Raw genomic sequence first — 111,784 nt, forward strand, 5'->3', positions numbered from 1 at the left:
CATCACGCTGGTGCCCGCGGTGCTGAGCCTGCTCGGCCGCCGCGTGCTGACCCGCAAGGAACGCGCCCAGAAGAGCAGCGAGCCCAAGGATCGCGGCGTGATCCGCGGCTGGGCCGGTGCGATCACCCGCAACCGCGTCGTGGCCCTGCTGCTGTCGGTCGTGGCGCTCGGCATCGTCGCGATCCCGGTGGCGTCCATGGACACCACGCTGATCCAGCGGCCGCCGGCGAACTCCACACAGGAGCGCGCCGACCAGATCCTCGCGAAGGGCTTCGGCGAGGGCTTCAACGGCCCGATCATCGTCCTGGTCGAGGGCGACGGTGCCGCCGCGACGGCCACCAAGGCGTCCGAGCCGATCTCGAAGCTGTCCGACGTCGCACTGGTGACGCCCGCGCAGCCCAGCCAGGACGGCAGGTCCGCGCTGGTCACCGTGATCCCGAAGTCCGGTCCGGACAGCGCCGAGACCGAAAAGCTCGTCGCCGACCTGCGCGCCGAACTGTCCGGTTTGGAGGGTGGCAAGGCCTACGTCACCGGCGCCACCGCGGTGAGCGTCGACGTGGCCACGTCACTGGACCGCGCCCTGCCGATCTACCTCGCCATCGTCGTGGGCCTGGCGCTCGTGCTGCTGGTCCTGGTCTTCCGCTCGCTGCTCGTTCCGCTGGTCGGCGTGCTCGGCTTCCTGCTGACCATCGGCTCGTCGCTCGGTGCCACGGTGGCGGTGTTCCAGTGGGGCTGGCTCGCCGACGCGGTCAACCTCGACGGCACCGGCCCGCTGATCAGCCTCACGCCGATCCTGGTGATCGGCATCCTGTTCGGCCTCGCCATGGACTACCAGATCTTCCTGGTGTCCCGGATGCACGAGGCGCACCACCGCGGTGCCAAGCCGATCGAGGCCATCACCACGGGCTTCCGCCAGGCGGCCCCGGTCGTCGTGGCCGCCGCGCTGATCATGTTCTCGGTGTTCGCGGGCTTCGTCCCCGCGGGCGAGCCGACCGTGAAGTCGATCGCGTTCGCCCTGGCGGTGGGCATCTTCGTGGACGCGTTCGTGGTCCGCATGGTGCTCGTGCCGGCCGCGCTGGCCCTGATCGGTGAGCGCGCCTGGTGGCTGCCGAAGTGGCTGCGGTGGCTGCCCGAGCTCGACGTCGAGGGCACCGCGCTCGACGAGCTGGAGCAGAAGAAGGACGAGAAGGAGCCGGTGACCGTCTAGCCGGTTGAACGAAGAAGTCCGTCGTGCCCGCGATCAGTTCGCGGGCACGACGGACTTTTCGTTGTACGGCTCGGTCGCCGGGGCCGCGGTCCGGCGACGTGCCCTTCGGGGAACCCGGAACTCACCGTCCACCGCACCGCTCTGCGCGAGCAGGCGCCGCACCCATCGCGCGACGGTGCGCGGCGGAGGCTCCACCGCGCCACCCAGACGCGCCACCACGGTCAGCTCGGCACCGCCGGGTTCCTCGACGGCGATCGCCCACCCGTGGCGCTCGGTCCACAGCAGGGCGACGTCACGGCCGGGATGATCGGGATGTCTGCCGTCCACCGCGATGTACAGCCGCAGCGGCTTGTCCCGGTCGACGCACGAGGACTCGCCGCTCAAACCCAGTTCCCGCGTGACCCGCAGCGCGTAGTCGAGGACAGGCGTCATCAGGTCGTCACCGCCCTCCGGCCTTCCGGTGTAACAGCGCCGACTGCTTGACGCACGGCGGGATTACCCCAGTGGAGGGAACGCAAACCTCAGCTGTCGTTCTTCACGTACGTTCCGTGCAGCTCGACCGGCTTCGACCGCCGCGCGCGCATCCGCAGGTTCAGGAACTCGACGAACACCGAGAACGCGATCGGCCCGTACACGTACCCCTTCGGGATGTGCTGGTCGAGGCCCTCGGCGATCAGGCTGCCGCCGATCAGCAGCAGGAACGACAGCGCGAGCATCTTGACCGTCGGGTGGCGGTTCACGAACTCCGAGATCGCCTTGGCGGAGAACAGCATCACCACCATCGCGACCACCACGGCGGCGACCATGATGCCGAGCTCGTCGACCATGCCGACCGCGGTGATCACCGAGTCGAGCGAGAAGACGACGTCCAGCACCAGGATCTGGGCGATCACACTGGCGAACGAGACCGCCTTGCGCTCCTTGGCGTGCTCGGCGCCCTCGAGCTGTTCGTGGATCTCGAAGGTCGCCTTGCCGAGCAGGAACAACCCGCCCAGCAACAGGATGAGGTCACGCCCCGATATCTCCTGACCCCACACCGTGAACAACGGCGCTGTCAGCCCGATGACCCACGCCAGCGACGCGAGCAGGATCAGCCGCGTGACGAGGGCCAGCGAGAGGCCCACGACCTGGGCCCGGCGCCGCTGCTCCTCCGGCAGGCGCCCGGCCAGGATCGAGATGAAGATGACGTTGTCGATGCCCAGAACGATCTCGAGCAGCAGCAGCGTCGCGAAGGCGACCCACAGCTCCGGGCTCGTCATCCACTCCATCAACGGTTCCCTTTCAGGTCGTGGTCTCGAAAGCTCTTACTCGCCGCCGAAGTCGCCGAAGTCCTCGAACGCGTCGTCCATCATCTCGCCGACCACCATGCCGCCGACGACACCGGCGGCACCGGCCGCGACGACCGTGCCCATGCCCATGCCTCGACCGTGGTGACCACCGTGGTGGCCGTGCTGGTCGTGGCCGTACATGGCGCCACCGCGCTCCGCCACCTGAGCCAGCCATCCGTTGATCGACGTCGCCCAATCGGCGACCTGCGCCTCCTGGTGCGACAGCCGGAAGTGGCCGAACGCGTCACCGCCCGACGAGAACATCCCGCCACGCTTGTCGGCTTCGAGGATCACGTAGAGGTCGTGCGGCGAGGCCACGAACGTCAGCTCGACCTGCTGGATCCGGCCGGCGAACTGGGCGGGCGGGAAGAACTCGATCTCCTGGTAGAAACCGAGCTCCTGCGGCACGCCGCGCAGGCGGCCCGCCTCGACGTCCGCGCTGCGGAACGAGAAGCCGAGCTGCCCGAACGCGTTCAGCACCGCGTCCTGAGAGGGCAGCGGGTGGACCAGCACGGGATCGAGGTCGCCCTTGTCCGGCGCGCCCGCGATCACGAGCTCGGTCCGCACGCCCACGGTCATGCCGGGCAGCTGCCCACCACCGACCGCGGTGATCGGGGTCTCCCATGGGATCGGTAGCTGGAACGGGATCGCGACCAGCTGGCCCGCGCCGACCCGCACACCTTGCTGCACTACGACGCGCAAGAACTCGGACACGCCGCCGAACTCGTGGTCACCGTGCTCGACCTCGACGCGGGTGACGAGCGACAGCACGACCTGGCCGATCTCGGCGTCCGCGCTGCCACCCTGGATGCGCACCTGCCCGGTGACGAGCTGGCCGGGCGCGGCGTGCGGCGAGTCCAGCACGGTGTCGACCGACGGGCCGCCGACGCCGAAGGCGCTGAGCATCCGCTTGAACATGTACGTTTCCTCCCTGGGAAACTCCGGTCAGCGGACGCCGACCGGACGGGTGTCGGTTTCATCCTCGAAGTCGCCGATCAGCTCTTCGAGGAGGTCTTCCAGTGCGGCGATGCCGACGACCTCGCCGTTGTCCACCAAGGCGAGCTGTGCCCTGGCAGCACGCATCTCGGTCACGGCCTGGGCGACCGGCATCGACGCGGGCAGCGTCAGCACCGGGCCCATCAGCTCGCGCGCCGCCGGATCCTCGCCGCGCGCCGTGGCACGCATGGCCTCGCGGATGTGCACGAGACCGACGAACCGGCCGCGCAGGTCGGTGACCGGGAAGCGCGACCGTCCACACTGGAGGCTGCGGCGCTCGATCGCCCGCGCGGTGGTGTGCTCGCTGACCGTGGAGGTGTCCGCGATCGGCACCATCACCTCGCTCACGGTCGTGCGCTGGACCTGCAGCATCCGGGTCAGCAGCCGTTGCTGGGCCTCGGGGATCAGGCCGTGCTCGGCGGACTGCAGCAGCAGCATCCGCAGGTCGTCCGGCCGGTGCGCCTGCGCCAGCTCGTCCTGCGGCTCGACCTTCATCAGGCGCAGCAGGCCGTTCGTCACCGAGTTCAGTCCACTGAGGAGCCAGCGGACCGAGCGGGCGAACGCGCGGAAGGGCAGCGCCAGGATCAGGGCGGACCGCTCGGGATGCGCGATGGCCCACGACTTCGGCGCCATCTCACCGACGACCATGTGCAGGAACACCACCAGCACCAGGCTGACCGCGAACGCCACGCCGTACGCGAACGCGTCCGGCAGGCCGGTCAGCTTGAGCGCCGGTTCCAGCAGGTCCGCGACGGCCGGCTTGGCCAGCGCGCCCAGACCCAGTGTGCAGAGCGTGATGCCGAGCTGCGCACCCGCGAGCATCAGCGACAGCTCACGCACACCCGCGACGGCGGCACGCGCCGCCCGTGACGTCTCGGCGGCCTGCTCCAGGCGGTGCCGCTTGGCCGCGATCAACGCGAACTCGGCGGCGACGAAGAAGCCGTTCAGCGCCAGCAGCACGACGGAAATGGCAATGCTCATCGGGACAACACCACCGTGTCCGGCACGTTGCGCGCGACGGTGGTGACCACCAGGCGCACGCCGTTCATCTCGACCTCGTCGCCGGCTTCGGCCACGCGCCCCAGCTGGTGCAGCACCAGACCGGACACCGTGTCGTACGCGTCGTCGACCGGGAGCTCGACACCGGTGGCGTCCTCGACCTCGTCCAGCCTCATGCGGCCGGGCACGCGCCAGTCGTCGCCGACCTTCTCGATCATGTCGGGCACCTGGTCGTCCTCGTCGTGGATCTCACCGACGAGCTCCTCGGCCAGGTCCTCCAGCGAGACGACGCCGGCGAACCCGCCGAACTCGTCGACCACGCAGGCGAGCTGACGCCGTTCGGTGCGCAGCCTTTCCAGCACAGCGGGCAACGGCAGCGTCGCCGGCACCACCAGCGCGGGCGAGGCGATCTCCTCGATCGGGGTCGAGGACCGGCGCTCCGGCGCCAGGGTCAGCACCTCGGCCAGCCCCACGACACCACGCAGGTCGTCCAGGTCCTCGCCGACCACCGGGAACCGCGAGTTACCGGTGTCCAGCAACGAGACCACGCGCGAGGCGGGCTCGTCGAACCGTACCGTGTGGACGTTGACGCGCGGCGTCATCGCCTGCTCCGCGACCAGTTCGCGGAAGCCGATACCGTGCTCCAGCAGCCGCGTCAGCTCGGGGTCGAGGTGTCCCTGCTCCCCCGCGTCCTCCACGATCTGCCTGAAGTCCTCCGGCGTCGCCCCCTGGGGCAGCTCCTCGACGGGTTCGATGCCGAGCGCGCGCAGCAACCTGTTCGCGGCCGCGTCGAACAACCGGATCACGGGACCCGCGATCTTCAGGTACACCAGGGTCGAGGAGCTCAGCGCCAGCGCGAGCCGTTCGGGCCGGGCGATCGCGAGGTTCTTCGGCAGCAGCTCGCCGAGCACCATCTGCACGAAGGTCGCGAAGACCAGCGCGATCACCATGGAGCCCGGCACACCGAGGCCGGTGCCGAGCAGCGGCTCGGCCACGTACCCGACGAGCAGCGCCGTCACCGTGATGCCGAACTGGGCACCGGACAGCATGAACGAGAGCTTCTGGGTCACGCGGTAGGCACGGTCGGCGGCCTTGGACCCGCCCTCGGCCAGCTGCCGCAGGCGGCCGCGGTCGACCGCCATGTAGGCGAACTCCTGCGCGACGAAATAGCCAGTGGCTACAGTCAGGGCCACGATGGCGAGCAAGCCGGATGCGATCAACAAGACGCACCCGGCCACGTACTACAGCCGTCTATGTCGGCTTCATCAGGCATACTCCAACAGTAGCACGTAGCACTGTACGGTTCTGAGTCCTGGGAGGTGACTGATGTGTCCGAATCGCTGCTGAAGATCGGTGAGCTCGCCGCCCGCGCCGGCGTGAGCATCCGCACCGTCGACTACTACACAACGCTGGGCCTGATCAGCCCCGCCCAGCGCACCGCGAGCAACTACCGCCTCTACCGGGCCGACGACGTGGACCGCATCCACCTCGTACAACGCCTGGAGGTCCACGGTCTTCCCCTGGAGGACATCGCGAGGGCGTTCGCCGCGGGCCACCCCGCCGACACCGCGGCGGTGCTCGGCCAGATCGACACGGACCTGCGCACGCTGCAGGAAGCCGCGGACGCCGCCTCCCCGGAGATGCACGGCCTGCTGACGGTGATCGCGAACCGCGTCCACTCGCTGATCACCATCGCGTTGCAACTGCCGCCCGACCTGCCGATGTAGCCAATGGTGGCGCCCAGCTGAGCGTGAATTACCCGGCCCACCTCCCGGGCCACGCCGCTAGGGTCGGGGAGGACGCTAGGAGGCGCGCAGTGGGACTTCGCAGCGAGCAGTGGTACGCCGGTGACAGCCGCAACGCCTACATCCACCGCGCCTGGATGCGCCGCGGTGAACCGTCCGACGCCTTCGCCCGGCCGCAGATCGCCATCGCCAACTCCGCGAGCGACCTCACCCCGTGCAACGCGCACCTGAACGAGGTCGCCGCCTCCGTCTCGAACGGCGTGCGCGAGGCGGGCGGCATCCCGTTGAACCTCCCCGTGGTGTCGTTGGGCGAGACCAACGTCCGGCCCACCGCGATGCTGTGGCGCAACATGGCCGCGATGGCCACCGAGGAGATGCTGCGCGCCAACCCGGTCGACGGCGTGGTGCTGCTCGGCGGCTGTGACAAGACGATCCCGGCGCTGCTGATGGCGGCGGCGTCCGTCGACATCCCCGCGGTCGTGGTCCCCGGCGGCCCGATGCTGACCGGCACGTTCCGCGGGATACCGCTGGGATGCGGAACGGACGTGTGGCGGCTGTCGGAGGAGGTTCGGGCGGGAACGTTGTCGCGCGAGCAGTTCCTGCGCTCCGAGTCGGCGATGATCCGCAGCCGCGGCCACTGCAACACGATGGGCACGGCGTCCACGATGGCGTTGGTCGCGGAGGCCCTGGGCACGGTCGTGCCCGGTGTGGCGGGCACTCCGGCACCGGACAGCAGGCTCCTGGAAGCCGCGCACGACACCGGGCGGCTGGTCGTCGAACTGGTCGAGAAGGACCGGCGCCCCAGCACGTTCCTGAGCAAGGCCTCCTTCCACAACGCGATCGTGGCGCTGGCCGCGATCGGTGGCTCGACGAACGCCGTCGTGCACCTGCTCGCCATCGCCGGACGCCTCGGCGTCGACCTCACCCTGGACGACTTCGACCGCATCGGCTCGGGCGTGCCGCTGCTCGTCGACCTCCAGCCGGCGGGCCGGTTCCTGATGGAGGACTTCCACCGCGCGGGAGGGCTCCTCGCCGTGCTGCGGGAAGTTCGCGACCTGCTCGACCCCTCCGGGCTGACGGTCACCGGACGGCCGCTGGCCGACCACCTCGGCGACGCGCCGATCTGGGATCCCGAGGTGATCCGCGGCCGTGCCGAACCGATCATCGCCGAGGGCGGGATCGCGGTGCTGCGCGGCAACCTCGCGCCTTCGGGTGCGCTGGTCAAGCCGGCCGCGGCTTCCGCTCACCTGCTGCAACACCGCGGCAGGGCCGTCGTGTTCGACAGCATCGAGGACTTCCACGCCCGCGTCGACGACCCGGATCTCGACGTGGACGCGGACTCCGTGCTGGTGCTGCGCGGCTGCGGCCCGCGCGGCTATCCGGGCATGCCCGAGGTGTCGAACATGCCGTTGCCCAAGAAGCTGCTGGAACAGGGTGTGCGCGACATGGTCCGGATCTGCGACGGGCGCATGAGCGGCACCGCGTACGGGACGGTCGTGCTGCACGTGGCACCGGAGGCGGCGGCCGGCGGACCGCTCGGGCTGGTCCGCACCGGCGACGTCATCGTGCTGGACGTCGAGAACCGCCGGATCGACGTCGAGGCGGCGGACTTCGCGCACCGCGCTCCGAGCGAGGCGATGACCAAGGCGTTCGCGTCACCGAAGCGCGGCTGGGAGCGTCTTTACGTCGACCACGTCCTGGGCGCCGACACCGGAGCCGACCTGGACTTCCTGGTCGGCTCCAGTGGCAGCGACGTCGGCCGCGAGTCGCACTGAACGCTCGTCAGTGCGAGTGCTCGTGCGACTCGACGTGAGCCGCGTCGTGCACGTGCGTGTGTGAGTGTTCCTCGCCGCCGTGCGTGTGGGTGTGCGAGTGCTCGACGTGGTCGTGCGCGTGTGATTCGTGCGGATGCGAGTGAGTCTTGTCACCGTGGCTGTGCTCGTGGGAGTGCACTCCATTGGTCATGCCCTGATGCTGGCACGTCTCCGAACACGGCGCACTCATGCAACGTCTTGCCTACTGCAACTCTTTTGCTGTTAGCTGCACCAGGCAACACGGACACCTGGGGAGGAACTGGATGCGGCGCGCCCTTTTGCTGACCCTCGTCCTGCTGGCGGGGTGCTCGTCTCCCGACGGCGCGACGACCGGCTCGGCGACCTCCATCGTGATCGGCGCGGGCAGCGAGCCGGAGAACCTCAACCCCGTGCTCGGCTACGCACCCGACGGCGCCGCGAAGATCTTCGACGGACTCGTGTCGCGTGACGCGTCGCTGGCCCTGAAGCCGGCCCTGGCCGCGGAGCTTCCCACCGCCTCGGCGGACGGCCTGACGTGGACAGCCAGGCTGCGCAAGGACATCACGTTCTCCGACGGCACACCGGTGACCGCGCAGGACGTCGTGTTCACCTACAAGTCCGTGCTGGACGAGAAGGTCAACTCCACGATCGCCTCCCGGTTCGACGCGGTCAGCGACGTCGTCGCCGTCGACCAGCAGACGGTCGAGTTCACGCTCTCCTACCCGTACGCGCCGTTCGCGCAGCAGCTCGCGCTCGGCATCGTGCCCGCCGCGAAGCTCACGGGCGTCGACATCAACAGCGCGCCGTTCAACACCGCGCCGGTGGGCACCGGCCCGTACACGGTCGCCGAGTGGCGCAAGGGTGACCGGATGGTGTTGCGGGCCAACGAGAAGTACTGGGGCGGCGCGCCCGCGATCAAGACCGTGACCGTGGTGTTCGTGCCCGACGACAACGCCCGTGCGACCCGCATGGCCGCCGGTGAGTTCGACGGCACGGTGCTGCCGCCCAAGCTCGCCCGGAGCTACCGCGACAGGGCCGGTTACAAGATCGTGCAGAACCCGTCCGCCGACTACCGGGGCATCGGCATCCCGTCCGAGCTGCCGTTCACCTCGTCGCCGCAGGTCCGGCGCGCGATCAACCTCGGCATCAACCGCCAGGCCATGATCGACGCCGTGCTGGCGGGTTCCGGCAAGCCCGCGTCCACGCCGATCTCGCCCTACCTCAAGGACTGGTACGACGAGAGCAGCGCGTTCCCGTTCGACGTGGCCGAGGCCGAGAAGCTGCTCGACGAGGCCGGCTGGCGCAAGGGCGCGGACGGCAAGCGCGCCAAGGACGGCCAGCCCGCGCGGCTGCCCGTGCTCTACCCCGCGCCGGACGTGCTGCGCAAGGAACTCGCGCTCGCCGCGGCCTCCGACATCGCGAAGCTCGGCATCGACGCCCCGGTCGAGGCCACCACGTTCGACATCATGCTGCAGCGCCGGAAGGAAGCGGCGTCGGTCTGGGGCGGCGGCGACCCGTACGACCCGGACACGGCCGCCTACACGTTGCTGCACAGCAAGTACGCGGGCCAGCAGGGCTACGTGAACATGACGCTGTACCGCAACTTCACTGTGGACACCGCGCTCGACACCGCGCGCCGCAGCCTCGACCCGGCGGCCCGCAAGCTCGCCTACGACGAGTTCCAGAAGGCGTACGCGGCCGACCCCGGCTGGGCCTTCCTGGTGTTCCTCGACCACACCTACGTCCTGCGCGACAAGTGGAACGGCCAGGAGACCCAGGTCGAGCCGCACGACCACGGTCTCGTGCACGCCGTGTGGTGGAACCTCGAACGCTGGACACCCAAGTCGTGACGCGAGGCAAGGCGATCGGCCGGCTGGCACTGCGCCGGCTCGCGTTCGCGGTACCGGTGCTGCTCGTGGTCAGCTTCGCGTTGTTCGTGCTGGCCAAGGCCTCCCCGTTCGACCCGGTCGAGCGCTACTTCGGTGTCCGGATCATCGGCGCCTCGCCGGAGCGCGTTGCCCAGCTGCGCGCGAACTGGGGCGTGGACGAACCCGTCGTCGCCCAGTACTGGGCCTGGCTGCGGCACGCGGTGGTGGGTGACCTCGGCGACTCGCTGTCGTTGCAGCAACCCGTGTCCGCCGTGATCGGTGACCGTCTCGGGTGGACGGTGCTGCTGGTGTCGGCCGGCTTCACGCTGGCGCTGCTGCTCGGGCTCGCGCTGGGCACGCTGGCGGCGTGGCGGCAGGGGTCGTGGCTCGACCGCTCGATCACCGGTGGCTGCTACGCCCTGGAGGCGGCGCCGGTCTTCTGGGTCGGGCTGGCGGTGCTGTACGTGTTCGCGCTGCAACTGCGGTGGCTGCCGGGCGGTGGCGTGACGACCGGGTCCGAACCGGTGTCGGTCGGCGGGGTCGCGGTGCACATGATCCTGCCGGTGGCGGTGCTGGCGATCTCGCAGGCGCCGTGGTTCGTGCTGTTCGTGCGGCAGAACCTGCTGGAGTCGTTCACGCAGGACCACGTGATCGGCGCGCGGGCCCGCGGGCTGCCGGACCACCTGGTGGTGTCCGGTCACGCGTTGCGGACCTCGCTGCTGCCGTTCCTGACGTTGCTGGGAGCCCGGTTGCCGGAGCTGATCACCGGGGCGTTGCTGGTGGAGACGGTGTTCTCCTGGCCGGGTATCGCGCGGGCGACGGTGGAGGCGGCGCTGAACGTCGACTTCGCGCTGCTCGGCGCGCTGACCGTGATGGCGACGGGAGTGGTGCTGGCAGGCAACCTGCTGGCCGACGTCCTCTACGCACTGGCCGACCCGAGGGTGGCGCTCGATGGCTGACCTGACCTGGCGTTCCGCTCCGCGCAGCCGCCTGACCGCCGCGAGCCCGCCGCGGTCGCCGAAGTGGCGGCTCGTCCCGTCCGCGACCGTCCTCGCGATCGTCGCGCTGGTCGTCGTGGTCGTGCCGCTGGTGGTGGACCTCAACGAGCAGTACGTCGACCTCGCGATCGCCAACCAGCCGCCGTCCGCCGCGCACCTGTTCGGCACCGACGAACTCGGCCGTGACGTGCTGCTGCGCTGCGTCTACGCCCTGCGCGTGTCACTCACGGTCGGTGTGGTGGCGGCCGTGATCTCCGCGGTCGTCGGCACGGCGGTGGGCGCGCTCGCGGGGTCGATCGGCGGCTGGTTCGACCGGCTGCTGATGCGCGTCGTCGACGCGATCGCGTCCGTGCCGCACCTGTTGCTGGGCATCGTGATCGTCGCGGTCCTGCGCCCGAGCCTGACCGCCGTGATCATCTCGATCGCACTGACGCACTGGCTGACCGCCGCGCGGATCGTGCGGTCTGAGGTGCTGTCGCTGCGCGTGCGGCCGTTCATCGACGCGGCGATCGTGGGCGGCGCGAGCAGGATCGGGGTGCTCACGCGGCACCTGCTGCCCAACGTCGCCCCGCAGGTCCTGCTCGCGACCACGCTGATGGTGCCGCACGCGGTGTGGCACGAGACGGCGTTGTCGTTCCTGGGGCTGGGCCTGCCGCCGCACGCGGCCAGCATCGGCAACATGATCAACGACGCCCAGCGCTCGCTGCTCATCGGCGGCTGGTGGATGTCGCTCGCCCCCGGTCTGCTGCTGATCGTCACGACGCTGGCGGTGTCCGGCGTGAGCGGTGTGTGGCGGGACCGGCTGAACCCCAAGCGGCGCACGGAGCTGACGTGGTGAACCTGGAGATCGACCGGGTGTCGGTGCGGTTCGCGCTCAAGGGCGCGACGGTCGAGGCCGTGAACGACGTGTCACTGCGGATCCGGCCCGGTGAGTGCGTGGCGCTGGTCGGCGAGAGCGGCTGCGGCAAGACGGTGCTGGCGAGCGCGCTGCTCGGGTTCCTGCCCGGCAACGCGGAGACCAGTGGCAGCGCCCGGCTCGGCGACGTGGACCTGCTCGCGGCGAGCGACCACGAGCTCGCGACCACGATCCGCGGGCGGCAGATCGGTCTCATCCCGCAGAGCCCGGCGAGCCATCTGACCCCGGTCCGCACCGCGCGGTCGCAGCTCGAAGAGGCCGCGCGCGTGCTGGGCGGCGACGCTCTCAACGCCGCCGAACGAGCGGGTCTGCTCCCCGAGCACCTCGACCGCTACCCGCACGAGCTGTCCGGCGGCATGGCGCAGCGCGTCGCGAACGCGCTGGCGCTCGTCGGTGACCCGTGGCTGTTGATCGCCGACGAACCGACCACGGGACTCGACCGCGATCTCGTCGACGGGCTGCTGGACGAGTTCCGGCGGCTGGTCGACGACGGTCACGCCGTCCTGCTGATCACGCACGACCTCGCGGCGGCGCACAAGATCGCCGACCGGATCGCGGTGATGTACGCGGGCCGGATCGTCGAGGTCGGCCCGGCGCACGACGTGCTGGACCAGGCGCGGCACCCGTACAGCCGGGGGCTCGCCAACGCGTTGCCCGAGCGGGACTTCCTCCCGATCCCCGGTCAGCCGCCACTGCTCACCGACCTGCCGGCGGGGTGCGCGTTCGCACCGCGCTGCGACCAGGCCACCGCCATCTGCGAGGAACGCCCCGTGCTCACCGACGACCCGCACGCCGTCGCGTGCCACCGCCCGTGCTGACCGGGATCGGCATCACCGCCGGCTACCGCGACCCGGTGATCACCGACGTCAGCCTGACCGTCCGGCCGGGACAGACCGTCGGCCTCGCCGGTCCGAGCGGGTCGGGAAAGTCCACTTTGGCCCGCGTGCTCGCGTTGCTGCACAAGCCCTTCTCCGGCACGGTGGAGATCGACGGCGAGACGGTCACCGGCTACCGGTTCAAGGCGCCTCAGCGGACCAGGATCGGCGTGCTGTTCCAGCAGCCCCGGCTGTCGGTCGACCCGCGGTTCACGCTCCGGCAGGCCATCGCCGAACCGCTGAAGGGCGACGACGTCGACGAGCTCGCCGACCTGGTCATGCTCACCGGCGACCTGCTCGGCCGCCGCCCGCACGAGGTCAGCGACGGCCAGTTGCAGCGCGCCTGCCTCGCCCGCGCGCTCGCGTTGAAGCCGCGCTACCTGATCTGCGACGAGATGACCACGATGCTGGACGCCTCCACGACGGCCGCGCTGGTCGGTGTGATCCGCACCTACCAGCGGGAATCCGGTGCGGGGGTGCTCGCGATCTCGCACGACGCCACGCTGCTCGCGAGGTGGGCGGACGAGACGGTCAGACTTTCAGCACCGCTTCCACGATGACGTTGTTCCGGTAGCTGCCCGCCACCCGGTCGAAGTCGCCGCCGCACGTCACCAGCCGCAGCTCGGACAACGGCGTCGGCCCGTACACCTGGGCCGTCGGGAACGCGGCCTTCTCCGTCGTGTGCGTGCTGTTCACGACGAACGTGAGCGTGGTGCCGTCCTTGCGCTCCACCAGCACCTCGGCGCCTGGCCGCAGCTCCGACAGCCGGAAGAACACGCCCGGTCCGGTCTTCGAGTCGACGTGCCCCGCGATCACGGCCGGTCCGGCGTCCCCCGGCGCGACCCCCTTGGCGAACCAGCCTGCCTTCTCCGCGCGGGTCGGGGGCTCCAGCACCCCGGCGGAGTCCACCTCCAGCGCCTCCAGCGAGGTCTCGACACCGATCGACGGGATCCGCACCGTCACCGGCTCCGGCACCTCGTCCGCGCCGGGCCCCTTGACCACGTAGATCAACGTGACCAGCACCGCGGCACCCATGAGGAGCTTGCCCCTGGCCATCAGCCGAACCGGAACAGCCTGCCGCGCATCGAGTGCATCGCGATGCCCACGATCAGCGCGATCACCAGCGCGGTCACCCAGTCCCAGCCGCCCGCCATGCCACCGAACCCGGTCTCCTGCCCGCCGCCGGGCACGACCTCGGCGCCCTTGGCGTCGGTCCGCAGCTCGATGCGCCGCGCGCTGACCAGCAACGAGTAGACGCCGCCGGGTTCGAGCGTCGCCTCCAGCCGCGTCGAGTCCTTGCCGCGCGGCAGCACCTGCAGGGCGTCCGAGCCGGGCAGCATCACGACGTAGCCGGTCGTGGAGTTCGCCTGCACGCCGCGGTGCACGAACACGCTGCCGCGCAGGAGGTCCATCTCGGCGTCGCCCGCGTTGATCACCCGCAGCCGCGCCTGGCCGTTCGGCGGCAGGCTGACGTCGTCCTCCAGCACCTTCATCGCCGAGGCGATGTCGAGGACCGTGTACGCCTTGCCCGCTCCCGCCTGGACCAGCACCGACCGCAGCACCGGGCTCCCCGGATCCGCGCCGGCCGTGCGGAACTCGACGACGTGCTCGCCCGGCTCGACGCGCCGGTACTCGTAGAGGTCGGCGTAGTCGAGGGTGCCGAGCTTGACGCCGTCGAGGGTGGCGTCGACGCGGGCCTGGTCCATCGAGAAGTGCCCGATGCGCACGTACGTGCCTGTCGCGGCGTGTGCGGGCACGGCTGAGAGCAGCAGCAACAGCACAACAGCGAGCACTCGCACGCGGACCTCCCCTCATCGGACGGAACAACGATAACGCGGCTGATCATCGTCCAGTGAGGTCCGGCCGCCCGCCCGGATGCGTGACGGTGGCCCCGGACGCCTCTACCGCTCGTTTGGCCGCATCCTCGGGGCTGTCCCCACGCGTGAGGGCGAAAGTCAGCGCCGCCACGAACGCATCACCGCCCCCGGTCGTGTCGACCACCTCCACGTCCCCCAGCGGCACCACGAGCTCTCCCCCGTCCCACACGAACACGTTGCCCACGTCGTCCACGGCGAACGCGACGAGCTCCTTCGGCATCAGCGCGCGGGCCGCGCTCACCGCGTCGTCCGCGGTCTTGATCTTCCGGCCGGACAGCAGCTCGGCCTCCTTGTGGTCCGCGCGCACGACGTCGGCACACGCCAGCAGCTCGTCCCGCAGGCGTTCCGGCGCCCCGTCGAGCACCACCCGCCCTGACGCCGCTCGTGCGGCCCTGAGGGCCACCTCAGGCCGTTGCTGCAGCTGCACCACCACGGCGGCCGCACGCTCGATGAGGTCGACCGGCACGTCCTCCTCACGCAGCAGCACGCCGTCCGGAAGGTCTTCGAGATACCGCCACCCGTCGGCCACGAGGTCCACGATCAGCCCCGTGGCGCACTCTTCGCGGCGCACCACGGCGCCGGTGGAGATCCCGTCCGCCGCCGCCCGCGCGATCAGCCGGGCGCCGATGTCGTCGTCCCCGACCACGCCCACCAGCGCGACCGGCGCACCCAGCTGGGCGAGGCCGACCGCGATGTTCGCGCCCTTGCCGCCGAGCATCTCCCGGCGTTCCCGCACCGGCGCCGTGCCTCCCGGGCCTGGCACCTCGTCCACGACGAGCACCAGGTCCCGCGCGATCTGCCCCACCACCACGATGTCGTCCACGGCAGTCGGCTACCCCACCGGCGGCCCCACCGAACGGGTTGATCAGCGCCGGTAGCGGACGCTGTTCAGCACGTGCCGCGCCCACGTGTGGTCAGCGGGGTCCTCGTGGACGACCGTCACGACGAGCATCTCGCCGAACCGGGCGACGTGGCCGTGGAACTCGTGCCGGCCCGAGGCGGTCGTGAGCCACAGCGCGTGCCGCAGCTCGACGCCGGCACGTTCCAGGAACCGCCGGCCGGCGGGCACCTCCGGGGCACCGTCCAGCGCCAGCTCGAGGAAGCGGTCCGCGGACGTGCCCATGGCCCTGCGGACACCGACGAACACCGTGCGGCCGGGCCCGGCGAACCGGAGACCGTCGTCGAGCAGGTGCGGGGTGAGGCCCGCGGTGCGTTCGATGCTCCACCGGCCGGGCAGCCGCTGCCGGATCGAGATCGGCAGCTCGGCCAGGAACGCGCTCAGCACCTCGTCGCGGTCGTGGGTCGTGCCGAGCAACGGGTGCCGGACGTACTCGGGCGCCTCACCCGGCTCGCGGACCTCGGCGACGACCTCGGCGCCGTGCAGGCCGTCCCACGGCTTGATGTCGTGCGCGAACGTGCCGGTGAGGCACAGCGAGGGGTCGCCCCACGCCGAGGCGACCCGCCGGGCGTCCCGCGCGTCGATCCGCATCCACGCGGCGAACCACAGTTCCAGGTCGCCGGTCAGCTCGACGGGCAGCTCGCACCGGGCGAACGCGGCCTCGCCCGCCAGCAGCACGTCGCCGCCCGCCAGTCGCTCGGCAGCGCGCACTCCGGAGGGCAGGCCCAGATCGAGGTCGATCGCGCCGGACTCGTCGACCTCGGCACCGCAGCAGCCGCAGGCCGTCACCCGATGTACCGGACGCTGTTGAGCACGTGCTGCGCCCACGCCCGGTCCGCCGGGTAGCGGTGCACGCAGCGCACGGAGATCATCGTGCCGGGCCGCACGACGTGCCCGTGGAACACCTGTTCCTCGTGACCGTCGATGACCTCGCTGAGCCAGAACACGTGCCGTAGCTCGGGGCCGTCGTGGGAGACGGAGTGCTCGGCGCTCGCGGGGTAGCCGTCCAGCACCGCGCCGAGGAAGTCGCTCACGCTGCCACCGGTGAGGTCGGCGTAGACGTCGAGGCCCACTCTCCTGCCGGGACTCGTGAACCGGACGGTGCGGCCCTCGACCACGCAGCGCATGCCCGCAGTGCGTTCGATGGTCCACACCTCGCCGAGCGTCTCGCGGACGGGCACGGGCAGCGGATGCCGGATGCGGCTGAGCACCTCGTCGCGGTCCCACTCCCGCTCCAGCAACGGATGCGAGGTGAAGTAGGGCAGCTCGTCGGTGTTGAGCACCGCGGCCTCGACGGGAACCCCGAACACGTCCCACGGCTTGATGACGTTCGCGAACTTCCCCGCGATGCGCAGGTTCGCGTACTCGCTGTCGTTGTCCCACACGGCGTGCGCGTACATGGCGTCGACTTTGCTGATCTGCGTCCACGCGCCGAAAACGAGCTCGGTTCCGCCGGTCAGCCGAACCGGGAGCAGGCAACGGATGTAGGAGTCACCGTCCGGTCCGACGAGCAGCCCGCCTGTCGGAGCACCGAGCCGCTCGCCGGGGACGCCGATCAGTTGCTCCGGACGGTTCAACCGGTAGTCGATACGCTCCGTAGACGCGATCTCGGCTCCGCAGCATCCGCATTGGACGGTCATGCGGGAATGGTAGTGCGGCGGCCGCGATCGTCACCGCGCCCTGCCGTCAGCGGTCGCCTCTCTACAGCTCCTCGTCCGCGAGGAGCCGGGAGCGCACCAGAAAGCGCACTCCCAGTGGGGCCTCCAGCGAGAAACCGCTCCCACGGCCGGGCACGACGTCGATCGTCAGGTGCGTGTGGCTCCAGTACTCGAACTGCGCCGCGGACATCCACACGGGAACGGCGAACTCGTCCACGGCGAGGTCTCCGAGGTGCACGTCCGACGAGCCGGTGCGGAACTCCCCGGCGGGGTAGCACATCGGGGCCGACCCGTCGCAGCAGCCGCCGGACTGGTGGAACATCAGCTCGCCGTGGTCGGCCCGGAGGCGGCGGAGAACCTCCGCCGCCTCCGGGGTGAGGGCCACGCGGGGCATCAGAAGAAGCCCTGGGCGTTCTGGGCGTAGCTGACGAGCAGGTTCTTGGTCTGCTGGTAGTGGTCGAGCATCACGCGGTGGTTCTCGCGGCCGATGCCGGACTGCTTGTAGCCGCCGAACGCCGCGTGCGCCGGGTAGGCGTGGTAGTTGTTCACCCACACCCGGCCGGCCTGGATGTCGCGGCCCGCGCGGTAGGCGACGGAACCGTCACGCGACCACACGCCCGCGCCGAGCCCGTACAAGGTGTCGTTGGCGGTCTTCATGGCGTCGTCGTAGTCGGAGAACTGCGTGACGGCGACGACCGGGCCGAAGATCTCCTCCTGGAAGATCCGCATCTTGTTGTCGCCCTCGAAGACCGTCGGCGTGACGTAGTAGCCGCCGGACAGCTCACCACCGAGGTCCGCGCGCTCGCCACCGGTCAGCACGCGGGCGCCTTCCTGCTTGCCGATGTCGATGTAGGACAGGATCTTCTCGAGCTGGTCGTTGGACGCCTGCGCGCCGATCATCGTCTCGGTGTCGAGCGGGTGGCCCTGCTTGACCGCCTTGGTGCGTTCGACGGCGTCACCCAGGAACTGGTCGTAGATCTCGCTCTGGATCAACGCCCGCGACGGGCACGTGCAGACCTCGCCCTGGTTCAGCGCGAACATCGTGAAGCCTTCGAGTGCCTTGTCGTAGAAGGCATCCCGCTGCGAGGCCACGTCGGCGAAGAAGACGTTCGGCGACTTGCCGCCGAGCTCCAGGGTGACGGGGATGATGTTCTCGCTGGCGTACTGCATGATCAGCCGGCCGGTGGTCGTCTCCCCGGTGAACGCCACCTTCGCCACGCGGCGCGAGGACGCGAGCGGCTTGCCCGCCTCGACGCCGAAGCCGTTGACGACGTTCAGCACACCCGGCGGGATCAGGTCCGCGACCAGCTCCATCAGCACGTGGATCGAGGCGGGCGTCTGCTCGGCGGGCTTGAGCACGACGGCGTTGCCCGCCGCGAGAGCCGGTGCGAGCTTCCACGTCGCCATGAGCAGCGGGAAGTTCCACGGGATGATCTGGCCGACGACGCCCAGCGGCTCCTGGAAGTGGTAGGCGATCAGGTCCTCGTCGATCTGCGAGATGCCGCCCTCCTGGGCGCGGATCACGCCCGCGAAGTAGCGGAAGTGGTCGACCGCGAGCGGCAGGTCGGCGGCCAGCGTCTCGCGGACCGGCTTGCCGTTCTCCCAGCTCTCCGCGACCGCGAGCATCTCCAGGTTGGCCTCCATGCGGTCGGCGATCTTGTTCAGCACGTTCGCGCGCTCGGCGGGCGAGGTCTTGCCCCACGCGCGGGCGGCGCCGTGGGCCGCGTCGAGCGCACGGTCGACGTCCTCCGCGGTGCCGCGGGCGATCTCGGTGAACTCCTCACCGGTGACGGGGGTCGGGTTGGCGAAGTAGCCGCCCTTGGCGGGCGGGACGTACTCGCCGCCGATGAAGTGGTCGTACCGGTCGCGGTACGTGACCACGCTGCCCGGTTGTCCTGGAGCCGCGTACTTCGCCATGTGCCTGCCTCCCGCATCGTCGCGATCAGGCGGCGAACGTAGAACCGGCGACGTTTCACCCACGTTGCATCCGATCGGAGTAAAGACGGGCTTGCAGGCGCGCCGACGCGGCCTGCATTCTGGACCTATGCACCCAGGTGACCTGGGAGCCGCCCGCCCGGTCATCTTCGAGTCTTGGCGGCGCTCCCTTGCCGCGCGCGTCGACCCCGACCGGCACGAGGCGCCCGTCGTCTACGCGCGCGACGAGATCGCGGACCTGCGGGGCGCGCACCCGCTGGCGGCGACGGTCCCGCTGCTCACCCACACGTTGTCGATGGACGACACGATCATGATCGTGACCGACACGCGCGGTCACATCCTGTGGTGCGAGGGCGACAACCGGGTGCGGCACAGCGCCGAGCGCGTGCATCTCACCGAGGGGTCGCGCTGGAGCGAGGACGTGATCGGCACGAACGCGATGGGCACCGCGCTGGCGACGGGCAGGCCCGTCACCGTGCACTCCCGCGAGCACCTCGTGCGCACCTACCACGGCTGGACGTGCGCGGCGAGCCCGATCCTCGACCCCCACACGGGGGTACTGCTGGGGGTGGTCGACGTCAGCGGCCCGTTGAAGACCATGCACCCGGCCGTCGCGCAGCTCGTGTCCGCGGCCGCCCGGCTGGCCGAGCACCACCTGCGGCAGTTCGCGCCACGCCGGCACGTGCTGACCCTGAACTTCCTCGGCGGGCTGCACGCCGACCTCGACGGCAGGCCGCTGGTGCTGACGTTGCGCAACGCGGAGGTGCTGACCGCGCTCGCCCTGCACCCCAGGGGCCTGACGGCCGAGCAGCTCGCGTTGCTCCTCTACGGTGAGCGCGGGAACCCGACCACGGTCCGCACCGAACTGCACAGGCTGCGCGCGCAGCTCGGCGGTGTCCTGCTGACGCGACCGTACCGGCTGGACGCGGTGGTGCGCGGCGACTTCCTGGCCGTGCGGACGGCGTTGAGGTCCGGCGACGCGGCCGAGGCCACCCGGCACTACGGCGGCGAGCTGCTGCCCCGTTCGGACGCCCCGGTGGTCCGCGAAGAACGGATCGACCTGGCCGCCGCGGTCCGCAAGGGCGTGCTGGAGCGGGGAGATCTCGACGCGCTGCTGTCGTTCGCGGACAGCGGCGAGGACGCCGAGGTGCTCGAACGGCTGCACCGGCTGCTCCCGGCCACGGACCCCCGTCACGCTCTCGTCTCCTCGCGCCTGCGAAGGGCACTGGAATAGGCTTTCCCGCTGGGGAGGGCGAAGTGAAGCAGTGCATCAACTGCATGACCCGGTTGCCGCGCAAGGAGGTCACCGAGGTCGCGTGGTGTGCTTTGTGCGCGCCGTGCCTCCGCGCCGTGTCGGACCAGATGAAGCTGGAGCACGACAGGCCCGGCGGGGCGCCGGTGCAGATCCACCGGTGCGGCTGGTGCGGTGCCGCGCGGTCCTGCGGCGTCGGCCGGCGCACGAGGTGCCTGGTGTGCCTGGACGACAGGTCCGTGCCGGACCCGGCGGTGCAGAAGGTCGCGCACCGGCTCGAGCTCGACGGCACCTGGCGGGAGAACTCGGAGCTCATCGCCGCGACCACGGTGAAGATCCGGCTGGCCAGGTACTTCCAGCCCGGCTGGACAGTGCTCGCGACGGACGTGCACGGGTTGCCGTGGACGGGCTTCCGGTTGCTGACCAAGTCACACGGCACATGGGGTCGCAACGACGAGACCGGAGAAGTGCAGCGGCTCAAGCGTTCGGGCGGCGACGAGACCCTGCTCTACCTGGTGCGGCATGGGAAGGTGCTCAAGTTCGGGCGCGGCAACGCCGACCAGGTGCGCGCCCACGTCTCGCAGGGCGCGGTCGCGGTGCTGGTGCTGTCCGCGCCGAGCCAGCAGGTCACGGTGGCGAAGGACCGGTTGAAGCGCCTGCACCGCGGCGAGATGGTGTCGCAGCGGACGCCGGTGGATCTGTTCGCCGTGTTACCGGACGGTATCGACACAACCGACGACTTCCTCCGCCGGTGACACCGGATCGCAACGTCAGGGAAATCCCAAGTTTGGGTGAGTGAACTGGACCACTTGCCGGGGCGGACTCACGATTCCCGCCATGAACGTCCTGCTGGCATTCGCACTCACCGCGAGTCTCACGTCGCCGGTACACCTGCCCCCGACCGCACCGTGCCCGGAGAACGTTTCCGCCGGCACCACCTGTTACGAGGGCCGGGACGCCAACGGCGCCTATTACACGATCGCCGTGCCGAAGAAGTGGAACAAGACGCTGGTCGTGCACTCGCACGGCGGTCCCGACCTCGGCGACCCGACGCCCGAACGCACCCGTGAGGACCTGAACCGCTGGGCCGTCATGGTCGAGGAGGGCTACGCCTGGGCAGGCACCTCGTACCGGCGCGGCGGCTACGGCACGCGGATGGCCGCCGAGGACACCGACAACCTGCGCAAGATGGCCAGCGCGATGCTCAAGCCGCACAAGGTCTACCTCCACGGCCAGTCGTGGGGCGGCAACGTCGCGGCCAAGACCATCGAGCTCTACCGTGGCTACGACGCGGCACTGCTCACCAACGGCGTCATGGCGGGCGGCACGCGAGGCTACGACTACCGCGTCGACCTGCGCGCGGTCTACCAGTACTACTGCGGCAACCACCCGCGGCCGTCCGAGGTGCAGTACCCGCTGTGGCAGGGCCTGCGCGCCGACTCCACGATGACCACCTCCGGGCTGCGCGGCCGGATCGAGGAATGCCTCGGCGTGGCCGGTAGCCGCACGCCCGAGCAGCAGCAGAAACTCACCGACATCCTCACGGTGACGAAGATCCCCGAACAGACGCTGAACTCGCACCTGAACTTCGCGACGTTCACGTTCCGCGACATCGTGCACAACCGCCTGGGCGGCAAGAACCCGTTCAGCAACACCGGTGTGGTGTACCAGGGTTCGCACGACGACAAGGCCCTGAACGCCGGCGTAGAACGCTTCGCCGCCGACCCCTCCGCCCGCGCCCAGCTCGCCTACGACAGCGACCTCACCGGCAAGATCGACATCCCGGTCCTGTCCCTGCACGCGATCGGCGACCCGACGGCGTTCGTGGAGCACGAGTCGGCCTACCGCGACACCGTGCTGAAGGCCGGCCGTTGGTACAACCTCGTGCAGACCTTCACGACCGAGGCCACGCACAGCGCGCTCAGCGACTCGGAGTACGCCGCGGCGATGCAGTCGCTGCAGACCTGGGAGAAGCGGGGCGTGCGCGCCAACCCGTTCCTGGTCGCGGCCGCCTGCCCCAGCCACGACAGGAAGTACGGCACCGGCTGCTTCTTCGACCCGTGGTACCGCCCGAACTCCTACGAGTCGCGGGTGGCACCCCGCACGTAACCCGCAAAAGGGGTCGCGCCTCCGAACGTGACCCACAGACGAGGCCCGGCTCGCGCACCGCCTCCGAACCGCTGCGCGAGCCGGGCCTTGACCTCCAGCTTGGTCGAGGTACCACGATCTCGACCATGACCTCCACAGCAGAGATCGAACAGCTCGTCGCCACAGTCGAGCACTCACAGCAGAACGAGCTCCCGGAAGAGTTCATCGGCCTCTTCCGCTCCGACGCGATCTGGACCACCGCCCACGGCAAGCGCCTCACGGGCCGCGACGAGATCGCCTCGTTCACCCGCCAGAAGCTGCCCGGCTCGTCGAAGGAGCAGACCGCCACGTACGAGGTGGCGCACGTGCTGTTCATCCGCCCCGACGTGGCGGCCGTGAAGATCCGCCAGCGCCCGGTCAGGCTCGACGGCACTCCTCTCCTCGACCAGAACGAGGGTTCGCCGCTCTACATCCTGTCCAAAGAGGACGGCGAATGGCGCATCGCCGCCGGGCAGAACACCATCGTGCTCTGATGCCGCTACACCTCGCCTTCCGGCTCCTCGCGGCGCGAGCCCGTTCTACCGGCCCTGCAACGACTTCACGTTGTCACCGAAGGTCCAGCTCTTCGAGCCGTCCCAGTTGATCGACCACGTCATCAACCCCTTGAGCTGGCCGCCGAAGCTGTTCCACGCCTGCCCCACCAGCGAGGGGTTCATGTAGCCGCCACCGGCGCCCGGCTGCGCGGGCAGGCCAGGAACCTGCTTGTCGTAGGGCACCTTGATCGTGGTGCCCTGCACGACCAGCCCCTTGTTCAGGCACTGGGTCTGCGCCACGAACCCCTGCACCGTCCCGGCCTGGTAGCTGTCGCCGGCGCACCCGTACATGGACCCGTTGTAGTACTGCATGTTCAGCCACCACAGACGCCCGTTGTCCGCGTACTTCTTGACGATCGGCAGGTACGCACCCCAGATCGAGCCGTACACGATGCTGCCACCCGTCACGTACGCGGTCTCCGGCGCCATGGTGAGCCCGAACCCGGCCGGCATCGCCGCCAGCACCCCGTCGATGATGCGGATCAGGTTCGCCTGCGAGGCGGACAACTGGGTGATGTTGCCGCTCCCGACCAGCCCGGTCTCGATGTCGATGTCGATCCCGTCGAAGTTGAACCTCTTCAGAATCGGCACGACCGTGGCGACGAACCGGTCGGCCACAGCGGCAGAGCTCAGGTCGATACCCGCCGCCGCACCGCCGATCGACAGCAGGATCGTGGCCCCGGCCGCCTTGGCCGCACACATCTCGGCAGGCGTGGCGACCTTGACGCCGACGTCCATGCCGTCCTCCCACAACACGGTGCCGTCGGAACGGATGACGGGGAACGCCGCGTTGATCACGTTGTAACCGTGCTGCTTGATCCGGCTGTCGGTGATCGGCGTCCAGCCGAACGGCGGATGCACGCCGTTCGACGCGCCATCCCAGTTCTCCCAGTACCCGTGCAGGACCTTGCCGGCCGGGCGGGATTTGAGCGCGCACGTGTCGGCCGCCTGGGCGGTGGACCCGTGGGCGGCGGACGGGACGAGGACGGTGCTCATGAGCAGAAGCAGGGCTGTCAGTGCCCTCGGGAACGAGCGGGCAGACATTCGCTCACCTTTCGCTTACAGGCGGCGACCCACTGTCATTGAAGCACGTAATGGTCCAGACCTCTACTCCTGCCCTCCGCGATCAAAGACCGGCCGTGTCGGCGGGGAAGTCCTCCAGATCGGTGAGGATGTCCGAGCCGTAGTGCCCGAACACGTCGAACAAGATCGCACCGATGATCGCCGGACTGAAAGCGCGTGAGACGGTGTTCGCCGGCATGTCGACTCCGCCTGTCTCATGTGGACAACAGTCGAGCGCGCCGGCGCGGGCACGACCTGGGCGGAGCGGTCGGCGGGAAGCCCTGCGGACTGGCAGCAACTCGTCCGCTGCACAGTGGGCACGCTGCGGTCCGGCCCCCGGCCTCGGTGCGCTCGTCGCCGAACTGTCGCAGCTCAGCGAGGAGCTCTGGCACCTGTGGGACCGTCACGACGTGTATCGCAAAGCAGTACCCGCAAGCTGTTCCACCACGCCGTGACCGGCCCGCTGCCGCCTGCACCAGCACGTGATGGCACTACCTCAAGAGGTACTTGCAGGCGCCATCACGGCCACGGGCAGGGCGGCCCGGGCGAGCAACGGACACAACTTCCGGCGCCCGGCTTGGGTGCGAACGCGGCGACAACGACTCAGTCGCAGCCGAGCCCGATCGCCACAGCACCCTCACCGCACCCCCGTCGACAGGGACGGGCGTTCCCGCCTACTCGGCGAGTGGCGAGTGTCCGGCTGCGGAGGACGACGCTGAAGAGCCGTCTGACCGGCGCGGACCCAGGCCACCTCGCGCCACCACACCGCGCAACCAGCACGCAACCACGTCGCCGAGTTCCAGCGCCGGACCCTAGTAGTGCTTTGTTAGGTGTGGGTGCGCGGGTGGATGTCGCGTGTGATCTTCTTGCGGGGTGCGTCCGGAGGAGATGGCTCGGGTTCGGCCGGTGATTGAGGACTTCGCCGCGTCGATGTTCGGCGGGTTCGCGCGGCGTGACCAGCGGGTGAAGGGCGAGCTGTATCTGCGCGGGTTGATGCTGGACGGCAAGCGCAAGTCGATGCAGCCGATGGCGGAGCGGCTCGGGGTCGATCATCAGCAGTTGCAGCAGTTCGTGTCCACCTCGACGTGGGATCACGTCGAGGTGCGGCGACGCCTGGCCGAGTGGGCCGGTGAGTTCGTCGATCCGGACGCGCTAGTGATCGACGACACCGGGTTTCCCAAGGACGGCAAGGATTCCCCCGGTGTGGCGCGCATGTATTGCGGTGCGCTGGGCAAGACCGGGAACTGCCAGATCGGGGTGAGCGTGCACGCGGTCACCGACTGGGCCTCGGCCGCGATCGACTGGCGACTGTTCCTGCCGGAATCCTGGGACGACGAGAAAACCACCGATGAGCAGGCCGCCGCCGAGATCCGTGCGCGGCGGGCCCGCAGCCAGGTCCCGGACGAGGTGCGTCATCGGGAGAAGTGGCGCCTCGCGCTGGACATGCTCGACGAGGTCATCACCGAGTGGGGCCTGCCCCAGCGGCCCGTGGTGGCCGACGCCGGCTATGGCGATGCCACCGAGTTCCGGCTCGGCCTGACCGAGCGCGGCCTGGCCTACGTGCTGGCCGTCAGGGCAGACGCGACCGCCCACCTCGCCGACGCGGTGCCGACCACCGCGGCCTGGGCCGGTAACGGCCGCCCGCCAGGACCGCGTTACCAGGACAAACCTGTGGATCTGAAGACTCTTGCCATGAACGCCGGCCGGTCGGCGGGCAAGTTCGTGGTCTGGCGGCACGGAACTAAGAAGACGCCAGGCAATCCGACCGCGAGCATGCGGTCACGGTTCCTCACGCTGCGGGTCCGGCCGGCCAACCGCAACATTCCCCGCAATCCCGACGGGAGCCTGCCCGAGTGCTGGCTGCTGGCCGAGTGGCCGCCCGGCGCACCCGAGCCCACCGACTACTGGCTTTCCACCCTGCCCGCCGACATCCGGCTGCGGGATCTGGTGCGGCTGGCCAAGATCCGCTGGCGCATCGAGCACGACTACCGCGAACTCAAAGACGGCCTCGGCCTGGACCACTTCGAAGGCCGTTCCTGGCTCGGCTGGCACCGCCACGTCACCCTCGCCGCCGTCGCCCAAGCCATCTGCACCCAGCTCCGCCGCACCCCAAAAGCCCCTGCGCAGGCCTGACGCTCTACGCGGTCCTGCGCGAACTCCAGGCCTTACTCGCGGTCTGGACAGGCGTCTGCCACACCTGCCGACAACCCGTCCAGACCCCAACACCCAACACAACAACACCCCAGGTCAGCAACACCTAACAAAGCACTACTAGGCCGCCTTCAGGGACCAGAGAGTCTCCTCCGAGACCTTCCACAGCTGGGCCGCCGCCTCCCCGTCCTGCGCGTACGGCGCGACGCCGCGCAGGTGGGAGCCACCGGAGACCGGGGCGGCCTCGTTGCAGTCCTCGAAGTACCTGCCCGAGATGCCGTCCAGCAAGGGCGTGGTGGCGACGACCAGGGTGGTGGCGGCGCCCTGCTCCGGGGTTTTCACGCGACGGGTGGCCGCGGCGCCGCTCAGGCGGATGCGCTCCTGCAGTTCGTCGCGAGTGAGGTGGCGCTGGAGGTTCGTGGCGATGCTGCCCGGCATCAGCGCGTTCATCGTGATGCCTTCGGCGGCCCAGCGGCGGCCGGCCTCGACGCCGAAGAGGATGTTCGCGGTCTTCGACTGGCCGTAGGCCTGCCAGCGGTCGTACTCGCGGCGTTCGTAGTGGATGTCCTCGAACACCACCTCGCCCATGAGGTGCGCCGACGAGCTCACGTTCACCACTCGGGCGCCCTCGGCGCGCAGGGAGTTGAACAGGCCCAGGGTCAGGGCGAAGTGGCCGAGGTGGTTGGTCGCGAACTGCAGCTCCCAGCCTTCCGGGGTGCGGGTGAGCGGGGTCGCCATGACGCCGGCGTTGTTGACCAGCAGGTGCAGCGGGCCGTCCCAGTTGCGGGCGAAGGCCTTCACCGAGCCCTGCGCGGACAGGTCGAGGTGAGCCACGGAGATCTGCCTGTTGCCGGTGGACTTGATCAGCGACGACGCCACGCGCTGGCCCGCGTCGATGTCGCGGGCCGCGATGGTGACCTCGGCGCCGGCGACGGCCAGCGCTCGCACCGTCTCGACGCCGATGCCCGACGCGCCGCCGGTGACCACGGCGCGGCGGCCGGCCAGGTCAGCGACGTTCGCGACTTCCAGCGCGGTGGTCTCGGAATCGAATCCTGTGGTGATCATGCCTGCACCTTCAGCGTTTCCTCGGAGACCTTCCACAGCTGGGCGGCGGCCTCGGGGTCGGCCGCGTAGGCGGCTAGGCCGTTGGTCGTGCCCTCGGCGTGTGGAAGTGCCTCGTTGCAGTCTTCGAAGTAGAGGCCCGAACGGCCCTCCACCAATGGCGACACGGCGAGCACCAGCGTGGTGGCCGCGCCTTGCTCCGGCGTCTTGAGCCGCAGCGGCTTCGAGCCGCCGCGCAGCCTCCGCCGCTCCTCCAGCTCCGCTGGTGTGATGTGCCGCTGCAGTGCGGTCAGGATCCCGCCCGGCATCAGGGCGTTCATCGTGATGCCCTCGCCGGACCAGCGCCGGCCGGCCTCGACGCCGAAGAGGATGTTCGCCGTCTTCGACTGGCCGTACGCCTGCCAGCGGTCGTACTCGCGGCGCTCGAAGTGGATGTCGTCGAACACCACGGGACTCGCCAGGTGGCCGGCCGAGCTGACGTTCACGACGCGGGCACCCTCGGCGCGCAGCGCGTCGAACAAGCCCAGCGTTAACGCGAAGTGGCCGAGGTGGTTCGTGGCGAACTGGAGCTCCCAGCCCTCCGGCGTGCGGGTCAGCGGCGACGCCATGACGCCCGCGTTGTTGATCAGCAGGTGCAGCGGCCCGTCCCACGCCCGCGCGAAGGCCCTGACCGACTCCTGCGACGTCAGCTCCAGCGGAGCGACGACGACGGCGCTGTTGCCCGTGGTCGCGGTGACGTCGGTGGCGACTCTCTCGCCTGCCTCGACGTCGCGCGCCGCGATGGTGACCTCGGCACCGGCGGCCGCGAGGGCACGCACGGTCTCGACGCCGATGCCCGACGCCCCACCGGTGACCACGGCGCGACGGCCCGAGAGGTCGACGCCCTCGACGACCTCGAGCGCGGTGCTCTCGAAGCCGAACGAGGTGGTGATGCGCTCACTCATCCAATTCCCCACTTGTGTCGTACACTGAAACGGAGGTCCCTCCGGTTCGAGTTCCACAGTAAGCGGAGGACCCTCCGCTTAGCAAGTCCCCCACAGGAGTGATGAAGTGCGCGCTGACGCGGTCCGGAACCGAGGGCTGCTCATCGAGGTGGCGCTCGACGCGTTCACCCACAAGAAAGACGTGACGCTCGGCGCCATCGCCAAGAAGGCGGGCGTCGGGATCGGCACGCTGTACCGCCACTTCCCCACCCGTGAGGCACTGATCGAGGCGGTCTACCGCACAGAGCTCGAGAAGCTCTGCGACGCGGCCCCCGAACTCGCGGAGACCCACGAACCGGAAGCGGCACTGCGGGAGTGGATGGACCGCTTCATCGCCTACGCCGCGACGAAGCACGACCTCAAGGAAGCCCTGCAGGCCGTGATCGCGGCGGGCATGAACCCGTTCGAGCACAGCCGGGCGAAGATGGTCGAGGCCGTCTCCAGCCTGCTCGCTCCGCTGGGAGCGCGGACGAGGCCGTTGGACCTGATGGCACTACTGGTCGGCGTCGCGCAGAACGGCGACCCGGCTCAGGCGAGGCGGATGCTCGACCTGATCATGGACGGGATCCTCCACGGCGCTGCTGCTCGAACCGCTCCACCAGCGCCGGAACCTCGTTGAGCAGGTAGGTGTAGAAGTCGCGCATGTAGGTGAGGCGGTCGTACGCGGGCCCCGGACCGACGGCGTCGACGCCCCGCTGAACGGCGCTGAGCACGTCGTCGATGGTCGCGTGCTGCCGCGAGTACAGCGTGGTCCAGGCGTTGTCGCGCATCCGGAAGTGCTCGCGGCGGCTCCCCGCCACGAAGCTCCGCTCGATCAGCCCCATCTGCGCGACCATCTTGATGGCGCCGGACACCGATCCGGCACTCACCCCGAGCTCGCCGGCGAGATCCCCCGCGGTCAGCGACTCCTTGTCGGAGAACAGGAACGCCGCCAGCGCCCGCGCGCCCATCCGCTGCATCCCGGCACCGACCAGGGTGAGCGCCAGCTGCTCGGCCGCTTCCCTGCGCCTTGTCTCGTCCGTCACAGCTCTCCTGTATTCAGAAATTTCTGAATGTTCGCTAGCCTCAATCTTAGGGGAAGGGGCTGGCAATGGCCACAGCACTCGTCGTGGGCGCCGGAACTTCCGGTCTCGCCACCGCACTCCGGCTCGCCCGCAGCGAGTGGGAGGTCGTCGTGCTCGACCACGGCGTCCACCACGAGCGCGTCCTGATCACCGGCCCGGACCACCACGCCGCGAGGAGGCTCGCCGCCCTCCCGCACCCGCTGCACTACGAGACCAGGTGCAGCACGGTCACCGCGCTGCACCCGGACCGGTTCGGCGTCACGGTCGCGTTCGACGACCACGACGACGAGTGGTTCGACATCGTCGTGTGCGCCCAGCCGTGCTGCGCGGCCGAGCGACTACCCGGCCTGCGCCTGCGGTCCTGGTCCCGCGACCACGTGGCGTTGCTCTACCGCGCCGTCAGGGAGACCCGGCTCCCGCTCTGCGCCGCCGAACTGCTCGCCGACGCGCTCGACCTGCACCTCGACGACCACGCCGCCTTTGCTTGGTGGGAAACCACGTTGAAGCCGCACGCCGTTAGGCGGTCCTTTACCCGCGTGCGGTAAGCCTGCGGGTCATGACCACGTTACGGAGACGCACCTTCATCGTGGGCGGCCTCGCGGGAGCGAGCGCCGGCGTCCTGCTCCCCGCACTGGCCAACGCGATCGGCTACCCGTTCACCCTGGGTGTCGCGTCCGGCGAACCGGCGGCGGACGGGTTCGTGATCTGGACCCGCCTCGCCCCCAACCCGCTGGGCGCCGACGGACTCGGCGGCATGCCGAACACCAACACCGCCGTCGAATGGCAGGTCGCCACCGACGAGCGCTTCACGAGCGTCGCCCGCACCGGCACGGTCACCACCACCCAGGCGAGCGCTCACTCCGTGCACGTCACCCTCACCGGACTGGAGCCGGGACGCGAGTACTGGTACCGCTTCCGCACCGGCGGACACATCTCCCCCGCCGGCCGCGCCCTCACCGCACCGGCCGTCGGCACCCGGCCCGAGCTGACCATGCTCTTCGCCTCGTGCTCGCACTACGAGGAGGGCTACTTCACGGCCTACCGCCGGATGGCCGAGGAACACCCCGACCTGATCCTGCATCTCGGCGACTACATCTACGAAGGCGCCGCCACCACCACGAAGGTCCGCAGGTTCACGCCCGCCGGCGAGATCAGCACGCTCGCGAACTACCGGGTCCGCCACGCCCAGTACAAGACCGACCCGGACCTGCAGGCCGCACACGCCACCGCGCCGTGGCTCGTCGTCTGGGACGACCACGAGGTGGAGAACAACTACGCCGATCTCGTGCGCAACGACACCAACCCGGCCGGCGACTTCAAGGCACGCCGCGCGGCCGCGTACAAGGCGTACTACGAACACATGCCGCTGCGCAGCGCCCAGGCACCGACCGCGGAGAACATGCTGCTGCACCGCAGGGTCCGCTGGGGCAGCCTCGCGACGTTCCACATGCTCGACACCCGCCAGTACCGCGACGACCAGGCCTGTGGAGACGGCACGAAGGTCTGCCCGGCCGCCGACGACCCGGCACGCACGCTCACCGGCACCTCCCAGGAGACGTGGCTGGTCGACGGCCTGCGCCAGAAGCTCGGCACGTGGGACTTCCTGGGCCAGCAGGTGTTCTTCGCGCAACGCCTCGCCGCGGCGGACGGCTCGAAGAGCATGGACTCCTGGGACGGCTACACCGCCAACCGCACGCGCATCCAGAACGCCTGGGACAGCAACGGGAACAAGGGCACGGTCGTGCTCACCGGCGACGTGCACCGCAGCTGGGCCGCGAACCTCATGCAGAGCTACCAGTCGCAGAACCGGATCATCGGCACCGAGCTCGTCACCACGTCGATCACCTCCGGCGGCGACGGCAACGCGGCCGACAACAGCCTCAACCCGGCGCTGAACCCGCACGTGAAGTACTTCAAGAACCTGCGCGGGTACGTGAAGACCCGGACCAACAGCACCGAGATGCGGGTCGACTTCCGCGCCGTCGACAAGGTCACCGTGCGCGACTACCCGGTCAAGACCGTCGGGAGCTACGTCGTCGAAGCCACCAACCCCGGATTGCAGGCGCCGTGAAGACACTGCTGATCGCGAGCCTCCTGCTGGCACCCGCCCCCATGACGTGGTCCACGGTCAACAGTGACTCGACCGGCGACCAGGACAACGCCTCCGTCTCGGCCACCCGCAACGGCTACACGGCCGTCGTGTGGGAGGACGACCGCGACACCACCGGCCCCGCCGACCCCGTCCACTCCGACGTCTGGATCCGGCTCTACAAGGAGGGAACGTCCGTCTACGAGAAGAAACTCTCGAACGGGGGCACCGGGAACTGGCGCCACTGGCAGCCGGACGTGTCGCTGCACGAGAACGGCACCGCCGTGGTCGTGTGGTCGGAAGACCCCGACGGCAACGGCTACTACAACATCGCGGTCCGCTCGGTCAGTGCGAGCGGGACGGTGTCGGGTTCCGGCAGGGCCAACGCGAACGCCGACGGCCAGCAGTACTTCCCCAGCGTCGCGGCCGACCCTGACACCGGCGGCTTCGCGGTGACGTGGGAGGACAAGCAGGGCACCAGCCCGCCCACCGTGCGGGTGGGCATGTTCGCCTCGATCTCGTCGAAGTCCTACGAGGCCCAGGTGAACAACGCCGGTGGCACCCACGCCAAGCCGCGGACGGCGATGGGTGCCGCCGGCAACGCGATCGTCGTGTGGGAGGCGGACGCGAACGTCGCCCGCAAGATCGTCACCCCGTCCGGCGGCGTGAAGCAGACGCAGACCACGACGGGGCAAGGAAAACGCCCCGCCGTGGCGGCCAACTTCAACGGCGACTTCGCGGTCGCCTGGGAGCAGTCCGGGGTCCGGACGCAGTCCTTCACCGCCGCCGGAGCACCCCGCGGCACGGTCGCGCAGACCACCGGCGCCGATCCGCAGATCGGCATCGACGACCAGCTCGGCGTCGCGGTGACCACGGCGGAGGCGCAGGACGTCCACACGACCGTCTACAACCCCGACGGCACCACCACGGGGCGCCCGCCGAGGCAGCTCACGGTCTCGACCGCCACCGGCAGGCAGGACGAGCCCGCTGTCGGCGTCGACCCGTGGGGCCGCGTCACCGTCGTCTACACCGACGACAACGACGGCAACGGGTTCGACCAGATCTACCTCGGCACCGGCCTGAGCACCCGGGCATGGTGAGTCAGCGCTGATCGACCGGCCTGCGTCGCTGGTGCACGTCCACCAGCGACGCGGGCCGCCAGCCGGCGTGCACGTCGTAGGTGTCCGTACCGGGCGGCACGATCTCGTCGATCCGGTCCAGCACGTCATCGGTCAGGACCAGCGAAGCGCCCTTCAGCAACGACTCCAGCTGTTCCATCGTGCGCGGTCCGGTGATCGCCGACGTCACCGCCGGATGCGTCGTCACGAACGCGATCGCCAGAGCCGGCAGCGACACCCCCATCTCGCCGGCCAGCTTCGCGAACTGCTCCACGGCCTCGAACTTCGCCGCGTTGCCGGGCACCGACTCGTCGAACCGCTCCGGCGTCAGCGTCGCGCGGAACGCCTCCGCCGACGTGCCCCGCCGGTGCTTGCCGGACAGGAACCCACTGGCCAGCGGGCTCCACGTGAGCACGCCCATCCCGAGCCGCTGACACGTCGGCAGCACCGACCGCTCGATCCCGCGCGCCAGCATCGAGTAGGGCGGCTGCTCGGTCCGGAACCGCATCAGCCCGCGGTGCAGCGACACGTGGTGCGCCTCGACGATCTCCGACGCCGGGAACGTCGAGCACCCGAACGCCCGGATCTTGCCCTCCCGCACCAGATCCGTCAGCACCGACAGCGTCTCCTCCACGTCGGTCGTGTAGTCCGGCCGGTGCACCTGGTAGACGTCGATCCAGTCGGTGTCCAACCGCCGCAGGCTGTCCTCGACGGCCCGCACGACGTAGCGCCGCGAGTTGCCGCTGCGGTTGCGGCCCTTCCCCAGCGGGAAGTGCACCTTCGTGGCCAGCACGACGTCGTCGCGGCGGCCGGCGAGGGCCTTGCCGACGATCTGCTCGGACTCCCCCGCCGAGTACATGTCCGCGGTGTCCACGAAGTTGATGCCCGCGTCGAGGGCGCGGTGGATGATCCGCACGCCCTCTTCGTGGTCGTTGTTGGCGACGGACCCGAACATCATGGCGCCGAGGCAGTGGTGGCTGACCTCGATGCCGGTTCCCCCGAGTACGCGATAGCGCATGTTCATGCGCCAGAACCTACGAAGTAGAGCCGACTCTAGGTCAAGACCGCCGGTACCGTCGTGATCATGACCTCCGACGATGCGACGCCACAGCTGTTCCACCTCTCCCCGCTGCCACGCACGACCGTGCGGCCGCCTGCCTGACCCTGCTGCGCGACCTGGCCGGCAAGGTGGGTGTCGACGTCCCGGACGACACCGACGCCAGATCATGGCGCCACGCGGCCAGATATGCCCTTGGCAAAGCCATCTCCGCACGAGCGAACGAGCAGGTGCCCGACGAGTGGTTCGAGCCGTTGCCGCGAGCGGCCGTCCACGAACCGGACCCCAGCTTCAGCCGCCAGCTGGTCGGACCCGCCATGGCGGCGTTCGGCCGCCGGCGCGTGATGCTCGCGCTCCTCGGCTTCCTCGAGTCCAGCGAACCCGCCGACGTCGCGGGTGCCGCGAAAGCCTGGTACCACACCGGATTCAGGGCGTACGCACCCGGCTACACCGGGCCTGCCCCGGACCGCGAGGCCGAGCGGACGACGTTCCGCGAGCTGCACGGGCGGTACAGGGTGGTCGCGCTGCGTCGCTTCGTGGCCGACGAGGACCTCGACGTCCGGCGCCGCATCCTGCCGGGCCTGCCGCTGGACCAGGCGTCCTACCCCGCCGAGCTGCACGACCTGGTGGCCGAGGCCGTGCGGATCGCCCGCACCTCCGACGACTACCTCCGGCATCGGGTCGAGATCCAGGTCCGCCAGAAGGACCAGCACCTATGCTCGGTCCCATGGGGCTGAGCATCGGACAGGTGGCCGAACGCACCGGGCTGAGCGTGCACGCGCTGCGGTTCTACGAGAAGGAAGGCATCCTCGCGCACCAGGTCCACAGAGGACCGGGCGGGCGCCGGGTGTACACCCAGCAGGACGTCGACTGGCTGCGGATGTGCATCATGCTGCGGATGTCCGGGATGCCCGTGCCGGAGATCCGCCGCTACACCGAGCTCGTCCGCCAGGGCGACGGCAACGAGCCGCAGCGCCTGGACATCCTCAAGGAGCACCAGGAACGCGTCCGCCAGCAGATGGTGCAGCTGCAGGAGTGCATGGACCTGATCACCCGCAAAGTGGGCATGTACCAGGACTACGTCAATTCGATCGCCGCCAGGGCCGTCGGGCAATAGGGTCGAAGTCATGCCCGTCGTGCTCTCGCTGAACGTCGCCCAGAAGACTGCCCCGGCCGACTACGCCCGCACGGGCGTCACCGGCATCGACAAGCGCCCGGTCGACGGACCGCTGCAGGTCAGCCCACCCGGAGACAAGGGGTCGGCGGGCAGCGGCGTCGCGAGCGACTCGATCGGCGACTGGACCGCGCACGGCGGCGACTACCAGGCCGTGTACGGCTACGCGCGCGAGGACCTGGACTGGTGGCAGTCCGAGCTCGGTGTCGAGCTGCGCAACGGCCAGTTCGGCGAGAACCTGACCACCCAGGGCGTCGACCACACGTCCGCGCTGGTCGGCGAGCGGTGGCGGATCGGCACGGCACTGCTGGAGGTCTCCGGGCCTCGCATCCCGTGCCGGACGTTCGCCGAGTTCCTCGCACAGCGCGGCTGGGTGAAGCGGTTCACCCAGGTCGTGCGCCCCGGCGCCTACTTCCGCGTGATCGAGGCCGGCCTGGTCGCACCGGGCGACGAGATCACCGTGGTGCACCGCCCGGACCACGACGTGACGGTCGAGCTGTTCTTCCGGGCGGTCACCACGCAGGCCGAGCTGCTGCCCCGGTTGCTCGCGGCGGGCGACTCGGTGCCGCCCGAGGTGGTCGACCTCGTGCACAAGCGTTCCGCCGTCGAGCTCGACTCCTAACCGACGGGGAAGTTCCTGACCCATCGTTTCTGCCACGGCGTCTCGACGGCACGCCGGTGGTAGTTCGCGCGCGTCCACGCCACGGCCTCCAGGGCCGGAACACCGGCGAGCACGGCCAGGCACGAGATCACCGTGCCGGTCCGCCCGATGCCGCCGCTGCACGCCACCTCGACGCGGTCGCCGGCCAGCGCTCGGGCGTGCAGCGCGCGGATCATCCCGATCGCGGAGTCGTGGTCGCGCGGGAGACGGAAGTCCGGCCAGTCGATCCAGTCGTGCGGCCACGGCACGTCGACCGGCCGCGGCTGCAGGTACACCCCGTACGCGGGATGCGGCTCCACGAGCTTGCCGTCGCGGAGGCCACGCCCCGTGACCAGGGCTCCGTCAGGTAGTTGCACCGTCTTCAAGAACGCTTCCCCCAAACTAGGCGAACACCAGCACGACGAGCGGCGGAATCCCTTCCGCCGCAACGCCTCCCCACGCCTGGTTGCGCGGCCTGCTCATCGCCAGCTGGTCGGCGACGGCCAGCACCACGCTGCCCAGCACCATGAACCACGACACGTAGAAGACCAGGGTGCGCCCGACCAGTTCGTGCCCGCTGTGCAGTGCGATCAGCCCGGCGATCAGTCCGCACGCCAGGAACAGGTTGTAGAACCCCACCCCGAACGCCCACAACCGGATCGCCGGCACGTCATCGGCCGGCTGCCCGAACACGCTGTGGTGGACGCGGTGGATCAGGAAAGCCTCCCACACCCACACGACGAGGTGGACGAGGATCGCGACAACCGCCGCGACCTGGGCGACGACGCTCACAACGTCACCCCGTGCCGTTCCAGGGCCTCGAAGCCGTTCGACGACAGGTCGCGGAAGAACGCGCCCATCGCGTCCCCCACGGCGAAAGCCAGGAACTGCACGGACGACGTGTGGACGGTGAACGTGTGCGATGCGTTGGGCGGGATCGTGATGGCGTCACCCGGAGACAGGTCGTGCAACTCGCCGTCGAGCAACACGGCCATACGTCCGTGCAACACGAAGTAGGCCTTCGACCAGGGCGTGCGGTGCGGTGGCGCGGCCTCACCTCGTGGCGCGTCCACCTCGAACAGCTCGTAGGCGCCGCCGGTGTGCTTCCCCGAGATCCGGACGGTGATCTGTGCGTCGGGCGCGGTCAGTTCCTCGCCCTCGCCAACGGTGGTCATCATGCCGAGAAGCGTCCGCGCGCCGGCGGAGCACGGACATCCCGGAAAACTGGGATGCCCCGCCAGGCCACCACGAGCGCATACTGCCAACCATGTGGGAGGGCCGGGCGCTGGGCGTGCGACGCGACGTCACAGCGCTGGCGAGCGCGGGTCTCGGCGTCACGGAACTGCACACGGCCGCCATCGCGCTGGTCGGCCGGGTGGTCCCGTGCGAGCTCACCTGCTGGGCTTCGATGGACCCGGACTCCGGCGCGATCAGCTCGATGACCAGCGGCGTCAACCGCATCCCGCCGCAGTACGAGCCGGTCCTCGCGAACTGCGAGTACACCCCCGGCGAACCCCACACCTTCACGTCACTGGCGCAGCGCGGCGACACCGTGGCGAAACTGGAGGACGAGCGGTCCGCCCGGCTCAACGAGGTCTGGCTGCCGCTGGGCCTGCGCCACGAACTGCGGTCGCTGTTCTGGGCCGACGACACGTGCTGGGGCGCGGCGGGAATGGTGCGCACGAGCGACTTCAGCGACCGCGAACTGGAGTTCATGGCCTCGGTGGCACCCGCGCTGGGCGCCGCCACCCGTGCCGCGGCGCGCATCGCGGCCCGGCGGACCGGCGCGCCCGCCATCGTCGTGGTGACGGACGGCGGGACCATCCGCGCGTCGACGGCCTCCGCCGCGCAGTGGCGGGACGAACTGGAGGAGGTGGCGCCGGGCCGCTTCGCGGTGATGCTGCGCGCCGCCGCGGCAGGAGCGCGTTCCGGCACGTTCAGGGCCAGGGTCCGCGACGCCCACGGCGGCTGGATCCTGCTCGAAGCCAGCGAGCTCGTGAGCGACGACGGCTTCGAGGCGGCCGTGACGATCAGCCGGGCGTCCGGCGCGGAACTGCTCGGGCTGCTGCTCAAGGCGCACGGCGTGACCGTCCGCGAACAGGACATCTGCCACGAGGTCCTCGCCGGGCAACCGACGTCGGAGATCGCGGCACGGCTGAACATCTCGCCCTACACCGTGCAGGACCACCTCAAGTCGGTCTTCGGGAAGTTCGGCGTGCGCAGCCGGGCGGAGCTGGTCGCCAGACTGTCCTAGCCGGGCGGTGGCCCCCACACTGCCCTGACCTGTGCAGATGCCCTCAGCGAACGGCGCCTTCCGGCCACAGGACGGTGACCGGCACGCCTCGCGACCGCGCGTGGGCCACGACGTCGGCCGTCCCACCGGCACCACGCCCAGGCCGGCCGTCCCACACGGCGAGCAGCGAGTCGGACTCCTCGATCATCCGCTTGCCCGCCTCCATGTACGCGTGCGGGTCCGGCGTGACGAACGGAAGCTGCACGACCTTGCCCGCACGGGCGAGCAACCGGTCGTGGACGGGCCGGTGGTTCTCGGGCAGCGCCTCGCGGTACCTGGCTGCGGGCAGCACGGCGACGAGCACGCCGCCCGCATCCAGCACAGCCTGCGCGAACACCGCGTCCGCGCCGTCCGCCAGGCACGACACCCCGATGACCGCACCGTCCGACGCGGCCACGGCGGCGCGGATCATCCGGTCGATCTCCGCCTCGACCTCGGCGGAGAGGCCACGATGCCCGGTGATGGCGAGCCGCGTCGTCATCGCCGCAGGATAGGTCGCCTCGAACGTGATCAGCGGCGCGGTGTTCTGGCGGGCCGGCACAGAGCCGCTCGGCCCGCGGCCCCAGGGCACGCAGGCCATCTGCCTGGCGATCCCGCGACGGCGCCGGCCTCCCCTCAGCCTCGACGTTCGCGGTTCTGCTCGGCGACAGCCAGGTAGTGGGTGTTCGTCATGACCCCGAGGATGTTGCCGAACGGATCGATCACGGACGCCGTCACGAACCCCTCACCCCGCACGCGAGGTTCGTCGTGCGTCGTGGCGCCGAGCTCCTGCAACCGGGCCAGCGTCGCGTCGAGGTCGTCCACCGCCCAGTAGAGGATCTCCCCCGCCGGCCCGCCGGACGGCGTCACCTCGAAGCGGCGGTGCACGATGCCCAGCTCGGCCTGGTAGTCGCCGATGCGGAACTCGACGTACGCGAGCAGCCCGTCCGGGGTGCTCCGCTCGAAGTAGGCCTCGACGCCGAGGAACGACGCGTACCAGGCGCGGGCCTCGGCCAGGTCGTCGGCGAAGTAGGACACGGTCGACATGCCTCGCAACATCGGGACTCCTCAGATTTTTTCCGGGTGGTGTCTTCTACCTTCGGCCGTAAAGTGCTCATCCAGTGAGCACTTTTAGCGGAAACCTGGAGACATGCGCGCAGACCGACTGGTCGCCACCCTGCTGCTGATGCAGGCTCGCGGCCGTATCACCGCCGCGGAGCTGGCCGAGGAGCTGGAGGTCTCCAACGCCACGGCCCGCCGCGACCTCGAAGCACTGTCCGCGGCGGGGGTACCCGTATACCCCCAACCGGGGAGAGGCGGCGGCTGGTCGCTGGTCGGTGGCGCCCGCACCGACCTCAGCGGACTGACCTCGGCGGAGGCGCAGGCGTTGTTCCTGGTCGCGGGCCCGGCTGCCGCCGTCGCACCGGAGATCAAGTCGGCGCTGCGGAAGCTGGTGCGGGCGCTGCCCCAGACGTTCCGGGGTGACGCCGAGGCCGCCGCCGGAGCGACGATCGTCGACACCGCGGCGTGGGGTGAGGACACCAAGGACAGGCCAGGGCTGGTGACGATGCTGCAGGAAGCCGTCGTGCGGCAGGTGCAGGTCCGGCTGACCTACCAGAAACGCGGTCAGGCGCCGGAAGGACGCGTGGTCGACCCGTGGGGGCTCGTCGACAAGGACGGCACCTGGTACTTCGTCGCCGGCACCCGTGACGGCCAGCGCACGTTCCGGCTCGACCGCATCGTCGGAGCCACGCTCACCGGCGTGCCGGCTTCGAGGCCTGCCGATTTCGAACTGGCGGGCGCCTGGGACGAGGTCGTCACGGCGGTGGAGCGGAAGCGGTCGGAGACCAGGGCGGTCGTGCTCGTGCCCGCGAAGTTCCTGAAGATCTTCCAGCACCAGCACGGCCGTCACTGCACGGTCGTGGAGGACCAGGGCGAGCAGGTCAGGGTGGAGCTCACCGCGCCCCTCCCGCTCGACATCGCCCGCAACGTCGCCGGATGGGGTGGGCTCATCACCGTCGAGTCGCCGGAGGTGGAGGAACACCTGGCGCGCATCGGCGCGGAGCTCGTCAGCCGATACCCGCGTGCTGCTCCAGCCGAGCCAGCCGAGCCATGATCATCTCCAGGACCTTGGCCGCGTCCGGCACGGCCTGCTGCTGCTTCTTGAGGTGGACGATGCCCGCGAGCGCCGTCTGCACCGCCCGCCGCGTCGACTTGATCTCCGCACCCAGCTCGCGCAGCTCCTCGCCTCCCTTGCCGTTCGGTTCGGCGACGATGCCGAGCAGGAGGTGCTCGCACCCCACGTAGTTGTGCCCCAGCGCGATGGCCTCGACGACCGCGAGCTCCAGCGCGGCGGCCCCGTCGTCGGCGAACCCCGGCTTCTGGCCGATGTCGGCGGGGATGAAGGAGGGCAGGCCTCTCGGGTTGATGTCGATCGCGCGGAGCACGTCGAGCGCCAGGTTCTCGCCCTCGGTGACGATGCCGTTCAGCAGGTGCGCGGTGCCGATCTTGGTACCTTCCGCGCACTGTGCGGCGATCTGGAGGGCCTTCCATGCCCGGGCGGTGAACTGCTGGGCCTTCTCGCGGGCGAGATCGTCGACGGTGAGCCCTCTGATCGCGATGATCCGCTTGACCGAGCCTTCGAGCGCCCGCTGACAGATCGCCGAGACCGGGATGTTCATGTCCTTCACGGACTCCGCGAGCTCATCAGGCAGGTAGACGTTGATTTTTGGCATAACCCCATAGATACCCCTAAGTGGGGTTATGGTCAACCGCGCACGCGGCAACCGTCACACTTGTGGGTGATCAGAGGGGACGGGAGCGCACACGTGGAGGACAGCAGCAGGCTCATCGGGGGCCGCTACCAGTTGAAGAAGAAGGTCGGCCAGGGTGCGATGGGGGTCGTCTGGCAGGCCTACGACGAGCAGCTGCACCGCGTGGTGGCGGCGAAGGAGCTGCTCGCGCTGGACGGCCTCGACGACGCCAGGGTCGACCGCGCGAAGGCCAGAGCCATGCGCGAGGCCCGCCTCGCCGCACGCCTGGAGCACCCGAACGCCATCCGCGTCTACGACGTCGTGGAGGAGGACGGCAACCCCTGGCTGATCATGGAGTACCTCCCTTCCCGCAGCCTCGCCGCCGTGATCGCCGAGCAGGGCACGCTGCCACCCCGTGAGGTGGCCCGCATCGGGTGCTACACCGCCGCCGCCCTCGCCGCCGCGCACCGCCACGGCATCCAGCACCGCGACGTGAAGCCCGGCAACGTCCTGATCGGCGACCAGGAAGTCAAGATCACCGACTTCGGCATCTCCCGTGCCACCGGCGACGACGGCACGGCGACCGCGACGGGCACCGTCGGCACGCCCGCGTACTTCTCCCCCGAGGTCGCCCGCGGCGAGGACGCCGGTCTCCCCTCCGACGTCTTCTCCCTCGGCGCCACGCTCTACACGGCCGTCGAGGGCGGCCCGCCGTTCGGCACCGCCGACAACCACCTCGCGATGCTGCACCGCGTCGCCGGCGGTTCGATCATGCCGCCGGCCAACGCGGGCCCCCTGCTGTCCCCCGTGCTGTTCCGGCTGCTCGCCACCGAGCCCGAGCGCCGTCCGACCATGCAGGAGGCCGTCCACCTGCTGGCCGCCGTCGTGAACGAGACGCCGCAGGTCTCCGAGGCGACCGTCGTCATCCCCGCGACCGTGCAGCTCCCGGCCGAGGCCCAGCCCGGCGAGAAGGCGAAGCAGGACGCGGCGGCAGCGGCCGCCGGGCTGGTCGCGGGCGCGGCGGCGTCCGAGGCCGCCGGGTTGACGGCCCCGCCGGCGCAGCCCGAAGCCGCACCCGAGGCGGCACCGGAACCAGCTCCCGAAGCAGCACCTGAACCAGCGTCCGAAGCGACCCCGGAACCGGCCGAAGAGCCCGCCGACGCGCAGAAGGCGCCGGAAGAAGCGCCGCCTGCCACCCCGGAGCCGCCGGTCCGCCAGACCGTCGTGGCGGGCGGCGCGACCGCCGTCGCCGTTCCACCGGCACCTATCCCTCCTGCCGGCACCCCACCTGTACCCCCAGCGCCGACGGAGGAGAACCGCCGCAAGTTCCCCCTCGTCCCCATCGCGATCGTCATCGTCGTGCTGGCCGTCGGGATCGGCTCGTTCCTCCTGTGGTCCAGAACCAACGACAACCAGGCGAACAACCCTGGCCCCGCCGGCAACTCGAGCACCAACCCGACCGCGGGTCAGAGCACCGGCCAGACCCAGTCGCAGACGCAGTCCCCGACGCCGACCGAGACGCCGTCACAGCCGCAGTCCACCCCGCAGACCAACCCGCCGGCGAGCACACCGGACCAGAGCCAGACCCAGCAGCCTCCCGCGGGACCGAAGAACGCCCAGGAGGCGATCACCGCCTACTACGCGCTGATCCCGGGCAACCTGGAAGCCGGCTACGCGACGCTGACCGACAAGTTCAAGGCGGCACGTACGCCGTCCTTCCAGACGTACCAGTCGTTCTGGAGCCAGTACACCTCGGTACGGCTGTCGAACTTCGTCCCGCAGGGCGACAACGTCGTGACCGTCACGCTGCAGTACATGCAGGGGGCGAACGTCTTCACGACCGAGACGCACACGTACACGTTCGTTCAGCAGAACGGCAAGTGGATGATCGACAGCCAGGCATGATCGTCACATGACCCGACGCGCGCTCGTCACCGGAGCCTCCCGCGGCATCGGTGCCGCCATCGCCCACGCCCTCGCCGCGGGCGGCCACCAGGTCGCCCTGCACTACCGCTCCGGCGCCGACGAGGCACAGGAGGTGGCCGACAGCCTTCCCGGCGGCGGCCACGTCACGGTCCAGGGCGACCTCGCGGCGAACCAGGCCGAACAGGTCGTCACCGAGACCGTCGAGCAGCTCGGCGGTCTCGACGTCCTGGTGAACAACGCGGGCATCTACTTCCACCACCCGATCACCACGACGAGCTTCGACGAGTGGCAGGACGCCTGGCGCCGCACCATCGAGCTCAACCTGTTCGGTCCCGCCGACCTCACCTGGCACGCGGTCCGTCACATGACGGCGGGCGGCCGCATCGTCAACGTCGGTTCGAGGGGTGCCTACCGGGGTGAGCCCGATGCCCCCGCGTACGGCGCGGCGAAGGCCGGTCTGCACGCGATGACCCAGTCACTCGCCCAGTCGCTGGCCCCGCGGGGCATCGCGGTCGCGGGCGTCGCACCGGGGTTCGTGCGGACCGGCATGGTCACCGATCTGCTCGACAGCCCGGCGGGCGAGGCGATCCGGGCGCAGAGCCCGTTCGGCCGCGTCGCCGAACCCGGCGAGGTCGCCGCGGCCGTCGCCTGGCTGGCGTCCGAGGACGCCACCTGGGCCAGCGGCACGATCATGGATGTGAACGGCGCCTCCTACCTGCGCTGACTGTCCCGGAGCCTGACCGGAACCAGTTCCGGTTCCGAGTCGATCTTCCGGCAACCGGTCTAGACCACTACCGTCGCGGTGGGCGCTCGACGAAGTGGAAGGCAACCCCTGCAATGCGTTCACTCCGATCCCGCCTCGGTGCGGCCGGCCTCGCGCTGGCCGCCGCCGCGGCGACGATGACAGTCATGGCGCCTGCCGCGCAGGCCGCCTATCCCCCAGGGTTCAAGAGCGTCGGCTACATGCCGTCGTGGGCAGGCAACGTCAGCACGATCCAGTACAGCAAGCTGACGCACATCAACTACTCGTTCGTGCTGCCGAACGCCAACGGCACGCTCCAGGGCGTTCCCGACCCCGGCAAGCTGCAGCAGCTGGTGAGCCTCGGCCACCAGAACGGCGTCAAGGTCTCGATCGCGGTCGGCGGCTGGAACAACGGCAACGACGACAACTTCGAGATCCTGGCGAGCAACGCGAACAGCCGCACGACGTTCGTCAACGCACTGGTCAACCTCGTCAGCCAGTACAACCTCGACGGCGTCGACATGGACTGGGAGTACCCGGATCCCGGCGTCGAAGGCGACAACTACACGCTGCTGATGCGCCAGCTCGGCGACCAGCTGCACAGCCGGGGCAAGCTGCTCACCGCGGCCGTCGTCTCCGGGGGCGGCACGGCGAACGGCGTGCAGCCCGCGGTGTTCGGCATCGTCGACTGGCTGAACATCATGGCCTACGACGGCGGCAGCCCGCACGCGAACTACGACTGGTCGATCAACTCGGTCAACTTCTGGAAGAGCCGCGGACTGCCCGCCGGCAAGGCCGTTCTCGGTGTGCCGTTCTACAGCCGGCCGACCTACATCTCCTACCGCGACCTCGTCGCGCAGGACCCGGCCAACGCCAACCGCGACTGCTACAACGGCAACTGCTACAACGGTGTGCCGACGATCAAGCGCAAGACGCAGTGGGCCCTGTCCAACGCGGGCGGGATCATGAACTGGGAGCTCTCCCAGGACACGACCGGGAGCACCAGCCTGCTCAACGCCATCTGGGAGACCGCGTCCGGCGGCACCCCGAACCCGCCCACCGGCAGCATCACCGGTTTCGGCGGTAAATGCGTCGACGTGGCCGGTGCGAACTCCGCCAACGGCACCGCGGTGCAGCTCTACACCTGCAACGGCACCAACGCCCAGCAGTGGACCCGCAACGGCAACACGTTGCGCGCCTTGGGCAAGTGCCTCGACGCGTCGGGCACCGCCAACGGCGCGGTGACGCAGCTGTGGGACTGCACGGGTGCGGGCAACCAGCAGTGGACCGCCGAGGCCAACGGCCAGCTGCGCAACGTGGCGTCAGGAAGATGTCTCGACGCCACCGGCAACAGCTCCGCCGACGGCACCAGGCTTCAGCTCTGGGACTGCGCCGGCACCGCCAACCAGCGGTGGACCGTCAACGCCTGATTTCAGGAACTTCAGGCCGATGACGCAGGCGATGATCCCGGTGAGGAACACGATCTTCCACACGGAGACCGCTTCCGCACCGGTGATCATCGCCCACGCCACCGTCAGCGCGGCGCCGATGCCGACCCACACGGCGTAGGCAGTCCCGACCGGAATCCGTTTCATGCCAATGGAAAGCCCGACCATGCTCACCGTCGCCGCCACCACGAAGACGACGTAGGCCCCCTGGGACAGCGCGGTCGCCCAGACCGCTTCGAGCACGGCGCTTCCCAGCAACACCGCCCAGTACATCAGCTCACCACCTTCAGGCCCGCGACGCAGCCGATCAGGGCGACCAGCAGCAACGCCCTCGCGAGACCGAGCCTCTCCTCCCGCCGCACCACCGCGACGAGCACCGTGAGCACGGCTCCCACACCGACCCACACCGCGTACGCCGTGCCCACCGGGATGCCCCGCATCGCCCACGCGAGACCGACGACGGACAACGTCATCGACACGGCGAACACCACCACCGGCCACGGCCGGCGGAAACCCCGCGACGCCGCGAGCGCCGTCGCCCACACCGCCTCCAGCACACCGGAAGCCACCAGCACCACCCAGTACATTGGTACGACCGTACCAGAAAGGCTCCGCGCGGGCCGCTACGATCACGAACCGTGGCCCCCAGCCTGGAGAACCTGCTGGTCGTGGGCGTGGCGTCGAGCGCACTGTTCGACCTCACGCAGTCCGACGCCGTCTTCTCGTCCGAGGGCGAGCAGGCCTACCGCGCCTACCAGGAAGCGCACCTCGACGAGCCGTTCGCGGCCGGTGTCGCGTTCCCGTTCATCCACCGGCTGCTGCGGCTCAACGCACTGGGGCCACTGGTCGAGGTGATCGTGCTGTCCCGCAACTCCCCCGACACCGGCCTGCGCATCCTGAGGTCGGCAGCGCACCACGGGCTCACCATCACGCGCGCGATCTTCACCGAGGGCCGCGCGCCGTACGAGTTCATGCCGGCGTTGAACATGTCGCTCTTCCTGTCCGCCAACGGAAAAGACGTCCGCAAGGCGACCCTGGCCGGCCTTCCCGCGGGCCAGGTGCTCAAGTCGTCGTTCCAGGACGACGACGATCCGGCGCTGCGGATCGCGTTCGACTTCGACGGCGTGCTCGCCGACGACGCGTCCGAGCGGATCTACCAGACCGGCGGCCTCGACCGGTTCCAGCAGCACGAGGCCACGAACGTCGTCACACCCCTGGATCCCGGACCGCTGCGCGACTTCCTCGCCGGCGTCAATCGGATCCAGCGCCAGGCCGAGGACAGGATCCGGGTGTCGGTGGTGACCGCGCGGTCCGCCCCGGCGCACGAACGGGCAGTCAACAGCCTCAAGGCGTGGGGGCTGACGGTGAACGACGCGTTCTTCCTGGGAGGGCTGAAGAAGGCGCCGATCCTGGACGTGCTCAAGCCGCACATCTTCTTCGACGACCAGCGCGGGCACCTGATCCAGACGGTGCCGTGCGTGCACATCCCGTTCGGCGTGTCGAACGAATGATCAGCCGTTCCTGTGGCGTTATGGCCGTAGTGAGAGTTCCGCGAGCACTTGACTAGTAGTGCGAACTGGGCGACGCGCAGGACGACGAGACCGATTCCGGCTGGCGTTCGCCGACGGCCGGAATCGGTCTCGTCGGTCAGGGGTGCCTGCGCGGTCGTACCGGTAGTCGACCACTCGACGACGAACCCGGCGTCGTGCAGGGTCGCCACCAGGCTCGGCTTCGAGGCGGAAGTCTGCGCGGCGTCGCACGCCACGCGGACGGCTGGCACGACATGCACCGGCACGCCCGCCTGCGAACGGACGAAGCCCGGCCATCCAACGGATGACCGGGCTCCTCTCAAAAAACACTCAGCCCGCGAGACCGTCCTCGATCGCCTTGATGATCGCCGGCCGCAGCTCGGCGGCCGAGATGATCGCGTCGACCGCCCCGACCTCGACCGCGCGCTGCACGCTGTGCACGCGGTCGAACTCGGCGGCCATCTCGTTCAGCTTCTCGGTCCGCACCGACTGACGAGTCGACGCCAGGTCGGCGGTCAGCGCCGCGCGTTCGGCACCGGAGGCCTCGGCCACCGCTGACTCGAGCTTCTTCACGCGCGGGTCGTTGGCCGTGCGGCCGTCGACCTCGCGGGCGAACACCACGGCCGCGGCGGGCGCGCCGCCGATGACCGAGGCGAAGGAGCCTTCGACGGCGAGCACCGTCATGGACGGGTTCAGGGCCTTCGAGAAGACCACGAACGCGCCGCCGTGGTACCGCGAGATCACGGTGAACACGATCGGGCCGCGGAAGTTGACGATCGCGCGGCCGATCTCGGCGCCGTACTCCAGCTGCAGTTCCCGCATCGACTCCGGCGAGCCGTCGAAGCCGGACAGGTTCGCCAGCACCACCAGGGGCCGGTTGCCCGACGCCGCGTTGATCGCGCGGGCCGCCTTCTTCGACGACTTCGGGAACAACGTGCCGGCGGTGTAGGTGTCCGGGCCGTCGGTGGGCGGGAAGCCGTTGCGGGCCACGCCGCGCGACTCGATGCCCAGCAGCGTCACCGGGATGCCGCCGAGGTGCACGTCCTGGACGACCGCGGTGTCGGCGTCGGCCATGCCGGCCCAGCGCTCCAGCACCTCGTGGTCCTGGTCGGACAGCGCCCGCATGACGGTGCGGATGTCGAACGGCTTCTTGCGGTCCGGGTTCGCCTCGACCGAGAAGATCTCGCCGACCGTCGTGAACGGGCTGTCGCCGACCACGTGCGGGTAGCTCGACACGTCACGCGACGACGGGTCCGAAGTGGACACTCGACGCGGGCCCGCCTCGCCCGGCGCGATGTAGCTGTGCTCGTAGTGCGCCAGCAGCACGTCGAACGCCGACCGCAGGTTCGGGGCCCAGTACTGCGCCTGGCCGTTCGGGCCCATGACGCGGTCGTAGCCGCCGATGCCGTAGTTGTCCTCGGCCGAGACGCCGCCGGAGAAGTCCAGCGCCTGCTTGCCGGTCAGCACCATCGCCGAGTCCGGGGTCATGACCAGGATGCCCTTGGTGTGCATGAGCATCGTGGCCTCGGCGTTCCAGTACGGCTGTGCGCCGACGTTGATGCCGTTGACGACGACGTTGATCTCGCCACCGTCCTGGGTGAACTCGACGATCCGCTTGAGCGCCGCGGCCACCCAGTCCATGTTCTCGACACCGGAGCTCATCGAGATCTTCGCGCCGGACGACAGCGAGAACCACTCCAGCGGAACGGAGAGCTCCTCGGCCAGGTCGATGGCGTGGATCACCCGCGAGCACTCGGGCTCGGCGAGCGCACCCAGCGACTTCGTCGGGTCGCCCAGCAGGACGACCCGCTTCATGCCCTCGGGGTACGCGGGCGTCGGCGTGGTCACCACACCGACGACGACGCCGGCCTTGTTGCCACCACGCGGGCGGTCGACGGGAACCAGCGCGCCGTCGACGAGGTCGTGCTCCACGAACGAGCCGCCCTCGCCGACGAGCATGTCGACCAGCTCGTACGGGTAGATCGTGCCGCGCGACTGGGCGCGCAGGACGTTCTGGCGGTAGTCGTCGAGCGGCTGGATCGGCTCGGACGGCGGCTGCACGAACGAGAACCGCACGCCGGAGCCCGCGTCGTTCGCGATCCGCACACCGATGTCGGTGAGCTCACCGGACACCGGGTCCTTGCGGCGCGCCAGGAACAGGACCTCCTCCAGGTCGAGGCCCGTGGTCGTCGGCAGCACGCGCTGGCCGACCGCGTCCAGGTCCTTCGACGACAGGTCGGTGGGCGGCCAGGCGTAGAGCACGACCCGGTTGGTCGCGAGCCGGGTCCGGCCACCGGACTGCGCGCGGGCCCGCCGGATGCCGTCGAGGCACGTGGCCAGGACGTCCTCGGCGGCGGGCAGGGCGACGATCCGGCCCTCGTCGTCGCGCAACGGCGTCAGGTCGCGGACCTGGCCCAGTGCGACGAGACGCTCGTCGGACTTGTTCGCCTTGGCCACGGCGCGGAACAGATAGACGTCCTCGTCCACAGAGGACAATCGCGTGAGGTCGAACTCCCGCAACCGCTCCAGCTGCATGCGTTCGGCGATGCGCGGGTGCAGCCCGCGCACCAGCATCTCCTCGGCGAACCCGTTGGACGACGGGCGGAACGTGAAGTGGTGGTGCATCGACTCGCCGCGACGGCCCGCCACCGTGGTGGTGATGCGGGTGATCGTCGGCGGGAGCTGGTGCGCGGCCAGCGCCGCGCCGAGACCGGCGGCCATCTCGTCCTGGTCGGACGGACCGTCGGCCCAGTTGACGTAGAGGTCCGCGACGACCGCGCTTCCGTTGCCGTGCTTGACGACGTCGCCGATCGCGTCCGACAGCGCCGGGAACTCCACCGCGGTCGACACGAGACGGGTCTGCTCCGGCTCGTTCTCCGCGATGAAGAAGGCGCCGCTGACGCGCGGCTTCTCCAGCGCCTTCTTGGTGTAGTAGCGGCGGGCCAGCACCTCCAGCAGCGGAGTGTTGTCCGCGCCGGGCTTGCCGATGCGCTGGCCGAGCAGGCGCACCAGCGGTTCGGCCGAGGCCACCATCGCCGCGATCCGCTCCTCGCGGTCCGCCGCCTGCGGCTGGGCGTCGAGGTGGATCAGGTGCTTGCGGACCTCGCTGTGCACGCGGGCACGGTTGCGGCGCACCAGCGGCTGGGCGAACCACGTGAACACGACGCTGCGGGCGAGGTCGGCCACCTGCGGGTAGCGAACCTGCGTCGCGGCGACGATGTGCTCCAGCACCAGACCGATCCGCACCTGCTCGGACTCGACGGGCGGCGCCTCCTGCACCCACTGGCGCAGCAGGGTCGTCGCGACGACCGCGTCGAACACACCGCGGCGCAGCGCCACGAAGACGCGGAAGACGGCCTGCTCCAGCTCGGGCGTGCGGTCGAGCTCCGCGATGCCGTAGTGGCCGATCACGTTCCGCAGGCGGGCGCGGAAGCCCTCCGGCAGCGCGGCGCGGTCGGCGTCGAGCGTCTTGAGGTAGGTGTGGAAGTGCTCGCGCGGGGAGTGGATGTGGTTCTCCGGCTTGGTCTCCTCGCCGGCGGGACGGTTGCGCGAGAGGTCGCACAGGTCGGCGAAGATGCCGAGCAGCTTGGCCTCCTCGACCAGCGGCCGCTCGTGCAGGTCACGCCGCGCGCCCATGTAGTCCGCCAGCACCCGCTCGGTGTCCGCGGCGGTCGTGTCGAAGCCCAGCAGCAGGGCCCGCAGGTCCTCCTGACCACGAGCGACGAGCTCCTCGGGCCGGACGTCCGTGCGCGGCGCCGGCAGTTCCAGCTCGACCTTGGACTCGGACTTCTGCACCTCGGCGGCGCCGGTCTCGTCCTCGATCTCGTCGAGCTTCAGCAACGCGCCACCGGCGGGCACCTGCGTGCCGACGACGACGTTGAGCTCCTTGAGGCGGGCGCGGAACGGCGCGCGCAGCACCGTCTCCATCTTCATCGCCTCGAGCACCAGGACCGGAGCACCGGCCTCGACCTCGGCACCGACCGCGAGCGGGGTGGCGACGACGAGAGCGGGCATCGGCGAGCGCAGCACGCCGCCCTCGTCACGGGTGACGCGGTGGGTGACCCCGTCGACCTCCACCTGGTGGACCGGGCCGTGCGTGCCGGTGACGACGCGGAACCGCGTGCCGTTGACGGTGATCTGGCCGATCTGGTGGTCGAACCGCTCAACGTCGACGTCACCGGTCAGCACGGTGCCCGAGTCGGCGGCGGACACGCCGACGCGGTACTTGGCGGCACCGACGCGGGCGACGTTCACGACGTACGGCTGGCCGCGCAGCACGAACTCCAGCTTGCGCGCGCCCTCGTGGTTCGTGCGCGGCTGGCCACCGCGGGCGGACGCGAGCAGCTCGGAGCGGTTGATCTGCTCCTCGTCCTCGTACACCTCGATGCCGGCCGCGGCCAGGGCGATCGCGGAGTGGCGGTGCGAGATCAGGCCGCCGTCGGCGCGGACGCGGTCGATCCACGAGGTGTCGGCCGAGCCGTCGATCACGGCGGGCTCGTCCAGCAGGTCCAGCACGAAGCTCTTGTTGGTCGTGCCGCCCTCGATGATGACCGTGGTCTCGGCCATGGCGCGGCGCAGCTTGCCCAGCGCCTCGTCGCGGTCGCGGCCGTACGCGATGATCTTCGCGATCATCGAGTCGAAGTCGGCGGGGATCTGCGAGCCCTCGGCGACACCGGTGTCGACGCGGATGCCGGGGCCGGCCGGTAGCTCCAGCCGGACGATCGTGCCGGGGCACGGCGCGAAGTCGCGGTCCGGGTCCTCGGCGTTCAGGCGGGCTTCGACGGCGTGGCCGAGCTCGACGGGCTTCTCACCCTCGAGCCTGCCGCCACCCGCCACGTGCAGCTGCGCCTTGACCAGGTCGAAGCTCGTGGTGATCTCGGTGATCGGGTGCTCGACCTGCAGGCGGGTGTTGACCTCGAGGAAGGCGAAGAGCTTCTCACCGGGGTGGTAGAGGAACTCGACGGTGCACGCGCCGCGGTAGCCCACCGCGTTCGCGAGCCGCTCGGCCGAGGCCTTCAGCTCGTCGACCTGGTGTTGCTCCAGCACGCAGGACGCCGACTCCTCGATGATCTTCTGGTTGCGGCGCTGCACCGAGCAGTCGCGGACGCCGAGCGCCCACGCCGTGCCCTGACCGTCGGCGATGACCTGCACCTCGACGTGCCGGGCGCCGGTGACGAGGCGCTCCAGGAACATCACGCCGGAGCCGAACGCGCGCTCGGCCTCCAGGCTGGTGCGCTCGAAGTTCTCCTCCATCTCCTCGGGAGACGTGATCTTGCGGATACCCCGGCCACCACCACCGGCGGTCGCCTTGAGCATCAACGGGTAGGTGACCTCCTCGGCCACCTTCAGGGCGTGCTCGAGGTTCTCGACGGCACCACGGCTCCACGGCGCGACGGGAACGCCGACCTCCTCGGCGATCAGCTTCGAGCCGATCTTGTCACCCAGCTTGCGCATGGCCTCGGCGGACGGGCCGACGAAGGTGACCCCGACCTTCTCGCACAGTTCGGCGAACTCGGGGATCTCGGCGACGAAGCCCCAGCCGACCCACGCGGCGTCGGCCTTCGTCTCGACGAGGGCGGACTCCAGCACCTCGAGGTTGAGGTACGGACGATCGGCCGCCAAGCCGAGGTTGTAGGCGAGGTCGGCTTCCCTCACGAAGGGCGCCGACTTGTCGACATCGGTGTACAGGGCGACGGTCTCGATCCGTTCCCCTGACTCGGCGGCGAGCTCACGGACGGCGTGGATCAGCCGCATTGCGGCTTCTCCGCGGTTGACGATCGCTACACGACTGAACAACGACTTGACTCCTCGCGGACATAACGACCTCAGCGGCAGTCGCCGCCCAATCGATGTACACACTCTCCTCTACTACCCGGTAGGAAAACCGCTAGATCGAAGCGAGTTGAGCAGCGTGGTTTGTATGAAACCAACAAGCCACCAGGTCCTCGGCACAGCTTCACTTGAGCCCGTGTCCCAACTCACGGCCGAGCCGGTGACCACGGACGGTAGCGCCGTGGTCACCGGGAGCGGTCAGGACTGGGGAACGCGGATCACGCTTCCCGGACTGATCACGTTCGGGTCAGTGATGACGTGGGGGTTCGCCCGCACCAGCCGGGTGTAGAGGTTGCCGGCACCGTAGAAGTGCGTGGCGATCGCCCACAACGTGTCGCCCGCCTTGATCGTGTACTCCTGGTAGACGCGGTAGCCGGGCACGATCCGCGGCCCGTACACCACCGGCACGATGACCTTGTCGAGCTCGGCGCCGTCCTTCGGCGACACCCAGAACACCTCGACGAAGAGCCGGTCGAGCGCGAAGGACGCACCCGACACGTCGGCCTCGACGTGGAACTGGCCGTGGCCGCCGACTCCGTCGCCCGCCATGAACCCGCCGACGACCTCGTCGTGCCCTTCGTGGATCCGGTAGTTGAACTGCGCCTCGAAGGCCCCGCCCGCGGTGCCGGCGATGTGGACTCGGCTCCCGACCAGGCCTAGCGGCCGGGGCTGCTGGATGTCGATCGACATGATTTCCCCTTCCCTCGCCGGTAGGTCGTGCGGAGGAAGGGGGTCGTTGCCGGGGTTCACCCCGGTGGCGCAACGGCTGGTGGTGGAGGTCGGAGTCGAACCGACTTCGCGCGAGGCTCCCGTTTTACAGACGGGCGGGGCTCCACAGCCCCATCTCCACCATTGTCCGGCGATTTTCCGAGCGCACGAAAAAGCCGCCCTGACCCGCTGTGCGCGGGTGGGCGGCTCTCGACGTCGATGAGGCCTTACGGCGTCACGACGGAGAGCCTGAGCTGGGCGGATAGCTGCGATAGCGACGCATGCGGACCACCTTGCCGGACCGTTTCCGCCACCGCCAGCCATTTATCGAGGCATTCGAGAGAAACGGGGTTCCACGCCGGCGCGATATCCAGGCGTGAGGGTCGTGGGGCGTGGTCGGGAGCTCGCCGCGGCACGGTCGTGGCTGGCGGCGGACACCGGACGGCTGGTGCTCTGCGGCGGCGAACCGGGCATCGGCAAGACCCGGCTGGCCCAGGAACTCGCCGGGCACGCGCTCGCGATCGGCCGGGAGGTCGTGTGGGGGCACTGCGTCGAGACCGCCGGTGCGCCCGCGTTCTGGCCGTGGCGGCAGGCGCTGCGGGCGGCCGGAGCGGACCCTGACCTGGTGCTGGCGCACGACGCCGAGGTGCCGCAGGACCGGTTCCGGGTGTTCGACGCGATCGCGACCACGCTGGACCGCGACGGCCTGGTGATCATCGTCGAGGACGTCCACTGGGCCGCTTCTTCCGCGAGGTCCTCGGGCCGGTCCTCACCCGCGTGCTCGGCCCGGAGCCGTCCGGCGCGCCCGCGGTCACCGGGATGGAGGTGCTGCGGGAGTTCGTCCCGGCCGCCGCCGAGCAGACCGGTACAGCCGCGTGTTCCGGTGCCGCGGGTTCCGCCTGTCATGACCGGGCCGGCCTGCTTGGATGTCGGCGTGACCGTGTACGACGTTGCTCGTTGCCTGCCCGCCATCCCGGAACTGCGCGCGCTGTGCCGTGCGATGGCCACGTTGGACGTCGTGCTGAGCCCCGACGACGAGGAGCGGTACCACCTCTACGACACCGCGTGGGCGCCTGGTGAGGAGATGGCGTCCATGTACGACGGCGCGGGTAACGAGTACTCGGTGGTGTTCACGGCCGCGGGGGCGTACGTGCGCGGTTTCGACCACGAGTCGCCGATGAGTCCTTACGCCACCGACGACAACGAGCCGTGGCCCGGCGTTCTCGACACCGTGCCCGACGTGTTCCGGGAGTGCGTGAAGGAACCCGCGTTCTCCGATGGGCCCGACACGCCGTGCGTCACGGTGTGTCTGTGGCGCGAGCACGGCGACACCGTCTGGCGGCACGGAGAAATCGCCTTCCCCGACGGAGACCAGGACGCGGACGGGGCCGACTGGCTGTTCGCCCTGTTGACCGACCGCACGCCCGAGGCGTTCCGGGAGTGGGCACAGGACTACTACGAGCAGCCGGTCGACCTCGAGGCGGTGCGGCACATCTACGCCGGGCAGCCGCTGACCGAGGCCGTCGTGACCGCGCTCAACCCCGCCACGACACTGGCCGCCGTCGCCGACCTCGTCGTCGCCACCGGCTACCCGATCCGCTGACCGGCAGCGAAAAGGGCTCCGACACGAGGTCGAAGCCCTTTCCCGCAGCCCGGTTACTTCCTCTTCTTACCGACGACCAGGTCCCTGACCTGGTTCCCGCGCCGCCGCAGACCCCACTTCGTCACGCGGATCAACGCCTCGCGCACGATGTTGCCGCTCATCTTCGACTCGCCGAACTCACGCTCCTGGAACGTGATCGGCACCTCGCGCACCCGGAAGCCGAGCTCCAGCGTCCGCCAGAGCAGGTCGATCTGGAAGCAGTACCCGGCCGACGCGACCGAGGCGAGGTTCAGCTTGCGCAGGGTGTCCGCGCGGAACGCCCGGTAGCCGCCCGTCATGTCACGGATGTTCGCACCCAGCGCCAGCCGCGAGTACAGCGAGCCGCCCAGCGACAGCAGCTTGCGCTGCGTCGGCCAGTTCACGACCTCGCCGCCCGGCACCCAGCGCGAGCCGAGCACCAGGTCGGCCTGCGGCAGCGCGTCGAGAAGCCGGTGCAGCTGCTCCGGTGCGTGTGAGCCGTCGGCGTCCATCTCGCAGATGACGCCGTACTCGCGCTCCAGCCCCCACTGGAAGCCGGCGACATACGCCGCACCCAGGCCTGCCTTCACGGTGCGGTGCATCACGTGGACGCGGTCGTCCGCGGCCGCCATCTCGTCGGCGAGCTGCCCGGTGCCATCGGGGCTGCCGTCATCGACCACCAGCACGTGCACGTCGGGCAGTGCCGTGTGTAGCCTTTTGACGATCTTCCCGATGTTGTCCCGCTCGTTGTAGGTCGGGATCACCACCAGCACCTGCCCGAGTTCCTGGTCAGGCTGCTGCGCCATTTGAGTCCTTCCGTCGTCGGGTGAAGCCCAGCACCAACGCCACAAGGCCCGCAGCGGCAATCACTCGCTCGGGCCAGGCTCCTAGCCAAGTCGCCAGCGTAGTCTGTGACCGCAGCGGCAGTGTCGCGACCAGGGCGTCGGACGTGAAAAGCCCAGTCTTCCGAGTGACGGAACCGTCGGGTTCGACGATCGCGCTGACGCCTGAGGTGGCCGCCACGACCACCGCCCTGCCGTGCTCCACCGCGCGGACCCGGGACATGGAAAGCTGCTGGTAGGTCATCTCCGTGTACCCGAACGTGGCGTTGTTCGTCGGGATCGCGATGATCGTCGCGCCGGCCGTCACGGAGTCGCGGACCACTGAGTCGAACGCCACTTCGTAACATGTGTCGATCGCGACCTTCGCCGGTCCCATGACGAAACCGTCCGGGTCCGAACCGGCCTGGAAGACGCCCGCCCGGTCCACGGTCGAGGAGAACAGCCGGAAGAACGACCGCATCGGCATCGTCTCGCCGAACGGCTGCAGCTTGCGCTTCGTGTAGGTGTCCGTGGGCCCCTTCTCGGGGTCCCACAGCACCACCTGGTTGCGCGGCAGCCCGTCGCCCCGGTCGACCACCACCGCGCCCACCGCGATCGGCGCCTTGATCGCCTTCGCGGCCGCGTCGATCACCGCGGCGGCGTCGCGGTTGCGGAACGGGTCGATGTCGGACGAGTTCTCCGGCCAGATCACGATGTCCGGCTGCTCCGCCTCACCTCGTGCGATCGCGGCCGCGAGCTCGGTCGTGCGGCGGGCGTGGTTGTCGAGCACGGCCCGGCGCTGGGCGTTGAAGTCGAGGCCCGCGCGCGGCACGTTGCCCTGGATCGCGGCGACGGTGACCGTCCCGGCGGAAGCGTCTACCCCCACGGGTACCCCCAGGCCTACCACCAGCGGCACGACGAACAGCGGCACGCCGAGCTTCCAGTTCCGCACGACCCAGAACAGCCCGAACCCGGTCAGCACCACCGCGAACGTCACCAGCGGCGCCCCGCCCAGCGAGGCGAGCGGCAGGTACCAGCCCTCCGGCTGCCCGAACGCGATCTTGCCCCAGGTGAAGCCACCGAACGGGAACACCCCGCGCAGCGCCTCGTCCGCCACCCACAGGCACGCCGCCCACAACGGCCACCCCGGCACCCGCGAGACGGCAGCCATCGCGGTCGTGCCGATCGAGATCATCAACGCGCACGCCAGCGCCAGCGGCAGCCAGGCGATCAGCCCGACGAACTCCCCCGTCCACCGCAGCAACGGCACCATGAACCCGAGCCCGAACAGCAGCCCGTACCCGAACCCGGCGCGCGCACGCTTGCCGTAGATCACATACGCCAGCAACGCGAACCCGACCGGCGCCAGGAACCACAGCGGACGCGGCGGGAAGCTCAGGTAGACCAGCACACCGCCGGTGATGGCGAGTGCCAGGCGCAACAGCACCGGCGGGCTCACTTTCCGCCTGCGGGCGGGCGATTCCGGCGATTCCGGCGCGACGGGGGGTGCGACCACCCGAGCAGCGTACGAGGTCCGGAGTACACGGGGACGTATGGCCTTCGTCGGCCTTGCGTCGCAGTCACCGTCCACAGGCGACCAACGCTGTTCAGGCCCTCGGGCGGCCGGACGGGTCGTGCACGTGTTCCTGGTCGCCGGAGGACCGGATGTCGATGTCGACAGGATTCGCGATTCGGTCGTTGCCGAACTGGGTGGGCTTCACCAGCCCAGAGGCGTCACGATTGCGCCTCGACCGCCTCTGGTCACAGCAGGAAAGGCCGACAAGCGCCTGCCGCGTCCCCCGTTTCGGTAAGGTTCGCTGTAAATCAGGAGGTGACGGATGCCCCGTCCAAGCGTCGAAGCCGAACGCAAGGCCCAGATCCTCGCGTCCACCTGCAAGGTGATCGCGGCCGAGGGTTTCCGCCACCTCCGGGTGTCCGACGTGGCCAAGGACGCCGGTGTCTCCGGCGGCACGGTCCACTACTACTTCGAGACCAAGCGCGAGCTCACCGACGCCGCGTTCGAGCACTGCTTCGAGGTCTCGGTGGCACGGCGCCGGTGGATCCTCGAGTCGGACGAACCGCCGCTGTCCCGGCTGCGCATGGTCGTCGAGTCGTACCTGCCCGAGGGCGCGGTGACCGTCGAGGCGTGGAAGGTCTGGGCCGAGCTGTGGGTCGAGGCGATCCGCAGCCCTGAGCTGCAGGAGCTCAACGAGCGCTTCTACGGCGAGTGGCGCGACATCGTGGCGAGCATCTTCCGCGACGGCCAAGCCTCCGGCGACATCCTCGCGCCGGGCGACCCGGTCGAGCTGGCGAACATGATGGTGAGCATGCTCGACGGCCTCGCGCTCCAGGTGCTGGCCGGCTCGAAGGCCATGACGGTCGACGCGATGCGCACCACGTGCCTGAGGTTCGTCGACCAGCTCTCCACGGCGTCCGTCGGTTAGCCCGCGACCTCCCAAACATCGCAAAGCCCTGGATTTTCGTGACGTAGCTCATCCGGGTAAAACCAGGGTTCACATCGATGCGACACGTGGGGTCGCGGGCGCATTGTGGAGATATGACCACGACAGTTGCTTTGAGCAGGCCCAGGACCAACCGGAGGATCGCGGGCGTCTGCGCGGGGCTCGCCCAGCGCTGGGGCATGAAGGCGAGCACCGTGCGCCTTCTGTTCGTGCTCTCCTGCCTTCTTCCCGGACCGCAGTTCGTCGTCTACCTCGTGCTTTGGGTGATCATGCCCGACCGCGGTTACTGACGAACCGCAGAAATGCCGCCCACGCTGCCGGCTCGACCGGCAGGTGGGCGGCGGGCGCCTTCGAGTCCCGGATGCCGACGCCATGCCCGATCTCGACGCAGTCCTGGCCGGTCGGGCTGTAGCTGCTCTTCCGCCACTCGGTCATCCGAGCCTCCTCACGACACGATGCTGGTGATCAACTCCCTGGATTCTTCCCTACCGAGGGCGACGCGGTCCATCGCCTTCACCGCATCCAGGTAGAGACTGGTCGACGCCTTGTCGTCGAGGAACAAAGCCGAGTTCAAACCTCCGTCGAAGACGACTGGCTCGTACTTCTCGAACTTCAGAAGTGTGAAGTCACCGGTGAGCGCACGTCCCGCGGGCAGGATCCGCAGGGTGATGTACGGCCGTACCAACATGCGGAGCAGCTCGTGGAGTTGTTCAGTCAGTACGTCGGCGCCACCGACATGCGAGTACAACACGGGCTCGTAGACGTAGAAGACGAACTTCTTGTGCCCCGCCACGATGCCTCGCCGATCGATCCAAGCCGAGACCCACTCCCCGATGTTCTCTTCCTTGACGAAGGGCGAGTACTCAGCGGCGGCGCGCGCGTACGGCTCGATCTGCAGGAGCCCCGGAATGAACAGGGAGCTCCAGATCACGATCTCCTTGGCGAGCCGTTCGTGCTGGATCAGCGTTCGAACGTGCGGCGGCAGCACCGACTCGTACAGCTGCAGCCAGCCCTTCTCCCGTGACTCCAGGAAAAGTTTCTTCAGGTACTGGAACTCCTCCGGCTTCGCGCCGCACATCCCCAGCAGGAAGGTGAACTCCTCCAGGGAGGTACCGCCCTTGCCGTTGACGAGATCCGACAGCTTGGCGTGCTCCCAGCCGACCCGCCGCGCCAGCTCGGACTCCTTCAGGCCGGTCCGGGCGATCATGGCGCGGAGGTTGTCACCGAACTCGCGTCCCAGCACAGTGGACACTCTCTTTGGCATGGTGGAGAAATTAGTCCCGCCGCTCCCCCGTGCTCCATCATTTCGGATCCAAATTGACCTGAAAGAAGCAGGCGTAGAAGGCTTCTACGACTTCACCGGCCCTGTTCGGCGGGAATGCCCGCGAGTTCTTCCGTCAGGCTCGTGAACGAGTCCGGCTCCACGCGCAACATACCGTCGAACGGCTGTGTCATCCCCGCGCACAAAACGCACACGAACGCGAGGATCGCCGCCGTGACGCTCATCTGCAGGATGTGGCGCATGCGGGCCGTGAACCCGATCATCAACGGGAAAATGATCATCGCCGCGGCCCCGGCGATCGTGCCGATCAGCATGAGCCTGCCGGTGTCGTCCACTCCGCCGGCCGAGCCGATCCGGTCCCGCCGCAGGTCGGTGATCTCGCGCAGGCGTTCCAACGACCGTTCGCGCGCGGTCTTCACCTGGTCCGGCGAGGTGGGCAGCGACAGGATCTCGGAGTGCAGCGAGTTCAGCGTCTCGGTCGTGGTCTCGTCCGACTCGCCGGCGGCCAGCCGGGGCCATTCCCTGTCCGCCACCAGTTTCGGGTACTCGGTCAGCAGCCCGCGGATGTGGTCGCGTTGCGGTTGCGGCATGACCACCGTCTGCCAGTAGACGTCGGCGACGGCGGCGGCCTCGCGGGAGGCGTTGTCCTCGGCGGCGCCGTTCGCCTCCCAGACGATCACGACGTAGAAGGCCAGCGAGACGATGAACAGGCCGCTGATCACCGCGCCCAGGAAACCGCGCGAGTCCGCGTCTCTGTCATCGGCCTGCTCATGGGCGCGTGACCGCCCGAACACCAGGCAGGCGACGACGGTCACGACCACCGACACGAGAACGATGACCAGCGGGGTCCACATGGTGTCCATCTCCCCACAGCGGACACCGTTTGACCACCAACACCACGCTTCCCGGCGGTCTTACCCGCCCGTCGAGACCATCCGGTGGTTGATCGTGCGCACTGCAGGTCCACATCGGATCCGAACGGCGAAAGCCCGTTACCCGAATAGGAGAACGGTGACAGCACTGTCCTCAACGGAGAGTGAGAAGGGCGGGATCGGCGACCGGTGACAACCACGTCGAGCCGTGCCAACCTGGGCCGGACCCGACCGGAAGGCGTGGCATGCGTGCACTGCCCCTCATCGCCGTCGTGCTGCTGACCGGGCTGCTCGCCCCCGGCCCTCCGGTGGCCGCGGCCGAGGTGTGGCGCTCCCAGTTCAACGAGGCCGTGTACGGCGACGTGACGGTCGTCGGCAACTCCGTGCTGACCTGCCCGACGCCCGAGCAGGCCGGTCCCGCCCCCAAGTACTCCCCGCAGTCCTGTGTGGACGCGCTGAACCGCAAGGGCCGGGGCCCTTCGGCGCTGAACAACGGCCACCGCATGTCGTGGACCGACGTCGACGCCGACCCGGCGACGTTCAACTCCTCCAGCGCCCGGCTCAGCATCCCGGCCGGTGCGACCGTCGCCTACGCCAAGCTGGGCTGGGCGGGCAGCGCGACGTGCCACAACGCGGTCACGCCGCCAGGGAAGCCGCAGGATCCGATCATCTTCAACGGCACGAGCGTCAGCCCCGGCACGTTCGTCATCGACTCGCCGGACGAGCTCTCCCACACCGACAACGCCTTCTACACCGCCGAAGCCGACGTCACCCGTGCCCTGACGAGCGGCACCGTGACGGTCGGCAACATCTGGGCGCCCCAGGGGTTCGACTGCTTCGGCGGCTGGTCGCTGACGGTCGTGTGGAAGTTCGCCGGTGCCACCGCGGCGGCGCCCGCCCGGCGGCACATCGCGGTGCACGGCGGTCACGTCCGCCTTCCCACCAGGAAGTCGGTGCTCAGCACACCGATCGCGCCGACGCACCCCGCGGGTGGGGTCATCCGTGTGGGTATGACCGCCTACGAGGGCGACTGGGCCACGGACGGCGACCAGGTGCTGGTCGACGGCACCTCGATCGCCGGCCACAACGCGTTCGTCTCGTCCGCGCAGGGCGCCACCCATCCGAACAACATGAGCGTCGACGCCCGCGTGGTGCCGCTCGGCGAGAACGTCCTCCAGCCCGGCAGCAAGAGCGCCGAACTGGTGTTCAAGCGCGCCGACGACGCATTCCTGGTGCAGAGCGTCGCGTGGTCGTTCCCGCTGCCCGAGCTCACGCTGGCGGTCGACCCGGAGAACCCCGCCGCACACCCGAAGGACATCGTCACCCAGACCGCGACCGTCACCAACGCCGGTGACGCCCCGGCGGCCGACGTGACCGTGTGCGGCCAGCAGATCGGCACCATCGCCCCGCACGCGAGCGCGACCCGTACCTGCTCGTCGACGGCGGCCGACGACGACTACCCGACGACCGTCACCGCGAGCGGAACGAGCCTCGCGGGAGATCCGCTCGCGGCCGCGAAGACCTCGTCCGTCGACGTGCTGCACCCGGCGCTGCGCGCGAGCACGACGACCGAACCGATCACCGCGCTCCCCGGTCAGGCCGTCACGTTCACGACGACCGTCGCGAACACCGGCGACACCCCGCTGCACGACCTCGTCGCGCGGGCGGGTGGGGAGTGTGACCCCATGCAGACCCACCTCGACCCCGCCGCCACCGCCACCGTGGACTGCACGGCGCCGGCCGGTGACGAGAGCGGGCCGCTGACCGCCACCGTCACGGCGGCCGACCGGATCGGCGGCAAGGTCGAGGCGTCGGCGTCCGTGCAGGTCAGGGTGATCTACCCACGGCTGACGATCAGCGCGGTCTGGTCGAAGGACCGCGCACAGGCCGGCGAGGTCGTGACGGTCACGATCACGATCGGGAACCCGTCCGACCTGGCGGTCCGCGACGTGCGGGTGAGCGGCGAGCCCGCCGCGTGCCGCCGCGAGTTCCCGGTCCTGCAGCCCCGCGAGCGCCTCACCTACACCTGCCAGGTCGCCGCACCGGTGAACTCCCGGCTGACGGTGTCCGGCGCGGGTGCGGGCGCCGCGATCAGCGAGAACGCGGTCGTGCGGATCGACCTGGTGTCCGCACCACCGCCACCGGGGCCCGCCCAGCCCGTGCCGGCACCTCCCCAACCGGCACCCGCCGAACCCGTACCTCCGCAGCCGGTCGCCCACGTCCAGCAGATGTCGAAACCGGCCGTCGGTGGGATCGCGGCGGTGATCGGTGTCATCGGGATGGCCGTCGTCGCGAGCGCCCTGTCCGGGTTGGGCCGGCGTTGAGCTCCGGACTCACAGTCTGAGACCAGGCGTGTCACTCCAGTCCCCGATGCGGTAGAAGGACCGTATGGAGATCACCGCCTTCGTGGACCCCGAGCCGGCCAGCCGGTTCCGGACGTACGACTCCGAGGGCATTCGACGAGGACGGCCTGCTGTCCACCACCTGCCGGGGTCGTTGAACTGACGTGCTGCTGAAAACGCTCCAGGAGCACGCGGCACGCGCCCAGCCCGCCGCGCATGTCGAGGAGGCAGGCGGCTGGTGGTTGCGGCACTCCCCCGGCGACGCCTGGTGGGTGAGCGCGGTGCTGCCCCACGACCGCGAGGACCGGGTCGCGGTGGCGGAGGAGTTCTGCGCCGAACGCGGGTCCGGGGTGCGGTTCCAGATCACGCCCGGCATCTGCGCGGACGACCTCGACGTGCGGCTCGACGACCGGGGTTATGCGCGGGGTCATGACATGTCCCTGCAGATCGCCTCGACCGCCGAGGTGCTGCGCCAGGCCCGCGCCGACGCGGGCGAGGTGACGTCCAGGCCGACTGACGAGTGGCTGGCGGCGTGGCAGGCCGTGACCACGCGGGACGTCAGCGCCGAACGCGACCTGTTCAGCCGCGTCGAACACCCCAGCGCCTACGCGTACGCTGCGGTGGACGACCAGGTGGTGGCCGTGGGACGTGCGGTCGCCGAGCAGGGGTGGGCCGGGGTGTTCGGGATGGCGACGTTGCCGCACGCACGCGGTCAAGGCGCCGCACGGTCCGTGCTCGCCGCGCTGGCCTCGTGGGCTGCCGCGCGCGAGGCGAACCACATGTACCTGCAGATGGAGAAGGCGAACTCCAGGGCGTTCCGGCTGTACGAACGGACGGGGTTCCGTGAGGTCTGCACCTACCACTACCGGATCCGTGCCTAAGTAATCAGGAATCAAGAAGGCAGGAGCGAGGCGTCCGAGTTAGGTTCTGCGCCATGACCAGGACAGCACCGGCGGCGCACGATGCCGACACCCACGATCTGATCCGCGTGCAGGGCGCACGCGTGAACAACCTGCGCGACGTCGACGTCGAGATCCCGAAGCGCCGCCTGACGGTTTTCACCGGTGTCTCCGGTTCCGGCAAGAGTTCGCTGGTGTTCGGCACGATCGCCGCGGAGTCGCAGCGGCTGATCAACGAGACCTACAGCGCGTTCATCCAGGGCTTCATGCCGACGCTGCCGCGTCCCGAGGTGTACCTCCTGGAGGGCATCACGACGGCGATCCTGGTCGATCAGCAGCGGATGGGTGCCGACCCCCGTTCGACCGTCGGCACCGCGACCGACGTGAACGCCATGCTGCGCATCCTGTTCAGCCGTCTCGGCACGCCCCACATCGGCGGCCCGCAGGCGTTCTCGTTCAACGTCGCCTCGATCTCCGGCGCGGGTGCCGTGACGATCGAGAAGGGCGGCCAGAAGATCAAGGAGCGCCGCGAGTTCTCCATCACGGGCGGCATGTGCCCGCGCTGTGAGGGCCGCGGCCAGGTCTCCGACATCGACCTGACCGAGGTCTACGACGAGTCGAAGTCGATCCTCGAGGGCGCGATCAAGGTCCCCGGCTACAACATCGACAACCAGTGGACCGTGCAGACGTTCACGCAGTCCGGGTTCATCGACCCGGAGAAGCCGATCCGCAAGTACACCAAGCGGGAGCTGCACGACTTCCTCTACAAGGACCCGGTCAAGATCAAGGTCAACGGCATCAACCTGACCTACGAGGGCCTGATCCCGAAGCTGCAGAAGTCCATGCTGTCGAAGGACCGCGAGGCGCTGCAGCCGCACATCCGCGCCTTCGTCGACCGCGCGGCGACGTTCGGCACCTGCCCCGAGTGCTCGGGCACCCGCCTGACCGAGGCGGCGCGCTCGTCGAAGATCAAGGGCAAGTCGATCGCGGATCTGTGTGACATGCAGATCACCGATTTGGCGGACTGGGTCCGTTCGCTGAAGGACAAGTCCGTGGCGCCGTTGGTGGACAAGCTCGCGCACACGCTGGACTCGTTCGTCGAGATCGGCCTCGGCTACCTGTCGCTGAACCGGCCCGCGGGCACGTTGTCCGGCGGTGAGGCACAGCGCGTCAAGATGATCCGGCACCTCGGCTCCGCACTGACCGACGTCACCTACGTGTTCGACGAGCCGACGATCGGCCTGCACCCGCACGACATCCAGCGCATGAACAACCTGCTGCTCCGCCTGCGGGACAAGGGCAACACCGTCCTGGTCGTCGAGCACAAGCCCGAGACCATCGCGATCGCCGACCACATCGTCGACCTCGGTCCCGGTGCCGGGCGGGGCGGCGGCACGATCTGCTTCGAGGGCTCGCTGGAGGGGTTGCGGTCCAGCGGCACGGTGACCGGCCGCCACCTCGACGACCGGGCGTCGTTGAAGGAGATGGTGCGGGAGAGGACCGGCGTTCTGGAGATCCGCGGGGCCTGCGCGAACAACCTGCGCGACGTGGACGTCGACATCCCACTCGGGGTGCTGACCGTGGTTACAGGTGTCGCGGGCTCGGGCAAGTCGTCGCTGATCCACCAGTCGATGCCGCGCGACGCCGGTGCGATCGTGGTCGACCAGACCCCGATCAAGGGCTCGCGCCGCTCGAACCCGGCCACCTACACCGGTCTGCTCGAGCCGATCCGCAAGGCGTTCGCCAAGGCCAACGGCGTGAAGCCGGCGCTGTTCAGCGCGAACTCCGAGGGCGCCTGCCCGAACTGCAACGGCGCCGGCGTGGTGTTCACCGACCTCGGCATCATGGCGACGATCGAGTCGCCCTGCGATGTCTGCGAGGGCAAGCGGTTCGACCAGGCCGTGCTGGAGTTCAAGTTCGGCGGCCGTGACATCTCCGAGGTGCTCGCGATGCCCGTCGCCGAAGCCGTCGAGTTCTTCGGCTCCGGCGAGGCTCGCACTCCCGCGGCGCACGCGGTTCTGGAGCGGCTGAACGACGTCGGCCTCGGTTACCTGTCGCTGGGCCAGCCGCTGACGACCCTGTCCGGCGGCGAGCGGCAGCGCCTGAAGCTGGCCACGCACATGGCGGACAAGGGCGGCATCTACGTCCTGGACGAGCCGACCACCGGCCTGCACCTGGCCGACGTCGAGCAGCTGCTCGGCCTGCTGGACCGCCTGGTGGAGGCGGGCAAGTCGGTGATCGTGATCGAGCACCACCAGGCCGTGATGGCGCACGCCGACTGGATCATCGATCTCGGTCCCGGCGCCGGTCACGACGGCGGCAAGGTCGTGTTCGAGGGCACCCCCGCCGAACTGGTCGCCGACCGCTCCACGCTGACCGGCGAACACCTGGCGGACTACGTGGGTGCCCCGGCACGCCTCAGGAAGCGCTGACGGGGTACACAAGGGGGTATGAAGACCACGGCGTTCCTGGACCGCAGGCTCAGGCGCAGGTTCGAGATCTACGACAGGAACCGGGACGGGTACGTCGAGCGCTCCGACTTCGACCTCGCGAGCGCCCGGCTCACCTCGGCGTTCGGCCTGACCGCCGACGACCTGCGCGCCAAGCGGTTCCACGAGCAGTTGCTGGGCGTGTGGGGCCACCTGGCCGCCGTGGCGGACGTCAACGACGACGGCCGGATGAGCCTGGCCGAGTACCGGACGGCGTTCGTGCGCGGCCTGCTGGGACGTCCCGAGGCGTTCGACGACGTCTACGTGCCCTACCTCGACGCGCTGCTGGCCGTCGCCGATCACGACGGCGACGGCCTGCTCGGCGTGGACGAGCACGTGCGGTGGTCGCGGGCGTTGATGGACGTGTCCGAGGCCGACGCACAGGCCGTGCACGCGCGGCTCGACCACGACGGTGACGGGATGATCGGGGCCGAGGACCTGCTGGCCGCTTTGCGTGCGTACTACTTCTCGGAGGACGAGGACGGGCCGGGAGCGTGGCTGCTCGGCCCGCTCGGCTCAACCGACGAACAGGCCTGAGCGGTCGCTCCACACCGTCTAGTTCTGCTCCGCGAACTTCTTGATCGAGGCGGCTTCGGTCTCGACGTACCGCCTGGCCCGCGACTTCGTCATCAGCCAGCCGAGCGCGGCCAGCGGGCCGGACACGCTCAGCGCGAGGGTGAGCCGGGTGCCGGCGGGGTGCGGCTCGACGACGTGCGAGGCGACGCCGAGGACGCCGGGAGACTTCGACTCCCAGGTGTACGACGACCCGTCGGTCAGTTCGGTCACCGTCCACACCGCCTCCGGCAGCTTCGGCTGCCGCAACCGGGCCTGGGAGCCGACGGCGAAGGGGCCGTCGTCGAGGCGCTCCAGGAAGTCGACCGTCGGGATCCGTTCCGGCCAGCGCTCCACGTCGACGAGCACCTCCCACACGCGCTCGGGCGGGGCAGCGATCGTGATGACGTGCTCCAGACCTGGCATGCGAGGAATTCTACGATGCTAGAACCGCTCGTCGATCTCCTTCACCGCCGCTGCCGCGAGCTCCGCCGCGGCCTTGCGCGGTGACGGCTGGTCGACGATCTTCCCGACGAGGCGGCGCATGGTCGTGCCGATCTTCGCGAACGCCGACTCCGCCGTGGGTTCGACGTCACCGAACAGGGTCCACCACCACCAGGAGTTCGTGGCGGAGTTCGCCACGACGTCCGGGATGACCAACGCGGGGAGCTCGGCTTCCGCTTCCTCGGTCACCGGCATGTTGGCGGCCTCGACGATCAGCTTCGCCTTGACCGCGTGGGCGTTCCCGGCGTTGATCGCGTAGCTCGTGGCGGCGGGGACCAGGACGTCCGCCTCGACGTCGAGCCACCTGTCGCGGTCGAGTTGGAGGTCCTCAGGACGCAGTTTCGTCCGGTCGATGCCGCCGCGCGAATCCCGGGACAGCAGAAGGGTTTCCACGTCGAGACCGGCGGGGTTGGCCACCACACCGTGGACGTCCGCGAGTCCGACGACGCTGACTCCGGCCTTCGCGAGGTAGCGGGCCGTGGCGCCGCCCATCGAGCCGAAGCCCTGCACGAACGCGGTGGGGTTATGCAGGTGGAGATACTCGATTCCGGTGAGCGCCGCTTCGGCGACGCCGTAGCCGCCGACCAGTTCGTCGAGGCTCACGCCGTCGACCGTGACCGCGAAGGCATCCGCCAGGCGCCGACGGGCCTTCTGCTCGTCGTCCAGCAACGGGTAGACGGCCTGGATCGACGACTGCAGCCCGATCTTCTCGATGGCCTCGTCGATAGCCGACTGCCGTAACCCCAGGTCTTCCCCCATCGTCCACATGCGCTCGATGTAGGGCGCCATGGCGAACAGGTACTCCGTCAGAACCTCGGTCGCCTTGGCGTCGCAGGGATCGAGGTCGATGCCGCCCTTCGCGCCGCCCAGCGGCACGTACCGCGCGCCGGGGTCGTAGTTGAGGGCCTCCTTGGCGGTCATCCCCGCGGCCAGCCCCCGCACCTCGTCGAGCGTGCAGCCCGCCCGCATGCGCAGACCCCCACTGCTGACGCCACGCACGAGCCTGTCGATGACGAGGTAGCCCCGCGCGCCCGTGGCCGGGTCGGTCCACGTGACCTCGAGATAGCTCATCGGTACAGCCTCTCACTTCCGCGTTCCTGGGAACGCGCAAGCGGCTGCCTACCTCGACATCTGGAGGAGGAACTCCGCGTTGCTCTGCGTCTTGCGCATTCCCTCGACGAGCACGTCGATGTCGCGGTCGGCCATGGCCCGGCGCATCGCGTCCGTGATGGCGAGCTCCTGCGGGGAGACCAGCAGTTCGGCCTTGCGGGTGCTGGACTGGTGGAGGTCCACCGCGGGGTAGATCCGGCGCTGCGCGGCCTTGCGGTCGAGCTTCAGCTCGGCGTTGCCGGTGCTCTTGAGCTCCTCGAAGATCGCCGTGTCGGCCAGCGACCCGGTCTCGACGAGCGCGGTGGCGAAGATCGTGAGGCTGCCGCCGTCCTCGATGTTGCGCGCGGCGCCCAGGAACTGCTTCGGCGGCGTCAGCGCCCTGGCGTCGATGCCACCGCTGAGGATGCGCCCGCCGTTGGGCTGCGCGAGGTTGTACGCGCGGCCGAGCCTGGTCAGTGAGTCGAGCAGGATCACCACGTCCCGGCCGTCCTCGACGAGCCGCTTGGCCCGCTCGACGGCGAGTTCGGCGACGCGGATGTGCTCGTTGGGGTGTTCGTCGAAGGTCGAGGTGAACATCTCGCCGGGGATCGTGGTGCGCATGTCGGTGACCTCCTCCGGTCGTTCGCCGACCAACACGACGATCAGGGTGATCTCCGGCTCGTTCTTGGCGATCGCCTGCGCGATCTGTTGCAGCACAATGGTCTTGCCGGCCTTGGGCGGCGCGACGACCAGCGCCCGCTGCCCCTTGCCGACGGGCATGACCAGGTCGATCGCCCGGCTCGTGAGCTCGTTCGGATCGTGCTCCAGCCGCAGCCTCTCGTTGGGGTAGAGCGGCGTCAGGTCCTCGAACCTGGGCCGCTTGTGCGGCTTGCGCCCGTTGATGGTGTCGACGCTGATGAGCCTGTCGTCCTCGGCCTCACCGCTGATCTGGTCGCCGCGACGCAGGTCGTGCTGCCGCACGAGACTCTGCGGAACCTGCGGCCCGTCAACGAGGAATGCCTTGTTGTTGCGTATGTCGAGTACACCGATGTGCATCGGGTCTGTCCTTTCAGGAGGGTTGTTCGAGCTGCGCTTCATCGACTCCGCACGCTGGGGCGTGACAGGAGGAGAGCGCTTCCAGATGCACGTTCCACGGGCATCTGATGTGGGTCCGCCAGTGTGAGAAACTGGGGGTGTTCGCTGCGGATCCGCGATCGTCCAGCAGCTGATCGGAGCTTACGTGCGCTCTGGTGCGCACCGCCGGTTACAAACGGACTGTAGCAGACAACGCCGAGTGCGCGCTCGTTATTCCGCGCACTTCCTCCACGAGAGCCGGAACGTCGTGCTCACGCTCGAATCGGTCGAGTCCATGGTCATGAAGCTCCCGTCGCCCCTGCCCGTGACCTTCAGCTCGGCCTCGACGGTCAACGGCTTGCGGTCCCTGCACGGCCCGTGCCACTCCCCGTCCGGCACGTCGGTGACCTGCCAGTTGTCACTCATCGGCGCCTGATAGGTGCGCGCGCTGTGCCGCGCCGGAAAGCCCGGGAAGCGGTAGCTGTTGCGCACGACACCCCGTGTTCCGTCGGTGAGGTGCGCGAACCCCCGGTAGTCCGTCGCGGCGATGCCGTACGTGTGCCCGGCCGCGTGGTCGAGCCGGAGCGCGACAGTGCAGCTCTTCTTGGCCTCGTTCCCGTTGCTCTGCACCAGGAAGTCGCTGTAGGTGACCGTGAACGCCTGGTTGTCCTCCGACATCGCGACGGTGGCCGTTCCGGCCGGGCAGCCCGAGCCCGCGACGCTGACGACGTCGATGGTCACCGGGCCGGGGAGCGGCGCGAGGGACGTCAGCAGTGCGACCACAGCCAACATCCCGGCCTCCTCACATCGCTGCGGGAGAACCTATCGCGGCAGGCAATCCGGCGAACGGCTCAGCATCGTTCACCGTGTCCGCCGAAGGGATGATCAGGGCGTCGACGGCCAGTACCCCGTCCGGTCCCACGCGCACGGGGTTCAGCTCGATCTCCGCGAGGTCGGGCCGGGCCGCGAGCGTCTCGGAGACCTGTGCGATCACCTCGGCCAACGCCGCCACGTCGGGTGCGGGAGCGCCACGCCAGCCCGACAGGAGCGGGGCGCAGATGAGGCGTGCCAGCATTTTCCGTGCGGTCGCGGGGCTCACCGGCGCGAGCTCCACGACGGTGTCCTTGAACAGCTCCGCGTGGACGCCGCCTGCCCCGACGAGGACCATCGGGCCGAACGAGTGGTCCCGTTTCGCGCCGACGATCAGCTCGACGGTGTTCTCGCGCATGTCCATCTCTTCGAGGACGTACGTGCCGGGCCCGAGCCTCGCCTGCATCTCCTCGAGAGCCGGCGCGGGGTCGGTGAGGTTGGTCTTCACGCCGCCGTGCTCGCTCTTGTGGAGCAACCAGTCGGCTTTGAGTGCGAACGGTCCTTCGAGGGGTGTCGCGCCGACCTCAGCGGCGGTCGTGACGGCGTGTGCCCTGGGGAACCTGACGAAGCTCAGGAGGTCGCGGGCCGCGAGGTAACCGGGCTGGAACGGTGTTTCGGGCGCCGCGTGCGGGGTGACGTCCAGCGAGCTCCGGCCCAGACGGGTCGCGTGGCCGAGCGCCGCCACCACGCGCTCGATCGTCTGCTGCACGGGCACGCCCCCGGATCTCAGCGCGCGCACCGCCGCGGAGTCGGCGCGCATGCTGTGCACGACCACCGGAATATCCCTCGCCAGGGCACAGATCCGGTCGGCGACGGCCACCTCGGCGGACTCCAGCGAGGGCGTGTCCTCCCCATAGCTGCCGAAGTAGCCGGACAGCACGACGGCGTCGACCTCGCCCCCGCGCACCAGCACCTCGACCGCGCGGGAGTAGTTCGCCAGGTCCTGCTCCCCCGCCCCGGCGAGGTCGATCGGGTTCCGCTTCGTGGCGGCGGCGGGAAGTCCGTCCACAGCGGACAAAGCCGGGACCGCTAACCCGGCCGCCACCGCGAGATCCGCCGCGATCGCGCCCTGACCACCGGAATCAGAGATAACCCCCACCCTGACCCCACGCGGCACCCCAGACACCAGCACCGCCGCGAGGTCAACCAGCGAGGCGGGCGTCGCCACGCGCACCGCGCCCGCCCGGCGACAGGCGGCATCCACGACGTCCAAAGAGGACGTCAACGCGCCGGTGTGTGTCAGAGCGGCTTCCTGACCGGCGACGGACGACCCAACCGTCAGCAACACCACCGGTTTCCCGGCCGCGCGCAGCTCCGACATGGCCGTCACGGTTCCCGGCCCGAAGCTCTCCAGGTATACCCCCACAACGGTGGTCAGATCGTGGGACACCAGGTCCAGCAACGCTTCCGTCGCGGTCACGTCCGCCTGGTTGCCCACCGAGACGAACCTCGAGACCCCGATCCCCGACGACGCCGCGAGTCCGGCGATCTCCAGCCCGACCTGCCCGCTCTGCGACACCACACCGAGCGAGCCCGGCAGGAACTGCCCCCACGCGAGGTGCAGCGACGTCGCCGCGTCGAACACCCCCAGGCAGTTCGGCCCGAGCAGCCGCGCCCCCGCGTCCCGGATCCGCCGGATCACCCCGTCGTCGATTCCGGACGTGATCCCGACGAACCCGCGCACACCGACCGCCAGTGCCTCGTCCACAACGGCCGGCACGTGAGCCGCGGGCACGGCCAGGACGACGAGCTCCGGCGCCTCGTCCAGTTCGGACAACGACCGCACGGTCGGCTGCCCCAGCACGGCGCCACCACCGCGGTTCACGAGGTGCACGGCGCGACGACCGTGACCGACCAGGGCGCCGCGAGCGAGCCAGTGGCCCCACTTGGAGGGGTCGTCGCTGGCCCCGACGACGGCGACGGACGCGGGATCGGAGAAGATCATCACGCACCGAGGCCGCGGGAGATGACGAGGCGCTGGATGTCCGAGGTGCCTTCCTCGATCTCCTCAAGCTTGGCGTCCCGCATCCACCGCTCGACGGGGTACTCACGGGAGTACCCGTAGCCCCCCAACGTCTGCACGGCCGCATGCGTGCACCACATGGCGTTCTCCGAACCGACGAGCTTCGCCATCGCCGACTCCTGCGCCACCGCGTGCCCCGCGTCGTGCAACGTCGCCGCGCGCACGGTCAGCAGGTGCGACGTGTCGATCCGCGTGGCCATGTCCGCGAGCCGGAACGCCACCGCCTGGTGCCGGATGATCGGCACCCCGAACTGCACCCGCTGCCGCGCGTACTCGGTGGCGAAGTCGAGCGCGGCGCGAGCAAGCCCCGTCGTGGCCGCACCGATGAGGATGCGCGAGGCGTCGAACGTCCGCATCAGCCCGGCGAACCCCTGCCCCTCGTCGCCGAGCCGGTTCTCCACGGGCACACGCACGTCGTCTAGGAACACATCGGCGTTGACGATCGCGCGCTGCCCCATTTTCCGGAACGGCGGCCCAACACTCAGCCCTGGGGTGTCACGTGGCACCACAAACGCGGTCACCCCCTTGGACCGCTTCGCCGGGTCGACGGTCGCGAAGATCACGAACATCTCGGCGTAGGGGGCGTTGGAGATCCAGGTCTTCTGCCCGTTGAGGACGTACTCGGCACCCTCGCGCCGCGCCGACGTCCGGATGCCCGCCGCGTCCGACCCGCTGCCCGGCTCGGTGACGGCGACCGCGGTCAGGGGCGGTCTTCGAGTCCCAAGTGGACTGAGGAAACGCTCCTGCTGCTCGGGCGTGCCGAGGTCCTCGACAGGCGCGCAGAAGAAGCCGTTGGACGTGATCAGGTTGCCGATGCCGATGTCGCCGTGACACAGCTCCTGCTGGACGAGCACCTGGGTGAGCAGGTCGGTGACACCACCGCCGCCGAACTTCTCCGGGATCATGAAACTCGTCAGCCCCCGCTCCGACGCCTTGTCCCAGACGTCGAGCGGCGACTCGATGTCCGCCTCGTCGACAGCGCGCGCCCGCGGACGGATCTCCCCGGCCGCGAACTCCCGAGCCAGCACGACGAACTGCTCCTGCTCGGCCGTGAGCCGCAGGCCGTCGCGGACGGTCCGCCCCATCTCGCACCCCTAAATTGACTGACGAGTCAGTTATCCACGATCCAGGAGGCAGCCTAGCCGCGTCCGGCCGTTACGGAATGTCGCGAACGGGTGATGAATGCGCTGGTCGGCGCGCTGCGCCGCGCGCGAGAGCCGAGGCATACCCGGAGTTGTCCACAGATCGCCGAACGGTGGGTTGACACGCGCGATCGGCCGCTAGGTTGGGTGGAGGTTGGTGGTCAGCCCCCTGGGGTGGGCGGGGCCTCTTCGGAGTTCGCGTGGAGATCATCGACGGTCTGGGGATCGTGTCCGGGTCGGAGATGGCCCTACGTCGTTGTCCGGATCGTCATCTTGTTCCGCGGTGGGCTCGCGGTGGGCGACGAGTTGATGGGCGAGCTGCGCGAACGGGCTGTCGATCTCCGGCCGGGCCTTCCGCCGCCCGGACGTGATCGGCTTGGCAGCCGGTGGGGTGGAGGCGGTTGTCGACGAGCCATGGTCGGGCGATGGCGACGTCGTGGACGAGTCGCGCCAAGGCGACCGCACCTCCGTGGACAAGCCGCAGCAAGGCGACAGCACCGTCGTGGAGGAGTCACAGCGAGACGACGGCACCTCCGTGGACAAGTCACGCAAGCCGGTGGCGATGTGGTGCGGCGACGGCAACGCCGTCAACCAGTCACGACAGCGCGGCGGCACCGACGCCAACCCAGTCATGGCAAAGCGATGGCACCGGCGGCCGGTACGCGGGCCTCACCTGCGTCAACCACGCGCGCCGTGCGAGCAAGCCGTTGCCGACCACACCCAGGACGACGGTGACACGCTGGACAGGTGGGACGAGCCGGCCAGCGAGCGTTTCGCGTGCCGGCGCGAGGACTCGCACCCCCGCCGACAGATCGAACGGTTGAAGACGAAGATGCGGCCCGTCGACATCCCCTCGGGGACGTACCGTGACCACCGTGGAAGTACTGATCACCTGCATGGAGCAACCGGAGACGCGGGTGCGCCTGCACGAGTGCGTGGCGTTCGACCAGGACATCACGACGATGGCCGTCGAACTCCGGGCGTGCGGGCTCGAGGCACAGCTGGGCATCGAGGTGCTGGACCACGACAGGCTCCCCCGGTTCGTCGCCGCGCTGGCCGACGACTTCGCGGGCTGGGAGGGTGAGCGCGGCTGGCGGTCGAGTCACGACGAGTTGGCTGTGGTGGCGCGCTTCCACCCGAGAGGCCATGTCGAGCTGCGCTGGCGACTCAGCCAGCAACTGGAGACGCCGGGCTCGTGGAGTGCCTGTGTCACTACGTGGATCGAGGCGGGTGAGGGCATGCGTCGTCTCACGGCAGACCTGAAGGAACTGTTCGACGCGCGCTGAGACGAGATCGTTGACGTTGAGCACCAGGGCGAAGGTGCCCACCGGAACGGGACGCCACCGAACGGGACACCTCCCACCGGTCGCCGACCTCGGAAGCACCACCGAGGCGAACCAGGTCGACCATGCGTGCCGAGGCGCCGACCACCGCCGGGGTTTCAGGAACCGGCCGCGGCCGCGCCCCAGGTCACGGCCGCCGGAGGACCAACGGCGGTGGCTGCCCTGCATCAAGGACGCGACCCTGTCGCGCGGAACGCCGCTGTTGCACGACCGCGCAACACTCAACCGGGTGACGGTCAGGTCCTCAGCGCCGCACGGACGATCTCCAGGGCCTCGTTCCGGGTGAGGCCCAGCTCGGCGGACATCGCCGCGTACTGGGCCGCCGCCGCGCGGACGCGCTCGCGGTTGCTGTCGCCGTTCGCGCTCACCACGGTGCCCGCGCGGCCTCGCGTCTCCACGAGGCCGGCCTCCTCTAGTTCGCGGTAGGCGCGCGCCACCGTGTTGACCGCCAGGCCCAGGTCCTTCGCCAGGGCGCGCACCGTGGGCAGCTTCGCGCCGACCGGCAGTTCCCGGTTCGAGATGGCGTGTGCGTAGTGCACCCGCACCTGCTCGTACGGAGGTGTCTCTCCCTGGTGGTCGATCTTCACTGCGTCCCATCCTCCCGGCATGTAGCTACGTCTGTATTGACCAACGGGAGAAGACGGCGGAGGTTGCGGTCGATTCAGCGCAGATTGGACTGATCCGCTCCCATCTGCACGTAGAGCTTGCGCCAGGCCTGGTCGGCGTCGGTGGCCGCTTTGCCGTCGCAGTAGGGCTTCGCGCCGTTCGACGTGTAGTAGCGGAGGATGGACAACGAGACGACGGTGTCCCAGTTGCCCTCGTCGAAGTACTCCTCCCCCGGTGTCTGCTCCTGGTGCTTCATGCAGGAGAGGTCGGACTGCCGTTCGTCGTCGAACTGGGCGGTGGCGGTGTCCTGAGAGGTGCACGCGGTCAGGGCCAGGGCAGCCAGCACGATGAGCTTCTTCATGATCTTCCTCCTTGGCTAACCGGCCAGCGCACGCGTGGCGAGACCGGCTCCGACGAGCATCACCAGCGCCGCGGTGCCCAGCGGCGAGAAGTCCGCGACCCTGCGGAAGCGGGCCAGGCGCGGCCCGAATCGGTCGCGCAGCGAGACCAGCAGCAGGCCGGCCGCGGTCAGTGTCGCCGCCATGCCCAGGCCGTAGGCGAGCACCAGCACCACGCCGAACCAGGTGCGGCCCAGCGCGATGGCGCCCAGCAGCACCACGAGAGCGGAGGGGGACGGCACTAACCCGCCTGCTACCCCCATTCCCACGAGCCCCGCCCGGCGGTGCCTGTGACCATGTCCATGACCAGGTCCAGGTCCGTGCCCATGACCACGGCCGTGGTCGTGCCGCTTACGACCACGAGCGCGCACCGTCGAGCGGAGCAGCACTCCTCCGATCACCGCGACCAGCAGACCGCTCGCCACGCCGAGCCAGCGCAACACCGACTCGCCCGCGATCGCGCTGGACGCGCTGAGCAGCAGCCCCAGCACCAGAACCCCCGCCGTGTGGGTGATGGTGACCGTGGCTCCCACGAGGAATGCGTCGCGGCGGGTTCCCCGCGAACCCGCCAGGTAGGCGGCCATCACGGTCTTGCCGTGGCCGGGCAGCGCGGCATGAGACGCGCCCAGCACCAGAGACAGCAGGACCGCACCGATTCCGACCACCGGGGTGAGATCACCCACCAGGCCGACGGCCGCCTTCGTGGCTTCGCCTATGACCCCAGGTGGGGTTACGGGTGTCCCCTCACCTGGTTGAGCCAGGAACCGCACCGCCCGGACGTCCAGCGGCGACGAGAGCAGGTCCTCCGGGTAGGTGCGGAGCTCGTCGCTGATCGACTCGGCCGGCGCGCCGGAGACCGCGACGTCGACACCGACGACGGTGATCTCGCGCCAGCCCGGCTTGTCCTTGAGGTAGGAGTCGCTGAACGTCACCTCGACCTCGCCGCGCGTCGGTAGCGACGCGATGTACTCGCAGGTCAGGCGCATCGTCGGCAGGCCGGCCTCACCGGGCGGGCGCACGACGTCGGCCTCGCGCACCTCGAACCGCAGTCGCTGCTCGTCGGCCATGGCGTCCAACGACTTCGCTCGTTCCGTACAACGTTTGCGGGCGTCGACGAACTCCCGGTCCTGCAGGGTCGGGATCTCCGCACTGTCCACAACGGACCGCAGCTCGATCCGGTCCGCGAACACCCGCAGCCCGTCGTAGTGGTTCACGCTGAGGTTGCTCAACGGGTGCGCCTGCGCCACCCCACCCATCACCAGCATTCCGAACAGCCCCAGCAGGAACACCCTCATCTCAGACTCCTCAGGATCGCCTCGCGGTGGCGCAGCACCGACGGGTCCCGCCAGCCCAGCGCGACCGCCTTGTCCGAGTACGGCAGCGCTTCCGCGGACCGCCTGTTCACATGCAGGGCCCACGCCATCGCGTCCGCGGTGAACACGCTCTGCCGCTTGGCCCACTCCTTCTCCGCGAACCGCAACGCCTCAGCGGGATCGCCATGATCGGCGGCGATCAGAGCCGCCGTGAGGTCGTCACCGCCCAGCGCGCGCAGCTGCCGCAGGGCCAGGTCGTACTGTGCCCGCGCTTCCGCGGGCCGGCCGGCCGCCTCCAAAGCCTCGCCGTAACGCACCAGGTACTCCGGCGAAGGAACCTTGGACACCAACGAGCGGTACGCGTCAGCAGCGTCGCCTGGACGTCCCTGGCGCAGCGCGAGCTCCGCCTTGCCGGGAACCGAGTCCGCGAAGTGCTCGGTGGCCTCGTCGAGCCTGCCCTCGTTCAACGCGAGCCGGCCCAGGTGCAGGCGGCAGAACGCGGCCTCGTCGGGCGAGGAAGCAGCCTCCAACGCCCGTTCCAGCGCGCCACGCGCCTCGTCCAGACGGCCGCGCAGCTCGAAGTGGTAGGCGGCGCGGGTGAACGACGCGACACCCGGCCGCAGGTCCAGCATGCGTTGCAGCGCAACGGATTCGCCTGAGGAGTCGCCGAGCTGGGTCAGCGCGTCGACTAGGACGCCCTGGGCGGAGGCGGAGTCCGGCGGCACCGACACCGCGCGCTGGGCCCAGTCACGGGCAGCCGCGAAGTCGTGCCGGGCGTTGGCGAGCGCGCCACGGCCGATGAACGCCTCACCGTTGCCGTCCGGCTTGAGCCGCAACGACTCCGTCAGCGCCTTCTCGGCACGGGTGTAGTGCTGGGGGTCGAACGTGACGCGGGCGAGCTCCACGTGTGTGGACCCGAGCTGGGCCCACGCGGCGGCGTCGGCGGGGGTACGGCGCAGCTTGGCCTGCAACGACTCCGCGGTGCGCTGCAGGGAGGAGGTTTGGGTGGCTGGTGGTGGGGCGGGCTCCTGCGCGCACGCGGTGACCGCGAGCAGGGCAGCGAGCAGCGGCATGACTTTCCACATTTTCGGGCACCTTCCAGGGGGCCTGGGGACGCGTGTGGGGTGTCGGGGGGCTACACGCGTCCCCAGGGGCTCACTCAGCGGGAGTTGACCGCCTGGTTGCTCGGCAGGCCGACGTACGGGAACCGGTCACCGAAGCGAACGTCGTTGCCGTTCACCCGGTCACCCTTGGCGAGCGCCGGCACGAGCCTGCCGGTCAGCGCCGCGCCGACCACGGCCTGGATCTCGATGTCCACGACGTCGTCGGTGAGCCTGCGGCCGTTCGGGAACCCCTGCGGGTCACCGCCGAGCACGCCGAGCCGGTTCGGGTTGCGCGTGACCGGCGTGGACATGTTGAGCCGCAACATCTCCGACGGCTGGAACCTCTTCGGGTCCACGTCGGCGTTGTCCAGCTGCGAGTTGAGGTCGAGCTTGATCGGGCCGCCCGCCTTCGTGGTGATGCCGGTCAGGAAGATCTCCACGAGGTCCGCGCGAGGCGTCTTCGGCGCCGGAATGCCGTAGATGGCCTGGATCAGCCGGGCGAGCTCGGGGTCGTTCACCCGGTCGAGCAGCGCCTGGACCCTCGCGTCACCGACGGGTTCGAGCCCGTTGAACGCGTCCTTGAGCGGCGCGGACGACACCACCTCGTTGACCAGCGGGTTGCCCAGCCTCGACACCTGCACGAGGTTGCCCTGCGGGGTCGCCCTGCCGGGTTCGAGCCTCAACGTCCGGCGCTCGGTGTCGCTCCAGACGCCGATCACCGGGTTGCGCTTCGGGTCGCCCTTGAGCGCGAGCATCGTCTTGGGCACCTGGATGGCGATGGTGTTGACGTTGTACCCCATCAGGGTGTCCTGGTTGACCTCCTTCAGGTTTCCGCCGTACAGGAGGTCGAACACCCGCAGGTCCAGGAAGAACGAGTCCTCCGACGGTCCGATGTAGACCTGGCCGCCGCCCGGGATCTTCGTGGTGGCCTGGTCCCGGATCGCGCCGAAGTTCGGGAACGACGCGGGTCCGGTGTTGGACGGCGCCGCACGGCCGTTGCGCACGAGCTGCGTCGTCCTGCCCGGCTCGACGAGCTCCAGGTTGTAGTTCTGGCGGAACAACAGGTTGTCGTCGTTGATCGACGTGACCGGGCCGTTGTTGTAGAGGAAGGTGTTCGCCCTGCCGCGCCGGTCGTCCGTGGTGAACGTGACCCGGAACGTCCTGTCCGGCACCGCGTCACCGTCGGAGTCGACGTTGATGTCGTAACGGGCTTCGGTGGCCCACGGGTAGTAGTTGGGGCCACCGTTGGGTTCCTGCAGCCCGAACCAGTTCGCGACGAGCGTGACCGTGTCGGGTCTGTCCGGGCTGGTGAAGGCGTACACGTCGGTGTTGTCGACCGCCGGGTCCGCCGCGATCAGCGGTGCCTCGCGGTGGCTCGACGCCTCCGCCGCCGGTATCGCGGCCGCGACGGCGACCACTGCGGCGGCGATCGCGCCCCGGCGTAATCGCTTTTTGTTGCCAGTTGGCATTGTCCTGCTCCCTTCCCACGGCGGGGATTCGAAGCAGGACGCCAACCGGTTCGAACTGAGTTCTGGTGTTATTCGGCGGCTTTCGGCGCGACCACCGTTCCGCGGGCCCGCGTTACGACAATCGGCTCAGCGAGCAGATCCGCCGCCGATGGACCCCGCTCGGGCGCCGAACGGCACACCACGCGCGCCTCGAACTCGATCTCGCGCGACCGCTTGCCGATGCGCACCAGCGTCGCGGACGCCTCGATCACGTCACCGGCCTGGATCGGCGCCACGAACTCGACGGAGCTGTACCCCGCGAACAGTCCCTCATCGGAGTCCGTGTGGATGAGCAGCTCGGTGGCAACGTCACCGAACATTCCAAGCCCGTAGGCACCATCGACCAGGTTCCCGCCGTAGTGCGCGTGCGAGTGCGGCACGTAACGGCGGTGAGTCACCGAGAAACCTTCGACCAAAGCTCCGCTCACGCGGCAACCCCCTTCTTCGCCTGCATCGCGTGCACCAGGTAGCTCGCGACCTCACCCGGCGTGGTACCCCGGGAGAAAACTCGATCGACCCCCAGCTCGCCCGCCATCAGCGGGTCGAACCGCGGGCCGCCGGCGACGAGCAACGGGCGCCGGCCCCCCATCGCCTCGCGGAACGCCGCGGACATCTCCTGCGTGTTCAGGATGTGCGCGTCCCGCTGGGTCACGACCTGGGAGATCAGCACCGCGTCGGCCTTCTCGGCGCGGGCGCTGCGGACGAGCTCGGGGACCGAGACCTGCGCGCCGAGGTTCACGACCTTCAGCTCGCGGTAGTACTCGAGGCCCTTCTCGCCCGCGAAGCCCTTGATGTTGAGGATCGCGTCGATGCCGACGGTGTGCGCGTCCGTGCCGATGCACCCGCCGACGACGACCAGCTTGCGCCGCAACACCTTCTTGAGCGTGGTGTTGACCTCGGCCGGGCTGAGCAACGGGTACTCGCGCTCGACGACCTTGACCTCGTCGAGGTCCACGAGGTGCTTCACCGAGCCGTAGACGACGAAGAACGTGAAGTTCTCGCCGATGGGGTTCGAGTGGACCACCATCGCGGGGTCCATGCCCATCTTGTTGGCGAGCTGCTGCGCCGCGCCGTCCGCCTTGGGGCCGAAGGGGATCGGCAGCGTGAACGACGTCTGGATCATGCCGTCACCGGTGGTGTCGCCGTAGGGCCGCACGTACCTCTTGGGGTCGGTCACCGCACTGCCTCCAGCATCTCGCTCGCGGGGTTGAAGTACTCGGGAGCCTTCTCGACCACGCCGTCCGCGCCCTTGCCCTTGTCCGCAGGGCGTTTCATCAGACCGAACGTGCCGTCCGCGATGGCGTCGAGCAGCCCGTCGTCGACGATGCGCTCCAGCAGGTCCACGGCCTCACCGAGCACCTGGTGCGCGCGTTTGACGATGAGACCGTCCGGGGCGGGGCGGAAGTCCTCGGCGAGGCTGCCCGCCGCGTTCAGCACATAGCGGACGTTCTGCAGCGCGAGGTCGCGATCGGACAGGAACGGCGTCACGACCGCTTCCGTCATCATGCCGACGAGCAGGATGGACTGTCCTGTCAGGACACCCGCGAGGTTGAAGAACCCGTCCAGCAGGTAGCCGTTGAACACGTCGCCGGTCATGTGCTTGGTCGGCGGCATCCACTTGAGCGGCGCGTCCGGGAAGAGCTCGCGGGCCAGCAACGCGTGCGCGAGCTCGAGCCGGAACGAGTCGGGCACCTTCGGGTTGATCTCGAAGGCGTGGCCGAGGCCCAGCAGGTGGTCGGGCAGTCCCGCCTCGTGGGCGAAGTGCTCGTTGAGCAACTGGGAGACGGTGACGGTGTGCGCGGCGTCGACGGCGTCCGCGGTGGTGAGGTAGTTGTCCTCGCCAGTGTTGATGATGATGCCCGCGCGGGCGTGCACCTGGCGGGAGAACCGCTGGTCGACGAACGTGCGGATCGGGTTGATGTCGCGGAACAGGATGCCGTACATCGAGTCGTTCAGCATCATGTCGAGGCGCTGAAGTCCAGCCAGGACGGCGATTTCCGGCATGCACAGGCCGGACGCGTAGTTGGTCAGCCGCACGTACCGGCCGACCTCCTTCGACACGTCGTCGAGCGCCGCCCGCATGATCCGGAAGTTCTCCTGCGTCGCGTACGTGCCCGCGAACCCGTGGTGGGTGGCACCTTCCGGCACGTAGTCGAGCAGCGACTGCCCGGTCGAGCGGATCACCGCGATGACGTCGGCGCCGGCGCGGGCCGCGTTCTGCGCCTGCACCACGTCCTCGTCGATGTCGCCGGTCGCGACGATCAGGTAGATCCACGGGCGCTGCGCGGGATCACCCCACTTCGCCACGAGCTTGTCGCGCTGGACCTTGTTGCGGTCGACCGTCTTGAGGCCCTTGGCGACGGCGGACGTGGATACTTTCCTCGCCGCCGTCAGGTCCTTGCCGCTGGGGACCCTGAACTGGATCTGGCCCGCGGCCGTCGCTTCCGCGAGTTCGGTGAGGGTGCCGAGGTTGTTCTCGCGCAGCGCGTGGAACGCCGGCAGCACCACACCGTGCTCCAGCCCGCACTGCTCGCGGACCGTGTCGATCACGCGGTTGACCCACGGCACGTCACCGGCGCGGTGCGTCGAGTCCGCGCCGGTGATGCCCGCGAGGCGGAGTGTGGCGCGCTCGACGGCGACGGTGGTGTGCGCCTTCGCGAGCGACACCACCGGTTCGGCCGCCCGCGCGGCGAGTTTCCGCGCGGTGGCGACCACGTTGGGGTCGAGGTCGAGCAACGCCATGAGTCACTTCCTCTCGTAGATCGTCCGGCCGTTCAGGACGGTCCGCACGCAGACGGGTGCCGGACCGGTCAGGTCGGGCAGTCCGGGCACGCCCGAACGCGGGTCGGTGGACCAGCGCTGCACCCGTGAGTCGCTCGCGGCCACCACGAGGTCGCCGGTCTCCCACACCGCGTACGTCGCGGGCGCGCCGGGCTGGAGCGTGCCGGTCAGCCCGTCGTCCACGCCCGCCGCACGCCAGCCGCCGCGGGTGTGAGCGGTGAAGGCGGCACGCGGGGAGATGCCGTGACCGTCGGTCCGGTGGTGCACGGCGGCCTTGACCGCGGCCCACGGGTCGATCGCGGTCACCGGCGTGTCCGAGCCGAACGCGAGCACCACGCCCGCGGCGGCGAGCCGGGAAAAGGGGTTCAGCCCCACACCGCGCTCGTCACCGAGGCGCTGGACGTACATGCCGGTGGGACCGCCCCACTCGGCGTCGAACAGCGGCTGGACGGAGGCGATGACGCCCCACCCGGCCAGTTTCGCCGCCTGCTCCACGGAGACCATCTCGACGTGCTCCAGGCGGTGGCGCGCACCGGCCAGGGTGGGCGTGCCGAGCGCCTTCTCCGCGATCTCGAAGCCCTCGACGACGGCGGCCATGCCGGCGTCGCCGATGACGTGGAACCCCGCCTGGAGCCCCTCCTCGGTGCACCTGATCAGGTGGTCGGCGATCTGCCGTCCGTCCAGGTAGAGCGCGCCCGTGGTGTCCGCGTCGGCGTAGGGCTCGGTGAGGGCGGCGGTGCGGGAGCCGATCGCGCCGTCGACGAAGTGGTCGCCGGCGAGTCCCCGCACGGTGACGCCGGGCAGGTCGTGGGCCCCCCAGTAGGCCACCACCTCGGGGCCTTCGGTGATCGCGAGGAGTTCGCGCAGGTCGTCCTCACCGGAGATGTCCGGGCCCGCGCACTCGTGCACGGACGCGATGCCCTGGGACGCGGCGTGGCGCAGGAAAGCCCGTTGCGCGGCTTGGCGCTTCTCCGGCGTGATGGCGGCCTTCGCTGCGCCGCGCACGTGGTGGTGCGCGGCGCGCGAGAGAGGGCCGTCCGCCGAGTAGCCGTCCGCGTTCTTCGCCTCGTCGGTGATCAGGTTCGACGAGACCAGCGCCGAGTGCACGTCGATGCGCGACAGGTAGACCGTCTTGTCCCCCGCGGCCTCGTCGATCTCGGCGCGCGTGGGCGGGCGGTTCTCCGGCCAGCGCGTCTCGTCCCACCCGTGACCCCACACCAGGGGCCCCTCGGCGGCACGGACCTGCTCCAGGAGCTCGTCCACAGAGGACGTCTTCGTCAGGTCGAGGCCGGTCAGCAGCAGACCGGCGGAGGTGGCGTGCACGTGCGCGTCGACGAACGCGGGCGCCACGAAGGCGCCGTGCAGCTCGATGACCTCGGCGTCCGGGTGCAGCGCGCGCCCGACCGAGTCCTGTCCGATCCACACGACGACGCCGTCCGTGACGGCCATCGCCGTCGCATCCGGTGCGTAGATGCGTCCGCCGACCAAAAGTTGCGTACTCACGTCACGCAGTCTGCCGTTGCTCGAACAGCGCCCGCACACCCGCCTGCGTCCGGACCAGGTCCAACGCGAACTGGGCGTGACCAGGCACATACCCGTTGCCGACGATCATCTCGACGTCCGCGGCCAGACCCTCCGCTCCCAAAGCGGCGGCACTGAACGAGGTCGCCATCGAGAAGAAGATCACGGTGCCGCCGTCCGCGGTCGCGAGGATGGCACCGTGCTCGCACCCCGGCACGTCCACGCACACGACCGTGACGTCGACTTGCTTGCCGACCTTCTCCGCGACCTCGACGGGATTGCGCGCGTCCGCGATCACGACCTCGTCCGCGAGGCCGGACTTCCGGACCTGCTCGGCTTCTTTCTCGGTCGGAACGAGAGCCACCAGCCGTTGCGCACCGGCCTGACGCGCGGCCGCAAGAGAGAGCGACCCCGACTTGCCGCCACCACCGAGCACCAGCACCGACCCACCAGGGTGCTTGCGCACCACACGGTCGGTCAGCGCCGGTGCGCCACACACGTCGAGCACGGACAGCGCCAGCTCGTTCGGCATGTCGTCCGGCAGCACGGCCGCGATGGACCGCCCGAACAGCACCGCGGTGCCCCGGCACGGCACCTGCTCGTCCTCGCCGTCCCAGTCCTGCAGGCCGTCGTTGATCTTCAACGGCGTCAGCGTGAGGCTGACCAGCGTCGCGATCCGGTCGCCCGCGCTCAGCCCGAGCGGCGACTCCGGCCCCACCTCGAGCACCGTGCCGAGCAGCATGCCGCCCGATCCGGTGACGGGGTTCTGCATCTTGCCGCGCTCGGTGACGATGTCGAGCACGGCCTGCCGGACCGCGTCGCCGCTGCCGTGCTGCTCCCTCAGCTGCCGGAACGACGCCGCGTCCAGGTTGAGCCGTTCGACCGCGACGATCACCTCGTCCGCGGCGGGGACCGGGTCCGCGTCCAGTCGCCACGCCTGCTGGGGCAGCACGCCCGCAGGCTCCAGGACGCGGTTCAGTCCGTACGCGCTCACGCGAAAATCCTTCGGTCGACGACGCTGTCTCGACAATATCTTCACGCGTAACGTAAAGATTCCGCAAGCATCACTCGGTGACGAGACGGAACCAGCGGCAGCCGTAGGGTCCCAGATCGACCTTGACGCCGCTCTTCGCCGGCTTCACCTCCCGCCCCGTCGCGAGGTCCGTGAGCATCCCTTCGGCCGGGACCCGCACGGTGATGTCCTGGTCCGCGAAGTTGTGCACGGCGATGACCGAGCCACCGTCGCAGTCCGCGCGGTGAGCGAACACGGTCGGGTCGCCGACGTCGAGCACCTGGACCGTGCCCCACGCCAGTTCGGGACACTCGCGGTAGAGCTCGACCAGGCGCCGCATCCAGGTCAGCAACGAGTCCGGATCGTGGCGCTGCCGCGCCGCCGCCTCCCAGTCCATCGGCACGCGCACCGCCAGCCTGCCCTCCAGCGACAGGTCCTCCTCCAGCCCGACCTCCTCGCCGTAGAACAGCACCGGCGTGCCCGGCAGGGTGAACAGCAGGCTGTAGACCATCCGGATGCGGCGCTGGTCGCCGTCGAGCATGCCGGGCAGCCGCCGGCGCAGGCCGCGACCGTAGAGCTGCATCTCCGGGTCCGGGCCGAACGCGTCGAAGACCTCCTGGCGTTCGTCGACCGGCAGCTTGTCCAGCGTCAGCTCGTCGTGGTTGCGCACGAACGTCGCCCAGTGGCCGTCGCGCGGCGGCTGCGGGCGTTCCTGCAGGGCCTTGGTCAGCGGGCCGCTCGACCGCCGCGCCAGCGCGAGGTACATCGCCTGCATGCCCACGAAGTCGAAACACATGGTCAGCTCGTCGCCGACGCCCTGGCCGTAGAAGGCCATCGTGTCCTTGTACGGCAGGTTCACCTCGCCCAGCAGCACGCCTTCGCCGTTGCGGCGGTTGAGGAACGCCCGCAGGTCGGTGAGGTAGTCGTGCGGGTCGGGCAGGGAGGCCGCGTCCAGGGGGTCGTTGTGCTCCAGCAGGAAGGGGACGGCGTCGACGCGGAAGCCGCTCAGGCCCAGCTCCATCCAGAACCCCATGATCCGCGCGATCTCGTCGCGGACCTCGGGATTGGACACGTTGAGGTCGGGCTGGTGCTTGTAGAAGCGGTGCAGGTAGTACCTGCCGACCTCCTCCGAGTAGTTCCAGAGGCTGTCCTCCTTGTCCGGGAAGGTGATTCCCTGCGGTCCGTCCTGCTGCGGCTCGTCGGCCCAGACGTACCAGTCGCGTTTCGACGGGTCGTGGAACCACGGGTGCTGGTCGGACGTGTGGTTGACGACGAGGTCGGCGATCACCCGCATGCCCCGGTCGCGTGCGGCACGCACGAACTCCACGAAGTCGCCCAGCGAGCCCAGGCGCGGGTCGACGGAGTAGAAGTCGGTGATGTCGTAACCGTCGTCGCGTTCCGCAGTCGGGTAGAACGGCATCAACCACACACACGTGACGCCCAGCGCGTGCAGGTGGTCGATGCGTTCGGTGGCGCCGCGGAAGCCGTCATCGGAGAAGGTCTCGATGTCCAGGCAGTAGAGGACGGCGTTCTTCCACCAGACGTCGGACGTGCGGATCACGCGGTCACCTCCGGCAGAACGTGCTCGCCGAACGCGTCGACGAACGGGGTCAGGTCCTGGCCCACGTGGTGCAGGTAGATCTCCTCGAAGCCCAGCTCCGCATACGTGTGCAGCTGCTCGGTGTGCCACTTCAGGTCCGAGGAGACGTTGACGACCTCGGCCACCTGCTCCGGCGTGACGTGCTCCGCGACCACGTCGAAGTGCTCGGCCAGCTCCAGGTCCCAGCACACGGGCGGGCGGAAGACGTTGGTGCGCCACTGGTCGTGCGCGGTCGCGATCGCGGTGTCCTCGTCGGGTGCCCAGCTCAGGTGCACCTGCAGGTGGAGTTTGCCGCGGCCGCCCGCGTCGCGGTAGGCGTCGGCCATCGTGCGCAACCGGTCCGGTGAGGCGTTGACGGTGATCAGGCCATCCGCCCAGGACGCGCACCAACGGGCGGTCTCCGGGCTCACCGCGGCTCCGACCAGCAGTGGCACCTCGTCGGGCAACGTCCACAGCTTGGCGCGGTCGACCGTGACCAGGCCGTCGTGGCTGACCTCCTCGCCGGAGAGCAGCGCGCGGATCACGTCGACGCACTCGCGCAGCCGGGCCGTGCGGACGTCCTTGCGCGGCCAGCCGGCGCCGGTGATGTGCTCGTTGCTGGCCTCACCGGTGCCGAGCGCGGCCCAGAACCGGCCGGGGTTCATCGCGGCGAGGGTGCCGATCGCCTGGGCGATGATGGCCGGGTGGTAGCGCTGGCCAGGTGCCGTGACCACGCCGAACGGCAGGCTGGTCGCCTGCAGGGCCGCGCCGAGCCAGGACCAGGCGAACGCGGACTGGCCCTGGCGCGAGCTCCAGGGCGAGAAGTGGTCCGAGCTCATCGCCGCGCCGAACCCCGCCTCCTCGGCCCTGCGCACAGCGGTCAACAGGTCGGTTGGGTGTATCTGCTCGTGGGACGCGTGGATGCCGTAGACCGTCATGCGACTTCAGGTACCCAGAAGAGAAGTTCAAGAAAGCTTTGAACCGATCGCGAAGCGCGCGCGTGTGTAGAGCAGCACCCTCACCGTGGAGGAGGAACGGCGATGTTCAACGAGACCAGGGTCGGCACTGCCACCGTCGTTGAGTTCGTCCGGCCGGACGGTTCCATCGAGCCGATGAACGTCGACCTCCACTACCGCTCAGCCGACCCGCACGCCGTGACCATGCGTTTTCACGCCAGGGACCAGGAGTCGGTCTGGCTGGTCGGGCGCGAGCTGCTCGCGGACGGGCTGGGGTCGCCGGCGGGGCTCGGTGACGTGCGCCTGTGGCCAGAGGAGGGCGATCGGCTCGTGCTGGAGCTGTTCACCGAGGACTCGCACGCCGTCTTCCACCTGTCGGCCGCGGAGCTGGAGCGGTTCCTGGACTCCACCTACGCCGCGGTGCCGGCCGGGCGGGAGACCGTCGACTTCGACCTGCTGGTGAAGGACCTTCTCGCCTAGAGGCGCAGTCCGAGGACGAGCTTGTCCGCGGAGTCGACCACACGGAAGCCGAGGTGCTCCCAGAAGCCGACCGCGTGTGTGTTGTGGTGCCGCACGTGCACATGAACGCCCTTCTCCAGACGTTCCAGCACGGCGCGCACGACCGCGCCCCCGAACCCCTTGCCCTTCGCGCGAGGCAGCAGGTTCGCGTGCATGTGCGCCGGATAGTCCAGCGCCAGCGTCGGGTCGACGCGCGCCGGCTGGTGGATCTGCTGCACGACCCGGTTCGCGTCCGGCGTCAGCGGATAGCGAACCCGCAGGTCAGGCCACCAGTCGCGGTCGCAGCGGTCCTCGAACGCCTCGCTGTCGGCCGCCGCGAGCGCATACCCGCAGACCCCTTCGTCGTCCTCCACGACGAACACCAGGTCAGACTCGAACGCCACGTACGGGCCCACGTAGGCGTGGCCGAGCAGGCGCGGGTCGTCGAACAGGTGACGCGCGCCGAGGCCACCGTTGCCGGTGTCCAGGCAGATGTCGTAGAGCGCGTCCAGGTCAGCGGGCCGGTACGCGCGGATCACCTGAGCTCGGGCCGCTCGGTGATGACCACCGGGTCCGCGTCGACGTCGAGGACTTCACCTTCGACGACCTGACCGGCGCCGAAGCGCCGTTCGTGCTCGAACTTGAGCGCCGCCGCCTCGGCCTTCCGCGCGATCCGGCGGCTCACGATCCGGCGCGTCGGCGGGAACAGCAGGAACAACGCCGCCACGTCGCTGATGAATCCCGGCACCATGATCAACGCACCGGCGACCGCGATCAGCACGCCGTCCGCCATTTCCTGGTGCGGCTGCTGGCGCTGCAACACCGACTCGCGGAACGCGGCCATCGTCTGCGCGCCCTGCCGGCGCACCAGTGACAGTCCGACGAGGGTGCCGACCAGGAGCAACGCGATCATCCAGAGCCCGCCGATGGCGTTGCCGACGGCGACCATGACCGCGATCTCGGCGAAGAACCCGAGCAGCAGCAGCGCGAAGAGGGGCATGCCTACTGAACGTACGGCAACCCTCAAATGCTCCCGACCCACCCTCCACCAGGGCTTGATCTGAAATATTTACGGCGAGCTAGCGATGTGACAGGATATCTTTACGCGACCTCGACGCTGAGGAGTACGGATGACCGCGCTGCACGACGCCACCACGGCGCTGGAGCGGCTGGACCGCCAGCCGTACACGTACGTCCGCCGGGAGCTGGTCGAACCCGACTGGCGACGCTTCCCCGGCTGGTCACACGTGACCGAGGCACAGTGGCGCGACGCCCAGTGGCAGCGGGTGAACTGCGTCAAGAACGTGAAGCAGCTCCGCAAGGTCGCCGGCGACCTGCTGACCGAGAAGTTCTACGACGACCTCGCCGCGGACCAGGAGAAGTTCGCGACGATGTCGATGCTGCTCCCGCCGCAGATGTTCAACACGATGGCGGTCGACGCGGCGCTGGTGCCCGACGAGTTCACCGAGGCCTTCCTGGCCGACCCGGTACGCCGCTACATGCTGCCGGTCTCCTCGGACCGCGACCCGCACTGGCCGTCCCATCCGCACTCCCAGCGCGACTCGCTGCACGAGGCGGAGATGTGGGTCGTCGAGGGCCTGACCCACCGCTACCCCACCAAGGTCCTGGCCGAGATGGTGTCGACCTGCCCGCAGTACTGCGGCCACTGCACCCGCATGGACCTGGTCGGCAACTCCACGCCGTTGATCGACAAGCACAAGCTCACCCTGAAGCCGGTCGACCGCCAGGACCAGATGATCGAGTACCTCAAGAAGACCCCCGGCGTCCGCGACGTGGTGGTCTCCGGCGGCGACGTGGCCAACGTCCCGTGGCCGCAGCTCGAGTCGTTCCTGATGCGCCTGCTCGACATCGAAACCGTCCGCGACATCCGCCTGGCCACCAAGGCACTGGCAGGCCTCCCCCAGCACTGGCTGCAGCCGCGCGTGGTCGAGGGCCTGGAGCGCGTGGCCCGCACCGCCTCCCGCCGAGGCGTCAACCTGGCGATCCACACCCACGTCAACCACGCCCAGTCCGTCACGCCCCTCGTCGCCGAGGCCGCGCGGACCGCGCTCGAGGTCGGCGTGCGCGACGTGCGCAACCAGGGCGTGCTGATGAAGGGCGTCAACGCGACGTCGGACGACCTGCTGGACCTTTGCTTTGCGCTGCAAGGGGAAGCGAACATCCTGCCGTACTACTTCTACATGTGCGACATGATCCCCAACGCAGAACATTGGAGGGTGTCGGTCGCGGAGGCCCAGGAACTCCAGCACTCGATCATGGGCTACCTGCCCGGCTACGCCACGCCGCGGATCGTCTGCGACGTGCCGTACGTCGGCAAGCGCTGGGTCAACCAGCTCGCCGAGTACGACCGTGACCTGGGCATTTCCTACTGGACGAAGAACTACCGGACCGGGATCGAGCTGGAGGACCCGGAGGCACTCGACCGCCGTTACCCCTACTACGACCCGATCTCCACGCTCGGCGAGGCCGGCCAGAAGTGGTGGGCCGACCAGAGCTGACGGGCCACGATGGGGCCATTTTCGGGACATCTCCCGGAGACGGCCCCATCGGCATGTTTTGCCTGGTCAAGACCCATCGTGTCTCATTGGGCCGCGACGTCCAATGGCCCCACGATGGCCCAGGAAGTCCAATGTGGATAGACGTGACCGTCTACAGTGGCCAGCACAAGGCGGGTATTGGTCCATCTACCGTCGTCGACCCGCCGCCCATGCCTCTGGGTCATCAGGACGCGCACCACATCAGCGCCGAGCACCGGGGTCGCAGAGATAGGGTCGTCCCCTTCGCTTCTTGAAGAATCCAAGTCGAGTTGGAATTTCGCCTTGGAGTCGGTCAGGCATATAAAGTCCGCAGCGTGCCTCCAGAGGACTTGATGCCGAACCCGCAGGTAAGCCGGGTTTCGCGCGCTCTTCTGCGGTCTCGACGCCGGCGCAACTCTCTCTTTGGGCCCCTCCTCCCACCCGAGCGGACGATCTTGAAGCGTTGGCTCTGGTCACCCAACTGGATGACGCAGGAGCCAGCACGGATGACCTCTACGAGTGGCAGGCCGCGATGGCCGCGGCGGACGGGCTCGCGCTCTTCTTCGGGGCCTTGAAGGACGACGGCACTCTCGATCCCGAGTGCGACGACTTTGTCCTCTGCGAGTGGCACGAGGACTGGGTCCTGTTCGGCCGAGACGGCACAGAACTGGTCTCGGGTAAGCATCGCAGTGCTGATACAGGTGCGTACACCACAGTGAACCTTCTTGCCGACAAAGGCGGCCTCGCGCACCTGTTCAACCGGTGGTTTGCGTTGGAGCAGGAGCCGATGTGCCGCCTTGTCACTACCGGCGGACTCACCATTGGTCCTGCGCGAGACCTGAAGCATGCCGCCAACCGTTTGCAGGTGCTTCGTGCCGCAGGAAACGAACTGGTTCTTCAAGAAGAGGAACTTGCGGTCGTCAGACAGCTGCACAAAGCGATCAAGGCTCACGATGAGCGCACGGCAGTACGCTGGAATCCCAAGGATGAGCCGGGAGTTCCAGAGCAGGAGCAGATTCGCGAGGTCGTGGGTTTTCTCGCGTCGCTACGGATCACGACTGTTGAGATGAGTGTCGGCGTGGTTCGCGACGCCGCTCCTACGACGTACGTCAAGCCTGTGCTTGAGCGCATGGGTCTCAGCACCGCCCATTGTGAAGCGGTGTGGCAGGCAGTGTTGTCGATCTTCCGCAAACGCATGCAGTCCCACGGCGAGACCAGTTATGGCGACCTTCCAGCGGTTCTACAACGTGACCGGAGCGGCGGCGTTGATCCAGATGTTCGCCGTCGCATCTCGCAGAGATTGGTCAAGCTGGAGGACATTCTTGTAGCGATCGAGACCGCGATCGCGTTTCCGGACGCCTTCGCCGTTGTGCCGCCTCTTCCAGCTGTTTCGCGGGTTGAGATCAAGATGTCTGTGGGCGGCTGTTCCCCGAACGCTGTCGGTCGAGCTACGGCGCTGCGTGTCGATTACGAGGATTACTGGCGGGATCAGGAGAGCGGTGATCCAGGTGCACGGGCCGCACGGAAGAAATTCGAAGGACTGCTCCGCCGGGCCAGCGATCACGAGATGGGCGACCTTGAGCTCTCCGGCACCACGCTCTGGAGAGCCTTGGAGCGGAAGCTTGTCGAACTGCAGGAGGCTGGCCAACTTCCTGCAGGCGTCGACAGCGACATCGCACTCGGTGGTATCTGCGATCTGTCGAACCGGTGTGAAATCTGGTTCGGCCCGAAGTTCGACATCATCGCGATGATCGCGAGCAGGCGGTCAGACGGAATGGCGGTGCAGCCGTGATCGACTTGGAGAAGTCCGAGCTCGCGATGCTCCGCGAGGATCTCGCCTATCACCAGGCCAGAGTCCTCCTGCTGGTCGCCGCGGTGGCCGGCGCCGACGGACACGCCAGCAAGCTTGACGGCCTCACCAAGCTCGCCAAGCTCGACTTCCTGCTGCGCTATCCGGCGTTGGGCCCTGTGGTGCTGGACGATCTCGACCAGGACGACCCGCGGCTGCACCTGCCCATCGAGCAGGATGCTTCTCCTACGGATGTGGAAGCACCGATGATCAGGTATAAGTACGGCCCTTGGGACGACCGCTACTACGCGATTCTCGGAGCGCTGATCGGCCGAGGACTGTTGCGCTATGTCAAGTCCCGCAGGGGAAGCATGGCGGTGGCTCCCACACCGGCTGGTCGCAAGGCCGCCGCCAGGCTCGCCGGCAGCACCGAGTGGTCGAGCGTCGCGGAACGCAGTGCCGCCATCGCGGAAGCGTCCTCCGGTATGACGGGTCACGACCTCAAGGAACGGATCTACGACCGATTGGCTGACTTGATGAACCGCCCGCACCGGCAGGAGATCCGGTAACGACTCGCTTCCGGATCGACCTGGTCCGCCTCGACACGACCGAGGGCCCGGCAGAGTACCGCTTCGCCTCCGACCTGACCGTTCTTGCCGGTCCGACCGGGGTCGGGAAGACGACCCTCCTCGAACTGATCAAGTTCGGATTTGGACTTGATGCGACTCTGGCTCCTGTCGCTGAGAAGTACATCGATGCTGTGACCTTGCAGGTGAAGATCGGCGACGAGCAGCTCCAGCTCACCCGGAGTCTCGATCGGTCCAAGCGAAGCACGGTCCGGGTGACCGACCTCATCACGCAGGAGCGGCTGCCGGATCACAGCACGAGACTCGACGCCGAACACTCGCTGAACTCGTTGCTCATGAGGTCGTTGGGCCTGCGCGACGATCTGCGTGCCAGCACCGAGAAGGGCAAGAAGGCAGGCAACCGCGTCAGTTTCGCGGACGTCCTCACCTACCTCTACATCGCTCAGCGGCAGATCAACCACGACATCGCCCACAGCCAGGACAGCTTCCGAGAACCCAAGCGCCGCATCGTCTTCGAGCTCCTGTTCGGCCTCACCGACGCAGAGATCCTCGACCTCCGCACGCAGTCCAACCTCCTTCAGGAAGAGATTCTCAAGGCCGAGGGGCGCCACAAGACCGTTGTCGGTTTCCTGCGAAACAGCGGCACCCGCGAGAAGGCAGACGCAGAACAACAGCTGCGGGCCGCAGCGCTAACTGAGACAGACGCACGCCAACGACTGGCTCAGCTGCGCAACGAGCTCGACCCAGTGGCGGACAACCACACCCGAGCCTTGCGCGACCTGCTCACCGAAGCCGAGCGCGGCACTGCGGAGCTGGCCGCGAACATCGCAGAACTCGACCGCCGCCAATCACAGCTCACCGCCGAACGCCAACGTGTAGAAGCGGACCTGGACCGGCTCAGCCGGATGCGTGAAGCCAACCTGGTGCTGGCCAACATCGAATTCACCGTGTGCCCGCGGTGCATGCAGTCCGTCAAAGAGCGGAACATCCCTGCAGGCGCCTGCCGTCTGTGCCTTCAGCCGGACCCCGTCGACGAGACCGTCACGGACGAGAAGTACGAGACGCGGCAACTGCGTGAGCAAATCCTGGAGATGAGCGAGCAGATCGTTGCCCTGAGCGGCCAGAAGTCACTCGTGGAGCAGACGATGGCGGAGAAGAACCGGCTGATCGGCATGCTCAACGCTCAGATCGAACAGCGGACCGCTGACCGAATTAGCCCCCGGCTTCAAGCGTTCAGCGACGCCGCCGAGGCGCTGGCCAAGTCCAGGAGTTTCAATGATCAGGTCAAGCGGCCTGGGCTGTGAGTGGTGAGCGATGAAACTCCCGGCCGTCACGCAGCAGTGCCCAGATGACGTCGACCAGTCGGCGTGCCAGTGCGATGAGCGCTTGGGTGTGACGCTTGCCCTCATCTCGTTTGCGCGGATAGAAGCGTCGGGACGGGCCGTCCTGGACCTTGATCGAGGACAGGGCGGCCAGGTAGAAGACGCGGCGCAGGCCGCGGTGGTAGCGCTTGGGCCGGTGCAGGTTGCCCCGCACTCGCCCGGAGTCGCGTGGTACCGGGGCGAGTCCGGCGTAGGCGGCCATGCGGCCGGAGTTGCCGAACGCCGCGCGCAGGTCGCCGCCGGTGTCGGCCAGCAGCTGCGCACCCAGGATCGGTCCGAACCCGTCGACGCTGGTGATCGGACCGGCATGCGGATGTTCACCGAAGCGCTCGGTGATGTGCTTGTCGAGATCCTTGATCTCGCGATCGAGCTCGAGCAGCTGCCGGGCCAGTCTGATGATCAGTGGCGCGGTGATGGTTTCTGTCGGCAGGGCAACGGTTTGCTCGGCCGCAGCGGCAATCGCTTTGTCCACCATGGACGGAATTCCCTTGGGCCACGCGCCACCGGCACGCAGATGCTCGGTCAGGCCGCCCGCGCCCGCGTCCCGGATACCGGCCGGGGTGCAGTAGCCGGTGAGCAGGACCAGTGCCGAGCGGGTGGAGTAGTCGAAAGCGCGTTCCAGGGCGGGGAAGATCGAGGCGAGCAGTTCACGCAGCCGGTTGACCCCACGCACCCAGTCGGCCATCAGGTCCTCGCGGCGCGCGGTCAGGATCCGCAGGTCGGCCGCGATCTCGTCCGGGTTGCTCACCTGAGTGAGGTCGCCTCGCAGGCGGGCGGTCTCGGCGATCGTGCGGGCGTCCTTGGCGTCGGTCTTGCCCTCGCCGGGAAACGCGCCGGCCATCCGGTTGACCAACCGGCCCGGCACATACAGCACCGGTTGTCCCGTCTGCAGCAGCAGCGCCAGCAGCAACCCCGCCGTGCCCGAGGTCATGTCCACCGCCCACACCACCTCGCGGGCCTTGCGCCCCGCGCGGGCGATCAACTCCTCGATCGCCGCCTGGCCGTTGACCACCTTCTGGCTGAACACGACCTTGCCGGAGTCGTCGACCGCACACGCGTGGTGACCGGCCTTGCCGACGTCGATGCCCACCCAGATCCTCTCGCGCACCGCCATGCGGTCCGCCCTCCCCTTTCCATCGCTCAACCCCGTGGACGGCCCCGCCAGCAGCTCCATAAACAGCGACCACACGCACACTTTTCAATCAGCGGCCAGGGCGTCCAGAACAGCGAGGCGGCTACTCCCGGAGAGCCACCCAGCGGCAAGCAGACATCAGCCACACCCCGCCGTCCTGGGCATCCAGAACACCTCGTCCTGGACATCAACAAGCTTATGGAGCGATCAGGAGCGGTGGGAAGGCATCCTTCGGCAGTGGGATGTCGTCGCCGACCTCAAGCAGCACTCGATCACCCTGACCTCCAAGCGTGCGGGGGTCGAGGAGGAGATCAAACTTGCTCGGCAGGCGCTGGAAGACCGACGCACTGAGGTGATCGACGCGCTCAGCAGGGAGTTCGCCGAGACCGTGGCGAGGATCGGGATCCCTGGCGTCAACTCCGCGGCCATCGACCCGAAGAAGTACCTGCCCGTGATCAACGGTGGGGTGTTCTCCAAGAACAACCAGCTGGCCGGCGGCATCACGACCGCCACGCAGATCGCCTACTGGTGCTCGCTCATCGCCGTCGCGCTGCGAACCCCTGACTCGCCCTACCCCATGTTCCTGTTGATCGACAGTCCTCGCATGGCGCTTAACACCGCCGCGAATGTCAGCAAGGCGATGTACGCCCGGCTCACCACGCTCGTCGGCACCCTGCCTGGCCGGCTGCAGGTAATCATCGCCGACAACGAACTACCCGACGACTACCGCGCCAGCTACGAACAGATCAACATCAGCTACGCCAAGCCCACCGTCTACACCATCGACCACCCAGGACCGAACGCGGTCAAGCCCATCGGAACAGACGCAAGCCAGGACAAGACCGACCAGAATCCGTGAGGTTCGGGCGGGTCGAGGGCCTCCTCGCCATGAGCAGGACCTCGACCTCGCCGGCTGAAGCTCAGCACTTCCAGCACCGAGGTTCTGCGGCAGATAGACAGTTAAACGAGGAGCCCTTGCCCGGAAGTTCGGCCGGAATCGGCCATAAGGGTCACCGCTCGCCTGCATCTCTCCAGACCTAGCAGCATCTTCACCTCTGGAGTTCGAAGATCGGCTAGCCGGGTGGATCTTCTGACCAGCAAGAACAGCAAGTCATGCTGCGCGGATGGTGCTGTCTTCTCACGCGTGGCCAGCCCGCTGACCAGGCGAGACGGGCCGAATCCCGATCGTCTTTGAGCGTCGAGGAAGTCCAGAAATCCCATCTTCATTACCACGGAGATCATCAGAACTCCGGTGGAAGCAACGACTCGTGAACCATGCCACGCGACCAGGCTGACCACATAGTCATCACCGGGCCGGAACGCGTGGCCGTCGGGCGGGCGGAGGTGGACGTTGCGCAGCTGGATCTCGCCGAAGTCGGCGTTGGTGCCGATGGTTCCGCTCTCCGGCACCTTCTGGGGCTCGCCACACCCCGCGGCTGTCACCGTCAGCAGACCGCCGCCGCGATAGATGCTCCTCGAACGATCCCTGTTGACGGCATGATCTCTCCTCATGTGGTTCCTCCCGTTTCACAGCCCGCTGATGCCGATCCACAGTGGATGCTCGTGGCGGCCGGCGGTTCGTCTCGGTGGCGACCGACCGCTGGTGGGGTAGAACTGAGCCATGACTCGGTCCAAGGTCGGCTCCAGCGGCGTCGACGCTCTCGCCGACGCCGTGCTCACGGCGTCGCGCCTGCTCGTCGCCGTGTCCGCGCGTTCGATCGCCGCCTCCGGCGACACGATCACGCTGCCGCAGTTCCGCGCGCTCGTAGTGCTGCAGAGCAGAGGGTCGATGAAGCTGACGACGCTGGCTGACCACCTCGGCGTCAACCCGTCGACCGCGACCAGGACCGTCGACCGACTGCTCGCGCTGGAGATGGTCGCGCGCCAGCCGAACCCCGCCTCGCGCCGCGAGGTCGTCATCGAGCTGAGCGAGTCCGGCCGGAAACTCGTCCGGGACGTCACCCGCCGGCGCCGCGTCGCGATCAGGAAGATCGTGGAGCGAATGCCGGAGGCCCAGCGACAGGGCCTCGTCGACGCGCTCAACGCCTTCACCACCGCGGGCGGAGAACCGCCGGTGAACGGTAGCGATCTGGGTTGGATCTGACCTCGCCTTCCACGCGGTGCCCACTTCCAGTGGGTACCGCACGATCCTCGTGACCCCCTCGCGCGACCAGGCCGTTACCAGAGCAACGCCGATACAACAGTTGCATGTACCAGACGTTTCCAACTTCGCCGTCCTGGCCTACGCGCGGTGACGATCAGGCCGCCGAGCCAGCCGGGGTCGGCGCCGGCCAACGCCTCCGCAGCCGCCCGGTAGTGCGCAGGTTGGCGTTGACCGACCCGATTACGGCGTCGTTCTCGAGCACGAGTTCGCGGATCACCGCGCCGGCGTCGAACCGCAGCACGCGGGCACCCGTGGACACCCCGGTCAAGCACACGATCCCGTACGGCGCGGTACCGCCGAGGACGTCGACCACGACCTTGCCCGCTCCGGTCGCCTCGACCACCACGTCCGGCGGCAGCCGCGCGGCCAGGGTCTCGGACTCCTCGTGGTGGTATGTCGCGCCGAACTCCCGCACGAGCCGCGGTTTCGGGCCGTCGCTCACCCTGTCGAGCACGTGCACGTCCAGGCCTCGCTGGACACCCAGCATCGCCGTCAGCAGGCCGATGGGCCCGGCACCCGTCACCAGGACCCGCTCCGATGCCGTGCTCGGTGTATTTGCCGTTGCGGCACATGTCGAACTCGCCCGCGGCGCAGGCTCCACAGGGGACAGGATCACGCCGGCGCACCACACCGGCAACGAGGTCTCCCGTGCAAAAGCCACTGCCTGCGGCGCTTCCCGGACACGGGCAAGCGACTCGTGACCGAGCACGAGCCGTTCGGCTCCCGCCGGTGCACGGCCGTAGTCTCCGCGAACGATCATCTTGTCGGTGCCACAGACTACCCAGCTCGTCACGGTCAACCGCCCGCGGAGCGGGTCGCCCACCTTTCGTCTCTGCAACGTTTCCCCAGGGCAAGGATTTCGGCCGTGCACCGCGGGCGTCGGGGTGCATACGGTGACTTGCAGGACGACGACAGGCGCTGAGGCGTTCGACGTTCTTCCCCACCGACGCCGTCGAGCTCCGTTCCGACGTGCACCGCGAGCTTCGAGGTGAGACATGTCAGCTGCCAACCCGTTCGCAGAGCCCGGTCGCCGAGGAGGTGTCGTCGCGGGCTTCGACGGTTCCGACCGCGCATGCGAGGCCATCCTCTGGGCAGCGGCCGAAGCTGCTCACCGCCGCCTTCCATTGCTGCTCGTTCACGCACATCTCACGGCGGTCACCAGTGCGTGGGGCACCGTGGCGGCGCCTGGCTGGGGTGCGGCCGCCGTGTTCGACGACACGCCACTCCTCCGCCAGGCCGAGGAGCAGGTCGCCGCCGCCGCGCTGGAGTGCCGACGGGCCCAGCCCGGTCTGGACGTCGACATCGAGGTCGTGCCCGGCAGGGCCGCCACGGCCCTGGCCGAGACGGCCCGGACGGTCGACGCGGACCTGCTGGTGGTCGGGCCGCCCGAGCCGGGGGTGCTGGCACGCGTCGTGGCAAGTTCCACGGCCGGGGAGTTGGTGCACCGGGCGGACCGGCCCGTCGTCGCCGTACGCGGCGGGCCGGCGAACAGGAGCGGCCCGGTGGTCGTCGGGGTCGACGGCACGGCCGAGACCATGCCTGCCCTGCGGTTCGCCTCCGCCTACGCGGACCGCCACGGGTGCGAGCTGCGCCCGGTGCGCGAGGACGTCGACCCGTTGCTCGACGAGTCTGAACACGCTCGGCTCCTGGTCGTCCGCGACCGCGGGCACGGTGTCGTGCACAGGGCGGTGTTCGGTTCGGTCAGTCGTGCCGCGCTCACCCACGCACGGTGCTCCGTCGCCGTGGTGCCCGCTTGCCCGCTGACCGTCTAGACCCGCGTTCCGCACATGGGGGTTGATCAACTTTGGTGATCATTTCCGAGGTGGGATTTGATCATCTTCGCCTGGTTGGATCAACCTCTAGCAGGGCCAGGAGTGTGGCCTGTAGTGGTGGTGGTTGCGGGATGCCGGGAGGTTCGTTCGCGGTGGCAGGGATGAGCCGGAGCCGGGCCAGCGCCTCGAAGATCAGCCGGCCGGTGGGTTTGGCGGGGCGTCCGACGTAGAGTCCGTCGAGTGTGGTGTGCGGGGCGATCGCGAGTCGTGTCTGGCGTTCGATCAGGCAGAAGATCAGCAGTGCCAGGCAGATCACGGTGATCAGCGCGGCGATGCGCCGGTTGTTCTTGAGGAACAGCGGCGCCACCGCGAGTGGTCCCTTGAACGCGCCGTAGCGGCGTTCGACGGTTTCCTGGCCCTTGTAGCGGCGCAGCACTTCGGCCGTGTCGGCGTCGGCGGGATGAAGGTTGGTCAGCAGCGCGTGCCAGCCGTCGAGGGCGGCCTCGGCGGCCAGGGCCTGGTCGTCGAACTCCCAGGCCAGGGCGGGTTTGCTGGTGGCGGGGTCGGTGCTCACCGTGGCGCGCAGCAAGGCGCTGACCCGGCGGGCCTTGCTGATCGTGGCGATCCGGGCGGTGACTGACGCGGCGTCGGGATAGTGCCGGCTGCCCAGCCCGCGTGCCAGCCGCCCCAGGTCGGCGCGGGCCTGGGCGAGTTTGCGTTCTCGTGCGGTGACGGCGGCCTGGGCGCGGGCGGTGGAGTGCACGAACACCCGGCGCAGCGTGAGCACGGGGTCCTTCTTGCGGGGCCCGGTCAGCGTCATAGTGTCCTCGAGCACCCGCCACCGGCCCTGCTCGGCGGTAGGCTTTCCCAGGTCTCGTTCGGCCACGTGGTCGACCTCGACTGCGGCGTGGATGTCCAGCGTGGCAAGGACAGCGGCCGGGACGTAGGTCTTGGACGCGGGCGCCAGGAACGCGACACCGGCATCAGCCATCGCCACAAGGTTGCTGTAGGACACCAGTTTGGAATCCCCGACCAGCAAGAAGTCCCGCGGCGCGGCCATTTTCGTCAGCGCGGTCATCGCCGCGACGACCTGAGTCACCTCGCCGGCGTTGCCGTCGTAGGCGCGGTGGAACACCGGGACCGCGCCGTCGGAGGTGACCGCCAGCCCGGCCTGGATCTGTTTGAGGTCGTGGCGGCGGTCTTTGGGGTGGCCGTACTTCGGGGCCGGGTAGTCCTCGTCGTTGCCGGCGAAGTCCCCGTGCAGGGAGATCGAGGTCATGTCCCAGTGCAGCCGGGACACCTCCAGCCCGAACGCCGAGATCGCCTGGGCCCCAACGGATCCGATGATCCCGTCCAGCTCGGGCGCGATCGCGTCCAGCGCCCGGCCGATCCGGTCGTCGTTGAGCAGCTCGGCGGCGATGCCGAAAACCTCCTCGACCGCCCACTGGCCGGCCCATTCCGATACCCGGACCAGCGGCGCGGGCGAGGTGAGCCGGTTCGCGATCAGCGCCTCGATCACCTGGCCGTGGCTCAGATGCGCGAGATCACGCACCGGACACGCCCGGTCGATGATCCCGGCCAGGTCCAGGCGGCGGCAGTAGTCGGCCACGACCGGCAACGCGCCCAGCGACTTCTCCAGCCTCGCCGTCACATACCGGGCCCGCTGTCCACGTTGATCCACGACCGGACACCCTGGCAGAACTCCCTGATCAGGCAGCCACTGGGCCGCCTGATCAAGTCACTCACTTCTATGTGCGGAAGACGGGTCTAGAGAGGCCGGATGCACGAACAGCCGAGCGGGTTCACGTCCGGCCTGCGCATACTCATCGTGTTCGTCGCCGCCGAGGTGGCCTTCCTGGCGCTGACACTGGTCTTGTACAGGGCCGCGGACCCCGCGAGCGCCGAGAGGGGACAGCTGCCCGACAGCGGACTGCTGGTGCTGCTGCTGATCGTCCCTCCTCTCGTTGCCGCGCTCGTCGCGATCGCGGTCACGGCGTTGTCCGGTGCCGAATCGTGGAGCACACGGCTGCGTCAGGAGCTCGCCCTCGGGTCCGGTGGGCGCCGGTGCGGCGATCGGGCTCGGCGGCCTGCTGATCACCATTCCCGCTGCCACGGCGTGGATGCACTGGGCAGGTGACCGGGCCACCTCCTCCGTCGGTGAGGCGCTGGCGGACCGGGAGCTTCCCGCCGGCGCGGCCGTGACCGCGTTCCTCGTCATGTGACTCATCGCGCCCGCGGCCGAGGAAGTGCTGCTCCGGGGCGCCCTGTGGCGGGCGCTGGAGGATCAACCGCTGGGTCGTCCTCGTGGTGACGAGCGGGCTGTTCTCCCTGGCGCACCTGGAACTGCTGCGCACGCCGCTGCTGCTCGTGCTGCCGATCCCGATCGGACTGGCCAGGATGTCCACCGGCAGCCTGATCGGCGCCATCGTCGCTCACCAGGTCGGGAACATCCTGCCCGCACTGTGTTGCTGCTGGCTCGGACCAAACAGCTCCCCCGGATCTGACCTCAACGCACCCCGCTCATCAGCTTGCGGATGAATGGACTCGCCAGGGCGAGCAGCACTCCGAAGACCACCGCAACACCACCCACGATGCTGAAGTACGTGCCCTCGTCGTCAACGCTGTAGTAGCGCGCCAGTGCGCCTGCCGTGGCCGTGCCCAGCGCGACGGACAGGAAGTTCAGCGCGACCATCTGCGTGCGGAACGCCTGAGGTGCGAGCTTCGTCGACAGCGACAGGCCCACCGGTGACAGCAGCAACTCGGCGACGCTGAACGTCAGCAGGATGAACACCAGCACGAGCAGCGGCGTCGTGTTGCCCGTTCCGCCGGCGAAAGGCAGGAACATCAGGAAGGCGAGGCCCATCACGACCGTGCCGAGCGCGAACTTCACCGGTGCCGACGGCTGGCGGGGACCGAGCCGGGTCCACAGGGCGGCGAACGCTCCGGCCAGCAGGATGATGAAGATCGGGTTGATGGAGTTCGCCCACGCGACCGGCATCTCCCAGCCGAACAGCGTGCGGTCGAGCCTCTGGTCGACGTAGAGGACGACCACGGTGAACTGCTGCTGGAACAACGAGAAGAACACGAAGCTGGACAGGAACATGGGGATGAAGCTCAGCACCCGGCGCCGTTCGACCTGGGTGATCTTCTTGCTGGTCAGGATGACGGTGAAGTATGCGACGGCGGCCGTCGCGACGACCAGGACGGTCACCGTGGCGAGGTTCGCGGCCGTGATTACTCCGCTCAGCACCAGCGCTGCCACGACGGCCACGACCACCACCGCCCCGGCTCCGGCGACCAGGCGTCCCCGTGCCGGCAGCGGGTTCGGCACGGCGTTCGCTTCCTGTGGAAGGTTCTTGCGGCCGATCGTGTACTGGACCAGGCCGGCGGCCATGCCGATCGCGGCGAGGCCGAACCCGAAGTGGAAGCCGAGCTGCTGCTGCGCGAGGCCCGTGAGCAGCGGGCCGACGAACGCGCCGAGGTTGACACCGAGGTAGAACAACGAGAACCCGGCGTCGCGCCGCTCGTCGCCCTCGGTGTAGAGGGCACCGACGAGCGCGGTGGCGTTGGCTTTCAGGCCACCACTGCCCAGGCCGACAGCGCAGAAGCCCAGAGCGACACCGGCCAGGCCGGGCACCACCGCGAGCGAGATGTGCCCGGCCATGATGAGAACGGCGCTGTAGAAGAGAGTTCGTTCTGAACCGAGCACGCGGTCCGCGATCCAGGCGCCGACGATCGTCGACAGGTACACGAGGCCGCCATACGCACCGACAATGCTGGTCGCGGTGGTCTCCGTCAGTCCTAGACCGCCTTCGGCGGCGGAGTAGTAGAGGTAGATCGTGAGAATGCCCTGCATCCCGTAGAACGAGAAGCGTTCCCACATCTCCACGCCGAACAGGTTCGCCAAACCACGTGGATGTCCGAAGAACCCGGTGTTCGAGCGATCGCGGGTCGAGGTGGCCATCGTCCGACCTTCCTTCCGTCGAGGTGCGAATCAGCCGGCCTGGTGCTCTCACGACACCGCGTACCCGCAACTGTTGCCCACAGCACGGATCGTCAGTGACTCGTCAGGTGATGTCCGGCCGGACTCGCGGACGATGGGAGGTGCGGGAAGAGCCGAGGAGGAACGGAATGACCACCGCCGAGGTCGAACGAACCGACCGGCACGTGATGCAGGTGACGAACGGGCTCGCCGCGGAGTTCAGCGGCGTGCTGCCCAGGCCCGTCGTCTCGAGGACGGTGCTCGACGCGCGCCAGGACCTCGAGGGGCAGATCGTGCCGGAGGCGCTCAGCGAGATGCTGCACCGCCTCGCCCGGCACCGGCTGGGCGTCCTCTGCGACGCCGGGGCCGGCCAGACCGGCAGCTGACTTCCGCCCGCGACGACCGGTGCCACCGAGGGTGCCGGGGACGAGACGGACGAGACCGGGAGGTGAGGGAAACGCCTCCACCTCCCGGTTCCTGTCAGGAGCCGCTGACACCGCCGATCGGCGTGAAGTCCCTCGACGCGATGAAGTCGGGCCGCGGACTCGCTGCCGCGAAGGGCTCGACGAGCGTGTTCTCCACGCTGTTGAACACCAGGAAGATGTTCGACCGGGCGAACGGCGTGATGTTGCTGCCCGAGCCGTGCATGCTGTTGCTGTCGAACATCAACGCGGACCCGGCCGGGCCGGTGAACTGTTCGATGCCGTGCTCGGACGCCAGGGCGGTCAGGTGGTTCTGGCTCGGAACGCCGACTTCCTGTTCCTTGAGCGATTCCTTGTAGTGGTCATCCGGGGTTTCGCCGACGCAGGGGACGAACGTGCGGTGCGCGCCCGGCATCAGCATCAGCCCACCGTTGTAGGGGTGGTTGTCGGTGAGCGCGATGGAGATGCTCACGGCTCGCATCAGCGGCATGCCGTCCTCGGCGTGCCAGGTCTCGAAGTCGGAGTGCCAGTAGAACCCGGTGCCGGTGAAGCTCGGCATGAAGTTCACCCGGCTCTGGTGCACGTAGACGTCGGAGCCCAGGATCTGCCGTGCCCGGTCGGCGATGCGCGGATCGGCGGCCAGTGCGGCGACCGCCTCCGAGGTCCGGTGCACCTCGAAGATCGAGCGGACCTGGTTCGACCGCTTCTCGACGATCGTGCGCTCGTCCGCGCGAATGCCCTCGTCGGTGCGCAGCCGGTCAAGCTCCTGCCGGTAGAACAGCACCTCCTCGGGCTGGAGCAAACCCTCGGCGGTCAGGAAACCCTTGGCGTCGTAGGACTCCAGCGTCACGTCGTCCAGAGGGCCCTGCAACGCTCCCGGCCACACCACCGGTTCGGACCTGGTGATCAGACCTGTTTCGTCCGGCGTGCGGGTCGGGTACCGGTCCTCGATCCTGGTCGCGGTCATGCGGAGGTCTCCTCTTCTCGCACCAGCGGGTAGACGCCGTTCTCGTCGTGCACCTCTCGCCCGGTCACCGGCGGGTTGAACACGCAGACGGTCCGGATGTCGGTCTTCGGACGGACCTGGTGGCGCTCGTGGCCGTTGAGCAGGTAGAGCGTGCCCGGCCGGAGCTGGTGCACCTCCCCGGTCTCCTTGTCGGTGAGCTCGCCCTCACCCTCGACGCACAGCACGGCTTCGATGTGGTTGGCGTACCAGAAGTCGTTGACGGTGCCCGCTTTCAGCACCGTCTCGTGCACCGAGAACCCGACCCGGTCACCGGCCAGGACGATGCGCCTGCTGCGCCAGTTGGGGGTGACGACGTCGCGCTCGGTGTCGTCGAGGTCGTGCAACGAACGGACGATCATGTTTCTCCTCGCTCCTGGTTCAGACGGCCGCGCAGGACAGAACGGACTCGGTGAACCGCTTGAGCCCGTCGACCAGTTCGTCCTCGGTGATCGTCAGCGGAGGCATCAGCTTCACCACCTCGTCGCTCGGTCCGGACGTCTCGACGAGCAACTCGCGTTCGAACGCCGCCTTCGCGACCTGACCGGCGATCGATGGGTCCGCGAACGCGAGTCCGCGCGCCAGACCCCGGCCCTTGGGCGTGGCACCGGGCACGACACGCGCGAGGTCCTGCAGCGCGCGGTCGACCTGCTCCCCCTTGGCGAGGGTGCTCTTCTCCAGCGTGTCGTCCGCCCAGTAGGTGTCCAGCGCCGCCGTGGCGGTCACGAACGAGGCGTTGTTGCCGCGGAACGTCCCGTTGTGCTCGCCCGGCTCCCAGACGTCGAGGTACGGACGCACCAGCGTGAGCGCCATCGGCAGACCGAACCCGCCGATCGACTTCGACAGACAGACGATGTCCGGGGTGATCCCGGCGGGCTCGAAGCTGAAGAAGGGTCCGGTCCGGCCGCACCCCATCTGCACGTCGTCGACGATGAGCAGGATGCCGTGCTTGCGGCACAGCTCGGACAACCCGGCCAGCCACTCGAACCGCGCGGCGTTGATCCCGCCCTCGCCCTGCACGGACTCGACGATGACCGCGGCGGGTTTGTTGAGCCCGCTGCCGCTGTCGGAGAGCAGCCGTTCGAAGTACAGGAAGTCCGGGTAGCGCCGGTCGAAGTAGTTGTCGTAGGGCATCGGGGTCGAGTGGACGAGCGGGATGCCCGCGCCGCCGCGCTTCATCGAGTCACCGCTGACCGACAGCGCGCCGAGGGTCATGCCGTGGAACGCGTTGGTGAAGTTGACGACGGACTCGCGGCCGGTCACCTTCCTGGCCAGCTTGAGGGCCGACTCCACCGCGTTCGTGCCGGTCGGCCCCGGGAACTGGATCTTGTAGTCCAGTGCCCGGGGTGCGAGCACGCGCTCGTCGAACGTCTCCAGGAACGCGCGTTTGGCCGCGGTGTGCATGTCCAGCGAGTGGATCACACGGTCCTCGGCGAGGTAGTCGAGCAGCGCCTGTTTGAGGACCGGGTTGTTGTGGCCGTAGTTGAGCGCGCCCGCACCGGCGAAGAAGTCCAGGTAACGGCGTCCGTCCTCGGTGTGCAGCCAGCTGCCCGTGGCGCGGTCGAACACGACCGGCCAGCTCCGGCAGTAGCTGCGCACCTCGGACTCCAGGCTGTGGAAGATGTCCACGGGTTCTCAGTTCCTCCGGGGTGTGGGGACGTCGTCAGCTCGGCCAGGGACCAACGCGGTAGAGGTCTTCTGCCTCGTGTGCGTGGGGGAAGAGCTCGCTGGGGAACAACGGCTGGTGCTCGAGCCCGACGCCGGAGGTTCGGGCCAGTGAGGTGAACAGACCGACCGAGGGCCGGTTCGCCGGCGTGATGGTGGTCTCGAGAAAACGGGCACCTCGTGCGCACGCCCGCTCCACCAGAACTTCGAGCATGGCGCCCGCCACGCCCCTTCCGCGGTGGCGGGCGTCGACCGCCACCTGCCAGACGAACAACGTGCCGGGCGAGTCGGGGCGCAGGTATCCCGTCACGAAGCCGACGAGGTCGGTGCCCAGCCGTGCCACCACGGACGTCTCGGCGAAGTCGCGCGCCCACAGCAGATACGAGTACGACGAGTTCAGGTCGAGGACTTCCGAGTCCCGGGCGATGCGCCACATCGCGGTTCCATCGCGCTGGTCCGGCCTGTCGATGAGCAGGGTTGATGTTGGTCCGCGGCCTTCGCCGTCACATTTCGTCCGGTTGCCGAACATGCTGCCGGAACGTAACAGCTCACTCCGGCAGCGCACATATTTGTCGCATGCAACATTTGCTTCGGGCCACATCGAGAGCAGGTTGACCTGCCGCAACCCCGAAAACTGTGAGGCCGCTCATAGGCAGATCATCCACTGTGGACCATGTTGCGATGTCCTTTCGTTCAGCACCACGACCTTCCGGATCGTCCACTGAGGATTACGGTCGGCTCGCCCTGTTGTCGAGGTTGGGACACCGCTTCGTGTCTTCATCGCAAGTCAGCCGGAGGCGGTTCCTCGGTGTGGGACTCCTGGCGACCACCCTGATCCCGGCCTGCAGCGCCGTCGACCTGAAGGCGGAGAACGACGGCGGCAACCTCCTCGACAGGCTCCGCGCCGCGGGCGAGGTGCGGATGGGCTTCGCCAACGAGGCTCCCTACGGCTACGTCAACCGGGAAGGTGTCCTCACCGGCGAGGCACCCGAGGTGGGCAAGGCCGTCTTCCGCCGCCTGGGCGTGGACAGGGTCGTGCCCGCGCTCTCCGACTTCGGATCGTTGATCCCGGGCCTGCGCGCGGGCCTTTTCGACGTCATCGCTGCGGGGATGTTCATCACCCCGGCGCGGTGCGAGCAGATCCTGTTCTCCGACCCGGACTACAACGCTCCGGAAGCGCTGCTCGTGCGTTCCGACGATCCGCGCGAACCCGCGACGCTCCAGGACTTCGCACAACGCGACGACCTGCGGCTAGGGGTGTTGCTCGGCAGCGTCGAGGTGGAGGTTGCAGCGGGTTACGGCGTTCCCGCTGACCGCGTCGTCACGTTCGCCAGCCAGGCAGGAGGGATCGACGGACTGCTCGCTGATCGCGTCGACGGCTTCCTGCTCACCGCGATCTCCTTGCGGGACGCGCTGTCCCGCCGGCCCGGCGTACCACTCGAGCTCACCGAGCCGTTCGTCCCCGTCATCGACGGCATCGAGCGGTACGGGGCGGGTGGCTTCGGCTTCCGGCCGGACCAGACGAGGCTCCGGGACGCGTTCAACGCCGAACTCCACGAGCTCAAGGACAGCGGGGAGCTGCTGGAGATCGTCAGACCGTTCGGGTTCTCCGAGTCCGAGATGACCGACCTGACGGCGGAACGCCTCTGCCGGCCCGCCACCTGACCGGAAGGATCTCCCCGACATGTCCGGAGGTTTGTGGCTCCGCCTCCTCGACGGTCTCCTGGTGACCCTGCAGCTGACCGTGTTCGGCGCGCTGCTGGGCCTGGTGTTCGCGTTCGCCGCCGGGCTCGGGAGACTCGCCCGCCGCCGAGTGGTGCGCGGGCTGGCCTTCGCCTACACCGAGGGTTTCCGCGGGTTGCCCGCCCTCGTCGTGCTCTTCTGGCTCGTGTTCGCCCTCCCTGGACTGGGATTCCAGCTGGACCCCCTGTTCGCCGGCGTTCTCGCGCTGTCGCTGAACATCGGTGCCTACGGAGCCGAGGTCGTGCGCGGCGCGATCCTGTCCGTGCCGGTAGGCCAGCTCGAGGCCGCGACCGCGCTCAACTTCACCCGCTGGCAACGGATGCGGCGGATCGTGCTCCCCCAGGCCGCCGTCGCCATGGTCCCGCCGTTCGGAAACCTGCTCATCGAGCTGCTCAAGGCCACCGCCCTGGTGTCGCTGGTGTACCTGCAGGACCTCACCTTCCAGGGCCAGATCGTGCGGGCCGCCACCGGGGACACCGCGATGACGTTCCTCGGCCTGCTCGTGGGTTATGGCGTGATCGCTCTGGTCCTCACGATCCTGATGCGTCTCGTGGAGCGCCGGGCCGCCGCCTCGGTCGGCCGGACCGTCCGGCCGGGCCTGCTCAGCGGGAGGACCTCATGAGCTTCGACTGGCAAACCGCGTGGAACGCGGTCCCGCCACTGCTGCAGGGCCTCCTCACCGCGCTACAGGCCACGGCGCTCGGCTACGTCCTCGCGCTCGTGCTGGGGCTGGTGTTCGCACTGGCCAGGCGCAGCCACCGGCCGTGGGTCAGGCTGCCCGTGGCGTTCGTGGTCGAGTTCGTGCGGTCGACGCCCCTGCTGGTCCAGCTGTTCTTCCTGTTCTTCGTGCTGCCCACGGTCGGCGTCGAACTCTCACCCATGCTCACGGGCGCCATCGGCCTCGGCGTGCACTACGCCACGTACACCTCCGAGGTGTACCGCGCCGGCATCGACGGCGTGCCCGCCGGCCAGTGGGAGGCGGCGACAGCGCTGAGCATGCCGCGCCGCCGGACCTGGACGCGGATCATCCTTCCGCAGGCGATCCCCCGTGTCGTACCCGCGCTCGGCAACTACGCGATCTCGATGTTCAAGGACACACCCCAGCTCACCGTCATCACGGTGGCCGAGATGCTCAGCGTCGTGAAGTCCCTCGGCTCGCAGAACTTCCAGTACCTGGAGCTGATCACCATGGCGGGTCTGCTCTACCTGGCGGCCGCGCTGCTCATCGCCTGGCCGGTGCGGATCGCGGAACGCCGGTACCGAAGGGATAACGCATGACCACCGCAGACCGCGACCAGATCGCGTTCCACGGGGTGACCAAGAAGTTCGGTGACACCCTCGTGCTCGACGACCTCTCGTTCGGAGTGGGCGCAGGGGAACGGGTGACGCTCATCGGGCCCAGCGGGTCGGGCAAGACGACCATCCTGCGGATGCTGATGACGCTGACCGAACCGGACAGCGGCACGATCACGGTGGACGGCGACCTGCTCTTCCACGAGATGCGCGACGGAACTCCCGTTCCCGCCGGCGAGCAGCACCTGCGCTCCGTGCGCCGCAAGATCACCATGGTGTTCCAGCAGTACAACCTCTTCCCCAACATGCGGGTGCTGCGCAACGTCACCGAGGCCCCCGTGCACGTGCTCGGCATGTCCAAGGACGAGGCCGACACGAGGGCACGGGAACTGCTCGAGATGGTGGGGCTGTCGGACAAGCTCGACGCCTACCCCGCTCACCTCTCCGGCGGGCAGCAGCAACGCGTCGCGATCGCGCGGGCTCTGGCGATCCGGCCGGAGGTGCTGCTGCTCGACGAGGTCACGTCGGCGCTGGACCCCGAACTCGCCGCGGAGGTGCTCGACGTGCTCCGTGACGTCGCCAGGTCCACCGACGTCACGATGCTCTGCGTGACCCACGCGATGAGGTTCGCGCGAGACATCTCCGACCGCGTGCTGATGTTCAACGAAGGCCGGATCATCGAGGCCGCCGCTCCCGCCGAACTGTTCGACGCGCCGCAGCACGAGCGCACACAGAGGTTCCTCCACTCGTTGCGGGACGAGACCTGATCGCGGCCGCTTCTCAGATACGGGTGTTGTCGGCTCCCGGCTGGACCGGACCGACATCCAGAGCAGGTCCTTCGAGCGGCGATGCGCACGCGGTGCCCTCATGGCCGACGAATCGCGGTTGGATGCCGTTCGGCGCGTAGACGCGCAACCCGCCGGCATGCACCTGCTCGCAGCCCGGCGTCTTGCGCGGTGCGCTCGAGAGGAACAGGGCAGCGGATGCGGTCTCTCCTGGTTTCAGGGTCACCACCGGTCCGTCAGTGTGCCGCTCCGCCGGCAGACCGATCTGCTGCCCACTTTCCTCGGTGACGTAGGAGACGCCAGGCGCACCGTGCAAAGTGCACGGCTCAGCCGAGGTGTTCGTGAAACGCAACGGCACGTGGGCCGCCTGCATGTTGTTGTCCCCCGGTCCCAGGTGCACGCGCAGCCCTTCGGTCGGGCACCGCTGCACGCTCTCGGCGTTGCGCGAGGTCTCCGCAGCCAGCTCACTGAACGTGGTGCTCGTGCTTTCCGGCTCGCTGCCGGGGACTGCTCCGCACGCGGCTGACAGCACGACGACCAGCTGCGGGTGTACCCGGCGATCCGCCCGATTCCCGGCCGTCGGGCAATCGCAGACTCCGGCTTCCGCGCCGAGGTCGAAGCCGAACAAGCCCTCACCCGCGGCGAACACCTGCTCGCGCTCACCGACGCCCACCAGCATCCCGCCCTGACCGGACCCGCCGCACCCGAAGCCCACCGGCGGCTGACCGCACTGGCCGAGCACACCCGCTTCCCCGGCACCGTGATCACCGACCCCCGCCGACTGGCCCGGCTGCTGCGCCGCGCCGACCCGGCCGTCTACCCCGGAACGTTCGCCACCTGCGTCTACAACCCCGACACCGCCCTGTGCCACCCCTCCCGCGACAGCCGCGGGACCACCACACCCACCCTCGGCGACTGCCGCCCCCTCGACTGCGCCAACACCGCACTCACCACCGACAACCTCACCGCCCTGCGCGCCGAACTCGACCACCTCAACCGCGAACTGACCATCCGCCCCGCCCTGCCTCCGCTGCTGCGCCACCGCCTGCACGACCGCCGCCACCGACTCGACACCTTCCTGCGCCGCCACACCCCGGAGACACCGTGACCCGCCGCAACGCACTGCCCGACCCCGCCACCGTGCAGGCCGCCATCGCTCATCTCGACGCTCTGCACGGCAGAGCACCCAGCGTCCTGGCACTGGCCCGCCACCTCGGCCTGGCCAACACCACCTTCCGACGCCACTACCCCGACATCACCACCACCCTGACCCGAAGCACGCCCAACACCCCACAACCCGGCACCGGCACGGACAACCGCGTGGCCCGCCTCCACCGCGACAACGTCAGGCTCCGCCGCGACAATCAGTCCCTGACCGAACACCTCGAACTGGCCCTGGCCAACATCCAACGTCTCACCCTGGACAACAACCACCTCGTACAACGTCTCCACGACGCCACCGGCGTCCGCCCCCTCACCCCACGGCGCTCGACGTAACCCCCAGGGACTGTAAACGTTCGGCTCTGGCTCGTAGTCGGTGGTGACGGCGAGTAGCTGTTCGCGATCATGATCTTGTGATGGCTGTCGATTCCCTTGTGGGGACAGTGTTCTCGGGACGTTCAGAGGCCTTCGGCGGGCCCACGATCCGCAAGTCGCGCGGCAGCGACACGAAACGCCGCGACAACGCCCTTTGACTCAGCCGCCATCGCCGCGGCGGCGGACGCCATGCTGCATCACCGCACCCTCAACTCGCGTCATCGTCCGCGACGAATCCCACAAAGTGGATTTGTCCGCCTCGCCCAATTACGCGGCGCCAACTCGCGAGGCGTCACCGACAAGGAATTGCAAGCCCTTTTCGTGTCGAATTAATGAGAGCGCTGGCGGGAGTTCGACTGGGCCCGCCTGTGTCGGATTAACGTCATAGGCCATCCGCGCCTGATGAAACCACTCCATTGTGCGACACGGTGGATGGGCGCTGCGCAGAGTGCGGCGCTACGCTGCCTGCATTGGCTGTCGCGGATGTTCTGTTTAGTACCCGGATTTCCCGGTTCGACCGGTCGCAACAGGAATCGAGGGCAGGGAATCAATTGCGATCAAATCGACATCCTCGCGAATTCGAACTGTCCACTGGGACCAGGTTCTGGCCGTTCGCTCGCCTCCGCCCGGCCGAAGGAGACCGTCGCCGTCGGACGTTGTTGCTGGCCGTTGCGTGCTGCGCCTATGCGCTGGCGT

Annotated in this window: 115 protein-coding genes, 1 tRNA gene and 1 pseudogene (2 of these 117 cut by a window edge); 52 read left to right on the plus strand and 65 right to left on the minus strand. The window is 69.1% G+C overall.

The genetic code is table 11. The annotated features are described in order from the left end of the window. Positions 1-1,207, plus strand: partial view of an MMPL family transporter gene (locus ACRSBM_RS20345; protein WP_434445204.1) — the 3' portion only. 950 nt of this gene lie to the left of the window's left edge; the window shows 1,207 of its 2,157 coding nt (coding positions 951-2,157); its start codon lies off the left edge, out of view; it ends in the stop codon at positions 1,205-1,207. 33 nt (positions 1,208-1,240) lie between these two features. Here ACRSBM_RS20345 and ACRSBM_RS20350 read toward each other — a convergent pair whose 3' ends face one another. The 5 genes from ACRSBM_RS20350 to ACRSBM_RS20370 form a co-directional block, all read right to left on the minus strand. Next, positions 1,241-1,639: a DUF6292 family protein gene (locus ACRSBM_RS20350; RefSeq protein ID WP_434445205.1), complete on the minus strand. Its 399-nt coding sequence runs from the start codon at positions 1,637-1,639 to the stop codon at positions 1,241-1,243. 89 nt (positions 1,640-1,728) lie between these two features. Next, positions 1,729-2,475 carry a TerC family protein gene (locus tag ACRSBM_RS20355; protein ID WP_434445206.1) on the minus strand — a complete coding sequence of 249 codons (747 nt, stop codon included), beginning with the start codon at positions 2,473-2,475 and terminating at the stop codon, positions 1,729-1,731. A gap of 36 nt (positions 2,476-2,511) precedes the next feature. Further along, complete coding sequence (locus ACRSBM_RS20360; RefSeq protein WP_434445207.1) at positions 2,512-3,453, minus strand: sporulation protein; 942 nt, start codon at positions 3,451-3,453, stop codon at positions 2,512-2,514. Between the two features lie 27 nt (positions 3,454-3,480). Next, on the minus strand, positions 3,481-4,512 hold the full coding sequence (locus tag ACRSBM_RS20365) for a hemolysin family protein (protein WP_434445208.1): 1,032 nt from the start codon (positions 4,510-4,512) through the stop codon (positions 3,481-3,483). Further along, positions 4,509-5,723, minus strand: coding sequence for a hemolysin family protein (locus ACRSBM_RS20370; RefSeq protein WP_434445209.1), 1,215 nt, complete (start codon positions 5,721-5,723; stop codon positions 4,509-4,511). The genes ACRSBM_RS20365 and ACRSBM_RS20370 overlap by 4 nt, the downstream gene beginning before the upstream one ends. A 135-nt stretch (positions 5,724-5,858) precedes the next feature. Between ACRSBM_RS20370 and ACRSBM_RS20375 the strand changes: the two genes are divergently transcribed. Continuing rightward, on the plus strand, positions 5,859-6,257 hold the full coding sequence (locus tag ACRSBM_RS20375; protein WP_434445210.1) for a MerR family transcriptional regulator: 399 nt from the start codon (positions 5,859-5,861) through the stop codon (positions 6,255-6,257). An 89-nt stretch (positions 6,258-6,346) separates the two neighbouring features. Continuing rightward, positions 6,347-8,050 carry a dihydroxy-acid dehydratase gene (locus ACRSBM_RS20380; RefSeq protein ID WP_434445211.1) on the plus strand — a complete coding sequence of 568 codons (1,704 nt, stop codon included), beginning with the start codon at positions 6,347-6,349 and terminating at the stop codon, positions 8,048-8,050. Positions 8,051-8,057: 7 nt separating this feature from the next. Here ACRSBM_RS20380 and ACRSBM_RS20385 read toward each other — a convergent pair whose 3' ends face one another. Continuing rightward, positions 8,058-8,240: a zinc transporter Slc39a7 gene (locus ACRSBM_RS20385; protein WP_434445212.1), complete on the minus strand. Its 183-nt coding sequence runs from the start codon at positions 8,238-8,240 to the stop codon at positions 8,058-8,060. A gap of 112 nt (positions 8,241-8,352) precedes the next feature. Between ACRSBM_RS20385 and ACRSBM_RS20390 the strand changes: the two genes are divergently transcribed. The 5 genes from ACRSBM_RS20390 to ACRSBM_RS20410 are packed head-to-tail and all read left to right on the plus strand — an operon-like array spanning position 8,353 to position 13,285. Next, entirely contained in the window at positions 8,353-9,918 is a 1,566-nt protein-coding gene (locus ACRSBM_RS20390; protein WP_434445213.1) for an ABC transporter substrate-binding protein, read from the plus strand. Further along, complete coding sequence (locus tag ACRSBM_RS20395; protein ID WP_434445214.1) at positions 9,915-10,895, plus strand: ABC transporter permease; 981 nt, start codon at positions 9,915-9,917, stop codon at positions 10,893-10,895. The genes ACRSBM_RS20390 and ACRSBM_RS20395 overlap by 4 nt, the downstream gene beginning before the upstream one ends. Continuing rightward, the gene (locus tag ACRSBM_RS20400) at positions 10,888-11,772 is read left to right on the plus strand and encodes an ABC transporter permease (RefSeq protein ID WP_434445215.1); all 885 of its coding nucleotides are present in this window, start codon (positions 10,888-10,890) and stop codon (positions 11,770-11,772) included. Before ACRSBM_RS20395 ends, ACRSBM_RS20400 begins: the two co-directional genes overlap by 8 nt. After that, positions 11,766-12,668 (plus strand): ABC transporter ATP-binding protein, encoded by a 903-nt coding sequence (locus ACRSBM_RS20405; protein WP_434445216.1) that lies wholly within the window; start codon positions 11,766-11,768, stop codon positions 12,666-12,668. Before ACRSBM_RS20400 ends, ACRSBM_RS20405 begins: the two co-directional genes overlap by 7 nt. After that, entirely contained in the window at positions 12,662-13,285 is a 624-nt protein-coding gene (locus ACRSBM_RS20410; protein ID WP_434445217.1) for an ABC transporter ATP-binding protein, read from the plus strand. The genes ACRSBM_RS20405 and ACRSBM_RS20410 overlap by 7 nt, the downstream gene beginning before the upstream one ends. Here the strand turns inward: ACRSBM_RS20410 and ACRSBM_RS20415 are convergent. From ACRSBM_RS20415 to exaC, 7 genes are all read right to left on the minus strand, one after another. Beyond that, entirely contained in the window at positions 13,257-13,781 is a 525-nt protein-coding gene (locus ACRSBM_RS20415; RefSeq protein WP_434445218.1) for a class F sortase, read from the minus strand. The genes ACRSBM_RS20410 and ACRSBM_RS20415 overlap by 29 nt on opposite strands. Continuing rightward, positions 13,781-14,524: a DUF4397 domain-containing protein gene (locus ACRSBM_RS20420; RefSeq protein ID WP_434445219.1), complete on the minus strand. Its 744-nt coding sequence runs from the start codon at positions 14,522-14,524 to the stop codon at positions 13,781-13,783. The genes ACRSBM_RS20415 and ACRSBM_RS20420 overlap by 1 nt, the downstream gene beginning before the upstream one ends. A gap of 43 nt (positions 14,525-14,567) precedes the next feature. Then, positions 14,568-15,425, minus strand: a complete 858-nt coding sequence (locus ACRSBM_RS20425; RefSeq protein WP_434445220.1) for a PfkB family carbohydrate kinase — start codon at positions 15,423-15,425, stop codon at positions 14,568-14,570. 42 nt (positions 15,426-15,467) lie between these two features. Continuing rightward, positions 15,468-16,289: a hypothetical protein gene (locus ACRSBM_RS20430; RefSeq protein ID WP_434445221.1), complete on the minus strand. Its 822-nt coding sequence runs from the start codon at positions 16,287-16,289 to the stop codon at positions 15,468-15,470. Then, on the minus strand, positions 16,286-17,077 hold the full coding sequence (locus ACRSBM_RS20435) for a hypothetical protein (protein WP_434445222.1): 792 nt from the start codon (positions 17,075-17,077) through the stop codon (positions 16,286-16,288). The genes ACRSBM_RS20430 and ACRSBM_RS20435 overlap by 4 nt, the downstream gene beginning before the upstream one ends. A gap of 124 nt (positions 17,078-17,201) precedes the next feature. Continuing rightward, positions 17,202-17,552: a DUF779 domain-containing protein gene (locus ACRSBM_RS20440; protein WP_434445223.1), complete on the minus strand. Its 351-nt coding sequence runs from the start codon at positions 17,550-17,552 to the stop codon at positions 17,202-17,204. Next, complete coding sequence (exaC, locus tag ACRSBM_RS20445) at positions 17,552-19,075, minus strand: acetaldehyde dehydrogenase ExaC (protein ID WP_434445224.1); 1,524 nt, start codon at positions 19,073-19,075, stop codon at positions 17,552-17,554. The genes ACRSBM_RS20440 and exaC overlap by 1 nt, the downstream gene beginning before the upstream one ends. Positions 19,076-19,202: 127 nt before the next feature. On the opposite strand from exaC, the gene ACRSBM_RS20450 reads away from it, so the two are divergent. The 4 genes from ACRSBM_RS20450 (at position 19,203) to ACRSBM_RS20465 (ending at position 22,966) form a co-directional block, all read left to right on the plus strand. After that, the gene (locus ACRSBM_RS20450; protein ID WP_434445225.1) at positions 19,203-20,327 is read left to right on the plus strand and encodes a GAF domain-containing protein; all 1,125 of its coding nucleotides are present in this window, start codon (positions 19,203-19,205) and stop codon (positions 20,325-20,327) included. 23 nt (positions 20,328-20,350) lie between these two features. Further along, on the plus strand, positions 20,351-21,100 hold the full coding sequence (locus ACRSBM_RS20455; RefSeq protein ID WP_434445226.1) for a hypothetical protein: 750 nt from the start codon (positions 20,351-20,353) through the stop codon (positions 21,098-21,100). 82 nt (positions 21,101-21,182) lie between these two features. Further along, positions 21,183-22,454: an alpha/beta hydrolase family protein gene (locus ACRSBM_RS20460; protein ID WP_434445227.1), complete on the plus strand. Its 1,272-nt coding sequence runs from the start codon at positions 21,183-21,185 to the stop codon at positions 22,452-22,454. A 125-nt stretch (positions 22,455-22,579) separates the two neighbouring features. Continuing rightward, entirely contained in the window at positions 22,580-22,966 is a 387-nt protein-coding gene (locus ACRSBM_RS20465; protein ID WP_434445228.1) for an SgcJ/EcaC family oxidoreductase, read from the plus strand. Between the two features lie 45 nt (positions 22,967-23,011). Here ACRSBM_RS20465 and ACRSBM_RS20470 read toward each other — a convergent pair whose 3' ends face one another. Both ACRSBM_RS20470 and ACRSBM_RS20475 read right to left on the minus strand, forming a co-directional pair. After that, positions 23,012-24,070 (minus strand): chitinase, encoded by a 1,059-nt coding sequence (locus ACRSBM_RS20470; RefSeq protein WP_434445229.1) that lies wholly within the window; start codon positions 24,068-24,070, stop codon positions 23,012-23,014. Between the two features lie 82 nt (positions 24,071-24,152). Further along, entirely contained in the window at positions 24,153-24,287 is a 135-nt protein-coding gene (locus ACRSBM_RS20475) for a hypothetical protein (RefSeq protein WP_434445230.1), read from the minus strand. A gap of 674 nt (positions 24,288-24,961) precedes the next feature. On the opposite strand from ACRSBM_RS20475, the gene ACRSBM_RS20480 reads away from it, so the two are divergent. Beyond that, positions 24,962-26,221, plus strand: a complete 1,260-nt coding sequence (locus ACRSBM_RS20480) for an IS701 family transposase (protein WP_434445231.1) — start codon at positions 24,962-24,964, stop codon at positions 26,219-26,221. Positions 26,222-26,359: 138 nt separating this feature from the next. Here ACRSBM_RS20480 and ACRSBM_RS20485 read toward each other — a convergent pair whose 3' ends face one another. Continuing rightward, entirely contained in the window at positions 26,360-27,304 is a 945-nt protein-coding gene (locus ACRSBM_RS20485; RefSeq protein ID WP_434445232.1) for an SDR family NAD(P)-dependent oxidoreductase, read from the minus strand. After that, positions 27,301-28,245 (minus strand): SDR family NAD(P)-dependent oxidoreductase, encoded by a 945-nt coding sequence (locus tag ACRSBM_RS20490; protein ID WP_434445233.1) that lies wholly within the window; start codon positions 28,243-28,245, stop codon positions 27,301-27,303. The genes ACRSBM_RS20485 and ACRSBM_RS20490 overlap by 4 nt, the downstream gene beginning before the upstream one ends. A 106-nt stretch (positions 28,246-28,351) precedes the next feature. Here ACRSBM_RS20490 and ACRSBM_RS20495 point away from each other — a divergent pair, with 106 nt between their 5' ends. Further along, positions 28,352-28,903 (plus strand): TetR/AcrR family transcriptional regulator, encoded by a 552-nt coding sequence (locus ACRSBM_RS20495; RefSeq protein ID WP_434445234.1) that lies wholly within the window; start codon positions 28,352-28,354, stop codon positions 28,901-28,903. On the opposite strand, the gene ACRSBM_RS20500 is transcribed toward ACRSBM_RS20495, so the two are convergent. Continuing rightward, on the minus strand, positions 28,839-29,309 hold the full coding sequence (locus ACRSBM_RS20500; RefSeq protein ID WP_434445235.1) for a GbsR/MarR family transcriptional regulator: 471 nt from the start codon (positions 29,307-29,309) through the stop codon (positions 28,839-28,841). The genes ACRSBM_RS20495 and ACRSBM_RS20500 overlap by 65 nt on opposite strands. 65 nt (positions 29,310-29,374) lie before the next feature. On the opposite strand from ACRSBM_RS20500, the gene ACRSBM_RS20505 reads away from it, so the two are divergent. Genes ACRSBM_RS20505 through ACRSBM_RS20515 form a run of 3 tightly spaced genes read left to right on the plus strand, consistent with a single transcriptional unit; the run spans position 29,375 to position 32,537 of the window. Then, entirely contained in the window at positions 29,375-29,893 is a 519-nt protein-coding gene (locus tag ACRSBM_RS20505; protein WP_434445236.1) for a hypothetical protein, read from the plus strand. A gap of 11 nt (positions 29,894-29,904) precedes the next feature. Beyond that, positions 29,905-31,419, plus strand: a complete 1,515-nt coding sequence (locus ACRSBM_RS20510; RefSeq protein ID WP_434445237.1) for an alkaline phosphatase D family protein — start codon at positions 29,905-29,907, stop codon at positions 31,417-31,419. Beyond that, complete coding sequence (locus tag ACRSBM_RS20515; protein WP_434445238.1) at positions 31,416-32,537, plus strand: hypothetical protein; 1,122 nt, start codon at positions 31,416-31,418, stop codon at positions 32,535-32,537. Before ACRSBM_RS20510 ends, ACRSBM_RS20515 begins: the two co-directional genes overlap by 4 nt. A gap of 1 nt (position 32,538) precedes the next feature. Here the strand turns inward: ACRSBM_RS20515 and ACRSBM_RS20520 are convergent, their stop codons facing one another. Beyond that, complete coding sequence (locus ACRSBM_RS20520; RefSeq protein WP_434453147.1) at positions 32,539-33,573, minus strand: aldo/keto reductase; 1,035 nt, start codon at positions 33,571-33,573, stop codon at positions 32,539-32,541. A gap of 170 nt (positions 33,574-33,743) precedes the next feature. Here ACRSBM_RS20520 and ACRSBM_RS20525 point away from each other — a divergent pair, with 170 nt between their 5' ends. The 3 genes from ACRSBM_RS20525 to ACRSBM_RS20535 are packed head-to-tail and all read left to right on the plus strand — an operon-like array spanning position 33,744 to position 35,408. After that, positions 33,744-34,349: a hypothetical protein gene (locus tag ACRSBM_RS20525; RefSeq protein ID WP_434445239.1), complete on the plus strand. Its 606-nt coding sequence runs from the start codon at positions 33,744-33,746 to the stop codon at positions 34,347-34,349. Then, complete coding sequence (locus tag ACRSBM_RS20530; RefSeq protein ID WP_434445240.1) at positions 34,340-34,729, plus strand: MerR family transcriptional regulator; 390 nt, start codon at positions 34,340-34,342, stop codon at positions 34,727-34,729. The genes ACRSBM_RS20525 and ACRSBM_RS20530 overlap by 10 nt, the downstream gene beginning before the upstream one ends. Before the next feature lie 10 nt (positions 34,730-34,739). Next, positions 34,740-35,408 (plus strand): MOSC domain-containing protein, encoded by a 669-nt coding sequence (locus ACRSBM_RS20535; protein ID WP_434445241.1) that lies wholly within the window; start codon positions 34,740-34,742, stop codon positions 35,406-35,408. On the opposite strand, the gene ACRSBM_RS20540 is transcribed toward ACRSBM_RS20535, so the two are convergent. Genes ACRSBM_RS20540 through ACRSBM_RS20550 form a run of 3 tightly spaced genes read right to left on the minus strand, consistent with a single transcriptional unit; the run spans position 35,405 to position 36,604 of the window. After that, positions 35,405-35,812 (minus strand): protein-tyrosine phosphatase family protein, encoded by a 408-nt coding sequence (locus ACRSBM_RS20540; RefSeq protein WP_434445242.1) that lies wholly within the window; start codon positions 35,810-35,812, stop codon positions 35,405-35,407. The genes ACRSBM_RS20535 and ACRSBM_RS20540 overlap by 4 nt on opposite strands. A 16-nt stretch (positions 35,813-35,828) precedes the next feature. Then, positions 35,829-36,218 (minus strand): DUF1304 family protein, encoded by a 390-nt coding sequence (locus tag ACRSBM_RS20545; RefSeq protein WP_434445244.1) that lies wholly within the window; start codon positions 36,216-36,218, stop codon positions 35,829-35,831. Beyond that, the gene (locus ACRSBM_RS20550; protein WP_434445245.1) at positions 36,215-36,604 is read right to left on the minus strand and encodes a cupin domain-containing protein; all 390 of its coding nucleotides are present in this window, start codon (positions 36,602-36,604) and stop codon (positions 36,215-36,217) included. Before ACRSBM_RS20550 ends, ACRSBM_RS20545 begins: the two co-directional genes overlap by 4 nt. 89 nt (positions 36,605-36,693) lie before the next feature. On the opposite strand from ACRSBM_RS20550, the gene ACRSBM_RS20555 reads away from it, so the two are divergent. Then, positions 36,694-37,680 (plus strand): helix-turn-helix transcriptional regulator, encoded by a 987-nt coding sequence (locus ACRSBM_RS20555; protein ID WP_434445246.1) that lies wholly within the window; start codon positions 36,694-36,696, stop codon positions 37,678-37,680. A gap of 43 nt (positions 37,681-37,723) precedes the next feature. Here ACRSBM_RS20555 and ACRSBM_RS20560 read toward each other — a convergent pair whose 3' ends face one another. Then, the gene (locus ACRSBM_RS20560; protein WP_434445247.1) at positions 37,724-38,290 is read right to left on the minus strand and encodes a hypothetical protein; all 567 of its coding nucleotides are present in this window, start codon (positions 38,288-38,290) and stop codon (positions 37,724-37,726) included. Positions 38,291-38,334: 44 nt separating this feature from the next. Continuing rightward, positions 38,335-38,757 (minus strand): VOC family protein, encoded by a 423-nt coding sequence (locus ACRSBM_RS20565; RefSeq protein ID WP_434445248.1) that lies wholly within the window; start codon positions 38,755-38,757, stop codon positions 38,335-38,337. Positions 38,758-38,848: 91 nt separating this feature from the next. On the opposite strand from ACRSBM_RS20565, the gene ACRSBM_RS20570 reads away from it, so the two are divergent. After that, the gene (locus ACRSBM_RS20570) at positions 38,849-39,814 is read left to right on the plus strand and encodes a helix-turn-helix transcriptional regulator (protein WP_434445249.1); all 966 of its coding nucleotides are present in this window, start codon (positions 38,849-38,851) and stop codon (positions 39,812-39,814) included. Here the strand turns inward: ACRSBM_RS20570 and ACRSBM_RS20575 are convergent. Continuing rightward, on the minus strand, positions 39,768-40,433 hold the full coding sequence (locus tag ACRSBM_RS20575; protein WP_434445250.1) for a Clp protease N-terminal domain-containing protein: 666 nt from the start codon (positions 40,431-40,433) through the stop codon (positions 39,768-39,770). The genes ACRSBM_RS20570 and ACRSBM_RS20575 overlap by 47 nt on opposite strands. 93 nt (positions 40,434-40,526) lie before the next feature. On the opposite strand from ACRSBM_RS20575, the gene ACRSBM_RS20580 reads away from it, so the two are divergent. From ACRSBM_RS20580 to ACRSBM_RS20590, 3 genes are all read left to right on the plus strand, one after another. Continuing rightward, complete coding sequence (locus tag ACRSBM_RS20580) at positions 40,527-42,356, plus strand: protein kinase domain-containing protein (protein WP_434445251.1); 1,830 nt, start codon at positions 40,527-40,529, stop codon at positions 42,354-42,356. Between the two features lie 7 nt (positions 42,357-42,363). After that, on the plus strand, positions 42,364-43,101 hold the full coding sequence (locus ACRSBM_RS20585; RefSeq protein ID WP_434445252.1) for an SDR family NAD(P)-dependent oxidoreductase: 738 nt from the start codon (positions 42,364-42,366) through the stop codon (positions 43,099-43,101). Between the two features lie 113 nt (positions 43,102-43,214). Then, a complete protein-coding gene (locus ACRSBM_RS20590) occupies positions 43,215-44,549 on the plus strand; it encodes a glycosyl hydrolase family 18 protein (protein ID WP_434445253.1) in 1,335 nt (444 codons plus the stop codon). On the opposite strand, the gene ACRSBM_RS20595 is transcribed toward ACRSBM_RS20590, so the two are convergent. Both ACRSBM_RS20595 and ACRSBM_RS20600 read right to left on the minus strand, forming a co-directional pair. Beyond that, on the minus strand, positions 44,442-44,840 hold the full coding sequence (locus tag ACRSBM_RS20595) for a DMT family transporter (RefSeq protein ID WP_434445254.1): 399 nt from the start codon (positions 44,838-44,840) through the stop codon (positions 44,442-44,444). The two genes, ACRSBM_RS20590 and ACRSBM_RS20595, sit on opposite strands and share 108 nt — an antisense overlap. Continuing rightward, positions 44,840-45,154 carry a DMT family transporter gene (locus ACRSBM_RS20600; protein WP_434445255.1) on the minus strand — a complete coding sequence of 105 codons (315 nt, stop codon included), beginning with the start codon at positions 45,152-45,154 and terminating at the stop codon, positions 44,840-44,842. The genes ACRSBM_RS20595 and ACRSBM_RS20600 overlap by 1 nt, the downstream gene beginning before the upstream one ends. Positions 45,155-45,205: 51 nt before the next feature. Between ACRSBM_RS20600 and ACRSBM_RS20605 the strand changes: the two genes are divergently transcribed. Next, positions 45,206-46,078 (plus strand): 5'-nucleotidase, encoded by an 873-nt coding sequence (locus ACRSBM_RS20605; RefSeq protein WP_434445256.1) that lies wholly within the window; start codon positions 45,206-45,208, stop codon positions 46,076-46,078. A 348-nt stretch (positions 46,079-46,426) separates the two neighbouring features. Here the strand turns inward: ACRSBM_RS20605 and ACRSBM_RS20610 are convergent, their stop codons facing one another. The 3 genes from ACRSBM_RS20610 to ACRSBM_RS20620 all read right to left on the minus strand — a co-directional run bounded on the left by ACRSBM_RS20610 (position 46,427) and on the right by ACRSBM_RS20620 (position 52,779). After that, positions 46,427-51,892, minus strand: coding sequence for a carboxyl transferase domain-containing protein (locus ACRSBM_RS20610; RefSeq protein WP_434445257.1), 5,466 nt, complete (start codon positions 51,890-51,892; stop codon positions 46,427-46,429). A gap of 234 nt (positions 51,893-52,126) precedes the next feature. Then, positions 52,127-52,618 (minus strand): Gmad2 immunoglobulin-like domain-containing protein, encoded by a 492-nt coding sequence (locus tag ACRSBM_RS20615; protein ID WP_434445258.1) that lies wholly within the window; start codon positions 52,616-52,618, stop codon positions 52,127-52,129. A gap of 77 nt (positions 52,619-52,695) precedes the next feature. After that, positions 52,696-52,779 (minus strand) — tRNA-Tyr (locus ACRSBM_RS20620). A gap of 242 nt (positions 52,780-53,021) precedes the next feature. Between ACRSBM_RS20620 and ACRSBM_RS20625 the strand changes: the two genes are divergently transcribed. Then, positions 53,022-54,239, plus strand: coding sequence for an ATP-binding protein (locus tag ACRSBM_RS20625; RefSeq protein WP_434445259.1), 1,218 nt, complete (start codon positions 53,022-53,024; stop codon positions 54,237-54,239). A gap of 53 nt (positions 54,240-54,292) precedes the next feature. Here the strand turns inward: ACRSBM_RS20625 and ACRSBM_RS20630 are convergent, their stop codons facing one another. After that, entirely contained in the window at positions 54,293-55,063 is a 771-nt protein-coding gene (locus tag ACRSBM_RS20630) for a polyprenol monophosphomannose synthase (protein WP_434445260.1), read from the minus strand. Further along, positions 55,047-56,594 carry an apolipoprotein N-acyltransferase gene (gene lnt, locus ACRSBM_RS20635; RefSeq protein ID WP_434445261.1) on the minus strand — a complete coding sequence of 516 codons (1,548 nt, stop codon included), beginning with the start codon at positions 56,592-56,594 and terminating at the stop codon, positions 55,047-55,049. Before lnt ends, ACRSBM_RS20630 begins: the two co-directional genes overlap by 17 nt. A 322-nt stretch (positions 56,595-56,916) precedes the next feature. Between lnt and ACRSBM_RS20640 the strand changes: the two genes are divergently transcribed. After that, complete coding sequence (locus tag ACRSBM_RS20640) at positions 56,917-57,522, plus strand: TetR/AcrR family transcriptional regulator (RefSeq protein WP_434445262.1); 606 nt, start codon at positions 56,917-56,919, stop codon at positions 57,520-57,522. Between the two features lie 113 nt (positions 57,523-57,635). Further along, positions 57,636-57,830 carry a PspC domain-containing protein gene (locus ACRSBM_RS20645; protein ID WP_434445263.1) on the plus strand — a complete coding sequence of 65 codons (195 nt, stop codon included), beginning with the start codon at positions 57,636-57,638 and terminating at the stop codon, positions 57,828-57,830. On the opposite strand, the gene ACRSBM_RS20650 is transcribed toward ACRSBM_RS20645, so the two are convergent. The 3 genes from ACRSBM_RS20650 to ACRSBM_RS20660 all read right to left on the minus strand — a co-directional run bounded on the left by ACRSBM_RS20650 (position 57,808) and on the right by ACRSBM_RS20660 (position 59,685). Continuing rightward, positions 57,808-57,975, minus strand: a complete 168-nt coding sequence (locus ACRSBM_RS20650) for a DUF397 domain-containing protein (RefSeq protein WP_434445264.1) — start codon at positions 57,973-57,975, stop codon at positions 57,808-57,810. The genes ACRSBM_RS20645 and ACRSBM_RS20650 overlap by 23 nt on opposite strands. 10 nt (positions 57,976-57,985) lie before the next feature. After that, the gene (locus tag ACRSBM_RS20655) at positions 57,986-58,804 is read right to left on the minus strand and encodes a helix-turn-helix domain-containing protein (protein WP_434445265.1); all 819 of its coding nucleotides are present in this window, start codon (positions 58,802-58,804) and stop codon (positions 57,986-57,988) included. A gap of 92 nt (positions 58,805-58,896) precedes the next feature. Further along, the gene (locus tag ACRSBM_RS20660; RefSeq protein ID WP_434445266.1) at positions 58,897-59,685 is read right to left on the minus strand and encodes a hypothetical protein; all 789 of its coding nucleotides are present in this window, start codon (positions 59,683-59,685) and stop codon (positions 58,897-58,899) included. Between the two features lie 254 nt (positions 59,686-59,939). Here ACRSBM_RS20660 and ACRSBM_RS20665 point away from each other — a divergent pair, with 254 nt between their 5' ends. The 4 genes from ACRSBM_RS20665 (at position 59,940) to ACRSBM_RS20680 (ending at position 65,961) form a co-directional block, all read left to right on the plus strand. Further along, the gene (locus ACRSBM_RS20665) at positions 59,940-62,018 is read left to right on the plus strand and encodes a hypothetical protein (RefSeq protein ID WP_434445267.1); all 2,079 of its coding nucleotides are present in this window, start codon (positions 59,940-59,942) and stop codon (positions 62,016-62,018) included. A gap of 182 nt (positions 62,019-62,200) precedes the next feature. Further along, entirely contained in the window at positions 62,201-62,917 is a 717-nt protein-coding gene (locus ACRSBM_RS20670; RefSeq protein WP_434445268.1) for a GNAT family N-acetyltransferase, read from the plus strand. 53 nt (positions 62,918-62,970) lie between these two features. Beyond that, a complete protein-coding gene (locus ACRSBM_RS20675) occupies positions 62,971-65,367 on the plus strand; it encodes an ATP-binding cassette domain-containing protein (protein WP_434445269.1) in 2,397 nt (798 codons plus the stop codon). 18 nt (positions 65,368-65,385) lie between these two features. Continuing rightward, positions 65,386-65,961, plus strand: coding sequence for an EF-hand domain-containing protein (locus ACRSBM_RS20680; RefSeq protein ID WP_434445270.1), 576 nt, complete (start codon positions 65,386-65,388; stop codon positions 65,959-65,961). Between the two features lie 18 nt (positions 65,962-65,979). Here ACRSBM_RS20680 and ACRSBM_RS20685 read toward each other — a convergent pair whose 3' ends face one another. The 6 genes and pseudogenes from ACRSBM_RS20685 to ACRSBM_RS20710 form a co-directional block, all read right to left on the minus strand. Further along, positions 65,980-66,402, minus strand: a complete 423-nt coding sequence (locus ACRSBM_RS20685) for an SRPBCC family protein (RefSeq protein ID WP_434445271.1) — start codon at positions 66,400-66,402, stop codon at positions 65,980-65,982. A gap of 18 nt (positions 66,403-66,420) precedes the next feature. After that, on the minus strand, positions 66,421-67,551 hold the full coding sequence (locus ACRSBM_RS20690) for a Glu/Leu/Phe/Val dehydrogenase dimerization domain-containing protein (protein WP_434445272.1): 1,131 nt from the start codon (positions 67,549-67,551) through the stop codon (positions 66,421-66,423). 48 nt (positions 67,552-67,599) lie between these two features. Then, positions 67,600-68,616: pseudogene (gene rho / locus ACRSBM_RS20695) on the minus strand (transcription termination factor Rho); the annotation flags it as partial. 258 nt (positions 68,617-68,874) lie between these two features. Next, entirely contained in the window at positions 68,875-69,435 is a 561-nt protein-coding gene (locus ACRSBM_RS20700) for a DUF4360 domain-containing protein (RefSeq protein ID WP_434445273.1), read from the minus strand. A 10-nt stretch (positions 69,436-69,445) separates the two neighbouring features. Further along, positions 69,446-71,458: an acetate--CoA ligase family protein gene (locus ACRSBM_RS20705; protein WP_434445274.1), complete on the minus strand. Its 2,013-nt coding sequence runs from the start codon at positions 71,456-71,458 to the stop codon at positions 69,446-69,448. Next, entirely contained in the window at positions 71,458-72,621 is a 1,164-nt protein-coding gene (locus tag ACRSBM_RS20710) for an acyl-CoA dehydrogenase family protein (RefSeq protein WP_434445275.1), read from the minus strand. Before ACRSBM_RS20710 ends, ACRSBM_RS20705 begins: the two co-directional genes overlap by 1 nt. Before the next feature lie 932 nt (positions 72,622-73,553). Between ACRSBM_RS20710 and ACRSBM_RS20715 the strand changes: the two genes are divergently transcribed. Then, the gene (locus ACRSBM_RS20715; protein ID WP_434445276.1) at positions 73,554-73,964 is read left to right on the plus strand and encodes a DUF6228 family protein; all 411 of its coding nucleotides are present in this window, start codon (positions 73,554-73,556) and stop codon (positions 73,962-73,964) included. Positions 73,965-74,257: 293 nt separating this feature from the next. Here ACRSBM_RS20715 and ACRSBM_RS20720 read toward each other — a convergent pair whose 3' ends face one another. The 12 genes from ACRSBM_RS20720 to ACRSBM_RS20775 form a co-directional block, all read right to left on the minus strand. Then, positions 74,258-74,608, minus strand: coding sequence for a GntR family transcriptional regulator (locus tag ACRSBM_RS20720; protein ID WP_434445277.1), 351 nt, complete (start codon positions 74,606-74,608; stop codon positions 74,258-74,260). A 74-nt stretch (positions 74,609-74,682) separates the two neighbouring features. After that, positions 74,683-74,988 (minus strand): hypothetical protein, encoded by a 306-nt coding sequence (locus ACRSBM_RS20725; RefSeq protein ID WP_434445278.1) that lies wholly within the window; start codon positions 74,986-74,988, stop codon positions 74,683-74,685. A 15-nt stretch (positions 74,989-75,003) separates the two neighbouring features. Continuing rightward, the gene (locus tag ACRSBM_RS20730) at positions 75,004-76,320 is read right to left on the minus strand and encodes a nickel/cobalt transporter (RefSeq protein ID WP_434445279.1); all 1,317 of its coding nucleotides are present in this window, start codon (positions 76,318-76,320) and stop codon (positions 75,004-75,006) included. Further along, positions 76,317-77,423, minus strand: coding sequence for a tetratricopeptide repeat protein (locus ACRSBM_RS20735; protein ID WP_434445280.1), 1,107 nt, complete (start codon positions 77,421-77,423; stop codon positions 76,317-76,319). Before ACRSBM_RS20735 ends, ACRSBM_RS20730 begins: the two co-directional genes overlap by 4 nt. A gap of 74 nt (positions 77,424-77,497) precedes the next feature. Then, positions 77,498-78,910: a DUF4331 domain-containing protein gene (locus tag ACRSBM_RS20740; protein ID WP_434445281.1), complete on the minus strand. Its 1,413-nt coding sequence runs from the start codon at positions 78,908-78,910 to the stop codon at positions 77,498-77,500. A gap of 68 nt (positions 78,911-78,978) precedes the next feature. After that, entirely contained in the window at positions 78,979-79,347 is a 369-nt protein-coding gene (locus ACRSBM_RS20745; protein WP_355299476.1) for a hotdog fold domain-containing protein, read from the minus strand. Positions 79,348-79,373: 26 nt separating this feature from the next. Continuing rightward, positions 79,374-80,126, minus strand: a complete 753-nt coding sequence (locus ACRSBM_RS20750; RefSeq protein WP_434445282.1) for an OAM dimerization domain-containing protein — start codon at positions 80,124-80,126, stop codon at positions 79,374-79,376. Beyond that, a complete protein-coding gene (locus tag ACRSBM_RS20755; protein ID WP_434445283.1) occupies positions 80,123-81,691 on the minus strand; it encodes a lysine 5,6-aminomutase subunit alpha in 1,569 nt (522 codons plus the stop codon). Before ACRSBM_RS20755 ends, ACRSBM_RS20750 begins: the two co-directional genes overlap by 4 nt. 3 nt (positions 81,692-81,694) lie before the next feature. After that, positions 81,695-83,242, minus strand: a complete 1,548-nt coding sequence (locus ACRSBM_RS20760; RefSeq protein WP_434453150.1) for an amidohydrolase — start codon at positions 83,240-83,242, stop codon at positions 81,695-81,697. Continuing rightward, a complete protein-coding gene (locus ACRSBM_RS20765) occupies positions 83,235-84,245 on the minus strand; it encodes an L-erythro-3,5-diaminohexanoate dehydrogenase (RefSeq protein ID WP_434445284.1) in 1,011 nt (336 codons plus the stop codon). Before ACRSBM_RS20765 ends, ACRSBM_RS20760 begins: the two co-directional genes overlap by 8 nt. A 70-nt stretch (positions 84,246-84,315) precedes the next feature. Beyond that, on the minus strand, positions 84,316-85,824 hold the full coding sequence (locus ACRSBM_RS20770) for an alpha-amylase family protein (protein ID WP_434445285.1): 1,509 nt from the start codon (positions 85,822-85,824) through the stop codon (positions 84,316-84,318). Beyond that, entirely contained in the window at positions 85,821-86,780 is a 960-nt protein-coding gene (locus ACRSBM_RS20775) for a TIGR03885 family FMN-dependent LLM class oxidoreductase (RefSeq protein WP_434445286.1), read from the minus strand. The genes ACRSBM_RS20770 and ACRSBM_RS20775 overlap by 4 nt, the downstream gene beginning before the upstream one ends. 102 nt (positions 86,781-86,882) lie before the next feature. Between ACRSBM_RS20775 and ACRSBM_RS20780 the strand changes: the two genes are divergently transcribed. Beyond that, on the plus strand, positions 86,883-87,278 hold the full coding sequence (locus ACRSBM_RS20780) for an SsgA family sporulation/cell division regulator (protein WP_434445287.1): 396 nt from the start codon (positions 86,883-86,885) through the stop codon (positions 87,276-87,278). Here the strand turns inward: ACRSBM_RS20780 and ACRSBM_RS20785 are convergent. Next, on the minus strand, positions 87,275-87,835 hold the full coding sequence (locus ACRSBM_RS20785; RefSeq protein ID WP_434445288.1) for a GNAT family N-acetyltransferase: 561 nt from the start codon (positions 87,833-87,835) through the stop codon (positions 87,275-87,277). The two genes, ACRSBM_RS20780 and ACRSBM_RS20785, sit on opposite strands and share 4 nt — an antisense overlap. Then, on the minus strand, positions 87,832-88,296 hold the full coding sequence (locus ACRSBM_RS20790) for an FxsA family protein (RefSeq protein ID WP_434445289.1): 465 nt from the start codon (positions 88,294-88,296) through the stop codon (positions 87,832-87,834). Before ACRSBM_RS20790 ends, ACRSBM_RS20785 begins: the two co-directional genes overlap by 4 nt. A 130-nt stretch (positions 88,297-88,426) precedes the next feature. Here ACRSBM_RS20790 and ACRSBM_RS20795 point away from each other — a divergent pair, with 130 nt between their 5' ends. The 4 genes from ACRSBM_RS20795 to ACRSBM_RS20810 all read left to right on the plus strand — a co-directional run bounded on the left by ACRSBM_RS20795 (position 88,427) and on the right by ACRSBM_RS20810 (position 93,513). Further along, positions 88,427-89,815 (plus strand): KamA family radical SAM protein, encoded by a 1,389-nt coding sequence (locus ACRSBM_RS20795; RefSeq protein WP_434445290.1) that lies wholly within the window; start codon positions 88,427-88,429, stop codon positions 89,813-89,815. Positions 89,816-90,296: 481 nt separating this feature from the next. Next, positions 90,297-91,625 (plus strand): hypothetical protein, encoded by a 1,329-nt coding sequence (locus ACRSBM_RS20800; protein WP_434445291.1) that lies wholly within the window; start codon positions 90,297-90,299, stop codon positions 91,623-91,625. After that, positions 91,622-92,191, plus strand: a complete 570-nt coding sequence (locus ACRSBM_RS20805) for a hypothetical protein (RefSeq protein WP_434445292.1) — start codon at positions 91,622-91,624, stop codon at positions 92,189-92,191. The genes ACRSBM_RS20800 and ACRSBM_RS20805 overlap by 4 nt, the downstream gene beginning before the upstream one ends. Before the next feature lie 20 nt (positions 92,192-92,211). Next, positions 92,212-93,513: an AAA family ATPase gene (locus ACRSBM_RS20810; protein ID WP_434453152.1), complete on the plus strand. Its 1,302-nt coding sequence runs from the start codon at positions 92,212-92,214 to the stop codon at positions 93,511-93,513. Here the strand turns inward: ACRSBM_RS20810 and ACRSBM_RS20815 are convergent. Then, positions 93,494-94,705 carry an IS110 family transposase gene (locus tag ACRSBM_RS20815; protein ID WP_434445293.1) on the minus strand — a complete coding sequence of 404 codons (1,212 nt, stop codon included), beginning with the start codon at positions 94,703-94,705 and terminating at the stop codon, positions 93,494-93,496. The two genes, ACRSBM_RS20810 and ACRSBM_RS20815, sit on opposite strands and share 20 nt — an antisense overlap. Here ACRSBM_RS20815 and ACRSBM_RS20820 point away from each other — a divergent pair. After that, positions 94,674-95,582 (plus strand): hypothetical protein, encoded by a 909-nt coding sequence (locus ACRSBM_RS20820; RefSeq protein WP_434445294.1) that lies wholly within the window; start codon positions 94,674-94,676, stop codon positions 95,580-95,582. The genes ACRSBM_RS20815 and ACRSBM_RS20820 overlap by 32 nt on opposite strands. 101 nt (positions 95,583-95,683) lie before the next feature. Here ACRSBM_RS20820 and ACRSBM_RS20825 read toward each other — a convergent pair whose 3' ends face one another. Beyond that, entirely contained in the window at positions 95,684-96,235 is a 552-nt protein-coding gene (locus ACRSBM_RS20825; RefSeq protein ID WP_434445295.1) for a hypothetical protein, read from the minus strand. A gap of 109 nt (positions 96,236-96,344) precedes the next feature. On the opposite strand from ACRSBM_RS20825, the gene ACRSBM_RS20830 reads away from it, so the two are divergent. Continuing rightward, positions 96,345-96,827 carry a MarR family winged helix-turn-helix transcriptional regulator gene (locus ACRSBM_RS20830; RefSeq protein WP_434445296.1) on the plus strand — a complete coding sequence of 161 codons (483 nt, stop codon included), beginning with the start codon at positions 96,345-96,347 and terminating at the stop codon, positions 96,825-96,827. 154 nt (positions 96,828-96,981) lie between these two features. Here ACRSBM_RS20830 and ACRSBM_RS20835 read toward each other — a convergent pair whose 3' ends face one another. Next, complete coding sequence (locus ACRSBM_RS20835; protein WP_434445297.1) at positions 96,982-97,971, minus strand: hypothetical protein; 990 nt, start codon at positions 97,969-97,971, stop codon at positions 96,982-96,984. On the opposite strand from ACRSBM_RS20835, the gene ACRSBM_RS20840 reads away from it, so the two are divergent. Beyond that, positions 97,883-98,659 (plus strand): universal stress protein, encoded by a 777-nt coding sequence (locus ACRSBM_RS20840; RefSeq protein ID WP_434445298.1) that lies wholly within the window; start codon positions 97,883-97,885, stop codon positions 98,657-98,659. The two genes, ACRSBM_RS20835 and ACRSBM_RS20840, sit on opposite strands and share 89 nt — an antisense overlap. Before the next feature lie 61 nt (positions 98,660-98,720). On the opposite strand, the gene ACRSBM_RS20845 is transcribed toward ACRSBM_RS20840, so the two are convergent. Further along, positions 98,721-100,340: an IS1634 family transposase gene (locus ACRSBM_RS20845; RefSeq protein ID WP_434445299.1), complete on the minus strand. Its 1,620-nt coding sequence runs from the start codon at positions 100,338-100,340 to the stop codon at positions 98,721-98,723. A 99-nt stretch (positions 100,341-100,439) separates the two neighbouring features. Between ACRSBM_RS20845 and ACRSBM_RS20850 the strand changes: the two genes are divergently transcribed. Both ACRSBM_RS20850 and ACRSBM_RS20855 read left to right on the plus strand, forming a co-directional pair. Then, the gene (locus tag ACRSBM_RS20850) at positions 100,440-100,796 is read left to right on the plus strand and encodes a hypothetical protein (RefSeq protein WP_434445300.1); all 357 of its coding nucleotides are present in this window, start codon (positions 100,440-100,442) and stop codon (positions 100,794-100,796) included. Between the two features lie 146 nt (positions 100,797-100,942). Continuing rightward, positions 100,943-101,197, plus strand: coding sequence for a CPBP family glutamic-type intramembrane protease (locus ACRSBM_RS20855; protein WP_434453154.1), 255 nt, complete (start codon positions 100,943-100,945; stop codon positions 101,195-101,197). Here ACRSBM_RS20855 and ACRSBM_RS20860 read toward each other — a convergent pair. Beyond that, positions 101,166-102,623, minus strand: a complete 1,458-nt coding sequence (locus ACRSBM_RS20860; protein ID WP_434445301.1) for a peptide MFS transporter — start codon at positions 102,621-102,623, stop codon at positions 101,166-101,168. The genes ACRSBM_RS20855 and ACRSBM_RS20860 overlap by 32 nt on opposite strands. A 167-nt stretch (positions 102,624-102,790) precedes the next feature. On the opposite strand from ACRSBM_RS20860, the gene ACRSBM_RS20865 reads away from it, so the two are divergent. Further along, positions 102,791-103,027: a hypothetical protein gene (locus tag ACRSBM_RS20865; RefSeq protein WP_434445302.1), complete on the plus strand. Its 237-nt coding sequence runs from the start codon at positions 102,791-102,793 to the stop codon at positions 103,025-103,027. Positions 103,028-103,121: 94 nt separating this feature from the next. Here ACRSBM_RS20865 and thpD read toward each other — a convergent pair whose 3' ends face one another. The 4 genes from thpD to ectA are packed head-to-tail and all read right to left on the minus strand — an operon-like array spanning position 103,122 to position 106,260. After that, positions 103,122-104,030, minus strand: a complete 909-nt coding sequence (gene thpD / locus ACRSBM_RS20870) for an ectoine hydroxylase (protein ID WP_434445303.1) — start codon at positions 104,028-104,030, stop codon at positions 103,122-103,124. Beyond that, the gene (locus ACRSBM_RS20875) at positions 104,027-104,428 is read right to left on the minus strand and encodes an ectoine synthase (RefSeq protein ID WP_434445304.1); all 402 of its coding nucleotides are present in this window, start codon (positions 104,426-104,428) and stop codon (positions 104,027-104,029) included. Before ACRSBM_RS20875 ends, thpD begins: the two co-directional genes overlap by 4 nt. A gap of 19 nt (positions 104,429-104,447) precedes the next feature. Beyond that, positions 104,448-105,695 (minus strand): diaminobutyrate--2-oxoglutarate transaminase, encoded by a 1,248-nt coding sequence (gene ectB / locus ACRSBM_RS20880; protein ID WP_434445305.1) that lies wholly within the window; start codon positions 105,693-105,695, stop codon positions 104,448-104,450. Between the two features lie 34 nt (positions 105,696-105,729). Further along, the gene (gene ectA / locus ACRSBM_RS20885) at positions 105,730-106,260 is read right to left on the minus strand and encodes a diaminobutyrate acetyltransferase (protein WP_434445306.1); all 531 of its coding nucleotides are present in this window, start codon (positions 106,258-106,260) and stop codon (positions 105,730-105,732) included. Positions 106,261-106,541: 281 nt separating this feature from the next. Between ectA and ehuB the strand changes: the two genes are divergently transcribed. Genes ehuB through ehuA form a run of 4 tightly spaced genes read left to right on the plus strand, consistent with a single transcriptional unit; the run spans position 106,542 to position 109,534 of the window. Then, on the plus strand, positions 106,542-107,396 hold the full coding sequence (gene ehuB, locus ACRSBM_RS20890; RefSeq protein WP_434445307.1) for an ectoine/hydroxyectoine ABC transporter substrate-binding protein EhuB: 855 nt from the start codon (positions 106,542-106,544) through the stop codon (positions 107,394-107,396). Positions 107,397-107,415: 19 nt separating this feature from the next. Next, positions 107,416-108,096, plus strand: a complete 681-nt coding sequence (gene ehuC / locus ACRSBM_RS20895; RefSeq protein WP_434445308.1) for an ectoine/hydroxyectoine ABC transporter permease subunit EhuC — start codon at positions 107,416-107,418, stop codon at positions 108,094-108,096. Next, positions 108,093-108,752, plus strand: coding sequence for an ectoine/hydroxyectoine ABC transporter permease subunit EhuD (gene ehuD, locus ACRSBM_RS20900; RefSeq protein WP_434445309.1), 660 nt, complete (start codon positions 108,093-108,095; stop codon positions 108,750-108,752). Before ehuC ends, ehuD begins: the two co-directional genes overlap by 4 nt. Further along, complete coding sequence (gene ehuA, locus ACRSBM_RS20905; protein ID WP_434445310.1) at positions 108,749-109,534, plus strand: ectoine/hydroxyectoine ABC transporter ATP-binding protein EhuA; 786 nt, start codon at positions 108,749-108,751, stop codon at positions 109,532-109,534. Before ehuD ends, ehuA begins: the two co-directional genes overlap by 4 nt. Positions 109,535-109,547: 13 nt before the next feature. Here the strand turns inward: ehuA and ACRSBM_RS20910 are convergent, their stop codons facing one another. Next, positions 109,548-110,231: a DUF4232 domain-containing protein gene (locus ACRSBM_RS20910; protein ID WP_434445311.1), complete on the minus strand. Its 684-nt coding sequence runs from the start codon at positions 110,229-110,231 to the stop codon at positions 109,548-109,550. An 81-nt stretch (positions 110,232-110,312) separates the two neighbouring features. Between ACRSBM_RS20910 and ACRSBM_RS20915 the strand changes: the two genes are divergently transcribed. The 3 genes from ACRSBM_RS20915 to ACRSBM_RS20925 all read left to right on the plus strand — a co-directional run. Continuing rightward, positions 110,313-110,660: a hypothetical protein gene (locus ACRSBM_RS20915; protein WP_434445312.1), complete on the plus strand. Its 348-nt coding sequence runs from the start codon at positions 110,313-110,315 to the stop codon at positions 110,658-110,660. Beyond that, positions 110,657-111,049, plus strand: coding sequence for a hypothetical protein (locus ACRSBM_RS20920; protein ID WP_434445313.1), 393 nt, complete (start codon positions 110,657-110,659; stop codon positions 111,047-111,049). Before ACRSBM_RS20915 ends, ACRSBM_RS20920 begins: the two co-directional genes overlap by 4 nt. Positions 111,050-111,744: 695 nt before the next feature. Then, positions 111,745-111,784 carry the 5' end (the start) of a CPBP family glutamic-type intramembrane protease gene (locus ACRSBM_RS20925; protein WP_434445314.1) on the plus strand. It continues 731 nt past the right edge of the window, so the window shows 40 of its 771 coding nt (coding positions 1-40); it begins with the start codon at positions 111,745-111,747; its stop codon lies beyond the right edge, outside the window.

Origin of the sequence: Lentzea xerophila (assembly GCF_051094245.1) — a bacterium.
Taxonomy (GTDB): Bacteria; Actinomycetota; Actinomycetes; order Mycobacteriales; family Pseudonocardiaceae; genus Lentzea; species Lentzea xerophila.

Coding starts and splice junctions, on each gene's coding strand:
- ACRSBM_RS20535 (WP_434445241.1), top strand. CDS start 34,740: ATGCCCGTCGTGCTCTCGCTGAACGTCGCCCAGAAGACTGCCCCGGCC.
- ACRSBM_RS20830 (WP_434445296.1), top strand. CDS start 96,345: ATGACTCGGTCCAAGGTCGGCTCCAGCGGCGTCGACGCTCTCGCCGAC.
- ACRSBM_RS20590 (WP_434445253.1), top strand. CDS start 43,215: ATGCGTTCACTCCGATCCCGCCTCGGTGCGGCCGGCCTCGCGCTGGCC.
- ehuD (WP_434445309.1), top strand. CDS start 108,093: ATGAGCTTCGACTGGCAAACCGCGTGGAACGCGGTCCCGCCACTGCTG.
- ACRSBM_RS20450 (WP_434445225.1), top strand. CDS start 19,203: ATGCACCCAGGTGACCTGGGAGCCGCCCGCCCGGTCATCTTCGAGTCT.
- ACRSBM_RS20850 (WP_434445300.1), top strand. CDS start 100,440: ATGCACGAACAGCCGAGCGGGTTCACGTCCGGCCTGCGCATACTCATC.
- ACRSBM_RS20490 (WP_434445233.1), bottom strand. CDS start 28,245: ATGAGTGAGCGCATCACCACCTCGTTCGGCTTCGAGAGCACCGCGCTC.
- ectA (WP_434445306.1), bottom strand. CDS start 106,260: ATGTTCGGCAACCGGACGAAATGTGACGGCGAAGGCCGCGGACCAACA.
- ACRSBM_RS20650 (WP_434445264.1), bottom strand. CDS start 57,975: ATGACCGAGTGGCGGAAGAGCAGCTACAGCCCGACCGGCCAGGACTGC.
- ACRSBM_RS20705 (WP_434445274.1), bottom strand. CDS start 71,458: ATGATCTTCTCCGATCCCGCGTCCGTCGCCGTCGTCGGGGCCAGCGAC.
- ACRSBM_RS20465 (WP_434445228.1), top strand. CDS start 22,580: ATGACCTCCACAGCAGAGATCGAACAGCTCGTCGCCACAGTCGAGCAC.
- ACRSBM_RS20630 (WP_434445260.1), bottom strand. CDS start 55,063: ATGGCGCAGCAGCCTGACCAGGAACTCGGGCAGGTGCTGGTGGTGATC.
- ACRSBM_RS20690 (WP_434445272.1), bottom strand. CDS start 67,551: ATGAGCTATCTCGAGGTCACGTGGACCGACCCGGCCACGGGCGCGCGG.
- ACRSBM_RS20840 (WP_434445298.1), top strand. CDS start 97,883: ATGTCAGCTGCCAACCCGTTCGCAGAGCCCGGTCGCCGAGGAGGTGTC.
- ehuA (WP_434445310.1), top strand. CDS start 108,749: ATGACCACCGCAGACCGCGACCAGATCGCGTTCCACGGGGTGACCAAG.
- ACRSBM_RS20725 (WP_434445278.1), bottom strand. CDS start 74,988: ATGAAGAAGCTCATCGTGCTGGCTGCCCTGGCCCTGACCGCGTGCACC.
- ACRSBM_RS20440 (WP_434445223.1), bottom strand. CDS start 17,552: ATGCCCCGCGTGGCCCTCACCCCGGAGGCGGCGGAGGTTCTCCGCCGC.
- ACRSBM_RS20820 (WP_434445294.1), top strand. CDS start 94,674: ATGCCCACCCAGATCCTCTCGCGCACCGCCATGCGGTCCGCCCTCCCC.
- ACRSBM_RS20875 (WP_434445304.1), bottom strand. CDS start 104,428: ATGATCGTCCGTTCGTTGCACGACCTCGACGACACCGAGCGCGACGTC.
- ACRSBM_RS20400 (WP_434445215.1), top strand. CDS start 10,888: ATGGCTGACCTGACCTGGCGTTCCGCTCCGCGCAGCCGCCTGACCGCC.
- ACRSBM_RS20660 (WP_434445266.1), bottom strand. CDS start 59,685: ATGGACACCATGTGGACCCCGCTGGTCATCGTTCTCGTGTCGGTGGTC.
- ACRSBM_RS20710 (WP_434445275.1), bottom strand. CDS start 72,621: ATGGGGCGGACCGTCCGCGACGGCCTGCGGCTCACGGCCGAGCAGGAG.
- ACRSBM_RS20910 (WP_434445311.1), bottom strand. CDS start 110,231: ATGCTGGTGGGCGTCGGTGAGCGCGAGCAGGTGTTCGCCGCGGGTGAG.
- ACRSBM_RS20415 (WP_434445218.1), bottom strand. CDS start 13,781: ATGGCCAGGGGCAAGCTCCTCATGGGTGCCGCGGTGCTGGTCACGTTG.
- ACRSBM_RS20615 (WP_434445258.1), bottom strand. CDS start 52,618: ATGTCGATCGACATCCAGCAGCCCCGGCCGCTAGGCCTGGTCGGGAGC.
- ACRSBM_RS20860 (WP_434445301.1), bottom strand. CDS start 102,623: ATGGCCACCTCGACCCGCGATCGCTCGAACACCGGGTTCTTCGGACAT.
- ACRSBM_RS20680 (WP_434445270.1), top strand. CDS start 65,386: ATGAAGACCACGGCGTTCCTGGACCGCAGGCTCAGGCGCAGGTTCGAG.
- ACRSBM_RS20730 (WP_434445279.1), bottom strand. CDS start 76,320: ATGAGGGTGTTCCTGCTGGGGCTGTTCGGAATGCTGGTGATGGGTGGG.
- ACRSBM_RS20835 (WP_434445297.1), bottom strand. CDS start 97,971: ATGGCCTCGCATGCGCGGTCGGAACCGTCGAAGCCCGCGACGACACCT.
- ACRSBM_RS20555 (WP_434445246.1), top strand. CDS start 36,694: ATGTGGGAGGGCCGGGCGCTGGGCGTGCGACGCGACGTCACAGCGCTG.
- ACRSBM_RS20475 (WP_434445230.1), bottom strand. CDS start 24,287: ATGCCGGCGAACACCGTCTCACGCGCTTTCAGTCCGGCGATCATCGGT.
- ACRSBM_RS20570 (WP_434445249.1), top strand. CDS start 38,849: ATGCGCGCAGACCGACTGGTCGCCACCCTGCTGCTGATGCAGGCTCGC.
- ACRSBM_RS20550 (WP_434445245.1), bottom strand. CDS start 36,604: ATGATGACCACCGTTGGCGAGGGCGAGGAACTGACCGCGCCCGACGCA.
- ACRSBM_RS20505 (WP_434445236.1), top strand. CDS start 29,375: ATGGCCACAGCACTCGTCGTGGGCGCCGGAACTTCCGGTCTCGCCACC.
- ACRSBM_RS20780 (WP_434445287.1), top strand. CDS start 86,883: ATGTTCAACGAGACCAGGGTCGGCACTGCCACCGTCGTTGAGTTCGTC.
- thpD (WP_434445303.1), bottom strand. CDS start 104,030: ATGACCGCGACCAGGATCGAGGACCGGTACCCGACCCGCACGCCGGAC.
- ACRSBM_RS20825 (WP_434445295.1), bottom strand. CDS start 96,235: ATGAGGAGAGATCATGCCGTCAACAGGGATCGTTCGAGGAGCATCTAT.
- ACRSBM_RS20390 (WP_434445213.1), top strand. CDS start 8,353: ATGCGGCGCGCCCTTTTGCTGACCCTCGTCCTGCTGGCGGGGTGCTCG.
- ACRSBM_RS20640 (WP_434445262.1), top strand. CDS start 56,917: ATGCCCCGTCCAAGCGTCGAAGCCGAACGCAAGGCCCAGATCCTCGCG.
- exaC (WP_434445224.1), bottom strand. CDS start 19,075: ATGGCGAAGTACGCGGCTCCAGGACAACCGGGCAGCGTGGTCACGTAC.
- ACRSBM_RS20360 (WP_434445207.1), bottom strand. CDS start 3,453: ATGTTCAAGCGGATGCTCAGCGCCTTCGGCGTCGGCGGCCCGTCGGTC.
- ACRSBM_RS20510 (WP_434445237.1), top strand. CDS start 29,905: ATGACCACGTTACGGAGACGCACCTTCATCGTGGGCGGCCTCGCGGGA.
- ACRSBM_RS20385 (WP_434445212.1), bottom strand. CDS start 8,240: ATGACCAATGGAGTGCACTCCCACGAGCACAGCCACGGTGACAAGACT.
- ACRSBM_RS20675 (WP_434445269.1), top strand. CDS start 62,971: ATGACCAGGACAGCACCGGCGGCGCACGATGCCGACACCCACGATCTG.
- ACRSBM_RS20600 (WP_434445255.1), bottom strand. CDS start 45,154: ATGTACTGGGTGGTGCTGGTGGCTTCCGGTGTGCTGGAGGCGGTGTGG.
- ACRSBM_RS20470 (WP_434445229.1), bottom strand. CDS start 24,070: ATGTCTGCCCGCTCGTTCCCGAGGGCACTGACAGCCCTGCTTCTGCTC.
- ACRSBM_RS20685 (WP_434445271.1), bottom strand. CDS start 66,402: ATGCCAGGTCTGGAGCACGTCATCACGATCGCTGCCCCGCCCGAGCGC.
- ACRSBM_RS20355 (WP_434445206.1), bottom strand. CDS start 2,475: ATGGAGTGGATGACGAGCCCGGAGCTGTGGGTCGCCTTCGCGACGCTG.
- ACRSBM_RS20595 (WP_434445254.1), bottom strand. CDS start 44,840: ATGTACTGGGCGGTGTTGCTGGGAAGCGCCGTGCTCGAAGCGGTCTGG.
- ACRSBM_RS20735 (WP_434445280.1), bottom strand. CDS start 77,423: ATGTGGAAAGTCATGCCGCTGCTCGCTGCCCTGCTCGCGGTCACCGCG.
- ACRSBM_RS20655 (WP_434445265.1), bottom strand. CDS start 58,804: ATGCCAAAGAGAGTGTCCACTGTGCTGGGACGCGAGTTCGGTGACAAC.
- ACRSBM_RS20700 (WP_434445273.1), bottom strand. CDS start 69,435: ATGTTGGCTGTGGTCGCACTGCTGACGTCCCTCGCGCCGCTCCCCGGC.
- ACRSBM_RS20815 (WP_434445293.1), bottom strand. CDS start 94,705: ATGGCGGTGCGCGAGAGGATCTGGGTGGGCATCGACGTCGGCAAGGCC.
- ACRSBM_RS20790 (WP_434445289.1), bottom strand. CDS start 88,296: ATGCCCCTCTTCGCGCTGCTGCTGCTCGGGTTCTTCGCCGAGATCGCG.
- ACRSBM_RS20485 (WP_434445232.1), bottom strand. CDS start 27,304: ATGATCACCACAGGATTCGATTCCGAGACCACCGCGCTGGAAGTCGCG.
- ACRSBM_RS20865 (WP_434445302.1), top strand. CDS start 102,791: ATGACCACCGCCGAGGTCGAACGAACCGACCGGCACGTGATGCAGGTG.
- ACRSBM_RS20645 (WP_434445263.1), top strand. CDS start 57,636: ATGACCACGACAGTTGCTTTGAGCAGGCCCAGGACCAACCGGAGGATC.
- ACRSBM_RS20795 (WP_434445290.1), top strand. CDS start 88,427: ATGACCGCGCTGCACGACGCCACCACGGCGCTGGAGCGGCTGGACCGC.
- ACRSBM_RS20585 (WP_434445252.1), top strand. CDS start 42,364: ATGACCCGACGCGCGCTCGTCACCGGAGCCTCCCGCGGCATCGGTGCC.
- ACRSBM_RS20520 (WP_434453147.1), bottom strand. CDS start 33,573: ATGCGCTATCGCGTACTCGGGGGAACCGGCATCGAGGTCAGCCACCAC.
- ACRSBM_RS20775 (WP_434445286.1), bottom strand. CDS start 86,780: ATGACGGTCTACGGCATCCACGCGTCCCACGAGCAGATACACCCAACC.
- ACRSBM_RS20665 (WP_434445267.1), top strand. CDS start 59,940: ATGCGTGCACTGCCCCTCATCGCCGTCGTGCTGCTGACCGGGCTGCTC.
- ACRSBM_RS20740 (WP_434445281.1), bottom strand. CDS start 78,910: ATGCCAACTGGCAACAAAAAGCGATTACGCCGGGGCGCGATCGCCGCC.
- ehuC (WP_434445308.1), top strand. CDS start 107,416: ATGTCCGGAGGTTTGTGGCTCCGCCTCCTCGACGGTCTCCTGGTGACC.
- ACRSBM_RS20365 (WP_434445208.1), bottom strand. CDS start 4,512: ATGAGCATTGCCATTTCCGTCGTGCTGCTGGCGCTGAACGGCTTCTTC.
- ACRSBM_RS20755 (WP_434445283.1), bottom strand. CDS start 81,691: ATGGCGTTGCTCGACCTCGACCCCAACGTGGTCGCCACCGCGCGGAAA.
- ACRSBM_RS20565 (WP_434445248.1), bottom strand. CDS start 38,757: ATGTTGCGAGGCATGTCGACCGTGTCCTACTTCGCCGACGACCTGGCC.
- ACRSBM_RS20530 (WP_434445240.1), top strand. CDS start 34,340: ATGGGGCTGAGCATCGGACAGGTGGCCGAACGCACCGGGCTGAGCGTG.
- ACRSBM_RS20460 (WP_434445227.1), top strand. CDS start 21,183: ATGAACGTCCTGCTGGCATTCGCACTCACCGCGAGTCTCACGTCGCCG.
- ACRSBM_RS20575 (WP_434445250.1), bottom strand. CDS start 40,433: ATGCCAAAAATCAACGTCTACCTGCCTGATGAGCTCGCGGAGTCCGTG.
- ACRSBM_RS20350 (WP_434445205.1), bottom strand. CDS start 1,639: ATGACGCCTGTCCTCGACTACGCGCTGCGGGTCACGCGGGAACTGGGT.